An 88062-nucleotide genomic window follows, 5' to 3' on the forward strand; every position below is an offset into this window, starting at 1 on the left:
CGGAGAAAGCGGTCGGCCCGCGAGTGACAATCATTGGCAGCCTCTGGCATGCGAGCTTTCTCGCGAGTTCACTCGGATGTCTGCTTTTCAGATGCAGCTACGGCCTGCTTAACGACCGAGAAGGGCGCGAAGCTGCCGTTCCGACCATCGACCCAATAAAGCCGGCTTATGGCCTATCGTCGTTCGTCATACGGTCCGGCCAAGGCGCCGCTTGTGAGCTGATCCCTAAGCAGACTGCTGCGACATTCTCAGGCATTCCGCGGTGTCGCCGCATCACTGCCAACCTTCCGGGAATGGTGGCCATGTTTCCGGTAGCGGGTTGTCACCATAGATCTCAACGCGGGCCCGTTGCTCTGCCTCGACGCGCGTAAGGCCGGCGTCGTATTCCAGGATTGCGGCGCGCTCCTCATAGGCGACGCGCAAGTCCAGATCATGTTCATTGTGAGGTGCAACAGGTGCAACGGGTGCAACTAGCGATCTAACCATCTGTATTAGATCGGCTTTTTTCGCTGAATATCCGGAAACGGCTAGGTGCAACGGAGGTGCAACAGCCAGGTTATAGCGTGTTGCACCTGTTGCACCTGCCGAGCGTGCGGGGTGCAACAGATTCGATTTTCCTAACAGGCTGTTTTCGTTAGCTTTATCGTTGCGTGTTGCACCTGTTGCACCCGTTGCACCCGATTTCGCGACGATGGCCAGGAAATCCTCGAACCAGTTCTTAGTGGTCATGCTCACCCCCCAGGATTGCGGCCGTGAGTCTGTAAAGGCGGACGGTTCCGGATCCACCGACGCGATGGCGTGACTGGAACTTGCCATCCTTATCGGGGATCAGAAGTCCGCGCTCGACCAGCGTCTTCGCCAGAAGCGTGGCGTCGAAGCCGGCACAGACTTCCTTCCTCCAGGCTTCGGGAAAGACGTAGAATTCGGTCTCGCCGTCAGCCGTCGTCTTGCGGAAGCCGACGCGATTGATGGTGGGCCGTGAAGCATCGGAGGGCGTGACATCGCTGCCCCATGGCGCGAACCGGCTCTCGGCATGTGCCTCGATGAAGGCGCGTACTTGCGCGATCCCTTCCCTGACCTCCGATGGCTCGATACCGCCTCTGCAATCCAGCCAGTCGCGCAAGCACCTGGCAGAGCCGGAGGTCGCTTCTCCCTCGTACCATGGAAGAATTCCGAGCTTGGTGGCCAACTCGCCCGCCGCCGCGACAAGGGCAAATCGCAGGGCGACACGCGATACCTGACCATCGGCGCGAGGCGGACAAGTGTCGGCCACGAACTGGTCCATGAACCCTGCGACGGCAGCCTTGACCCTGTCGCGATCCCGGCTGAGATAATCGATGAAAATACGAGCGGCATGTCCATAATGCTGGATTGAACCCGCCTTGATTTCGCGGGCGAAGGCGTCGGCGCTTTCACAGTCATGAATGGTTTCGAACAGTCCCATGCCGGCTCCGGCATCGGCCGGGACATCGATGACCCTGACCTGCTGGCCAGCGGCGACACGCCGTCCGCGGCCATCCTCAGCGACCTTGTCGGCGAGTCCGATTTCTCCGCTCGACAGGAACAGAAGTCGCCAGCGCGCCGGCTTCCTGGCCAGCCCTTCCCTGGTGGCGCGTGATTTGCCGGCGCCGTTGGCGAGCAGATAGGCTGCCTCGCCTGCGTCGCGAGCCGGTACCTGGCCGAGTTCGTCCAGACACAGCAGCGCGTCGTTGTGGCCGGCGGCGACGCCTTCGAGGCCGTTGGCAGTTACCCGCCACGATCGCACATAGCCGTTGCCGCCCCAGACTGACGCCGCCGCCAGGAGCGCCGTCGACTTGCCGGTGGATGAGGCTCCGCGGAAGTGAAAGCCACCGCTTTCGGCTTCCATGAGTTCCACCAGTGGAGCGGCAAGTGCCGTCGACAGTGCGATGACAAGCCGGCTATTGCCGATGCAGCGGGCGGCAACCCGCTCCTGCCACTCCGCAAACATGCCGCCTGTTCGCAGCGCATGATCTACTGTGGCGGCGGTTTGCAGGATGATGCGCTCGCCATCAATCTGTCCGAGGCATTCCTCCGGGAGGACGAAGGCGTTTCCGTGCCAGCCGATCCTCGTCACAGGCCGGGCGCGGCGATTGATCTTTGCCGTGCCGACATAGGTGTTCAGGAGATCCCTTGCCCGTTTCGTCGGAGCGACGAACAAGCCTCCATCGAGGAGGACGCGACGAAGATCGGTTCCATCACCAGCCAGCAGAGCCCGCGGCATCGCCCATTCATGGCTGCGGCGATCGTGGTCCTTCCAGCGCAGGAGAACACCCCAGGAGCCGCCATCGGCGTCGCGGGTTTCGGCGACAATGTCAAACGGTCCGGAGATGCAGATGGCAGGTTTGTCGGGGTCAGCGGCGTCTTCCCACCACAGACCGCTCGACCGCATTTTGAACCCAGCCGGCACTTCGAGCTTCGGCTCGGCGACGGCGTTGGTGAATGCCGTCCTGATCGTGTCGGAGCCTTCTGCAATGCCAATGTCGTTCCAGTCGCCAGTCGTAGCCGGAATGACCGCCACACCGCCTGTGAGACGCGCCGCAGCAAGGGCCTTGCTTTGGCCGATCCCGCTCGCATCATTATCGCCGGCGATCATAACGTGGACCGCTGGCCACATCGATCGAATGGTTTCCGCTGCACGCCCAAGATTGTCAGCGTCGAAGGCAACGGCCACAGGATAGCCGGTCGCCTCGAACACCGATGCCGCCGTCGCGTATCCTTCGGCGATGACGATCAAGTCACCAGGCTCGCCAATGAGATGAAAGTGGCCTGACTTGGCCATGCCTTTCAGGAAGCGCTTGGACCCGTCTGCTGCGATGAACTGCAGACCGTGCAGCATGCCGCCGCCATCCCGGACAGGCACGATCAGACGGTCGCCATTCTGCCGTATGCCATGTGCGCCCACGCCTTTTCTCGTGAGGTAAGGATGATCCGGCATGGCGTCTCGCGCCGCTTCCCAAATGCGAGCCGCACGCTCGCGGGCATTCGCATGATCCTGCGCGACAGCAGCCTCGCGTTCCGCCCTGATGGCTGCGAGGCGTTCAGATACTGCCCTGCGCTCGGTGTCCGACAGGGTTTTCTGGTCGATCGCGCACCAGGTCTGCGATATCCCCGACCGCCAGCAACCGAATGCGCCGGCCGGAACGCCGTCGGAGAATAATGTGTACCAGCCGGCATCATCGTCGCTGCGCTTGTTGGTGGGGAAGCGATGCAGTGCGCCGTCGTCCACAACGTCGTCTGGTGGTTGAATCCCCGCCTTGAGGATTGCATCGCGGAACTGCCCGGCAATTTCTGTGTGGTTGAGACCATGGCCAAGTCGGCTCATTTCTGGTCTCCTTCCACGGAGAGCGAGCAGCCGGCCACGGCTCCGGATGGGCGCCTGGCATTAGCAGCGCGACGGTGGCCAAGCACGACGCTTTCCGCACGCCCCTGGCGTTCGACGGCCTCGATGCCGTCCAAGGGGTAGATCACCCTGGAAAAAATCTTCAGGAATGGCGGCCCGATGCGCTGGTGTCGCCACCTCTGCAAACTGCGCGGACTGAGGCGCCAGCGCTTGGCAAGCTCCTTCTCATTGAGATGCTGGACAGGCTGCGAGGGTTCGGTCGGCGTTGCTGCAAAGTCGCCGAAGATCGCCAGCAACGGTGTACCGCCGGCATCTTCACCGGCATCCTCGATCTGGTAGAGGCAATGGGCCTGCAGGACATCCGGAAGCTCCCACTTGCGATAGAGACCGGGGAGGCGCTTGAGGTCTTCAGGCGAGGGATTGAAGCGGGTCATGGCGAGCGCGTTCCGTGGATTGAGAGCCTGGCGCTCGCGGGCGCTCCACCGGACAAAAGCCAGGCCGGCTGTCCTTTCGGGACATCGGTTCAGCATAAATTCTGTATGACCTGTCGCAGCCGGGAGGTTGCGCGCTGGTAGCGCTTGCGAGCCGCGGCCTCCGTCAGGCCCAGCGCCGCGGCGGCTTCGACTTGGGAGTGGCCGTCGACGGCGACACGGATCACAATGTCCGCATCGACGCCGATCTCGCGGGCGAGTTCTTCTCGCAGGAACTGCCTGCTCGTGGAATGGGCAGGTGTGTGTCGACGATCCATAACCTGGTCGAGGTCCATGTCGATAAACAGTCTGCGGATGCTGACTTGTCGCTGGTGTGCGCGGACGAGATCGCGCTCGATGTTCATCAGGATCGTCGCTGCAATGCTGGTGACGCGACCGAGATCCAGGCAGCGCACGGCTTCGGTGGCGCGCGCGAAGATTTCTGAGGGGAGTTCGTCCAGCGTGCCGATGCGCCGCCACTTCGAGCGTCGCAGTACGCCATCGAGACCAGGCCATAGGGCGAGCAGCATCAGTGTGAGGGCACAGTCGGCGGTCGGGTCGCCTCCCTGGGCCGCTTTAACCAACGTGACGAGGATCTGGTTCTTTTGATCGGAGGTAGCGGAATTCCTGCGCAGGGTATCCAGCATTGCCGTCGGATCGACGAAGCGCCGAAGTGGCTTCCGGCTTCGGCGCAACGCCTCGAACTTGCGTTGGAACCCAAGAGTTGAAGACGAAAGCGTGAGGTGCTCGCGGATCTCGTGCCACGCGAAGGACATTGGACGCCTGCCTTGCGGCCAGGCGTCCGGCGCCTTCGGATGGCCAGGTCAGGGCGTCACGCGCCTCTGCGATTGGAGGGGGCTGAGATGGAAGGCGCGACTTAGCGCGTCGTCGCGGTTGCCTGGTTCAGCGTGCCGCAGCCGCGGCAGGTGGCCACGACAGGGAAGCCAACGAAGTATTCGTGCGCCCGCGCAAAACGCAGGTGCATGCAGCCGTCACGGCAGACGCCGAGCAGCTTGTCGCATTGCATGCAGCGCCAATTGGATTCCGAGGTGATGGGCTTTGCTGCGCCGGTCCAACTCGTCGTGGCTGCCTGGCGCGATGGTAAGGGAGTCGGCATCTAGGTGCCCCTCTACTTGGAGCTCTCCCAGTAAATGGTAGTTTGTTAGACCGTCTTCCTCCTCATGTTAGACCGTTGTTAGACAGCCCGCCCGACGGTGTTTTCGACTGCGTCGTCCGTCGGCTGCTCGAATCGCACCACACGCCAGAAGCCACGTTTGGCGCCCTTGCTGATGTAGACACCCAGAATACTGCCCCACGTGTTTTCTCTGAAGGCTTGCTGAGGGCTTCTAGATCCTAAGCCATTCATCAGTACCTTCACATGAACGTCGGGGCTGCCCTTTTCGCATGCGACGACAAGGCGTTCGAAGATGGTCAACTGCTCGTTGCCGGCCAGGTGCAGCGGTTCCTTGCCTGGTAAAAACAGAGTCCCGGATTGTGCGCCAGACCGAAGAACCCGTGGCGACATGCCTCCGTGGGCAAGCGAAAGACCGTTTCGATACGCGAGTTCGACACCGTCACGCACCAAGACGGGCTCGGCGTCTGCCGACGTAAGGTGCGACAGGAGGGTCACAACAACGTTTGGGCCGAGGTGCGATGGCAATTCTTCGCTTGCCGCGAGGATGATGCCCACGCCCGCCGTATTCCGCGCGCGAAGTGCCAAATCCAGCCGCTGCGCGGTCTTCATGTCATTGAGACGTCGCGCGAAATAGACTGGCACCTCCGTGCTATCGACCCGCATCTCACCGAGAAAGGTCAGGTCCGGGTCGAGTATCTGATCTGCCCGTCTGCTGAGGATCGGTTTCATCAGGCGCAAAAGCGTCTCGTGAAGCCATTGGGCGTTGATCGTGTACATCTCCAGATCGGACACCGGTCGCTTGCCGGCGTCCTCGCCGAATGGCCCGATAGTCCGGACCATTCCTTTTGTCGCCGACGGTGTGATGGCGCCCTCCCCTTCAATATTGTGGTCGTCGATGAGAACAATGTTCTGCCGGTCACGGCGTTCGAGCAAACCACCTTCGATCAAGCGCCCGACATCAAGTCCGAGTTCCAGCAGGTACCCTCCGGTGACCTCGTTCTCGACGCGATCGTAGAGTTGAGCGAGCTGAGGGAAGATTGCACGAAGGTCATCGGGGGAAATCTGTCGGAATGCAGTCAAAACGCCCCATTCCCTCAGGAGTGCGAAGCCTAAGCTGCGCTCTTCCGGATCTATCCTACTCTGGAGATTGCAGCTCTTTGTGCCGGCGATTGTGATGTTGAGCGTCCGCTTCTTTTCATCGCCAATTCGGTTGTAGGCAATGGCGATGCCAATACGGCTGAAGGCTTCTGCTCGCCGGAAAACATTGCTGACTCCAAGATATCGGTCGGCCACGGCCTCGATATCGTCGTCAACGGCGACTTTCAGCTGAAGCTTGCGCCGCCAGATGCCAAGCCGAACCTCGACCTCGAGCACGCGAGCAAATTCGAACTCGTAGCCATCAACCGCGGGGCGCTGCAGAACAAGTGAAGTGCGAAACCTGGAGAGATTGTAGCGCTTCCAGGTGAGCGGCTTCCGAGAGATATCGTGCCCGAGAGCAACTTCAGCGAATGAGTCGCTTACCGTCTGGCGTACCACCGGGCTGTCGGCACAGACCTCGATCTGCCGCAATGACGGCGTGTAGATTAGCGTCGCCTCGTTCGGCGGTCGATAATAGATGGTTCGCCTGCGTCCGTCCTTCCGGTGATCATGGACACTTGATAGTGGCCCGCCATGACGGACGATCAGCATAATGGATGCTGGGTGCGCATCGGTCGCGGGAAGATCAAGCGCTTTCACCGTGCAGGAAATCCCGGCCTTCAGCTCGAGAACGGCTTTGATCTTCAGGGCCCGCGCTGCCTGATCGATTGCCTCGGCATCGAGCGTGACATCGATTTCGAGATCGACTTCGAAGGCATCATATAGCTTGCCATGGTCGCGAAATTGCCGGGCGAAGTGAAAGCTCTCCGCATCTTCAAAGGTTTCGCGCGCGTTCAAATAGGTCCATATGCTCTTGCACAGCGGGTCGGGCTGTTCCTCGAATTCCTGTAATTGCAAATCACCAAACTGCGTCTCGGCGATCGTCGTGAGTGAAGTCACGGCCTTTCCCTCGGCGAGGGCCCTGATCCTACCTGCTCGCTGCTCGGCAGGTCGCAATTCATCCTGATCGAATTTCGATAGCATCTGGACGAGTTCGTGCCGGAATATTTCGACGGCTTCTCCGTCGGTGTGGTCGGGAACGTCATGTGGCAAATTGAAGTCAGGCTCGTTCTCACCCTCGCGGACAGCAAGGGCGGCTCGGGCGTGATCGATGCGCGCGTCCTCGATCAGCGTCAGAACATGCGGACCGATCGAAATTGCTCTACGCGCCATGAACTGACCTGCTCCTGACGGATCAACACAGGGATACTCACGGACAAAATGGTCCGCTGCAATATCCGAAGTACCGAGCACGTATCCAACACTACTCAATATTTGCTGAGGGATGTCCCATCGGAAGCACCGGAGTGGCTTTTGTTCGGTATCGCAACCGAAGCCGGCCAGATCCAAAATGAAACGTCCCAATCCGCTCCCGGTGGATCGTATGGCACCTTCGGAGCGCCTGTCCGAACTCACCTCGATCCTGGCGCTGGGGCTGGTTCGGCTTCATGCGCGACAGTCAAGCAGACTATTGCGCCGGTCGGAGAATAGTTTCGTGGACTTCCCGCCCGACCAGAGCGGTCATGCCGAACCTTCTACAGGTGGAAAGGCATGACCATGACCGAGACCGTACTTGCCCGGCTGGTGGCATTGAAGACCGCAACCGTGGCAGACCTGCGCCTGCAATGGCGTGACTTGTTTGATACCCAAGCGCCGCCCTACGGCAGGCGCTTTCTCGAAAGCAGAATCGCTTATCGCATTCAGGAGCTGGCCTATGGCGGCCTGAAGCCCTCGACCGTCGAGCGGCTGGAGGCGCTGGGTGAGCAGCTCGATGGCGGCAACATCGCGCTGCGGCGCATGCGCACCGACAACATGCCGATCGCCGGGACAAAGCTCATTCGGGAATGGCAAGGCATCGAGCACACCGTCACCGTGCTCGGCGATGGTTTTGAATGGCAGGGCCGTCCCTACAAGTCTCTGTCGGCCATTGCCCGCGCCATTGCCGGCAGCCGCTGGAACGGCTGGGTGTTTTTTGGTCTCAAGAACCAACGGAGCGTGTCGTGAACAAGCTCGTCATTAACAAGCCCATCGTTCGCAAGCTGCGCTGCGCGGTCTATACGCGAAAATCCTCCGAGGAGAATCTCGACGTCGCCTTCAACAGCCTCGACGCCCAACGTGAGGCCTGCGAGGCCTATATCGCCAGCCAGAAGGCCGAAGGCTGGCTGGCGCGCTCCGGCCGATATGACGACGGTGGATATTCCGGCGGCACGCTGGAGCGGCCGGCACTGAAGCGGCTTCTTGCCGATGTGGAGGCCGGTCGCATCGACACCATCGTGGTCTACAAGATCGACCGCTTGTCCCGCTCCCTCATGGACTTCGCCAAGCTAGTCGAGGTGTTCGACCGAAACGGCGTCACCTTTGTCTCGGTGACTCAGTCGTTCAGCACGACGACCTCTATGGGCAGGCTGACTTTGAACATTCTTTTGAGTTTTGCGCAGTTCGAGCGCGAACTTTCCGGCGAGCGCATCCGTGACAAGGTCGCCGCCTCGCGGAAGAAGGGCATCTGGATGGGTGGCTATGTTCCGCTGGGCTACGAGGCACGGGACCGCAAGCTGGTCATCGTCGAAAGTGACGCAGCCACCATCCGCATGATCTTCGAGCGGTTTGTCTCGGTCGGCTCGGCCACGGTACTGGCACGCACCCTCGCCGCCGAGGGTGTTTGCACACCTCGCAACCGGTCGATCGACAAGGGTTTCCTCTACAAGCTGCTCAACAACCGGGTGTACATCGGCGAGGCAGTCCACAAGGGCAGCAGCTATCCCGGTGAACATGAGCCAATCATCAGCCGGGCATTGTGGGACAAGGTCCATTCAATCCTGCAGGAGAGCCCGCGCAAGCGTGCCAGCAACACCCGCGCGCAGACCCCTGCCCTGCTCAAAGGTCTGCTGTTTGGCCCAGGCGGTTTGGCCTTCTCGCCGACGCACACACGAAAGGGCCATAGGCTCTATCGCTACTATGTCAGCCAGGCGGTGCTGAAGCGTGGCGCCAGTGCCTGCCCAATCGGACGCGTGGCGGCTTCGGAGATCGAGACGGCCGTCATCGACCAGTTGCGGGGACTGCTGCGTGCACCCGAGATCGTCGTCGGCACATGGCGGGCAGCACGCGCCGACATCGGCGGCCTGACCGAGGCCGACGTTCGCGATGCTCTCGATCGGCTCGACCCGCTCTGGCACGAACTCTTTCCGGCAGAACAGGCTCGCATTGTCCAGCTTCTCGTCGAGCGGATCGACCTCGCAGCCGACGGCATCGCCATCCGGCTGCGGACCCAGGGCCTGACCGGGATTGCAAGCGAGCTCTGCACCATCGGAGTTCGGGAGCGGAAGGCCGCGTAGCCATGGCAACCAGTATCACCCAAGGTTCCGAAACCATCACCGTCCATGTTCCGCTCACGCTGCGCAGGCGTGGCGGCCGCAAGCAGATCGTGACACCACCGGGCACTACCTGGGCAGCACCCCGTCCCCGCGTCGACACCGCGATGGTCAAGGCGCTCGCCCGGGGATTCCGATGGCGCAAGCTGCTGGAGACGGGCGTCTACGCAACAGCCCACGAGATCGCCGTCGCCGAGAAAATCAACCGCTCCTACATCAGCCGTCTGCTGCGGCTCACCCTGCTTGCACCCGACATCGTCGAAGCCGTGCTCGACGGCCGGGCGCCGACCATCATCGCACAGGATATCGCACTCAGAAGCCTGCCAGACGAGTGGGAGGCTCAGAGGCGGATGGTGTCGGTCGGATTTGCAATTCAAGAGTAAAAGTGGCGTTAACACGAGAGGCGGCCGCAACTCGAAGCTGACTAGCAGCTTCCGCAGCGAGGCCGCCAGATGACCGCCCTTCTCCACGCACCCGTCGCCTCGACATAGTCAAAACAAGGTTCGCATCCTTGGGCACCCCAGCCTCCGCCAACTCCGAGCGGGCCGATTCAGAAATGACTATTTTGCCGTTGGAGAAAGTCGTGGACGAGATCAGCTACTTCGTCCGGGCTGGTGTCCAGCGCGAAATGTCCCGCGTCTAGAATTTGAACCTCGGCGTAAGGTACATCGCGCCGGTAGGCTTCGGGCTCTGATATATCGAACGACGGGTCGTATCGGCCCCAGAGCACCAGCAGACGCGGTTTGTTCTCTTGCATCCATCGCTGCCACCTCGGATAGGCGGCCACGTTGTTGCGGTAGTCGTAGAATAGCTCAGTCTGGATATCCGTCTGCCCAGGACGGCGGAGAAAGGCGAACTCGTCCGTCCATAGATCGGGATCGTAACGCTCGATATTCGGATCGCTGCCGATATGGCGCCGGCGGGTTGTCTCCAGCGACAGCAGGTTCTCGCGCAGCGCCGCCTCATGCGCCGCCCTGTCCGCCCAGAAGGCCCGCCGCGTAGCCCAGATCTCGCCGAGGCCGGTATCATGCGCGACCGCGTTCTGGACGATCAGCGATTGCACGCGTTTGGGATGCGCCATCGCCATGCGGAACCCGACCGGACCGCCATAGTCCTGCATGAAGAGATTGTAGCGCGGGAGTGCGAGCACCTCGGTGAAGCGCGTTATCACTTCGGCGATATGGTCGAATGTATAGGCAAACGCGCTGGGGTCAGGCGCGGCGCTGTGGCCGAAACCGGGATAGTCGGGCGCGACTAGGCGATAGCGATCCGACAGGCGATCCAGCAGCGGCTGGTACATGCGTGACGACGATGGCAGGCCGTGAAGCAACAGGATCACCGGTGCGCCGGGGTCTCCGGCCTCTCGGTAAAAGATCGGGAGGCCGTCGACATCGGCGGTGCGGTAGGCGGTCGGAGGGTTCATCGGAATGACGCTCGGCTGACGTCGATGACGGCTTTGGCGAAGGCCTCCGGCGCTTCCTGGGGAAGGTTATGACCGATACCACCGGTTATCGTCCGGTGTTCGTATTTGCCCGAGAACATTTTTGCGTAAGCGGCAGGTTCGGGATGCGGCGCGCCGTTGGCATCGCCTTCCAGCGTGATCGTCGGCACGCCGATGACGGGCGCCCTGGCGAGCCGCTTTTCCAGTTCGTCGTATTGCGGCTCCCCTTCCGCCAGCCCTAACCGCCAGCGGTAGTTGTGCACCACGATCTCGACATGGTCCGGATTGTCGAAGGCCGCCGCGCTGCGCTCGAAGGTGGCGTCGTCGAATTTCCATTGCGGCGAGGCAAGCTGCCATATCAGGCGGGCAAAATCGTGTGTGTATTTTTCGTAACCGGCGCGGCCGCGTTCGGTCGCAAAGTAGAACTGATACCACCATTGCAACTCCGCCTTGGGCGGCAACGGGAGCTTGCCCGCCTGCTGGTTGCCGATGAGATAACCGCTCACCGAGACCATCGCCTTGCAGCGTTCCGGCCACAGCGCAGCGATGATGTTGGCCGTTCGTGCTCCCCAATCGCAGCCGCCGATCGTCGCCTGCTTGATCCCGAGCGCGTCCATCAACGCGACGATGTCGGCGGCGATCGCGGCTTGCTCACCGTTGCGCACCGTCTGGCTCGAGAGGAAGCGGGTGGTGCCATATCCGCGAAGATGGGGCACGATCACGCGAAAACCTTCCGCCGCGAGCAAGTGTGCGACGTCCGCATAGGTATGGATGTCGTAGGGCCAGCCATGCAACAGGATGACCGGCGCACCGTCCGATGGTCCAACCTCGGCATACCCTAAATTCAACGGCCCCGCGTCGATCTGCTTGATTGGTCCGAAGGAATCGGTTGCCGCCGATACTGTCGCAGCGGTCTGCCCGGCGGATGCGGCCAGGACCGGCGACACCAGACCGAGTTCGGCGAACGCCAGGCCCATGGCCGCCGCACCGATCAAATGTCGGCGGCGCTCGTCGATCTTGCCGGGATCGTTGACGTTGTTCATGGCGATGTCTCTCCGTGTTGTGCGGCGTGCTTCGGCGTCCCGCTCACCAAACGAGCCGTTGGCCGCCGTCGATGTCGTAGGTGGCGCCCGTCAGGGCGGTGCTGCTCATGATGTGGACGGCGGGCGCCGCCACGCCGGCCGGTTGCGCCACGCCGCGGATCGGCAGTGTGGCGCCCGGTGCAAAGCCTCAGAGCGACAGTTCCTTGCCGCCGTGTTCCGCGACCATGTATGCGGCGTACCAGTCCGGCCAGTTCTCGTCATGCTTGCCGCCCTCGCGCTTCTCATGCTCGCCATGCGCGGCCGCAGCACGGCGCAGCCCCGCCGCGAGGTCGGCGACCGAAGCGTAAGCCGTATCGCCGTCGACACGCCCGGGAAACCGCTCGGTGATTTTCTGGAGCAACCAGCCATTGCCGTCCGGATCCTTGAACGTCGCGAAGGACACATAGCTGCGGCCTTGCGGATCCCTCCCGCCGATCGCCGGCTGTCCGGGACCGGCGCGATGGAACACTTCGCTGACATCGGCGCCGTGGCTTGCCAGCTCGGCGCGCGCCGTCTCGATGTCCGAAACGACCAGGTAGTTCCCGCTCGCCGAGCCGGGAGCGGCCGAGGTGATTCCGGTGCCGAAATGGACGGAAGCCGGCGAACCGGGAGGCGTGAACTGGACCACCCGGAAATTTTCGCCGACCGGGAAGTCGGCGTCGAGCCGCCAGCCCAGGCCGCCATAGAAGCGCTTGGCGCGGTCGACGTCCGAAACCGGAATGACGGTCACTTCGAGCTTCATGTCCCGCCGCCGCGCTCCCTTGCCGACCGTGGCTTCAACGCGCGGATTGTCTGTAGTCATTGCTGCCTCCAAGGGCTTGGGGTTGATATGGTGCATTGTCAGGCGGCGGCCGCCGTCCTGTATCGCGCCGGCGATTTGCTCAGCGAGATGTTCGGGATGAGCTTTTGGCGCGCCGCTTCATAGGCATTCCAGTCTGCTGCGTCCGGCAACGACGGGATTGTGACGAACTCTCCTTGATCGAAGCCGGCAAGCGCGGCGTCGACCAGATCGTCGCCCTGCATGACCATCTTCCGGGGCAACTGGCCGACAGAGCCGCCGGCGGCATCCCAGAAATTGGTCGCGATCGCGCCCGGCAGCACAGTCTGGATGCGGATGTTCCTGTCGGCAAGCTCCATCAACAGCGACTGGCTGAAGGCCAGCACGAAGGCTTTCGTGCCGCCATAGACGCCGTTGAGGATTTCCGGCGCGATGGCGACAGCCGAGGAGACGTTGATGATGGTGCCCCCGCCACGCGCCACGAATGCCGGAACGACGGCATAGGTGAGCCGCATCAGCGCTGTCACGTTGAGGTCGATCATCGCCTCCATGTCGTCGGCGTTCGACTCGAGCAGCGACACCAGCGCCCCGACCCCGGCATTGTTGACCAGCATGGTGACGTTCGGATTGGTGGCCAGCAGCGTCTCGATGCGCTTCAGGTCGCCTTTGTCGTTGAGATCGGCAGCAACGGCCTGGACGTTGCGGCCCGTGGCGCGGGCCACACGCTTGGCGACCTCGTCAAGTTTGCCCTGGCTGCGAGCCACCAGGATGAGGTCGTAGCCGCGGCGCGCCAGCCGGTCGGCATAGATTGCCCCGATCCCCGAGGACGCTCCGGTCACCACCGCGATGCCTTTTTGCGAAATGGACATTGTCTTTCTCCTGTTCGACTGCGCCGCCAACGACGCGATGTTCGAGTTTTATTGTTGAATTGAACGAAGCCGGGGCGGTGCTAGCCCTGGCCCAGTGTCTCCGTGTAATGGCCGAGCCTGCCCTCGATCTCGCCGCTGGTCTGAAGCCCCAATTCCATGAGCTGCTTGATCCTGAACTGGGCCTCCGGCCGCTGGACAGACGTGATGAATGCATCCCAGCCGATGGCGATCTCCGGGTCCGAGGGCAAACTCGCGAAATCGACAAGCCGCTTGGTGTCGGCTATGGCCTGGCGGTCGAATGTTGCGATGCGCATCGCTAGAACATCGACGAAAGCGTCGAGCTCATCTTCCGGAAGCGCACGGTTGACGTAGCCGTATCTCTCGGCCAGTTCGCCGCCGATATCGTCGGCGCCCAGCAGAATCTCCAGCGCACGGCCACGGCCCATCAGCCTCGGCAAGCGCGCCATCGGCCCACCGCCCGGCACAAGTGCGGCCCCGACTTCCCACTGCGAAAGGATTGCCCTTTCCCGGCTGGCGAACCGCATGTCGCTTGCCAGCGCGAGTTCGCTGCCGACGCCCGTCGCCCTTCCCCGGATCATCGCGATCGACACGACAGGCGCGCGGGAAATGCGGACCAGCATGTCGGGAAGCGGATGCAGCCCGGTCGGGCCGGAAGGCAGGCTCGTGGATGCCGACAAAGGCGGCGTGAAATTGTAGTGGGTCAGGAAGAAGCCGGGGACGGCGCTGTCGAAGACGACGACCTTGAGCTCCGGATCGTTTTCGATCGCGGTGACCACCGCGTCGAGCTGCGGAATGGTTTCCGGCCCGAAGATGTTGAAGGGCGGGTTGTCGAAGATAACGCGCCAGTAGGCCGGGGTGTGGCGTTCAACGCGAATCTGCCTTGCCGACGATGCCTGCTGCGATTCGACGTGGAGCGCGTTTTGGGGCGGGCTTCCCGTAGTCTCGACCGCCAGCCCTGCTGCTTCGTAGTTCATGATGGTTCTCCTCATCGCTTTGCGCCATGGGCGCGTTCGCTCGCGCGGGCCGGCCAAACGATGCGGCCCGCTGTTTCAGATCGTCAGGACGGCAAGCCGCCGGTGATTGGCTAGATTTGCTGGCGCAGCGGCCGGAAGGCGGCCCGCAGTTCCTCGGTGAAGAGCGTCGGCTGCTCCCAGGCGGCGAAGTGGCCGCCCTTGGCGGGCCTGTTGTAGTGGATCAGCTTCGGATAGGCCTTTTCCGCCCAGCTCTGCGGGGCCTGATAGATCTCGTCCGGGAATGCGCTGACCGCGACCGGGATCTTGATGCCGCGCGGATCGAAGAAGCCGCCCGACGGGAAATGCGCGTTGTCCCAGTAGAGCCGCGCCGAGGAGATCGCGGTGTTGGTCAGCCAGTAGAGCGTGACGTTGTCGAGAACGTCGTCCATGCTCAGCCCCTCGGGCTGCCCGTCGAAGACGCGGGCGATCATCTGGTAGCTGCGGATGTCGTGGTCGAGCATCCAGGCAGCCAGGCCGACCGGCGAGTCGACGATTCCGTACAGCGTCTGCGGGCGGTTGTTCATCTCGATCGCGTAGCCGAGCCCATTCTTGTAGAAATCGTCGAGCTGGTCATAGGCGCGCTTCTCGTCCGGCGAGAGGCCGGCGGGGGCCGGGCCGCCGGCGGCGAGCGCCTTGGAGATATCGGCCGGAACGGTCGCCGCCATGTTGGTGTGGATGCCCAGCAAGCCCGGCGGTTCCTGCAAGGCCATCTGCTCAGAGACGGCATTGCCCCAGTCGCCGCCCTGCGCCACGTATTTCGTGTAGCCGAGGCGCTGCATCAGCGTCGCCCACGCCTTGGCGATGCGGACGGGAGTCCATCCCGGCGCCGTGGGTTTTCCCGAGAAGCCGTAGCCCGGCAGCGAGGGGATCACCACGTGGAAGGCATCCGCTTCGCTGCCGCCATGGGCGGTCGGGTCGGTCAGCGGCCCGATGATCTTCATCTGCTCGATGATCGAGCCGGGCCACCCATGCGTCACGATGATCGGCAGCGCATGCTCATGCTTCGAGCGGACGTGGATGAAATGGATGTCCAGCCCGTCGATCTCGGTGATGAATTGCGGCAGGGCGTTCAGCCGCGCTTCCATCTTGCGCCAGTCGTAGTCCGTCGCCCAATGCTTCGCCAGTTTCTGCGCGGTCTCGGTCTGCACGCCCTGCGTGCTGTCCGCGACGGTCTCCTTGTCCGGCCAGCGGGTCGCCGCCACGCGCCGGCGCAGGTCGTCGAGCTGCTCCTGCGGAAAGCTGACGCTGAAGGGGCGGATCGGTGCGGCGGATGCCGCGGGCCGCAGCGCACCCGGAAGAAGGCTGATGGCCGCGGCCGCGGCGCCCGTTAGAAGCAGTTCGCGCCGCGTCGTGGAAAGCGTGATGGCAGACATGTCGTCCTCCTGTGCCGAACCGTCCATCGGCGGACGGTTCCGGTTGGTTTTCGATGGCTGCGGGCGACTTCTGCCCGACAGGAAAAACCTAGGCGCAGTCCGCTCCGGGGTCGAATTAAGCTCCGTGAGGAAATCTGAAATATTCTGAAGCTATCCCGGCAAGGCGCGGCGATGACGGATGTCTCTCCACGCCCCACGGCAAAGCCGATCGCCCATTGTGCTCGCGGGCGGGGCGGGCTTAACTGCGAAATCTCGAGTCTCAACAACGAGATCATCATCGCCTTGGCGCAGATCGAAGCACGCGTCTTTGAATCCCGTGGATGGGAAGTCGATCTCGCGAAGCGGGAGTTGCGCGCGCGCGGCCAGGCGGTCCCGATCGGCAGCCGCGCCTTCGAGATCATCGAGGCGCTGGTTCAGGCGGCGGGCGAACTTGTCACCAAGGAAGAGCTGATGCGGCGGGTATGGCCCGGCCTCGTCGTGGAGGACAATACCGTCCAGGTCCATATCGCCGCGATCCGGAAGGCTCTGGGCGAGGATCGAGGCCTGTTGAAGACCATTTCCGGTCGGGGATACCGACTCCTTGGAGACTGGACCACCCGGCAGGAGATAGTAGCCGACCAGCCGTCCCCACCCGAGTCGCCCGAGCGCACGCGGCCGGCGGCGCATCCGTTCCGGACGAATGTCCCGGTGGCCGCTTCGGCTCTTGTCGGCCGGGAGACGTCCGTCCAGCAACTGCTTGATCTGGTATCCGCCTACCGGGTCGTGACCCTCACCGGGCCGGGCGGCATCGGCAAGACCGTCCTGGCGTCCGAAGTGGCGCGCAGGCATTTTCCGGCGCTGCAGGGCGACGTCCTGTTCGTTGAACTGGTCTCCCTCTCCGATCCCGATCTCGTGCCCTTGACGATTGCCCACGCACTCAATCTCAACCTGCATGGAGACGCGGTGTCCGCCCAGTCGGTGGCGCGCGCGATCGGCGACAAGCGGACCATGCTGGTTCTCGACAATTGCGAGCATGTCATCGATGCCGTCGCCGCGGCGGTAGAGGTCCTCGTCGGCCAGTGCCCGCATGTTTGCGTGCTTGCGACCAGCCGGGAGCTGCTGCGCATCGAGGGCGAATTCGCCTACCGTGTGCCCGCGCTGGAAGTGCCGGCTCACGATGCGGAAGATGTCGATGACGTCCTGGAGCACAGTGCGGTGCAGTTGTTCGTGGCGCGCACGCGGTCGCTGCGGGCCGATTTCCAGCCCGAGGGCGACAAGCTGCCGGCGATCGCCGCCATCTGCCGGCACCTCGACGGCATCCCGCTCGCTATCGAATTCGCGGCCGCGCGCGCGGCAACGCTCGGCATCCAGCAGGTCGCAGGCCGGCTCGACGATCGTTTCGCCTTGCTCACAAGCGGGCGGCGCACCGCACTGCCCCGGCACCAGACGTTGCGGGCGACGCTCGATTGGAGCTACGAGCTGCTGCCGGAGCCCGAACGGCGGCTGCTTCGCCATCTTGCGGTCTTTCCCGCCGGATTCACGCTGGAAGCCGCCACAGCTGTGATGGGCGGCGCCGAATCGAGCGTCGCGCTGGACATTTCGAGCCTGGTCCTGAAGTCGCTTGTCGCGCTGGACGGATCGGAAGTCGCGCCGCGCTGGCGTTTGCTCGAGACCGTTCGAGTATATTCCTATGAAAAACTGGTTGCCGGCGGCGAGGAAGGGCGAGCCCTGCGGCGGCTTTCGGCGTTTTGTCTGTCGCTGTTTGCGCCATTTGCCAGTGAAACCGCACTTCAGTCGGCCATCGACGACCTGGGGCGCTACATCAGGGAGGTCGACAATCTCCGCGCGGCGCTCGCCTGGGCTTTGTCGCCGGCAGGCGAACCCTCATTGGGCATCGACCTCGCCGCCACCGTGACTGACTTCTGGATCGCGGCGTCACTTGCCACAGAGTGCTGCGATTGGGCGGAAAAGGCGCTGCTGCGGTCGGGAGGCGCCGGCACGCGAAGCGAGATGATCTTGCAATGCGGATTGGGAATCGCCCTGATCTACACCCAGGGAATGAGCCGACACGCCCGGGAAGTGCTGATGCAAACCCTCGATTTGGCGCGCCGGCTTGACGATGCGGAGTACCAGCAACGCGCAACATGCGGTCTCTGGCTGTTTTCCGCCCGTTCCATGGCTCTCAAGGACGCATTGGCCTTTGCCCGCGACTTTGAAGAGGCCACACGCGGCGACAACCTCCAGCGCCAGGCGACCGCCGCCTGGCTGCGCGGTGTACCACAGACCTATCTCGGTCAACACGCGCAGGCCAATGAAAGCTTGTCATGGGCGATCGAGCATTACCCCGTGGCGAGCCGACGCCGTGACATGATCAGGCTCGGTGGGGATCCGCGATCGTCGTCCCTGGCTCACAGGACAGTGAGTTTGCTGTCGCAAGGATTTCTGGATGCCGCCTCTCGCGAATCGAAGGATGCGGTCGACGAAGCGCGAGATACCGGACAGCCGACCTTGCTCTGCGTCGCACTCGCTTGGGCGGCCGGCTTCGTCTCTCTGAGTCTCGGGGAGTTGGAGCAGGCGCGCGACTATGGCGAAGAGCTTGTTGCCACCGCCTACAAACACGCGCTCCGCCCCTTCTACGCTGCGGGCCTTTGTGTGCGAGGCAGCCTGGCGGCCAAAACCGGCAGGCCAGAAGCGGGCGTGGACCCGCTTCGTTCCGGACTTATGGAGATGAAGGAAGCGAAGTACCTGCTGTTCTATCCGTTTTTTCGGACCGAACTTGCCATTGCTCTGGGAGCAATGGGGCGGATCGACGAAAGCCTGCACGAGATCGACGAGGCGCTGCAGTTTGCAAGGGAAACCGACTATCGGTGGTATCAGCCGGAAATGCTGAAGACCAAAGCCGAGTTATTGGAGCGCGGTCGTGTCAGAGACTTGAATGAGATCGAGCTTCTATACAGGCAATCGATGCGCGAGGCCGGGGAACAACAGGCCCTTTTCTGGGAACTTTCAGCAGGTATCGGACTAGCGGAATTTGTCATCCGACAAGAGCGGGCGGGCGAAGCAGATCGGATAGTTTCGCCTATCTATCGCCGCTTGACGGAAGGATATTATGCGGCCCCCGTAAAACGAGCTGAAGCGCTCCTGCACGGCCTGAGCCAATCCATCGGCGATGGGTGAGCGTCATTGGTTTCCGCGTTGACTAAGAACGTGGTGCGCTTTGTGGGAATCGTATGGATTCACAAATCTCAAGTCGCAATTATTGGCACTTTTGCCCCGCGCGATTTCCTTCATCCGATGGTCGTCTTCGGCGAGGTGGGATTTTGTTCCAACGACGTCGTCGGCTCCGTGACGACCCACCGAAAGGGCTCTTGGCCTCGGATGTTGTGAGTATTGATCCCCGGCAAAGCGACCGTTATCGCAACGGAGCGCGGGTGAAGCCGAGAATTTCGATTTCGGGCTCTCTCGCTACTCTGGAGGTAAGGCAAACTCCAGTGCCTACCGACAGCCGCTAAAACCTTGATTTCCTTACATTGGCAACCTGGGTACTAAATTTTCCAAGTCCCCAGCTTTGGAGAACCTCCGCGAAGAGAGAGCGAAACCTGCGGTTACGCGCGCTCGTCTGGTTCACGGCTTTGTTCAAAAAAGCCGGAATTCTGCGCCGTTTCGGGTGCTCATCTCGGGAGCGGAGAATGTTGTAGCTGAGTGCAGTGGCGGAGGGAGTGGGATTCGAACCCACGGTGAACTTGCGCCCACGCCGGTTTTCAAGACCGGTGCCTTAAACCGCTCGGCCATCCCTCCAAACCGCCGAAACGCGGATCCTGGCTCCGTCGAGGAATGACCGCAGGCTCGCACGATTTGATCTGCCGCCTTTATCGTCTTGCGCGGCGCGCCGTCAATGTTCCGTCCGATTTCATCGCGGCGACCGTTTGATATCGCGAAACCCCAATCTCCGAATGGGTACTGCGGATCACCCCCCGACCGGTTCGACGATCACCGTGTTGGTCTGCAGATATTCGTGCAGCACCCCGGTGCCGTTCTCGCGGCCGATGCCCGCTCATCTTGTAGCCCCATGGGCAGCATCCAGCGGACGGGCCGGAAGGTGTTGACGAAAACGAGGCCGGATAGTGCTCGGACCCATTTCGGATACGGCCGCTGATCCGGGGCGACACCGGCGTGTCATCAAGGCTTGTCAAGCTCGATCACAGGCTCTTACGGCGTGGCTTATTCTTTGTTCGCCATGCGCCGGGCAGAGGTGGCTGAATGGTTTCCCCGCAACATCGTTTGCTTTAAGCTGTAAATGAAATCTCGATTGAACCGGCAGGGCAGGCTTGGACTATCCCGTCTCGTTGCATATTCTGAAGGCTGCTCCCCGCATCACGTTGTCATTTGCCGCCTATTTGGCGATGTCCGGGTGCGCGCGCATGTATGACGGCTCCATCGTGCCGGAATACACGGCGGAAAGGGTATCGGGCGGACTGATGCCGCGTGTCGAATACCGCAGGACGGATGTGTTGCCGCCAAGCAGGCTGATCGAATTCCCGCCTGCCCCGCCTCCCCCCGTGAGCGAAGATCCCGCTCCGGTGGTTCGCGCCGCTCCGCGCCGGACGCCGGGCCGGTTGATCCCAAAACTTCCGGAAAACCTGCCGCGCAACGTCCACTGCCGCAACGAGGCGGCGGTGGACGGCAGGATACGCGTGGTTTGTCTCTAGGGGGAAAATCCTGTCGGGTTACCCGCTGAATTTAAAGGGTTTTTAGCCGGCGGCATTCATCCGGATGTCATGCGGCCATCCTATACACGAATTGTTCGCGGCCTGACCATGGATGTACCGGCAGGCAAGTGGACGTCCAGGAAAGGTCGGGTTTCCCGGCCTTTTTTGTTGCGCCGACGCCACCGGCAATTCGCGGTCAGCGGCCAGCAATTTTCCTCTGCCGTTGCTTTTTGGCGCGAGCCCGAGGCGCCGAAGCGCGCCTCCTGTCCCGGCACCCGCGTGGCTGGGAGAAAAGCAACACCAGGACCGCGGCGCTGAGCGGTCTCGGAAAGCGACTGACCGGGGGTCCAAAACTGAACCAGTAGCGGAAATCGAAAAACGCCGAGCCTCGCGTCGCAGCCGGGTTCCGGCTGCCGCAGGTCATGCGGCAGCCTTCCTTCAGTTTCGCCAGCGAACGAACTTCATCCCAACCGCCTCAAACACGATATCGCACGTGCCGAACCCGCTGCCTTGGGCCGCCCGGCAGGCATTGCCGAGGCGGCATTTGGCCATTCCCCGGCCGCGTTTTTCAGGTGATCCAAACGCAACCGCCAGCGTTTGTCGGAAATGAAATAGTGTCAAGCGCAGTCAGACCAAAAAGCAACACAACCAAGACGTAGATGAATCCACACATCCCTTCCGTCATTTTGATCGATCCAAGGAATGCGAATGTATGAGAACGGTATTCTTCGATGATCAGGTCTTTTTGGGGAACCTCGACGGCCGATCATCGTTCATTGGCGGCGCTTGTCGATTCGAAAAGCGAACCGTGTTAACGCGCTATAAAGATTAGCCTTGATTCGCGTGCATTTTAAGACAAAGACATTCGGATATTTGGAGAGAGCGAACGTGGAAGACGAACACACCTCAAGGCTGGAACTGACGGCGTCGATCGTTTCGGCCTATGTATCGAAAAACAGCGTGCCGATGGCCAATCTTGCCGACCTGGTGACCAGCGTGCATGCCTCGCTGGGGAAGCTTACGGGCAAGGTGGAACCGGAACCCGTGCCGCTCGTGCCTGCGGTGCCGGTGAAGAAGTCGATAACGCCCGAATACATCATCTCGCTTGAGGACGGCCGCAAGTTCAAGTCGTTGAAACGCCACCTCAGCACGCAGTATGGCATGTCGCCAGAACAGTACCGCGCGAAATGGGGCCTGCCGACAGACTATCCGATGGTTGCTCCGAATTATGCCGCGACCCGTTCGGCGCTGGCCAAGACGATGGGTCTTGGGCGCAAGGGCGAACCGGAAGAGGAAGCGGCGCCAGTCGTCGAGAAGCCGGCGCCTCGCCGCAAGCGCACGGCGAAAGCCAAGGAGTAGTCGGGAAGCCGGCATTCCATGGCTGCGAACCCGGCGTCGAGGCAAATTCGGTTGATCCCGAAATAGGACGCGCCGGCAAAGCGACCCGCGCTTTCATGAGTTGAGACAAGCCGCGACGCCTGCGGTCGCCGATTTGGTCGGCCATCGCAGGCGACGATTTTCGGCGCTTCGTTTTCGATGGCGGCATGCTTCTCGTGTCTTGACGCAACAGCGCATGGCCGATAGGCGGACACGGCGACGAGGCATTCTGAAGGGTTCCCTTTCTGATGGAAATTTTCACGGCGGCGGGCTTCACCGCACTGTTGCAGGTCATCGCAATCGACCTGGTGCTCGCGGGAGACAATGCGATCGTGATCGGCCTTGCCGCTGCCGGCCTGCCCGCCGACCAGCGCAAGAAGGCGATCCTGGTCGGCATCGGCGCCGCCACCGTGCTGCGCATCGGCTTTGCCCTGATTACCCAGTGGCTTCTGGCGATCGGCCCGTTTCTCCTTATCGCGGGTGGGCTGCTTCTGCTCTGGGTCTGCTGGAAGATGTGGCGAGAACTGCGCGTCAGCCATGAAGAGGAACATCAGGCCACAGAAGCGTTGTCGGACACCGACTACAACAAGGACGGCTCGGTCGGCGGCAACGGCCCGCGCAAGACCTTCGCGCAGGCGGCGTGGCAGATCGTCATCGCCGACGTGTCGATGTCGCTCGACAATGTCCTGGCCGTTGCCGGCGCGGCGATGGAGCATCCGACGGTCTTGATTATTGGCCTCGCTCTGTCGATCGCGCTGATGGGTTTTGCCGCCAGCTTCGTGGCGCGGCTGCTGCACCGCTATCGCTGGATCGCCTATATCGGCCTGCTAATCATCCTCTACGTGGCCATCAAGATGCTCCTCGACGGCGCCGTGGACCAGTTCCCCGAGCGATTCAGCTTTCTGAGCACGTGGTTCGGCTCGCACGGCGGCGGCCACTGAAGCTGCCGATCTTGTCCGCGTCGAACCCGGCTTGCTCGTGAAACCAGGCTGATCCGCGATATCGGATCGGCGGGCCTGCACCGGGAGTGCAGGTTGCGGTGTTTCGTCCTCCCGCGAGGCAGTACCATTTGCGCTCGCGGTGTGGTAGGTGCCCGCCTTTCGAGAAACCGGAAGAAAATATGTCCGCCGCACCCCGCGTGAGTTTCGTCAGCCTCGGCTGCCCGAAGGCGCTCGTCGATTCCGAGCGCATTCTTACGCGCCTGCGGGCCGAGGGCTACGAGATATCCCGAAAGCACGACGGCGCCGACCTCGTCGTGGTGAACACCTGCGGGTTCCTGGATTCGGCCCGCGATGAATCGCTCAGCGCCATCGGCACGGCAATGAAGGAAAACGGCAAGGTGATCGTCACCGGCTGCATGGGCGCCACGCCCGAACTGATCCGCGAAAAACACCCGAACGTGCTCGCCATCACCGGTCCGCAAGCCTACGAAAGCGTCATGGCGGCCGTCCACGAGGCAGCGCCGCCGCAGCACGATCCGCTTTTCGATCTGCTACCGCCGCAAGGCATCAAGCTGACGCCGCGCCACTACGCCTATCTGAAGATTTCCGAAGGCTGCAACAACCGCTGCACCTTCTGCATCATCCCGGCGCTACGCGGCGACCTCGTCTCGCGGCCCGCGGCCGACGTGCTGCGCGAGGCCGAAAAACTGGCCAAAGCCGGCGTCAAGGAAGTCATGGTGATCTCGCAGGACACCAGCGCCTACGGCATCGACGTGAAATACGAGGCCAGCCGCTTCCAGGACCGCGAGGTGCGCGCGAAATTCTACGACCTCGCAAAAGAACTCGGCGATCTCGGCATGTGGATCCGCATGCACTACGTCTATCCCTATCCGCATGTTGCAGACGTTATCCCGCTGATGGCGGAAGGAAAGATTCTTCCCTATCTCGACATTCCCTTCCAGCACGCCTCGCCTGCCGTGCTGAAGAACATGCGGCGTCCCGCCCATGGCGAAAAGACGCTGGAGCGCATCCGCGGCTGGCGCGAGGTCTGCCCCGACCTTTCGATCCGCTCGACCTTCATCGTCGGTTTCCCCGGCGAGACTGAGGAGGATTTCGAGATGCTGCTCGACTGGCTGGACGAAGCAAAGATCGACCGCGCCGGCTGCTTCAAATACGAGCCGGTCAAGGGCGCGCGCTCAAACGATCTCGGGCTCGAGCAGGTGCCGCAGGAGATCAAGGAAAACCGCTGGCACCGCTTCATGCAGCGCCAACAGAGGATTTCCGCCATCCAGCTTCAGAAGAAGGTCGGCAAACGGCTACCCGTCATCATCGACGAGGCCAACGGCACCGCCGGCAAAGGCCGCACCAAATACGATGCGCCGGAGATCGATGGCACCGTGCATGTTTCGTCGCGGCGGCCGCTGCGTGCCGGCGACATCGTGACGGTCAAGATCGACCGCGCAGACGCCTATGATCTCTACGGCCAGGCGGTCTGATCAGACTTTTCCTTCCCAGGCCGGCACGGTTTTCGCAAGCGCATAGTCCTTGGCCTGCGCCCGCTTCCACGCGGGTCGCTCACCAAGGCGCTCCAGATAGGCCTTGAAGGCCGGGCGCTCCGGAAGCTTTTTCAACTGCACCATCGTGTAGCCGATGCCGGACGCCAACTGAATGTCAGCGGCCGTGAAGCGATCGCCGGCGGCAAAATCATTCTCGGTCAGCCGGCGTTCGACGTAATTCACCATGTCTTCGAACAGGCCGAACGAATAATCGTTGCTCCTATAGGAAAGGCCGTGAGCCCTGCCGGCGATGCAAGGGTCGAAGACGGCGTCGCAGTAGACCAGCGCGGTCAGATAAGGCCCGCGCATCGGGTCGCCGATCGGCGGTGCGAGACCGGCATCCGGAAATTCATCCGCGAGGTAGGTGGTGATCGCGGCGCGCTCGGTGACAATGGTGCCGTTGTGGTCGATCGCCGGAACCTTCTTGTTCGGCTGGATCTTCCGATAGTCTTCCGGCACACCGCCCTCGGCGCGGATATCGACATGGATGAGTTTGTAATCGACCCCAAGCTCCTCCAGCAGCCAGAGCACACCGGACCCGCGCGACCACGGCGCATGATAGAATTTGAGCATCGCTTCCTCCGATCCCTGATATAACGGCGCCACACTATCAGCCTGCTCCTGACACCCGATGGTCAGCATGTGTCGCGCAACGGCACGGCCGGACAATCGTTCCGCATGCGGGCTATCCGGGCGGAACAGCACATGCCAACCAGGTCTGGCAAACTTCGTCACCAGACGAGCAACGTTCCTTGTCCACAGCAAAGATCGCCCACACTGCGAAAATATCCGAGGGCCGTGATCCTTCCTTTTTTGCTTCCGGCAAGGACGGCGCCATCCACCACGTGTCGGGAGGACTCCAGTGCTCAGAAGGCAAGCCCGTGTACGACGTTCAGTCGGCGCCTTCTATTCGGCACCCGGATTCGTGCCGCTTGCGTCGCGCCAGGGCGACTCTCCATCCGCCGCTTGCCGTTGCCAAAAGCCTGATCGGCTGATCTACGGCCGAAGGAACAAACTCATGCAAACGCCCAGACATCCTCGGCGTAGAGCCCAACCTGATACCCGGCAGTCTTCAGCTTCAGCATGACCTTGCCGATGTCGGCAGCGGTCAGCGCGCCGATCTCGATCTTGATCATCCCCGGTCTATACCGCTCGATATCGAGCTGATCGAACACCTGCCAGTCGGCACCTTCGCAGTCGACGAGGAAGGCATCGATGTGCTCGACCCGGTTGCGGTCGAGCAGCGATTGCAGCGTGGCGCCCGGCACTTCGATCGATTTCAGAAAGGGCTCGAATTTCTGGAAATTCTGGTCCTGCTCGCCCCAGGCGTTGTTGCCCGACATCAGGTTGGTGTCGCTGATCGACGAGCAGCCGATGAATTCGAGCGGCAGCGTACCCGCCTCGAGGGCCGCGGCGTCGAAGGTTCGGATGGAGATCGCTCCGCTGGTCGGGGTCACCGCCACCGGCTCTATGATGAAACGCCCCGCGTCCGGATAATTGGCGCGCAGGCGCTTCTGATTGTACGGGATCGGCTCGACCAGCATGGCGCGCGAGCCTTTTATGCGGTGCAGCCACGGCGTTACGTCGTCGAACAGTTTGCCGTCGCAGGCACCGACATTGACCATCTGGAACGGCCGGCCGCTGCCCATCCGCGCCCGCATCGCCGCTTGCGCCAGGAACCGCGTGCCCCGGAACGGCGCGCCGCGATCCAGTATGCCGACCGGCAGAACCAGCGAGAGGAAGACGCGCAGCAGTTCGATGAATTGCGAGGCTTCCCCACCGTCCATGATCAGTTCCTTGCTTTGACGATGTCGAAGCGCGGCTTCCAGATGGTCACCAGCAGGATCGCGAGGCCCAGGATGAAGACGTGATAGAAGCGGTCGTCCGGCAGCGGGAAGCTGGCGAATTTTCCGAGCGTGCCGATCATCAGCGCGAAGATCAGGCCGTTCTGTCTATTGGTGATCGGTTTGCCGTAACGATAGAGCAAAGCCCACCCCGCCGCGAACAGCGCAAGGATCGCCGGCCAGTCGCTGTTGATCAGCGCAACCACCACGCCCCGCACATAACCCTTCAGCATCGTCATCAGCGAGAAGTCGGGGTGGAAGTCGATCATCGAGTTCTGGATCTGTACGCAGGAGAAGTAGAAATGTGCCCACCAGCCCGGATGGTGTCCGTATTTCGAGATCAGCATGCAGCCGACGAAGGAAGCGACAAAGGTCGCGAGCCACGGCATGATCCGCCAGCCGAACACCACCGCGGTCACCAGCATGGCGAAGATTAGGATGAGATTGTCCGGTCGTACAAAAACGCTGGCGAACAAGAGCACGCAGGCGAGCGCGTCGCGGCCGCGTACGAAGGCATAGAGAGCGGCCACGGAGACCAGCGACAGCAGCATGTCGGGCACGACGGACGACGTCATCTGTGCCTGGTCGGCCAGCATCAGCAGCGGCGCAAGGATGAAGCCGCCTTGTAGCGCATTCTCACGCGCCAGCCAGTAGAGCAGCAGCCCGCCGACCAGCAATGACGGGATCACCGACAGCAGGATCGACGCCATTGCCACGCCGAAGATCGGCTCCAGCGCGCGGATTGCCCAGACGTAGCCGACCTTCACGCGATACATCGACAGTTGCGACTGGAAGTCGACCGGGTTCTCCCACTGGTGCTTGTTGTAGGGGTTGCCGTATTGGATCTCGTAGAGCTGCGCCGGCCGCGCGCCTTTCTCGATCTCGCTCCAGGTGGCCGCATGCAGTTCGGCCGGATCTTGATAGCGATCCTCCAGCGCGGTGGCCACATAGGCCACCATGTCCCAATTGTAGTCGGGCTTGACGAGCGCGTAGAGCGCGATCACCACGCAGACCACGGCGAAGAACGCCGCGCCCAGCCAATCGAGCAACGTCCGGTTCGTGGTCGCCTGGGCGATGCCCTTGCCGACGCCCGTATCCAGCGCCCATTCGATCGGCGCACGTTCGATCTTCATCAACATCTGCCCTACCCCTGTTGCCTGGACGGCGCCCCCACGCCGCCGCGACCTTTGCGGTCAGCCCATCTGGCTCTTCACGAAGTCCTTGACGATCGAAACGATGCCGCGCGACAGCAGGCTGTCCAGCGCATCGACGAAGCGGTCGACATGCTCGCGCTGGCAGATCAGCGGCGGCTCCAGCCGGATGACGTTGCGGTTGTATTCGGTGAAGGCCACCAGCACGTCGTAGTCGCGCAGCAGCAGCGATCCGACGAAACCCGACAGCGAACCCTTCAGCTTGTCGTCGAGCACGCTGACCACCGGCCGCAGCACCATCGGCAACGTCTGCGAAAAATCGTGGAACTCCAGGCCGACCATAAAACCCTTGCCGCGGACGTCCTTGATGATCTTCGGATATTTCGCCTGTACGGCCTGCAGCCGCTCCAGCAGGTAGGCGCCGGTCTCGGCCGAATTGTCGATCAGGTGCTCGTCATAGAGCACGTTGAGCGCCTCGATCGCCGTCACGCATGCCTCGCCGATGCCGCCAAAGGTCGCCATCGCGTGGATCATCGCCGTCTTCGGCGTGCCGTAGGCCTTCATGTAGACGTCGCGCTTGGCGATCATCGCGCCGACCGCCGCCTTGCCGCCGCCAAGCGATTTCGCCAGCGCTGTCACATCCGGCACGACCCCATAGTGCTCAAAGGCGTAGAAGCGGCCGGACCGGCCGTAACCGCACTGCACTTCGTCCGCCACCCACAGCACGCCGTACTGGTCGCAGAGCGCCCGCAGCTTCGTCCAGAATTCCGCCGGCGCCTGCACGATGCCGCCGCCGCCCTGGATGGTTTCCAGCACGATTACGCCGATCTCCGGATCGGTGCGGAACGCCCGCTCGATGGCGTTGATGTCGCCGAACGGCACCTTCACCGTGTTGTCCGTCACCTTGAAATCGGCGCGATAAAGAGCACCATCGGTGATGGCCAGCACGCCCTTGGTCTTTCCGTGGAAGGAGTTTTCAGCATAGACGATCTTCGGCCGCTTCGGCCCCGCGGCGCGCTCGGCCACCTTGATTGCCGCTTCCATGGCTTCCGAACCGGACGAGCCGAGGAACACCATGTCGAGGTCGCCCGGCGAGCACTTCGCCAAATTGTGGGCGAGGGCTGCCGCATATTGCGACATGAAGGCGATGGCGATCTCCTGCCGCTTCTCCTCCTGGAACTTTTTCCGTGCCTCAAGAATCTTCGGATGGTTGTGGCCAAAGGCCAGCGACCCGAAGCCGCCGAAGAAATCGAGAATTTTTCGGCCGTTCTGGTCGATGTAGTACATGCCCTCGGCGCGCTCGATCTTGATCTTGTGGAAGCCGAGAAGCTTCATGAAATGCAACTGGCCGGGATTGAGATGCGACTTGAACAGGTCGGTCAGCCGGGCGACGTCCATCGCCTTGGCTTCCTCGACTGTGATCAGGTCCGGTTTCGGCAGAAGATTGTGCCCGGCCGCGATCGTCGAGCGCATCGTGTCCGGTTTGGTCATGGCGTTCATATCATCGATCTCCTATTCGGCCGGAACGTGAGAGGGAGAGGCCACGCGGCCTTCCTTCTTGGCGCGGTATTCGGTGTAGGCGGCGATCAGCATGTCCTCGTCGCGATACTGCGGCACCCAGCCGAGCTGGCGCTTGCCCTTGGACACGTCGAGTACGCATTCTTCGTCGGCAATCAGATACTGCTCGGGGTCCATGATCGGCATGTTCATCCAGTCGAGCAGGTCGAGCGTGCGCTTCACCGCCCATCCCGGCGTCGGGATCAGCAGCGACTTCGATCCGGCATGCTTGACGAGGTCGCCGAGCAGCTTCCTCACCGGCGGCGGATTGAGCGAGCCCAGATTGTAGGCCTCGTTCGGCACACCGGCCTTGAAGGCGCAACGCGCGGCTTCCGCGCAGTCGAACACCGAGATGAACTGGTAGGGGTTTTTGCCCGAGCCGATCATCGGCACCGGCAGGTTCATGTCGATCAGCTTGAACAGCTTTTCGAGGATGCCGAGCCGTCCGGGCCCGATGATGAGACGCGGCCGGAACAGCGAAATGTTCATCCCGCGCTTGCGCCAGTCAGCGGCAAGTTCCTCGGTCTTCCACTTCGATAGGCCGTATTCGCCGAGCGGCGCGACCGGATGCTCCTCGGTCATCGGGTATGTGACCGTGTGGCCGTAGATCATGTCGGTGGTGAAGTGCACCAGCTTCGGCGCGCCGGCCTTGGCCATCGCCTCGATGATGTGAACGGTGCCGTGATAATTCACCGGGAAGAAGAAGTCGTGGCGTTTGGCCCGCACCTGGATCGGCGACAGCATTTTCGCCGACAAATTGTAGACCATGTCGTCGGCCTTGATGCCGACGCCGGCCACCGAGGCCGGATCAGTCACATCGCAACGCACGTATTGCGCGTGGCGATAGTGCGGCAGGTCGCTCTTGACGATATCGGCGACGACGACCTCGTGGCCGTCGGCGAGGAGTTTGGGGGCAAGATGACGGCCGACGAAACCGTCGCCGCCGAAGATAATGTGTCTCATTTTGAGATCTCGCTGGTTTGCAGGGATGCAGAAGCAACCTTCGTGCCGTCTTCGTGGCTGTCGCGTCCGCTCTGCGCGATCAGCACGGTTCCGACGCAGATGAAGGCGATGCCGGCGATGCGCCAGGCGTTCAAATCCTCGTGAAAGATGAAATAGGCGAATACCGCGACGGCGACATAGGCAAGGCTGAGGAACGGATAGGCGAAGGACAGTTCGACCTTCGACAGCACGTAGAGATGCGAGGCCATCGAGATCACGAAGGTGCACAGCCCGAAGAAAACCCACGGGCTGAAAACGATCTGCAGGATCTTGATGACCGGGTTGGCGCCCTCCAAGGAGATCGAACCGAGGCTCATCATCCCCTGCTTCAGCATCAATTGCGCGGCCGCGTTGGTCAGCACCGTGAACAGGATGAACGGCAGATATTTCATGTTTCTCGCTCTCGTTGCACCGGTCCTAGCGGCAACCCGGAAATATCCCGTGAAACCGGGCGCGGCATTTGATTAAACTTTTACGCGTACCGACTTGTCGTGGCCGGCTATTCGGCAGCCTTCGCCACGCCCCAGTCGCGCGACTTCAACCGCATCGCCGTGCGTGCCCAGAAGCTCGACAGGAAGGCCGGATCGCGCATGAATTCGAGCCTCTGCCAGTCCGGAAACGATGCGCCGAAGGTGGCGGCCGACATGCGCGCATCCTTGTAGGGATTGACCGCGCCGCCGGCCGCGACGGTGATTGCGTCGAGTTCCTTGAGCAGCGCCAGCGTGCGCGCTCCGCGGTTCGGGAAATCCAGCGTCAGCGTGTAGCCGGGCCGCGGGAACGACAGCATCGCCGGCGAGCGGATTGTGCCAAAACGCTTCAACACGGTGAGGAACGAACCCTGCCCCGCTTCACGCGCCGCGTGCAGCAGCACGGGAACTGCCTCGCGCGCCGCATCGAAGGGGACGACGCTCTGGTGTTGGAACAGGCCGTTCGGCCCATAGAGCCGATTCCAGTCCGCCACCCCGTCGAGCGGGAAGAAGAAACCTTGGTAGCCGGTGGTGTGCGGACCCTGGTCTCGTCCGCGCTTCCAGCGGTACGCCGCATTGAACGCAGTCAGGAACGGCCGGTTGAGCACGTTGATGGGCGGCTGGAACGGCACCGAAAGCCGCCTCCCGCTCCGGCCGGCCTGCCGCGATCCGTTCTCCGCGTGGTTGCCGGTGAGCAGCAACCCGCGCCCTGCCCGCTTGCCGCCGGCAAGCTGGTCGATCCAGGCGACCGCATATTCATTGGCATCGTCGGCCGCCTCGGCGCGGTCGAAATACTCCGCCAGCCCGGAGAACGGCGTCACCGTCTCGGCCACGTCGAGCGAGGGTACGCGCATCAGTCGGAGCGACGCCGACAGGATGATGCCGGTCAGCCCCATGCCGCCGATCGTCGCCTGGAACAGCCGCGCATTCGACGCCGGCGAGCAAACATAGGTCTTGCCGTCGGACTTCAGCAGTTCGATCTGCTCGACATGGCAGCCGAACGTACCGCGCCGGTGATGGTTCTTGCCATGTACGTCATTGGCGATCGCCCCACCCAGCGTGACGACCTGGGTGCCGGGTACCACCGGCGGGAAGAAGCCATGCGGTGCCGCATGGGCGATGATGTCGGAGAGCAGCATCCCGGCTTCCGCCGTGAACAGGCCGGTCTCGGTATCGAAGCCGATGACCCGATTCAGCGAGCGCATGTCGGCCAGGATGCCGTTTTGCGCCTGGCAACTGTCGCCATAGGATCGGCCATTGCCATAGGGCAGGATCATGTTCGCCCCGGCCTGCCCGCTCTTCATCAACGCTATCGCCTCGTCCGCCTGCATCGCGCGTTGCGCGGGCGGCGTGACGCGGCCGAAGCTGCCGTGCAGCGTGTCCATCAGATCAGACCCGCCATCACCAGCATGATCGCGCCGGCCGCCACCACCACCTGGCTGCGCCAGTCGCGGACGATGAACACAACCGGGTCGTCATGCAACTCGTCGCGGCGCGCCAGGATCCAGATGCGCATGGTGAGATAAAGCACCGTCGGCGCCAGCGGCCACACCATCCACGGATGCGAATAGAGCTCGCGCACGGCCGAACTGTCGATGTAGAGCGCCAGCACCAGCGCCGACGAAAAGGCCGAGGCCATGCCGGCCTGGGCGATGATCTCCTGATCTTCAGCCCGGTAGCCGCGTCCGGCAATGCGTTCACCGGGCACCAGGACCGACGAGCGCAATTCGACATAGCGTTTCACCAGCGCCAGCGACAGGAAGAAGAAAGTCGAGAAGGCGAGGAGCCAGAACGACACGTCGATGCCGGTTGCGGCCGCGCCCGCGAGGATGCGCGTAGTGTAGAGGCCGGCCAACATCAGAACATCCAGCAGCAGCATGCGCTTGACTGCAAGTGAGTAGGCCGTCGTTGCGACAAGATAACCGCAAAGCACGCCCAGGAAAAGCAACGGCAGGAAAGCCGCGACCGCGAAGCTGAGCACCAGCAGCACCGCAACCGAGGCGATGCCGAAGCGCATCGACAGAAGCCCGCTGGCGAACGGCCGGTTGCGCTTGGTCGGATGGCGGCGGTCGAGCGCAAGATCGAAGAAATCGTTGACGATGTAGATCGCCGATGCCGCCGCGCTGAAGGAGATGAAGGCGAGGATGCAGTCGACCAGCATGCCGAGGTTGAAATATTCGTGGGAGAGCACGACCGGCACGGCGATCAGCCCGTTCTTCAGCCACTGATGCACGCGCAGCATCCTGAGGACGGTCTTGACCGTCGGCTTCGGCGTGTCGATCAGCTCGCAGCCATGCGCCGCCTGCCAGCGCGCCGCGCTGCGGTCGGGCGCGACCACGCTGGCCTCGCGCGCCGCATCGAATATCGCCAGGTCGTGCCGGCTGTTGCCGAAATAGTCGAAGCCGGCCTGGCCATAAGCGGCTACCAGCGCCGCGGTCTTGCGCTTGGAGGTCAGGTTCTCCTTACCGTCGGTGGCCAGCACCGCGTCGAAGATGCCGAGATGTTTTGCAATGGCTTCCGCGAATTTGCGCGGCGTCCCGGTCGCCAGCACAAGCCGGCGTCCGCTAGCCTTCTCGGCATGCAGACGCTCCATCACTTCCTTGCGGTAGGGCAGCGCCGCCGGGTCGATGTCGACGCGCTTTGCGATCTCTTGCTTCAGCGTCGCGGGCCCTTTCGCTACCCAGAACGGCACGAGGAAAATCAGCAGCGGGTTTTGCCGCAGCAGCAGGAACAGGCCTTCCCACAAGAGATCGGTCGCGATCAGCGTCCCGTCGAGGTCGACGGCCAACGGAACTGCATTCTTGTCGGACCGCGCATCCATCGAGCCAGTTTCCGCAATTGCCATGAAACGCCATCAGCAGCGTCGCTGGGGAGGCTATAACGGAGGGACCGGTTAGGGTGCGTTAATGCGGCGCCCGGCCGGCAGGGCAGCTTAACAGCTTTGCAAATCAAGGTTAAGCGACTGCAACCGGAAATATTAAAAGGCCGGGCGACGGCCCGGCCTCGACATCCCGCAAAGCGCACCGAAGCGCTTATTTAATGCGGCCGACGCCGCCCGAGATTTCAACCGTTTCGGTCCCGGTCAGCGCCTGGCGATCGCCGTTCGGCATAGTGACGAAGCAGCCGCCCGAGCAGAACTCAACGGTCTCGCCGGCGGCCAGCGAAAGCTCCGATTTGCTGCCGCCTTCTGTGACGATCAGTGTGCGCGGCTCCTGGTCGAGATTGACCGCGCTGGCCGCATGCGCCGCATTGCCCATCAGCATGAGCAAAGAGGCCGCGACGACGAAATTCTTCATGGCTTTCCGGTGTTTCCACCGCCTCTGGGTTAGGGACCCATTTGTCCCCTTCGAGAAGAATTTATAGACGGCCGAAGCTGAACGCCAACTGAATGGCCCATTCATGCCACATTTGCGCCGGCCGTCAAACGGGATCGGCCTTGCGGCGCCGCGGTTTCCGCGCCTTGACCTCTTCCTCGGCCTGCGCGCGGCGCTCGACGGTGGCGGCGAGCTCGGCTTCCGCCCTGTCGTCGTCGGTGGACCATTTTGGCTTCGACAAGTCGACGGGCGACTGAGCGGGGATGGCGATGCTGATGTTCTCGCGGTCGAACGCGTCCAGTATGGCGAAGCGCAGGTCGTTCTGCACGATGCCGCCATTGTTGATGTCGCCGAGGAACACGCGAATCTCGAAATTCATCGATGTCTGTGCAAAGGCCGTGAACGCCACGAAAGGTTCGGGGTTCTTCAGCACCAGCGGATGGCCGGACGCCAGTTCCAGCAACAACGCATGCACTTTTCGCGCATCCGTACCGTAGGCCACGGCGACCGGTATCTCGATGCGCCCGAGCTTGTTGCGGTGCGTCCAGTTGCCGACCGCGCCGTTGATGAGCTCCGAATTCGGCAGGATTACCGACTGGCGCTGGAACGTCTCGATCTCGGTGGCGCGCACGCTGATCTTCTTCACGGTGCCGGAGACCGACCCCGCCACCACCCAGTCGCCGGCCTTGAACGGCCGCTCGGCGAGCAGGATCAGCCCGGAGACGAAATTCGACACGACGTTCTGGAGACCGAAGCCGATGCCGAGCGACAGGCCGCCGGCAATCAGCGCCAGGTTGGAAAAATCGATGCCGGCCGCCGACAGGCCGACCAGCCCGGCAATCGCCAGGCCGGCATAACCGACGACGGTGCGGATGGAGTTACGCACGCCGGTGTCGACGCGGCCGCGCGCCATCACCGAACCGTCGAGCCAGCCCTGGAACCACCGAGTCAACACGAAGCCCGCGCCGAACACCAGCAAGCCCCACAGGATTCCAGTCAGCGACAGCGTGAACGAGCCGATCTGGATGCCCGTGGCGATCTTGTACATCCACGATGCAATGTCTGCAGGCTGGAACCCCCACTGGAACAGCACCAGCGGCAAGCCGACGACCACGACGGCGACGTTGATCAGGATGCTGACTAGCAGGCTGAGTTGATCGAGGCCCGCATCGTCCAGTTTGAACCAGCGCTGGAACCGGGCGCCGATCGTCGTGCCCGCGAACGCCCCTTCCTCCGACACGGCCCGCGACGACAGGAAGCCGATATACATCGTCGCCAGCACGGCGCCGGTCCATACGATCTGCTGCGAGATGAAGCGCGCGAGTCCGATGTAGCCCAGCAGCGCCGCCACGATTGTCATGAGGCCCAGCGCATAGATGAACAGCCGCACCGCCGCTGGCCAGGACCGTGGCCGGCCTTCCTCATCGGCGAAGGGCCGCACCAGGCCGCTGGCCATCACCAGGATGCCGATGATGACGGTCGCCACCAGCGCCTCGCCGACGGTCAGCGCCACCGGGGCGTCCAGCGTCTCGTAGATATTGCTCAGCAGGAAATCCAGGCCGCTGAACAGAGCCGTCGCCGACATGATCCAGAGAAGCTTCGCGGCCGCGCCGGACTGCACCGGAATCAGCCGCCAGTGCGGCAGATCGGGCGACAGCACCGCCTTGCCCAGCCGGTGCACGAAGAACACCAGCCCGATGACGCCGAACAGCGACGCCAGCATGGAGCCGATGTCGCCACGCAGCACCTGGAAATAGTCGAACAGCGAAAACGTGACGCCAAGGAACACGCCCAGCGCCAGCGACGGCAGCAGCGTCGACCAGAACGCCACCGACAGCCGGCTGAGATAGGTGGGATCGGTCCTGTCGGGATCAGCCTCGAACAGATGGCCAAACATCCGTCGTCCGCCGATCAAAAGGACGGCGGCGGCGATCAGCGCGAAGAATGTCGCCGCAAGCACGGAGCTCAGCTTGAAGTTGACGACGAAGCGCCCCCAGGCCGAGATCGACCGGTAGAGGCTGGTGGTTGTTTCGTGAAAGGCGCCGACAACCTCGCTCAGCAGCGGAAAATCGATCTCATAGCGCCTGGTCAGCAGCCGCGAAAACAGGTCGCGGCGCATGTCGGTGACGCGGATGATCAGCGTGTTGACGCGGATCGACAGGTCTTCAGCCGCACCAAGTGCGGCGTTGATCTCCGCCTTTTCGGCGGTGAGGCTCTGGCGTTCAGCCGCTACGGTGTCCGATTCGGGCGCAGCGCCTTGCGCCGGTGGCGGGCCAAGCTGCTCGATGCGCGCATTGATCTCGCCGAGGCGCGGCCGGAACGACACGCTGCTGCTGATCAAATCGCGCGCGATCTCCTCCAGTTGCAGCCGGATCTCAACCAGTTTGGCGTCCTCCTCCAGACTGGCGTTGATGTCCTTTTCGAGCCCGTCGGTGCGAGACGTCAGGCCGCCGATCACCGTGCGCTGCTCGTCGACGATCGACGAACCGGACCGGCCCACCCCCTGCGCGCCGGCCTGCAACGGCACGAAGAGCGCCGCCAGTAGCAGCAGGAACGCCAGGACAAGGTTGGATGCGGCTTTGGTCATTGTTCGGCGCTTGAAAGCTCGCAAAATGGCGTTCGCATGGCCGGCAGTGATACTGGTCGCGCCCTCAGCGGGCAAGCCGGAGTCGGACTTGTGAAAAGTCGTGGCGCAAAACTGGCTTGCGCGCTACGGCTCCGCCTATAGTGTGCCGCTTGCCTAACCTGAAAGTTTCTTTCCCGATGGCGGAATATTCTGCTCTTTCGATCCTCAAGAACGCGCTCACCGGCAACCGTGACTGGAAGCCGGCTTGGCGCAAGCCCGACCCCAAGCCGACCTATGACGTGATCGTCGTCGGCGGTGGGGGCCACGGGCTGTCGACGGCCTATTACCTCGCCAAGGAACACGGCATCACCAATGTCGCTGTGGTCGAAAAGGGCTATCTCGGCTCCGGCAACATCGGCCGCAACACCACAATCGTGCGCTCCAACTACCTGCTGCCGCAGAATATCCGCTTCTACGAACATTCGATGAAGCTGTGGGAAAACCTCTCCCACGATCTGAACTACAACGTCATGTTCTCGCAGCGCGGAATCCTGAATCTCGCGCATACGCCCGGCCAGCTCGACGACTATGCGCGGCGCGGCAACGCCATGCGCCACGAGGGCGGCGACGCCGAATTGCTGAGCCCCGGCCAGATCGCCCGGCTCTATCCCGGCCTCGACGTATCGCCCAAGGCGCGTTTCCCGGTCGTCGGAGGCCTGCTGCAGCCGCGCGCCGGCTCGGCCCGCCACGATGCCGTCGCCTGGGGGTATGCGCGCGGGGCGGACCGGCGCGGCGTCGACATTCTTGAAAACTGTGAGGTCGTCGGCTTTCTCAAGGAAGGCGACCGCATCGTCGGCGTGAAGACGACACGCGGCGACATCCGCGCCAAGAAGGTGGCGGTCGCCGCCGCCGGCAGCACCGGCCGCGTGCTGAAACTCGCCGGCATCGACAATCTGCCGATCGAGAGCCACGTCCTCCAGGCCTTCGTCTCCGAATCGCTGAAGCCGATCCTGCCCGGCGTCATCACCTGGGGCGGCGGCCATCTCTATGTCTCGCAATCGGACAAGGGCGGCCTGGTCTTCGGTGGCGATCTCGACGGCTACAACACCTACGCCCAGCGCGGGAACCTGCCGCTGGTCGAGGAGGTCATGAGCGAACTGCTCGCCATGTTCCCCGGCTTCGCGAAAGTCCGGCTGCTGCGCTCCTGGGGCGGCGTCATGGATATGTCCATGGACGGCTCGCCGATCATTACGACAGGCCCCCTGCCCGGCATGTATATCAATTGCGGCTGGTGCTACGGCGGCTTCAAGGCGACACCCGCCTCAGGCTGGTGTTTCGCCTGGACCATCGCCAAGAACGCCCCCCACGAGATCAACGCGCCCTTCACGCTCGATCGTTTCCACCGCGGCCTCTTGATCGACGACAAGGGCCAGGGCGCCACGCCCAAGCTGCATTGAAATGAACGTGCCCCTTCGCACCCCCCTCTGTCCTGTCGGACATCTCCCCCTCAAGGGGGGAGATTGGCAGTTTCGCGCGCCCCGCCTCTCCTGCAACGCTGGCGATTGGCGAAATCCAAGCGGCCGGCGAATCTCCCCCCTTGAGGGGGAGATGTCCGACAGGACAGAGGGGGGTGCCTCGCGCCAGCCTTTCAAACACTACGCCCGGACCGCTTGCCAATGCTGATCACCTGTCCCTATTGCGGCCCGCGCGACGTGTCGGAATTCTCCTACCAGGGCGACGGCAACCGCACGCGCCCCGATCCCGCCTCCACCGACCAGGCCGCTTGGAACGCCTATGTCTACGACCGGACCAACATCGCCGGCGACCACCGCGAGATCTGGCAGCATTCCGGCGGCTGCCGCTCGCATCTGGCCGTCACCCGTAGCACACTGACCCACCGCATTTCCGAGGTGGCCCTCGCCGGCGGTTCTACCGGACGCCGGCATGGAGGCCGCTCATGAGCCCCCGCCGCGGCAATACGGCCGGGCGCGTCGACCGCACCCGCACCATCCGCTTCAGCTTCGACGGCAAGCCGCTGACCGGCCATGCCGGCGACACGCTGGCCTCGGCGCTGCTCGCCAATGGCATCTCGCTGATCGCCCGCTCGTTCAAATACCATCGCCCGCGCGGCGTGCTCACCGCCGGCATCGACGAGCCCAGCGCGCTGGTCACCGTGCTGAACGGCGAAGAGCGCGAGCCCAACATCCCGGCCACCATGCTGGAAATCTACGACGGCCTCGTCGCCGTCAGCCAGAACCGTTTTCCGTCGCTCGCCTTCGACGTCGGCGCGGCGAACGGGCTGGCCGGCAAGGCGATCTCGGCCGGCTTCTACTACAAGACCTTCATGGGCCCGGTCGTCGGCCCGCTGAAGGGCACGCGATTCTGGATGTTCTGCGAGCACTTCATCCGCCGCGCCGCGGGTCTCGGCAGGGCAGGAACTGTCAGAGACTCGTCGCGCTACGAACGCATGAACGCATTTTGCGACGTGCTGGTTGTCGGCTCCGGGCCGGCCGGCCTGATGGCCGCGAAGGCCGCTTCGGAAAATGGCACGCGTGTCATCCTCGCCGAACTGGACTCGCGCTTCGGCGGTTCGGCCAACTGGTCCGCCGAGCAGATCGACAACTTGCCCGCTACCGAATGGGCCGCCGAAACGGTGCGCGAGCTTCAAGCGCGCGAAAACGTCCGCCTGCTGCCGCGCACCACCGTCTGGGGTTATTACGACAGCAACAGCCTCGCGGCCCTTGAGCGCGTCGCCGACCACAAGGCAACCCCCGGCAAGGGCGAGCCGCGCCACCGCCACTGGTCGATCCGCGCCGGCAGCGTGGTTCTTGCCACCGGCGCCTTCGAGCGCCCGCTGGTGTTTCCCGGAAACGACCGTCCCGGCGTCATGCTCGCCTCCGCCGCCCAGCGTTACGCGACCGAATTCGGCGTCTTGCCCGGCGAGAAGGTGGCTCTGTTCGCCAACAATGACGGCGCCTATGCAGCGGCCCAGGCCCTGCGCGATGCCGGCGCTTCGATAACCGCCATCGTCGATGTCCGCTCTGAGATTTCGGCCGAGGCTCGCGCCATCGCCTCGTCGGTCGGCGGGCAGTTGCTGCTGCGCCACGCCGTTGTCGCCACCGAAGGCGGCAAGCATGTCTCCGGCATCAAGGTGCAGGCTTTCGACCTTGCCGCCCGCGCCCTCACCGGCGAGGCGCGCCATCTCGACGCCGATTGCCTGGTCGTCTCCGGCGGCTGGTCGCCGGTCATCCACCTCGCCAGCCAGGCCGGCGCCGCGCCGAAATGGGACGAAAGGCTGCAAGCCTTCCTGCCGCCCGAACCCACCCAGAACTGGATCGGCGCCGGCGCCTTCAACGGCCGCTTCACCACCGCGGAGGCGCTGGCCGAAGGGCTTTCGGCCGGGCAGCGCGCCACAGGCGGCAGCGGTCATCCCGAGGCGGCGCCCGAAGTCGAACACGCCTCGCCATTCTCCGAACCGGCGCCGGTCTTCGAGATTCCGGCCAAGGGAAAGGCCTTTGTCGATCTCCAGCACGACGTCACCGCCGAGGACGTGCGCCTCGCCCATCGCGAAGGTTTCGTCTCGGTCGAGCACCTGAAGCGCTACACCACGCTCGGCATGGCGACTGACCAGGGCAAGACCTCCAACGTGCCTGGCCTCGCCATCATGGCCGATGCGCTGGGAAAACCGATCGCCGAAGTCGGCACCACGCGCTTCCGGCCGCCCTTCACCTCCGTATCGATCGGTTCGCTCGCCGCCGAACGTTACGGCGACGTGAAGCCAGAGCGGCTAACGCCGATGCACGACTGGCATGTGGCGCAGGGCGCAAAAATGTACGCCGCCGGCCTGTGGTTCCGCCCGCAGATCTACGGCAAGCCCGGCGAAACGGTAGAACAGGCCTATGTGCGCGAAACCAGGACCACACGCGAGATCGCCGGCATCGTCGACGTCTCGACGCTCGGCAAGATCGCCGTGCAGGGGCCGGATGCGGCCGAGCTGCTCGACCGCGTCTACACCAACATGTTCTCGACGCTCTCCGTCAACAAGGCGCGCTACGGCCTGATGCTGCGCGAGGAAGGCATCGCCTTCGACGACGGCACCACCTGGCGTCTCGGCGAGCACGATTTCCTGATGACCACGACCACGGCCAATGCCGGCAAGGTCATGCAGCATCTGGAATATTATCTCGACGTGGTCTGGCCGGGCCTGAAAGTCCATGTCACCTCCGTCACCGACCAGTGGGCTGGCGCAGCAATCGCCGGGCCGAAAGCCCGCGAAATCCTCGCCGCCTGCGTCACCGGCACCGCTGTCGACAATGCCGCCCTGCCCTTCATGGGCATCGTCAGCGGCGAGGTCGCCGGCGCGCCCGTAAAAATCTGCCGCCTCTCCTTCTCCGGCGAGATGGCGTTCGAGGTCTATTGCGGCGCCGGCCATGGAACCCATGTGTGGGAAGCCCTGATCGAGACCGGCAAACCCTTCGGCATGGTGCCCTACGGCCTGGAAGCGCTGGGCACGATGCGCATCGAGAAAGGGCACGTCACCGGCGCCGAGATCGACGGCCGCACCACGGCAAGCGACCTGCATCTCGACTGGATGCTGTCCAAGAAAAAGCCGTTCATCGGCTCGAACATGCTCGGCCGAGAGGGACTGGTCGCCGAGGACCGCCTTAGACTCGTCGGCCTCATCTCGCTCGACAGCCGCCCGCTCAACGGCGGCTCGCATGTCGTGGAGCAGCTCGACGAGGCCAATCCACGCAACTCCATCGGCCACATCACCGCCGTCTGCTATTCGCCCTCGCTCGGCAAATATATCGGCCTTGCCCTCGTCAAAGGCGGCAAGTCGCGCCACGGCACGCGCGCCTTCGTCTCCGATCCGCTGCGAAAACGCTTCGGACCGGTCGAGATCGTCAGCCACCACTTCTTCGATCCCGAAGGGAGCCGCGTGCATGGTTGAGATGCTTTCGCCCCTTCAGCCGGTGTGGCGGCCGGGTTCGCATGGCAATTTTACCGATGGCGTGGGCGTCGTGCTTTCTGAGACGCAGCCCGGCTCGATCGTGCAAGTTGCCGCCTGGCATGGCGAGGAGAAGGCTGTCATCGCCGCCATCCGCACGGCCGCTGGCCTCTCCCTGCCGGACGGCGCCGGCGGCGGCATCGCGACCGATGGCAAGGCGGCCTTCGGCATCGCCCCTGGAAAATTCCTGGTGGTGTCGGACGACGAAGGTCTGGCTGATTCTCTCCTTCAGGCGATTCCGATAAACCTCGGAACCGTCACGGATCTTTCGCACGGACGCACGGCCCTGCGCATCGCCGGCCCGAAGGCGGAATGGGTGCTGGCGAAATTCTTCGCGATCGATTTTTCGCTGCCCGCCTTCCCGCTCTGCTCGGGCATCTCGACCAATCATCATGATATCTTCGCCCATATCCAGCGCACCGGACCGGACAGCTTCGACCTCACCATCTTCCGCTCCTTCGCCCGCTCCTTCTGGACGGCGCTCTGCCATGCTAGCGAAGAGGTTGGCTACGAGGTGCGGTAGGCGCCGTTTCCTTCTGTCCTTCACGAAGAGAAGGGTGCAAAGCACGAGCGAAGGGGGCCGAATGCGGGGGCTGCACAAAAGACCAATGGTCTTGCCGCTCGATGGTGTTATTGTGCCGCTCGCAATTCCCAGGTCTGAACCGCAAGCGAACGGATGAACCATGGGCCAGCAGCATCGATTCTCAACAATTTCACTCGCCGGCATCTTCGTACTGGCGGCTATCGGCGGCGCGGCGGCCGAGCCGTCGAAAGACATCGTCGTCTTCGATTTCGAGATGATGGATTCAAGCGCCGCCGCCGGCATCATCCCGCAAGACGCGCGCGATACCCAATACTTGCAAGAGTCCACCCAGGCGGCGAAGGATTTCCTACTGTCGACCGGCCGATACAGGATCGTCGACGCAAAACCGGCGGCGGGAGACCTCGCCAAGGCCGGCGCCTTGCGCGATTGCAAGGGCTGTGAAGCGCCGATCGCCGAAAAGCTTGGCGGGCAACTGGCTGTGACCGGCGTGGTCAACCGAGTGAGCCGCACCGAATACGAAATGCTGATCAGGGTCGTCGACGCCGGCACGGGCGCACCGGTGGCGCTGGGCTATTCGGGCCTGCGCATGGGCGCCAACTATTCCTGGCCGCGCGGCGCCAAATGGGTCATGGAAAGACGCATCGCCGGCAGCCTGCCAAGCAAATGAAGTCCGTTTTTGACTCGGCAAGTTGAGGGCCTTGGCAACTCTCGACGTTTCCCATCCGGGCGGATGGAAAACCTAACCAACCCGCCCAAAACTCCCGACGATCGTCAGCACCTGCACGCTTTCCGGCAGTGCGATCAGGAACTCCTTGTCCCGCGGCAGGTGGTGGATTTGCGTCGGGTCACCGCCGGTAAAGCGTGCCATGGCCTCGACGCCTTCCCAATAAGAGACCGTCACGAATTCGCTCTCCGTGTCGCGATCCTCGCGGAAACTTTGTACGCCCAGCGCCTTCTCGATCAGCGGTTTTATCCCGGCTTCATGCAGGTAGACGGCATAGTCATCGGCGATCTCCCGCCGTGTACGCCCGCGCCAGATGCGTGCGATCGTTGGTAAAGGCGGGTTGGCCATGTCGATACCCTCCGTGGATTACCGCCCGACGCGCCTGTCTGCCATGCAAATTCCCGAACTGCCGGGAAGAACCAGCAGGCGAAGCGCGTTCGCATACATGTGTCGCAATACGCCACGGAGCCGGCCGGGTTCCATGCATAGGGCCATGCTCCTGACATCCGCCGGCCAACGCAACGAATGGGAGGAATTTCATGAATCGCCTGATCGGCACTGCCGCCGCTGTTCTCGTCTGCTCGGCGCTCGGCGCCTTCGCGCAGGACACCACCATGAGCTTTTTCGTCACCAGCGCCAATCCGGGCAAGGGCGGCGACCTTGGCGGCCTTGCCGGCGCCGACGCCTATTGCGGGGCCCTCGCCGCGTCGGCTGGCATCAACGGCAAGACCTGGAAGGCTTATCTCTCGTCCGACGCCGAGAATGCCAAGGACCGCATCGGCACAGGTCCGTGGTTCAATGCCAAGGGCGAGAAGATCGCCGACGACGTCGCTTCGCTGCACAGCGACAAGAACAACATCACCAAACAGACGGCGCTCGATGAAAAGGGCAACCCCGTCAACGGACGCGGCGACAAGCCGAACCAGCACGACATCCTGACCGGCTCCAAGCCGGACGGCACCGCCGCGCCGGAAACCTGCGGCAACTGGACTATGGGCGGCACCGAGGGCGCGGCAATCGTCGGCCATCACGACCGCATGGGTCTCAACGATTCGGCCGAGGCCAAATCCTGGAACGCGTCGCATGCAACGCGCGGCGGTTGCAGTGTCGACGCATTCAAGGGCACGGGCGGCGCCGGCCTGCTCTACTGCTTCGCCGCGAACTGACCTCAACACTGGCCGGGGTCCTTTTGTGGCGCGCGAACAGGCAATTTGATAGGTTTCCCTCCGGCCGCCAGCCGAATGGCTGACACGTCTCGCTGTCGGAGGGAACCGGGCGATGGCAAGCAATGCATTCCGCTTCGACGAAGTCTGGGAGATTCCGGAGGCTCGGCCGGGCGAGGTCTGGGACGTGCTCGCCGATGCGCAACTGCTGCCGCTGTGGTGGGGCGACGTCTACAAGGAAGTCGTCAAGCTGACGCCGGGCGACAGCCCCGTGGTTGGCGCGCAGGCTCGGGCGCGGGCTCGCGGTTTCCTGCCCTATGAGTTGAACTTCATTCTCGAAGCGGTCGAACTGGAACCGGGCAAGGTGGTGGCGGTGAAGACCAGCGGCGATTTCGACGGCCACTGGCGCGCGGTGCTAAAACCTTCCGGCAGCGGCACGCATGTCGATCTCACTTGGCAGGTGTTGGTCGAGCGGCCGATCCTGAAGTTTTTCGCGCCGCTGTTGCGCCCGGCCTTCGCCTGGAACCACCGTTGGACGACGCCGCGCGGCGAAGCGGGGCTCAGGCGGTATCTCAGCGAGCGCAAGGCGAAGGCGGCGTGACTGCAGCCTTACGACTGCGTTACTTCAGGAACGTCACCCACTCTTCCAGCGGCGCGCGCTCGGTGCGGAACTGGTTTTCCGGCTTGGTTGTGTCCTCGTAGCCCAAGGCCATGCCGCAGACGAGGATCTCTTCCTCCGGAATGTTCAGCACCGGGCGGATCTGCCAGTGGTACGGCGCGAAGGCGGCCTGCGGGCAGGTGTGCAGCCCCCTGCCCCGCGCGGCGATCATGATGTTCTCCAAAAACATGCCGAGATCGACCCACGAGCCCTTGTTCAGCCGCCGGTCGATGGTGAAGATCATGCCGACCGGCGCGTCGAAGAAGACAAAATTGCGGTCGTGCTGCTCGCGCATGCGCTCCACTTCGCGTCGCCCGATGCCGAGTGCCGAATAGAGGCCGAAACCGACAGTGCGCCGACGCGTCAGATAGGGTTCGAAGAACTGGTCAGGATAATATTTGTACTCGTCCCAAGCGATCTTTTCCGCGCGTATGCCGGAGTTGAGCACCGCATCGGAAATGCGCTGCTTGGTCTCGCCCTTGGTGACGTAGACGCGCCACGGCTGCATGTTGGTGCCGGAGGGCGCTCGCGCCGACACCTCGAGAATATCGCGGATCACCGCGTCGTCGATCGGGTCGGGCAGGAAGGCGCGCACGGAACGCCGTGAGACGATCGCTTCGTCGACAACAGCAGCCTCGTCGAAATCATCGGTTCTCAAGTCCGGTGCCAGCATGCGTGGTCCTTTCCCTACCGCGCGAACAGGCGTCCCCCAACGCTGCCAAAACCAGCGTTTGCACGACGCCCCGCTATCGCGCAAGCGATTCGTCGCTTGTATGAAATTCTCCTTGCTTTTTTCATGACGGTCATGTGTATGAAATTTTCGAGGATTTTTTCATGACAGCGACGGCCGTGGCGGAGAGGGAGAACGGTACGAACCCGTTGCTGGCACGCGACATCCGCGCGCTGCGCAAGTCACGCGGCTTGACGCTTGTCGAAACGGCGCTGCGGCTCGGCCGCTCAGTCGGCTGGCTCTCCCAGGTCGAACGCGGCTTGTCGGTGCCATCGCTCGGCGACCTGCGCGCCATCGCCTCGGCCTTCTCCGTGCCGATCAGCCTGTTCTTCACCCACGAGGTGCCGCGCGAACAGGAACGCGGCGTCGTCGTGCGCGCCGGTTCGCGCCGGCCGCTTGGCACAAGCGAATCAGGCCTGGTGGAGGAGCTTCTGTCGCCCGATCTCGGCGGTAGTTTCGAGCTGATCCGCTCGGAATTCGCGCCGGGCGCCGCGCTGGAGGAAGCGTCGCTGCGCGACACCGAGGAGGCGGGCTACGTGGTCTCGGGTCGTTTCGACATCGAGATCGGCGGCGTCTGGCACAGTCTTGGCGCCGGCGACAGTTTTAGGTTCAAGGACAAGACGCACCGCTGGCGAAATCCGGGGAAAGTCCCAACCGTCGTCATCTGGGTCGTGTCCCCGCCGGTGTATTGAGAGATTTGCAATGTCGATGCCAACGCAGACCAGAAGCTTTATCACCCAGCGGGTCCAGAAAAATGGCTGATCTCCCCTCCCACGCCGGTGTGGTCATCATAGGCGGCGGCGCGGTCGGTGTCTCCTCGCTCTATCATCTCGCCAAAGCCGGCTGGACCGACTGCGTACTGGTCGAAAAGAATGAGCTCACCTCCGGCTCGACCTGGCATGCCGCCGGCAATGTGCCGACCTTCTCGTCTTCCTGGTCGCTGATGAACATGCAGCGCTACTCCGCCACGCTCTATCGCGGCCTGGCGGAAGAAGTCGGCTACCCCATGAACTACCACGTCACGGGCTCGCTGCGCCTCGCCCACGGCAAGGAGCGCATGCGCGAGTTTCAGCGCGCAAAAGGCATGGGACGTTACCAGGGCATGGCGATCGACGTTGTCGGCCCCGACGAGATCAAGGCACGCTACCCCTTCATCGAGACGCATGACCTTGCCGGCGCGCTCTTCGACCCCAATGACGGCGACATCGACCCCGCCCAGCTCACCCAGGCGCTGGCCAAGGGCGCGCGTGACATGGGCCAGAAGATCGTCCGCTTCTGTCCGGTCACCGGCGTCAGGCGCGACAACGGCGAGTGGGTGATCTCGACCGCGCAGGGCGACATACGTTGCGAATACGTGGTCAACGCCGCCGGCTACCGCGCCCAGGAGGTCGGAAAACTGTTCGGCCGCGACGTGCCGATGATGGTGATGAGCCACCAGTACATATTGTTCGAGGAGATCCCTGAGCTCGCCGCCTGGACGAAGGAGCAAGGCAAAAAACTGCCGTTGCTGCGCGACGTCGACACGTCCTACTACCTGCGGCAGGAAAAGAGCGGCATGAATCTCGGCCCCTACGAGCGCAACTGCCGGGTGCATTGGGCCGGCCACAACGATCCAATGCCGGATGATTTTTCCTTCCAACTCTTCCCGGACGATCTCGACCGGCTGGAGCATTATCTTGACGACGCGGTTCGCCGCGTGCCGATCCTCGGCACGGCGGGGCTGAGCAAGGTCATCAACGGCCCGATCCCCTATGCGCCGGACGGCAACCCGCTGATCGGTCCGATGCCCGGCGTGCCCAACGCCTTCGAAGCCTGCGTCTTCACCTTCGGCATCGCCCAGGCCGGCGGCGCCGGAAAGGTGCTGGCCGAATGGGTCACGCAAGGCCATACCGAATGGGACATGTGGTCCTGCGACCCCCGCCGCTTCACCGCCTTCACGGCGGATAAGGACTATTGCGTCGCCAAGGGCCTCGAAATCTACGGCAACGAATATGCCATTTCCTTCCCCCGCCATGCCTGGCCGGCGGGCCGCAACCAAAAACTGTCGCCGATCCACGACCGCATTGCCGCGCTTGGCGCCCAGTTCAACGCCTACAATGGCTGGGAGCGTGCCACCTGGTATGCAAGACCCGGCGATGACACCTCGGAAGAATCCACCCAGACCTTCGACCGCGCCGGCCCGTGGGAGCCGCGCATCCGCGAGGAATGTCTTGCCGTACGCGACGCCGCCGGCATTCTGGACCTGCCCGGATTCTCGCGCTTCCGCCTGCAAGGCCCGGGCGCACGCGACTGGCTGTCATCGCTCATCACCGGCATCGTGCCAAAACCCGGCCGCATCGGCCTCGGATATTTTGCCGACGAACAAGGCCGCATCGTAACCGAAATGTCGATCATGGCGCTCGACGAGGACTTTTTCTTCCTGATCACCGCCGCCGTCGCGCAGAGCCACGACTTCGAGTGGCTTGCGAAGAACCTGCCGCAAGACCGTGAAATAACTCTGGTTGATGTCACCGAGAACTTCTCCTGCCAGATTCTCTCCGGTCCCAAATCGCGCGAAATCCTCGCCGAAGTTACCGACGCCGACCTGTCGAAACCCTGGCTGTCGCACCAGTCCTGCCAGATCGCCGGTCGCTGGCTGCAACTGGTGCGCGTTTCCTTTGCCGGCGAACTAGGTTGGGAGCTGCACACCAAGGTCGAGGACACGCCGGCCATTTTCGACGCGGTCTGGGCCGCCGGCCAGAAGCACGGACTGAAACCGTTCGGCATGTTCGCGCTGGATTCGCTGCGGATCGAAAAAGGCTACCGCGCCTGGAAGGGCGACCTCTCGACCGACTATTCGGTGCTGCAGGGCGGGCTGGAGCGTTTTGTCAAATGGGACAAGCCAGCCTTCGCGGGCAAGCGAGCCCTCCAGAACGAAAAGCAGCAGGGCGTGACGAAAAAATTCGTGACGCTGACGCTGGACGATCCCGGCCCCTGCGACGCGCCCTACATGTCGACGCTGTGGCATGACGGGAGCATCGTCGGCGAGACGACGTCAGGAGGTTGGGGCTACAGGGTGGACAAGTCGATCGCGCTGGGCATGCTGCGCGCCGACCTGACCGTTCCCGGCACGAAGGTCGAGGTGGAGATTTTCGGCGACCGTTTTGTCGCCACTGTCCAGCCCGACAAGCCGCTCTGGGACCCCGAAAACCTGAGGCTTCGCGCATAACATGACCCTGCCCTTCCCCGACCACGCCTTTGGCGCCTTCCTGTTCGACATGGACGGCACGCTGCTGAGTTCGATTGCCGCCGCCGAGCGCGTCTGGGCGGCCTGGGCGACGCGCCATGGGCTCGACGTCGCCGCCTTCCTGCCGACCATTCACGGCGTGCGCGCCAGCGAGACGATTCGCGCACTCAACCTGCCCGGCGTCGACGTTCAGGCCGAGGTCGCAGCCCTCACCCAGGCCGAGATGGACGATGTGGACGGCATCGAATCGATTGCCGGCGCGGCCGCTTTCCTGGCCGCCCTGCCCGCCGACCGCTGGGCGATCGTCACCTCGGCGCCGCGCCCGCTCGCCATCCGCCGCCTCGAGGCCGCCGGCATCCCGCTGCCGCCGCTGATGGTGGCCGGCGAGGACGTGACCAGCGGCAAGCCAGCGCCCGACTGTTTCCTGCTTGCGGCCAAGCGGCTCGGCCAGCAGCCGCATGACTGCCTTGTCTTCGAGGACGCGCCCGCCGGCATCCGCGCCGCCGAGGCGGCCGGCGCGCGGGTGGTGGTTGTCACGGCGACGCACACGCATCGCTTCGAAACACTCCATCCCACGATCCCTGGCTATGAAGCGCTCGCGCCGTTGACCGACGCGGCCGGCCGGCTGGTGATCTCCGGTTTTGCCGGCCGGGCAGCGTGAGGAACCCGGAATGCCAAAACCATCTTCCCGCATCCAAAACATCATCCCCTCCGGCCGGGACGGCTGGGAGGTGCATTTCGCCGCCATGACCCGCAAACAGGCGGGCGAGCCGATTATCATGCTGTCGGTCGGCGACCATGATTTCGACACGCCATACGAGACGGTCGAGGCCTGCGTGGCGGCAGTGCGCGGCGGTTTTCACCACTATACGCAGCTTCCCGGCATTCCCGGCTTGCGCGCCGCCATGGCGAAGGTTTCCACCGAGGCCACAGGCGTGTCGACCAGCGTCGACGAGGTCATCGCCACGCCGGGCGGGCAGGCCGCGCTTTATTCCGCCGTGCAAACCGTGCTCGATGCGGGTACCCATGCGATCGTCGTAGCACCCTACTACGCCACCTACCCCGGCACGTTCCGTGCCGCCGGAGCCGATTTCACGGTGGTCGAGACGCATGCCGAGACCGGCTTCCAGCCCGAGGCGGCGGCGATCGAGGCGGCGGTCAGGAAAAATACCCGCGCCATCCTCGTCAATACGCCGAACAACCCGACCGGCGCCGTCTATACGAAAAAATCGCTGGAAGGCATCGCCGACATCTGCCGCCGCCACGACCTCTGGCTGCTGTCCGACGAGGTCTATTGGACGCTGGGCGGCGGCGAACATGTCTCGCCCCGCTCGCTCCCCGGCATGGCCGAGCGCACGCTGGTCATCAACTCCATGTCGAAGAGCCACGGCATGACCGGCTGGCGCATCGGCTGGCTCACCGGCCCCGCCGAGATCATCCGGCTTGCCATCGACCTCAACCTCGTCACCACCTACGGCCTGACCGATTTCGTCTCGCGCGCCGCCACGCAGGCGCTGGAGAACCGCTTTGGCGTGGCCGAGATCGCCGCCCGCTACGCCGCCCGCCAGCAGGCTTTTATCGCCGAAGTCGCCGGCCTCAACCGCATCACCGTGCGCGGCTCCGAGGGCGGCATGTACGTCATGCTCGACGTGCGCGAGGTCGAGCCCGACTGCGAGGCCTTCGCCTGGGCTTTTCTCGACGCCGAAAAGGTCGCCGTGATGCCCGGCTCCTCCTTCGGCGAGGCCTCCGCCGGCCACATCCGCATCAGCCTCTGCCAGCCCGAACCCGTGCTTGCCGACGCCGCCACGCGGCTCAAGCGTTTCGTCGCCAGTTACCGGAAGAAAGCCGCATGACCACCCTTCCCCAAAAGGCCCGCGTGGTCATCATCGGCGGCGGCGTCGCCGGCTGCTCGATGGCCTATCATCTGGCGAAACTCGGCTGGACCGACATCCTCCTGCTCGAGCGCAAGCAGCTCACCTCCGGCACCACATGGCACGCGGCCGGGCTGATCGGCCAGTTGCGCGCCACCGCCAACATGACGCGGCTCGCCAAATACACGGCCGACCTCTACGTCAAGTTGGAAGAGGAGACGGGCGTCGCCACCGGCATGCGCCAGTGCGGCTCGATCTCCGTGGCGCTGACCTCCGAGCGCAAGGAAGAACTCTATCGCAACGCCTCGATGGCGCGCGCCCGCGGCGTCGACGTGGAGGAGATCTCGCCGGCCGAGGCAAAAACCCGCTATCCGCATCTGGAGATCGGCGACGTGGTCGGCGCCGTCTACATCCCCAAGGACGGCCAGGGCGACCCGGCCAACATCACCCAGGCGCTCGCCAAGGGCGCCCGCATGCTCGGCGCGAAGATCGTCGAGCAGGCGAAGGTCACCGCCATCCACCAGGACAAGGGCCGCGTCACCGGCGTCACCGCGGTTGTTGACGGCGAAGCCACGACCATCGCCTGCGAGCATGTCGTCAACTGCGCCGGCATGTGGGCGCATGGCGTCGGCGCAATGGCCGGCGTGCCGGTGCCGCTACATGCCTGCGAGCATTTCTACATCGTCACCGAGCCGATCCCTGGGCTGCAGCGGCTGCCGGTGCTGCGCGTGCCGGACGAATGCGCCTACTACAAGGAGGACGCCGGAAAAATCCTGCTCGGCGCCTTCGAGCCGGTCGCAAAACCCTGGGGCATGGACGGCATTCCTGAGGATTTCTGCTTCGACCAGTTGCCGGAGGATTTCGACCACTTCGAGCCGATCCTCGAAAAGGCGGTGAAGCGTTTTCCGCTGCTCGCCGAGACCGGCATCCACACTTTCTTCAACGGCCCGGAAAGTTTTACCCCCGACGACCGCTATTACCTCGGCGAGGCGCCGCAACTGCGCAATTTCTGGGTCGCCTGCGGCTTCAACTCGATCGGCATCCAGTCGTCCGGCGGCGCCGGCATGGCGCTGGCCCAGTGGATGCAGGACGGCGAACCACCCTTCGACCTGTGGGACGTCGATATCCGCCGCGTCCAGCCGTTCCAGGCCAACAAGACCTATCTCTACCGGCGCTCGGTCGAGACGCTCGGCCTGCTCTATGCCGACCATTTTCCCTACCGCCAAATGGTGTCAGCACGCGGCGTGCGCCGGTCGCCGCTGCACGAGCACCTGAAGGCGCGCGGCGCCGTCTTCGGCGAGGTCGCCGGTTGGGAGCGTGCTAACTGGTTCGCGCGCGACGGCCAGGAGCGCGAATACCGCTATTCGTGGAAGCGCCAGAACTGGTTCGACAACCAGCGCGACGAACACCTCGCGGTGCGCAACGACGTCGGCCTGTTCGACATGACCTCGTTCGGAAAGATCCGCGTCGAGGGCCGCGACGCGCTGCCTTTCCTGCAAAAACTCTGCGCCAACGACATGGACGTACCTGCGGGCAAGATCGTCTACACGCAGATGCTCAACGAGCGCGGCGGCATCGAGAGCGATCTGACCGTCAGCCGCCTGTCGGAAACGGCGTTCCTGCTGGTCGTGCCCGGCGCCACGCTGCAGCGCGACCTCGCCTGGCTGCGCCGCCACCTCACGGACGAGTTCGTGGTGATCACCGACGCAACGGCGGCCGAAAGCGTGCTCTGCCTGATGGGGCCGCGCGCCCGCGATGTCATCAAGAAGGTCAGCCCGAACGATTTCTCGAACGAACACAACCCGTTCGGCACCTGGCAAAAAATCGAGATCGGCATGGGCGAGGCGCGCGCCCACCGCGTCACCTATGTCGGCGAGCTCGGCTGGGAGCTATACGTCTCGACCGACCAGGCCGCCCATGTCTTCGAGGCAATCGAGGAGGCCGGCGCGGAGTTCGGGCTGAAACTCTGCGGCCTGCACACGCTGGATTCCTGCCGCATCGAAAAGGCTTTCCGGCATTTCGGCCACGACATCACCGACGAGGACCATGTGCTGGAAGCCGGCCTCGGTTTCGCGGTCAAGACATCGAAACCCGGCTTCATCGGCCGCGACGCCATCCTGCGCAAGCGCGAGGCCGGGCTGGAGCGCCGCATGGTGCAGTTCCGCCTGACCGACCCGCAGCCGCTGCTCTTCCACAACGAGGCGATCGTCCGCGACGGAAAGATCGTCGGCACCGTCACCTCGGGCAATTACGGCCACCATCTCGGCGGCGCCATCGGCATGGGCTACGTGCCCTGCACCGGCCAGTCCGAAGCCGACATCCTCGCTTCATCCTACCAGATCGAGATCGCCGGGGAACGCTTTGCAGCGCAAGCTTCGCTCAAGCCGATGTATGATCCTGGTTCGGAGCGCGTTAGAGTGTAGCGCCTCTGCCTGTTCCCCGAAGGGGCGGATGAGGATGAGGCAGTGTAAACCCCCGATGCTTTGATTACCCTCAAAATGTACCTTCCGGATGGGAGACAATCCGATATGCGACTGCGACAAGCCGCCCTGCCCGTCCTTGCCCTCGTCCTTGCCGCTTGCCAAGCGCAGCCGGCTAAGATCACGACCAGTTCCGGCGGCAAGAGCGCGTCGCTGAGGTCGATGGAGGTGGTGGCGACCGCCGCGCACAAATGCTGGTTCGCCTCGAAGGACCCGGCCTTCAAGACCTATCGTTTCGCCAACGAGCTGAATTCCATGACCGGCCAGCCGCGCTTCTTGCTGGTGCCGGCGAAAAACTTCGGCGGCAAGCCGCTGCTGGTCGTGCAGGCGCAGGGCAACTCGCCGCGCGTCGATGCCTTCGGCCCGCTGATGAGCGAGCCGCTGGGCGCACGCATTTCCGGCGATCTGCGCCGCTGGACGGCCGGCGACACTTCGTGTGGTGCCGCCGCCTAGTCCCTTGTGATTGGCGTCCAAATTGAACCATTCCGTCGATGTGACAATGTTGCCTGCTGCAAATGTCAGTGCGGCCTTGTGGCCGGCACAATCACTGGCGGAAAGGTTCAATCTGGACGCTTGGCATTGTGATCGCGATCCAATTGAACCGCCTCACTGCCAGGGACGCCGCAATCCTTCATGCTCGGCATCCGCCCTGGACAGGCCGATGTCCTTCAACTGATCGTCGGTCATTTCCAGAAGGGCCATGCGGCCGCGGCGCCGTTCCATCATGGCCGACAGCCCGTCGACCGCCTTGGACAGCAGCCGGACCATACGCGTTGCAATCCCGGTTGACGGAGCGGTCTCACGGAACGATCCGCTTGGGGAGAATGTCTCGATTGTGCTCATTGCAATACCCTCTCGTTTGATTGTCATGATTGACAGGTACAATCTTTTGAATTGACTCTATTACAATAGCAATATATGAAATTGTCCCCATGACAAATTGGCTCCCCGATCTCACCAAAGGCACCGGTCCGCTCTATCTGCGCCTGGCGGACCAGATTGAAACCGACATCGGCGAAGGCACGCTGCCGCCCGGCGAAAAGCTGCCGCCGCAGCGCAACCTCGCCTTCGACATCGGCGTGACGATAGGCACTGTGACACGCGCCTATGCCGTGGCGCGCGAGCGCGGGCTGGTGAGCGGGGAGGTCGGGCGCGGCACCTATGTGCTCGACCGCCATCTCGAGGGCGCCCGCACGCCGAGCATGGCTCAACAGATGCCGGAGCGGCTGTCGGTCATTCCCGAGGCGACGCCTGCGGCGATAAAGCTCAGAATGGATACGACCTCGGCGCCCGAAATCGGCCAGAGCGCGATCATCCGCAACTTGCTCAACCAGATCACCCAGAAACATCCCGACAAGATCGGCGACTATACCCGCAACTGGCCGCAGGACTGGCGCGAGGCGGGCCGCAAATGGCTGACATCAGGCGACTGGAAGCCCGATGCGCAGTCGATCGTGCCGACCACCGGCGTGCATGCGGCGATCATGGCGGTTATCGCGGCGGTCACCGCGCCCGGCGACAAGATCGCCTTCGAGCAACTTACCTATGCCTCGATCTCGCGCAGCGCCAATCTGATGGGCCGGCGCAGCGTCGTTTTCGCCAATGACGGCGAAGGCGCCGACGCGGAGGATTTCGAGCGGCTATGTGCGCAGCAGCATCCGAAACTCGTCTTCCTCATGCCCGCCCTGCAAAACCCGACCCTGTCGGTGATCCCGATCGAGCGTCTGAAGGCGATCGTCGAGGTGGCGCGAAAGTACAATGTCTGGCTGATCGAGGACGCGATCTACGCAACGCTGCTGGAAGGCCGATACACGACGCTGGCGTCGCTGGCGCCGGAGCGGACTTTTCATGTCGGCGGCCTGTCCAAGGCGGTGGCGGCGGGCGTGCGCGGCGGCTGGGCCGCCTGCCCCGCCCACATGGCGCCGCGCGTGCAGACGGCGCACAAGATGGTCACCGGCGGCCTGCCCTTCATCCTTGCGGAACTCGCGGCCGAGATGGTCAATACCGGCCAGGCCGAGTCGATCCGCGGGGATGTTCGCCGCGAGATCGCCGAGCGCGAGGCTGTAGCCCGGCGCGTCTTCCACGGCCTCGACTTCAATTCCCACCGCAACATCCCGTATCTGTGGATGAAGCTGCCGGAGCCTTGGCTGTCGGGCACGTTCAAGCAGGTCGCCGCCAATGAGGGCGTGCTGATCGACGACGAGGACGAATACAAGCCGGCGCGCGCCGAAAAGGTGTTCCACCGCATCCGCATCGGCTTTTCGATGCCGTCGAAGCGCGACCAGGTGGCCGGCGGTTTTGCCACGCTGCGGCGCCTGCTCGACCACGGCAATGCCGGTTATGACAGTTATGGGTGATTCGAGGCTGTTGGGCGTCGATAGCCCCTCACTTGCGATTTCTAACACTTAACCTCGCTTCTTCCTCGCCTTTCAGGCTCGGCGCTCGGTTAAGATGTTGAAATCGCTTTCTCTCCCGCAAGGGGAGAGATAGGGCCTGCGTCAGCCTCGCCACCAATTGTCAGTGTCTGCGACTGGCAGGAACGGCGAAGCGCGATATCTCTCCCCTTGCGGGAGAGAAAGCGATTTCAAAATCTTAGCTGGAGTAGGGCGAAGCCCGTCAGCGAAAGCTAAGTGTTAGAAATCGCAAGTGAGGGGCATTGGACAGATTGAACCTCCTGATCCTACTTCCGGTGATTGCCGGCGAACGCCGCAGTCACGCCCAGCCCTATGAACACCACGCCGCTGACATAGCGTTCGACATTGAGATAGGCTTTGCTGCGCTTCAGCCAGCCGCCGGCGGCACTTGCAGCCAGTGCATAGCAGCCGTCGCTGATGAAGCCGAGAAGCGTGAACAGCAAGCCCAAAAAAGCGATCTGCATGGCCACATGGCCCCGCCCAACATCGACGAACTGCGGCAGGAAGGCCAGGAAGAACAGTGCCGTCTTCGGATTGAGCAGGTTGACGACAAATCCTTCGCGGAACAGCCGCCCATAGTCGGCGCGTGGCGTCTCGGCGTCGAGGTCGAGGGGTTCGACGCGGCCGAAGATCTTCTTCAGCCCGATCCAGATCAGATAGGCCGCGCCCGCATATTTGACGATGCTGAAGGCCAGCGCCGACGAGGCGAGCAGCGCCGACAGGCCGAGCGAGGCGGCGAGCACATGCACCAGCGTGGCGGAATGGATGCCGAGGTCGGATACGAAACCGGCAAGCCTGCCCTGCTCGATCGAGCGGGCGACGATATAGAGCACTGCCGGTCCCGGCGTGACCAAGAGCACCAGAGCGGCGACGATGAACAGACCGAGACTAGCCGCGCCGGGTATGACTATTTCCATGAAGCACCTCGTGCCGCGACTATTTTTCGAAGGTTCAAAGGCCGGACTAGCCTGTCGCGCAACGGCGAACGCTAGCGGCCTTTCCCGAACCCTGCAACTGCCACTGCCAATGCGCGACTGGGGCCACCCCAATGTGGGTTTCGCGCTGTTTTGACCGTGGCGGGGCTGTCAACCCCGCGCAGTTGCTATATGACGACCCAAATCCTCCCCGGAACCGAGCACGACCAGCCCTCGATGACCATTTCCAATTCCGTCCCGATCACGCCCGAGCTTGTCGCCTCGCATGGGCTGAAACCCGACGAATACCAGCGCATCCTCGCTCTGATCGGCCGCGAGCCGACATTCACCGAGCTCGGCATCTTTTCAGCAATGTGGAATGAGCATTGCTCGTACAAGAGCTCGAAGAAATGGCTGCGCACGCTGCCGACCAAGGGTCCGCAGGTGATCCAGGGGCCGGGCGAGAATGCCGGCGTGGTCGACATCGGCGACGGCCAATGCGTGGTCTTCAAGATGGAGAGCCACAACCATCCATCCTACATCGAGCCCTACCAGGGCGCGGCGACCGGCGTCGGCGGCATTTTGCGCGACGTCTTCACTATGGGCGCTAGGCCGATCGCGGCGATGAACGCGCTGCGCTTCGGCGAACCCGATCATCCGAAGACAAAACATCTGGTTTCCGGCGTGGTTTCCGGTGTCGGCGGCTACGGCAACGCCTTCGGCGTGCCCACGGTTGGCGGCGAGGTCAATTTCGACGCACGGTACAACGGCAACTGCCTGGTCAACGCCTTCGCCGCAGGGCTGGCGCGCACGGACGGCATCTTCCTGTCCGAGGCGAAAGGCGTCGGGCTGCCTGTCGTTTATCTCGGCGCCAAGACCGGGCGCGACGGCGTCGGCGGCGCGACCATGGCGTCCGCCGAATTCGACGATACGATCGAGGAAAAGCGTCCGACCGTGCAGGTCGGCGATCCCTTCACCGAAAAATGCCTGCTGGAAGCCTGCCTGGAACTGATGGCATCGGGCGCCGTCATCGCCATCCAGGATATGGGCGCCGCAGGCCTCACCTGCTCGGCCGTGGAGATGGGCGCCAAGGGCGACCTCGGCATCGAGCTCGACCTCGACAAGGTGCCGGTGCGCGAGGAGCGCATGAGCGCCTACGAGATGATGCTGTCGGAAAGCCAGGAGCGCATGCTCATGGTGCTGAAGCCGGAGCTGGAGAAACAGGCCGAGGCGATTTTCCACAAATGGGGGCTGGATTTCGCCATCGTCGGCCACACGACCGGCGATTTGCGCTTCCGTGTGATCCACCAGGGCGAGGAAGTCGCCAATTTGCCGATCAAGGAGCTTGGCGACCAGGCGCCCGAGTATGACCGGCCGTGGACCGAACCGAAAGCGCGCGCGCCGCTGCCGGCCGGCGAGGTGCCGGAGATGGACGTGGCGGACGCACTGCTGAAAATGCTCGGCGGGCCCGACCTTTCCAGCCGCCGCTGGGTTTGGGAGCAGTATGACACGCTGATTCTGGCCAACACGCTTCAGATCCCCGGCGGCGACGCTGGCGTGGTGCGCATCGACGGCCATCCGACCAAGGCGCTTGCCTTCTCCAGCGACGTCACGCCGCGCTATTGCGAGGCCGATCCCTTCGAGGGCGGCAAGCAGGCGGTCGCCGAATGCTGGCGCAACCTGACCGCGACGGGCGCGCTGCCGCTGGCCGCCACCGACAACCTGAACTTCGGCAATCCCGAGCGGCCCGAGATCATGGGCCAGTTCGTCAAAGCGGTCCAAGGCATCGGCGAGGCCTGCCGGGCACTGGATTTCCCGATCGTGTCGGGCAACGTCTCGCTCTACAACGAGACAAACGGCCAGGGCATCCTTCCCACGCCCACCATCGGCGGCGTCGGGCTCATCCCCGACTGGCCGAAGATGGCGCGCATCGGCTTCGCGGCCGAGGGCGAGGCGATCATCCTGGTCGGCGCGCCGGCCTCCTGGGGCACGCATCTCGGCCAGTCGATATACCTGCGCGACCTGTTCGGCCGTGCCGACGGCCCTCCCCCGCCGGTCGATCTCGTCCATGAGAAGCGCGCCGGCGAACTCGTCCGCTCACTGATCGAAAGCGGCGTCGCCACCGCCGTCCACGATCTTTCCGACGGCGGTTTGGCCGTAGCGCTTGCAGAAATGGCGATGGCGTCCGGCATCGGCGCCACGGTCAATCAGCTCAAGGATCTTTCGCCGATCCCCGTCTTCTTCGGCGAGGACCAGGGCCGCTATCTCGTCACCATCCCGCGCGAAAAGGTCGACTGGTTCCTCGGCGAATTCCTGGAAGGAGCCGGCGTGTTCGCTCCCTGGATCGGCGTCACCGGCGGGCGCGAACTGAAACTCGGCGACGCCCGCGCGATTCCCGTCGACGAGCTGCGGGCCGCGCATGAAGGCTGGTTTCCGAAGTTTATGAATGGAAACTAGGACCAAGACCTTTCTGCTGGCGGCCTGCCTGGCCGGGTTCTGGATAAGTGTCGTCATCTGCTGGTTCGCCGGGCCTCCTTTCGTATGGGCGCTGACCTCCCTGTCTCCGGATGCCTGCGGCGGCCTGTCGGACGCCGCGATCAGGGCCCAAGCCTGGCAGAATATGGGTGCTGTCGGCCTGGCCTGCGGCTTCTACGGGCTGCCGATCGCCTTCCTGATGCTCATGAGCTATTTCCAGACGGCGAAAGAACCCAGGCCTTTCCCGCGGGCGGCGGTAGTCCTTTACCTGGCATCGATCGTGACGACGGCAGCCATCTCGTATGGCGATGCCGTGGGCTGCGGCGGCAATCTTCGCGCGTTCCCGGCTGTCGTCTCGTTCGTTCTGAGTGCCGCGTCCGTGGTGCTCAATGTCTGCCTTGTCGCGGTGTCGATCTTCACGGCGCGCGCATATGTCATGGCGCCGGATTGATTTGCCGTTGATGCCGATACGATAGTCGCCTACGTCTCATGTCGAGCAGAGGAGATTGCCGCTTTGGCCATGGACGCGCACGAAATCGAGAAACTGATCAAGGAAGGCATTCCGGACGCAAAAGTGACGATCCGCGATCTCGCCGGCGACGGCGATCACTATGCCGCCGAGGTCGTTGCGGAGAGTTTTCGCGGCAAAAGCCGCGTCCAGCAGCATCAGATGGTCTATGAGGCGCTGAAGGGCAATATGGGCGGCGTGCTGCACGCGCTGGCGTTGCAGACCAGCGCGCCGGAGTGAGCAGACGAATTTCGTTTCTCGAATGCGATGAGGGCGATAGCAGCCTAGTTTCTCGCAGATGCCGCAATGATCGGCCCGACCGGGTATTCTCCGCCCAGTAGCGTCCTTTGCCCGTTCGACAGTGTCGAGATCGCTCCATCGAGGAACAGCGCATTCGGACATTTCAACTCGTCGCGGAACAGCCGCGCAAAGCTCCCGAGGCTGACTTCCGACAGCGAGATCGCCAGCACCACCGTGTGCGGATCGCGCACGCCGACACCGTTGCGGGTATATTTCGACGTGCCGTCCGGCAGAAATTTCGGATGGATCGCGCCGTCGATCACCAACATCGGGCCGGACTGGGTGGCGAATTTGACCGCTGGCCGTTCTGCCAGGAATTTCCCGGTCTCCATGACAGCCGGCTTGCCGTCCTGGCCGACTAGGAAAATTCCGTTCGGCTCGAGGTAAAAATTGCCCTCCCCCTCCTTTGTCTCAACCGGCGACAATTCCCGGCCGTTTTCGACCAGCAGGCCGACCGGGCCGAGGCCCTCGTGATACATGCCGGCATTCATCGCGAGTTGCACCGGCGTGCCCCGCACAGCCATCGCCTTATCGAAGACGTCTAGAGAGCCGTAGGCCTTTCCATCGGGGCCGGAATGATAAATGCCGATATCGTATTTGCGCAGGTCGATCTCGCAGACGATGTAAGCGGCCTGCTCGAAACGCGTCTCGCGGCACGGCGCCGGCAATTCGGCAAGGTCGAAGGACGCGCGCGAACGGCTCGCTTCGAAACGCCAGAGAGCGAGCCCTGCAGCGATAGAGGCGACAATTAGGACAATCGCGACAATTGCTTTTCGATTCACGCGAACTCCGGTCCAATCCAGTCGATCCCACGCAAAAATCCACGCTTTGCGCCGTTTCGATGACACGGAACCGGCTGGACCAGAGGGAAAGAATCGCGGCGTCTTGTTTCGGGTCGTCTATCGGTTTATTTGAATGTCATGTTTCGAGCCCGACTCCCAGCGGGCGTGAAAGGACGATCCATGAGCGGAATCAACGACTACATCGACAGCGAAGTGAAGGGCAACGACGTCGTGGTCTTCATGAAGGGCACGCCGGGCTTCCCGCAGTGCGGCTTTTCGGGCCAGGTCGTGCAGATCCTCGACTATCTCGGCGTCGATTACAAAGGCGTCAACGTGCTGACCTCGAACGAACTGCGCCAGGGCATCAAGGAATATTCCAACTGGCCGACCATTCCCCAGCTCTATGTGAAGGGCGAGTTTGTCGGCGGCTGCGACATCATCCGCGAGATGTTCCAGGCGGGCGAACTGCAAGGCTATTTCGAGGAAAAAGGCATCAGCGTCAGCAGCGCCGCCTGATCCCGGACCCGGCCGGGCCGGGTTCCCCAGCACTGGAATAATGGATGCGCCGGCCCTCCGGCGCATTTCGTTTTGCCGCATACCGGAGTCTTCCGATGGACCAGCAAAGCTCGACATCAACTCAACTCGCCTTTTCGCTTCCGCGCTGGGAGTTCATCACGATCTGCGCCGGCCTGATGGCGCTGAATGCGCTCGCCATCGACATCATGCTGCCGGGCCTCCAGCAAATCGGCGAAAGCCTTGGCGTGGCCGACGAAAACCATCGCCAGCTCATCATCCCCACCTATTTCCTCGGCATGGCCGCCGCGCTGCTGTTCTATGGCCCGCTCTCCGACCGTTTCGGCCGGCGCAAGCCGCTGTTCGTCGGCCTGGCCATCTACATCGTGGCGGCGACCGTCGCCGCCTTCGCCCCCAGCTTCGAAGTGCTTCTGGCCCTGCGTTTCATCCAGGGCATCGGCGCAGCCTCCACGCGCGTGATCGCCGTGTCGATCGTGCGCGACCGTTTTGGCGGGCGCGCTATGGCCGAAGTCATGTCGCTGATCTTCATGGTGTTCATGATCATCCCGGTGATCGCGCCGAGCCTGGGGCAGATCGTGCTGCTCGTCGGCGAATGGCACGAGATTTTCCTCGTCATGGCCGGCATCGCCCTGGCGATCACACTCTGGGCCTATATCCGCATGCCCGAAACGCAGCACCCGGAGGACCGCCGGGCGATCAACCTCGGCTCGATCTTCCAGGGTTTCGGCATCGTGCTGTCGAACCGCATGTCGGTCTGCTACACGCTGGCCTCGACGATCGTGTTCGGAGCACTGTTCGGCTTCATCAATTCAGCCCAGCAGGTCTATGTCGGCATCTACGGGCTCGGCGTCTGGTTTCCGGTTGTGTTTGCCTGCGTCGCCGGCCTGATGGCGGTGTCGTCCTTCCTGAACTCGCGCCTGGTTGGCAAGCTCGGCATGCGGCGCCTGTCGCATGCGGCATTGCTCGGATTTCTGACCTTGAGCGCCATCTGGTTCCTGTGGTCGCTGACGGGTCCGGTGCCTTTCCCTGTATTTGTCACGCTTTTCGCGGCTGCAATGTTTCTGTTCGGCTGGATCGGCTCGAACTTCAACGCGATCTCGATGGAACCGCTCGGTCACATCGCGGGCACCGCGGCTTCTATCCAGGGGTTCATCCAGACGCTCGGCGGCGTAATCATCGGCACCGCGATCGGCCAGTCCTTCGACGGCACGGTGACGCCGCTGGCCGCCGGTTTCTGCGGCGTGGCAGGGCTTGGGCTGGTCATGGTGCTGATCGCCGAGCGCGGAAAGCTGTTCCGGCCGCATCACGACCCGAAGCATGGCGTCGACACGATTGGGCATTGAGGCCCTGTCTAGCGGTCGGCCGCCATATGGTGGTCGACTATTGGAACTGCCTAGGGGCTTGTTAGAAAACGCCGCGCTCAATCCGCCCAGAGCGTGCGGCGTATCTCCTGCCAGCTTTCCTTGTCAGGCGCGGCAAGCAGCCCGCCGCCGACATGCGAGGGCAGATAGGCCGAACCATCGAGCCGGGCAGAATAGCCGCCAGCCTCGGCATGGATCAGCGTGCCCGGCAGATGATCCCACGGCATCAGCTTCATGTAGACGACGAAATGGGCATTGCCAGTCGCCAGCAGCCGGTATTCGTGCGCGGCGCAGCGGAAGTTGAAATGCGCGTTGAATTTCGCCTGGTTGCGCGCCAGCATCGAGCGCTCCGGCTCCTTGGTATAGTGCCACGAGACCGCGCCATTCATCGACGGCACCGGTAGCGCCGGCGCGACGCGGCACGGCTCCAGCCGACCGTCGCCATGGCGGACATGCGCGCCGCCGCCCTTGACGGCCAGGATGAAATCCTGGCCGACCGGATCGTGGATGATGCCGGCAACCGTCTCGCCCTTGACCACGACGGCCAGCATCACGCCGAACAGCGGCATGCCGGAGGCAAAATTCAGCGTGCCGTCGACCGGATCGAGCACGAAGGCCAAATCTGCATCGCCGAGCCCATCGAGCACCGAGGCATCGGCTGCGTGGGCCTCCTCGCCGACTACCAGCGCAGCGGGAAACCGCTCCTTCAGCCGCGCGGTGATGTAGCGCTCGGCATTGACGTCGGCTTCCGTCACCAGATCGGTGGCCGATGTCTTCTGGCGGATGTCCTCGGCGCTGAGGCGGCGCCAACGCGGCATGATCTCCACAGTCGCCGCCTCGGCAAGGAGCACGGTCAGCCAATCGACATTCTGGTCGTCAAAATGCATGGGAAAAAATCTCGCTGTTATCGGGTGAGCGCGGCGAAGTCGAAGAGGGAGCGGTCGAGCAGGTGCGACGGCCGGACATTGGCGAGCGCCCGGATCATCGTGTCCTTGCGGCCCGGCATCTTTCGCTCGATGTCGTCGATCATCGCCTTCATGGCGTTGCGCTGCAGGCCGTCCTGGCTGCCGCACAGGTCGCAGGGGATGATCGGGAAACGCATTGCCTCGGCGAAGCGGGCGAGGTCGGCCTCGGCGCAGAAGGCGAGCGGCCTCAGCAACATCACGTCGCCATCGTCGTTGAGCAGTTTCGGCGGCATGGCCGCCAAGCGGCCGCCGTGGAACAGATTCATGAAGAAGGTCTCCAGAATGTCCTCGCGGTGGTGGCCGAGCACCAATGACGAGCACCCTTCCTCGCGCGCGACGCGATAGAGGTGACCGCGGCGCAGACGCGAGCAGAGTGAGCAATAGGTGTTGCCCTCGGCGATCTTGTCGGTGACGATCGAATAGGTGTCGCGGTATTCGATGCGGTGCGGGATGCCGTAGCGGTCGAGGAATTCCGGCAAAATATGCTTGGGAAAGTTCGGCTGGCCCTGGTCGAGATTGCAGGCGATCAGCTCGACCGGCAGCACGCCACGCCATTTCAGGTCGAGCAGGACGGCGAGCAGTCCATAGGAATCCTTGCCGCCCGAAAGCGCCACCAGCCAGCGGTCGCCCGGCCGCACCATGCCGAAATTTTCGATCGCCTCGCGCGCCTGGCGCAGCAGCCGCTTGCGCAGCTTGTTGAAGGCGACGGAAGACGGCACGTCGCGGAACAGTGGATGGTAGCTGTCGGCCTGGCCGTCGTCGGCCGCTTGAATATCCGGCGCGAGCGGCCTGTCGATTGTATCGAGATCCATGCGTCAGCGTCTTCCAGTTTTGATCGAAACCCGAGGGGGAGGCGCGGCGGAAGAAGCCTTCGATATTCCCGAACGACTGTTAGACGCAAGGGCAAACCGTATTCGAGATCGGATATGTCGTGGCCCAAAATAAAACGAGCGGCGGGAAGCCCGCCGCTCGTGAAATGCCAGGCGATCCTCGTTGGATCAGCGCGAGTAGAACTCGACCACCAGGTTCGGTTCCATCTGCACCGCGAACGGCACGTCGGCCAGGCCGGGAACGCGGGTGAAGGTGGCGGTCATCTTGTTGTGGTCGGCCTCGATGTAATCCGGCACGTCGCGCTCGGCGAGCGCCACCGATTCCAGCACGATCACAAGCTGCTTCGACTTCTCGCGCACCTCGATCACGTCGCCGGCCTTGCAGCGGTACGAGCCGATGTTGACGCGCTTGCCGTTGACGTTGATGTGGCCGTGGTTGACGAACTGGCGGGCGGCGAAGATCGTCGGCACGAATTTGGCGCGGTAGACGACGGCGTCGAGGCGCGATTCCAAGAGGCCGATCAGGTTCTCGGAAGTGTCGCCGCGGCGGCGGTCGGCTTCCTCATAGGTCTTGCGGAACTGCTTTTCCGAGACGTCGCCATAATGGCCCTTCAGCTTCTGCTTGGCGCGGAGCTGCAGGCCGAAATCGGAAAGCTTGCCCTTGCGGCGCTGGCCGTGCTGGCCGGGACCGTATTCACGCTTGTTGACCGGGGACTTCGGGCGGCCCCAGATGTTTTCGCCGAGACGGCGGTCGATCTTGTACTTCGCGGATTCGCGCTTGCTCATCGCATTCCCTTTCAAAACAGACCACCCGAAGCCCATGCCCCGGGTGAAGGAAACGCGCCCTCCTCTGGCCTCCGTTTTCGAGACCTGACAGGATCTTCCACGCACGCTTTGCGGAAAAGACCCACGGGACACGTCAAATAAGACGCCGGACCTTTCGGCCCGGCGATGGCGGCGAGATAAGGGAAACCGGTGCGGTTGTCAACGAACAGTCGCGATCCTTATTCGCACAGGCGGGCAAAACCTTGCCCGTCCCGGCGGCGAGGACGAGCCGCTCCGCCGAAACCATTGGCGAACAGTCTACTTCTTCTGCAGCCGTTCGCCGATCTTAGAGGCGTAGTTCATGACGTGGAAGGTGTAGTTCTCCTCCACCGTCCCCTGGAACAGGTGCGCCCACGGCCCGATCGCATAGATTCCGAGATCCTCGCCGCCATGCGTCTCGCTGCCGAGCGGCACCAGCGAATGCTGCACGAAATCCGGCTTCGTCGTCTCTTCCGAGGTCAGCATCGGCCGCTCCGCCGGCTTTTCCGAGGCGCCCGGTCCGTTGGCGAAGCCGATGGTGGTGTAGGTCTTGCCATCCTTGCCGTAGATCGGCTCATCGTCGACGCCGACGGAGATGCCGAGGATCGGATTGCCGCGCTTTGCATAGCCGGAGATGGTCAGCGTATGGCTGTGATCGCCGGTTACCACGATCAGCGTCTCATCCAGATTGACCTTGCGCAGGATCGCCTTGACGGCCTCGTTCATCGCCGCGCCGTCCGACAGCGTGCGGTAAGCGTTGGATTCGTGGCTGGCATGGTCGATGCGGCCGCCCTCGACAAGCAGTACGTAGCCCTCCGGATTCTTCGAGAGAATGTCGATCGACTTCTCGGCCATCTCGGCGAGCGAGGGTTCGCCCGCCTTGTCGCCCGGCCGATCATGTTCGTATTGCATGTGCGAGGGCTCGAACAAGCCAAGCAGGTGATCGGTCTTGCCCGGGTCGATCGCCGAAAACTGCTCCTTGTTCCAGACATAGGCGCCCTTGTCGCCGTAGCGATCGGTCCAGGCCTTGGTCAAGTCCTTGCCGTCCTTGCGCCGGCCCTTCTTCTTGTCGGCGTCCCCATACTCGGCATCGCTGGCGCCGGCCGGCATGAAATAGGCGCGGCCGCCACCCATCGCGACCTCCAGGCCGTCGCCATATTTCATCTCGACGAGTTGCCTCGCAATGTCGACGCAGCCGCCGGCCACCGCCTCGGGGGTCATCTCGGCGTCGGACTCCCAGTCCCGGTCGGCGATATGGGCATAGGTGGCGCCCGGCGTTGCATGGGTCAGGCGGGCCGTGGTGATCGCGCCGGTGGACATGCCGAGTGTTTCCGCCATTTCCCAAAGCGTCGTCACCTGCTTGGTCTTCTGGTCCTCGCAGGAGCCGAGTTTTGCCGTATGGTTCAAACCCATCAAATCGTTGATGGTCTTGACGCCCGTGGTCATGGCCACCGCGCTCGGCGCCGAGTCGGTGATCTGCGCATCGGCCGAATAGGTTTTTGATGCGGCCAGATAAGGAAAGCCCTCCCAGGCCAACACATTGGATTCGCCATCCACCCCGCGCTGCTGGCCCTCGAAGATCCGGGTCGCGGTCACCGTGGAAAAGCCCATGCCGTCGCCGACGATAAGGATCACGTTCCTGGCCCGGTTGGTGTTCTTCTGGCGCTTCAGGATTTCGGTGAGCGCGCTATCCGCCTGCTTGTAGTAGGGGTCGTCTCCCTGCACCAGCCTGGCATCGTCCGCGCGCGCAATTCCCGTCGCAGCCACGCCGGCTAGCGCAAGCAAGGCGGGCCGGGCCAGCCGTTTCCATTTTGTCTTCACTATTTCCTCCACAAGGCGTTGCTCCCCCGCCTCCGGACAATCATTAGCCCGCTAACGATGTCTATCAATCACTAAATCTGTGGGAGGTACAAGATTGCTTCGTGGAGGTTTCGCGGCGGAATGCATCGAGCCCAGCTTGGTTTCCCGACAGGGCGCCATGCGGCAAGGATGAAAGAGACCCAACATCGATAACCGGCCCTCGCATGACGCCGGCCATCGTCGCCTTGCGGAACTAGCCCTTCTTCTCCGGCAAGCCTTTGCGCTTGGTTTCGGCGAACTCCTCGAGCTGTTTCTCGCTCATGGATTCGTACATCCCTTTCGAGGCTCCCTTCAACTCGCTCTTATTCGTGTCGCCGCGCTTGGCGGAGAGCGCTGCGCCGGCGGCTTTCTGCTGGGCTTTCGATTTGGCAGGCATGACTTGTCACTCCTTCGAAGAATTATGCTGACAACGCCCTCACGGCGCAGCAGTTCCGCTGGCGCAGACAGATCGATACATCCTGCTAACACATTGTATTTATTGTATTTAGAGGATTTCCAAAGTCCGATTTTACTTGACATTGAGCATCATCTTTATATTTTTGCCAACGTCTGCCCACTCAGGCTGCGGCAAGCACGTTTCGAAAAGGTTCCGCCAATGACAGCCCGCCTCTCCTCGCTGCTCGCCATTTCGGCTGCGGCTTTCCTGGCTGTGTCCAGCCTGCCGCCCAAGGCGCTGGCCGACGAAAAATCCTTCACGCTGACCATCCAGGATCATCGCTTCAAGCCGCAGACGCTCAGCGTCCCGGCCGGGGAGCAGTTTTCGCTGATGGTCGTCAACGCCGATCCCACGGCGGAAGAATTCGAGAGCAACGATTTTCATGTCGAGAAGGTGATCGGCGGCGGCAAGCAGATGACGTTCCACATTGGGCCGCTGGCCGCCGGCAGCTATGGTTTCTTCGGTGAGCGCCACATGGACACCGCCCTCGGCAATCTGTTCGCGGAGTGACTGCCATGCTGTCGACCTTCGTCATCGTCTTCCGCGAGACGCTCGAGGCGGCGCTGATCGTCGCCATCGTGCTTGCGGCGAGCAAGGGTATCGCCGGCCGCGCCCGATGGGTGGCGGCGGGCGTCGCGGCCGGCCTTTGCGGCGCGGGCCTCGTCGCCCTGTTCGCCGACGGGCTCGCCAACCTGTTCGAGGGCAACGGCACCGAAGTCTTCAACGCCGGGGTGCTGCTGGTCACCGTCGGCATGCTCGGCTGGCACCAGATCTGGATGAGCGCGCATGCGGCCGAACTGGCCGGCCAAAGCCGCGCCATCGGCCGCGCCGTCAAGGACGGCGGCAGGCCGCTGTCGGCGCTGGCCATCATCTGCGCCGTGGCCGTGCTGCGCGAGGGCTCGGAGACCGTGCTTTTCCTCTACGGCATCGCCATCGACGGCGAAGTCACCGTCGCCGCCATGCTGCAGGGCGGCCTGCTGGGCGTCGCCGCCGCCGTGCTCGTCGGCTGGCTGTTCTACGCCGGGCTGCTGCGTGTGCCGCTAAAACACATTTTCCGGGTGACGGGCGTCATCATCATCCTGCTCGCCGCAGGTCTCGCCGCCCAAGCCGCCGCCTTCCTGGTCCAGGCGGGCTATCTGCCGGCACTCGGCTACGACATCTGGAACACGTCGGAGATCCTGCCGCAGACCAATGCGCTCGGCTTCCTTCTGCACATCCTCGTCGGCTACGTCGCCCGGCCGGAAGGCATCCAGATCGCCGCCTATGTGGTCACGGTGGCGGCAATCGTGTTCGGTTCGGCTGTTGTCAAGCGGTCGCAGGTCCAGCCGGCTGCGGCGTAACGGCGAGTCCAAATCCCTGCATCAGGCGGCGCTCGGCAAAACCCGCATTGCCCGACGTGAAGACCGCGATGTCGAACCGCTCGCCCGGCGAAGATGTGCCTTGCCCGACTTCAGGCAGCAGCGACAGAGCTCGCCTGGCAATCGCCTCGGCAGGATCGATCCAGTCGACCGGCCATGGCGCGGTCTTGCGCATGCGGTTGACCAGGAACGGATAGTGCGTGCAGGCGAGCACCACGATGTCGGTGCGCTGGCCCTCCCGCTCGATGAAGCACGGCGCGATCTCCGCCCCCACCGCCTCCTCGTCGACAAAACCGTCGCGCATATAGTTCTCGGCAAGTGCGGCCAGCCTGTCGCTGCCGACCAGCCGCACATGGCATTTCGACGCCCAGTTGGTGATCAGGTCGCGCGTATATTGCCGCTTCACGGTGCCGGGCGTCGCCAGCACCGAGACGAGGCCGGAGCGGGTGCGCTCGGCGGCGGGTTTTATGGCCGGCACGGTGCCGACGAACGGGTGCCCGGGAAACGCCACGCGCAGGGCGTCGATCACCAGCGTCGAGGCGGTGTTGCAGGCAATCACCGAAATTTCCGGCTCGAAGCGATCGAGCAATTTGCCGAACAGGCCGATGACATGCGCCTTCAGCGCCGGCTCTTCCCACGCGCCATAGGGAAAGGCAGCATCGTCGGCGACATAGACGAAGCGGCGGTCGGGCATCAGTACACGCGCCTCGCGCAGCACGGTCAGCCCGCCAATGCCGGAATCGAACATCAATACCGGGCGCTCAGCCATCGTTTCCCTCCCCGGCCTCTTCCGTCCGGCGCGCCGGATGGGCCAGCCTGTCCACCTCCGCCTTGCGCTCGGGATAACCGGCGCCGCGCGGCTCTTTCGGCGAAAAATAATCGAGCGACGAGATGATGCCGCGCAGCACCTTGATCTCGCCCATCGTGAAGCCGGGTCGCGTCAGAACCGCGCGGACCTTGTCGACCATTTTTGCCTTCTTGGCCGGCGGACGGAAATAACCGCGGGTATCCAGGGCCGCTTCGAGGTGCCCGAACAGGCCGTGCAACTCCTCTTTCGGCGCCGGAACGATCTGCGGCCCGGTGAACGGGATGTCCGTCTCGCGCTCCAGCCCGGCCTTGCGCCATTCATAGGCCATCAGCAGCACCGCCTGCGCCACGTTTAGCGACGCATAGGCCGGGTCGACCGGGAAGGTGACGATCTCGTCGGCAAGGCTGATCTCGTCATTGTCGAGCCCGAATTTTTCGCGGCCGAACAAGATTCCCGTCCGCACACCCGCCGCGTCCCGACCCCGCAAAAGCCGGGCGGCCTCGACGGGGCCTCGCACATGCTTGAAGCCGTCACGTTCGCGCGCCGTCGTAGCGAAGACGAAACCGAGGTCGGCGACGGCGGCACGCAAATCGTCGAAGACGACCGCGCGGTCGACGACATGCGTGGCGCGGCTGGCCGCGGCGGTCGCCTTGTCGTTCGGCCAGCCGTCGCGCGGCGCCACCAGCCGCAGTTCCGAAAGGCCGAAATTCGCCATGGCGCGCGCCACCATGCCGATATTCTCGCCCATCTGCGGGGCGACCAGCACGATGACGGGCGTAAACTGGCTTGGAGGAATCTTGGTCGGAGCGTCGGACATGAAGGATCGATGCGATGGCTTTGCGGCGGAGTTCGGTCCCTGCCATAGTTGGCGGGGAAAATGAAGGCCGGGAGAGCGAACGATGACAGGCGAACTGGCGGATCGCATTCGCGCAACGCTCGGCGACGATCCGAACATAGGCGAGATCCGCATGTTCGGCGGCATCTGCTTCACGCTGAACGGCAACATGCTGGTCGGCACGATGAAGGACGGCACACTGCTTGCACGCGTCGGCGAGGTCCAGGAAAAGACGGCGCTGTCGCGGCCGGGTGCGACGCGCATGAATTTCACCGGGCGCGAGATGAAAGGCTACATCATCGTCGCCGCCGAGAGCCTGGACGACATAGCGTTGATGCAATGGATTGCGATGGCGTCGTCGCATGTCGGGCCGATGCCGCAGAAGCGGAAAAAACCCGCGCCGGCAAAAACCGGCGGCAAGAAATAGACGCCCCGCCCGTCCGTCGCCCCGATGAGCCAGCAAAGCACGTGGCGCCGCGTCTGGAAACATTGCCGCGACGTGCTGACCGCGCATGGTATGAAGTTCGGCCAATCGAGGCCGGCGGCAGTCGTCGCCCTCAAGCCGGTCGTTTCCGTGGCGTTTGCCGTGTTTACCGCTCACGCGTTGGGACTGCAGGACACCTGGTGGGCGGCGATCAGCGCCGTCATGGTCACGCAGGACAGTTTTGGCGCATCGCTGTACCGCGGCCTGCTGCGCATGCTGGGCACGATTTTCGGGGCTGCTGCCGCATTCCTGCTCGGCCCGCTGATCTCCCCTTACCCCATCGTCTTCGCTCTCGTCATGGGCCTGGTCACATGGGGGTGCCTGTACTCGGCTCTTGTGTATCGGCACAGTTATGCCTGGGTGCTGACGATGATCACCTTCGTGATGGTGATGTGCGAAGCCGTCAATCCGCAGGGCCACCTGGGCCAGTTCGCGCTCGAGCGGATCGCCAACGTCGCCGTCGGAACAGCCGGCTGCATCCTCGTCGCCGGTCTGGTCGAGGCACGGCTGATCGGTGCGACGCTGAGCGGCGGGCGGAACTGGCATGACCTTGTCGGACCGATGACGGGGCGGTTGACCGAAGCGCCGATCGAGCGCCGTGGCGCGTCGCTGCACGCGCTTCAAGGGGCCGTCGCGATGATCGCGCTGTCGGTCTCAGTCAGTTTTTGGGGGCTTGGACCTTTCGCGCAAGGGATGGTGACGGCAACCGCTGTGCTGGTGGTTCCGCTCGACACCGCCGCCGGCGACCCGCATCTGCTGGTGGTCCAGCGCATGGCGCAGCGTTTCGTCGGCTGTCTTCTGGCCGGCGTCGTCGCTTTTGCCATGCTCCCGTTCATCGAATCGAAGCCGCTCTGGTGCCAGATCGCTCTTGGCCTCGGAGTCTGGGCTGCGACCTTCCTGCAGACCGTCTATCCGCACGGTCGCTATATCGCGGTGCAGTTCCTCGTGGCCTTCATCATGGTGTTCGTGCAGGATCAGGGCTGGACCGTCGAGGAGGAGCCGGCGCTGGCGAGACTGGCCGGCGTGATGGCGGGAATCGTCACGCTCTACGCCGTGTTCCTGCTGTTCCGGAACACGGCACGGCAAACGGCGAATTGAAGTTGCCGCAATCGATCATGCTTTGATATACGAACCGAATTCCCTGGCCAAAACCATACGGGCGACGGCCGCTTCCGCTCCCAACAGCAAGGCTTTTTCAATGGCGAAGATCAAGGTGGCCAACCCGGTCGTCGAACTCGACGGCGACGAGATGACCCGCATCATCTGGCAGTTCATCAAGGACAAGCTGATCCACCCTTATCTCGACATCGACCTCGAATATTATGACCTTGGCGTCGAGCATCGCGACGCCACCAACGACCAGGTGACCATCGACGCCGCCAACGCCATCAAGAAGCATGGCGTCGGCGTCAAATGCGCGACGATCACGCCCGACGAGCAGCGCGTCGAGGAATTCAAGCTGAAGAAGATGTGGAAGTCGCCCAACGGCACGATCCGCAACATTTTGGGCGGCACCATCTTCCGCGAGCCGATCATCATGAAGAACGTGCCGCGCCTGGTGCCCGGTTGGACCAAGCCGATCATCGTCGGCCGCCATGCCTTCGGCGACCAGTATCGCGCCACCGACTTCCGCTTTCCCGGCAAGGGCAAGCTGACGATAAAATTCGTCGGAGAGGATGGCGCCACGATCGAGCACGACGTGTTCGATGCGCCTGGCTCCGGCGTGGCAATGGCCATGTACAATCTCGACGAATCGATCCGCGAATTCGCCCGCGCCTCGCTGAATTACGGCCTGCTGCGCAACTACCCGGTCTACTTGTCGACGAAGAACACCATCCTGAAAGCCTATGACGGCCGCTTCAAGGACATTTTCCAGGAGGTCTACGAGCAGGAGTTCGAAGCCGAGTTCAAGGCGAAGAAGCTGTGGTACGAGCATCGCCTGATTGACGACATGGTCGCTTCGTCGCTGAAATGGTCGGGCGGCTATGTCTGGGCGTGCAAGAACTATGACGGCGACGTGCAGTCCGACACAGTGGCGCAGGGCTTTGGCTCGCTCGGCCTGATGACCTCGGTGCTGATGACGCCGGATGGCAAGACGGTCGAGGCCGAGGCCGCGCACGGCACCGTCACTCGGCATTACCGCCAGCACCAGAAGGGCGAGGAGACTTCTACCAACTCCATCGCCTCGATCTTCGCCTGGACGCGCGGTCTCGCGCATCGCGCCAAGCTGGATGACAACGCCGAGTTGAAGAAGTTCGCCGACACGCTGGAAAAGGTGTGCATTCAGACGGTCGAGAGCGGCTATATGACCAAGGACCTGTCGCTGCTGATCGGCCCCGACCAGCCCTGGCTCTCGACCACCGGCTTTTTGGACAAGGTCGACGAGAATTTGCAGAAGGCGATGGCCTGAGACCCATTGCCGGAGATTTGCGCCGACCAGCCAAAACGAGCGCCGCAGGTCTCCATTCGAAAGCGTCGCGGCGCGTTGGCTTCGGTCCCGCCGCGTCCTCCTCGTCAGATCATCTAGGATGACCGCACCATGCGCTTTCCCATCTTGGCCGCCACGCTGATCATCGGCGCATCCACCTTGGCACATGCTAAGACAAAATTGGTCGACATTGACGACGAGGTCGTGGTGCACCCCTTCAACCTGACCGCCGATGCCATCGAAGAGATGAACGTTCTCGACACAAGGGGAAACAAGATCGGAGAGATCGAGGAGGCCCTGGGGCCGACCAAGCAGAGGGCTACGGCAGTTGCGGTCGACCTCGTGGACGGTTCCGGCCTGAGGGACGATGACGAGGACATAATCGTACCGCTCGACGCCCTGATTCTTCAGGACAGCGGGTCGCTGGTCCTGAACGCGGACGCCAAGACGATCAAGAAATACGAGGTGTTCAGCGACTGACCCGGCCGCCGGCTGTTTTCAGCCGGAGCATCCTTGGGTAAGTCATCGCGCGCCTATGGGCTCGTTGATACACGCTGCGCGAATCAGGCGGCCAGCATCGCCGCCTTGACTGCCGCAATCGCCTCCGCCGACCGGGTTGCGTCCGGACCGCCCGCCTGCGCCATGTCGGGCCGGCCGCCGCCGCCCTGCCCGCCAAGCGCGGAGGACGCGACGCGCACCAGGTCGACCGCGCTGAAGCGTTTGGTGAGATCATCGGTCACAGCGACCACCACGCTTGCCTTGCCGTCGTCACCAGCGCCGACGAAGACGACGACGCCGGAGCCAAGGCTCTTCTTGCCCTCGTCGGCCAGTGGCTTCAGATCCTTGGGTGACACGCCGGAAACCGACTTGCCGAGAAAGCTAACGCCCGCAACGGATTCCTTTTCCGCGCCGCCGCCATCGCTTCCGCCGCCGCCAAGCGCCAGCTTCTTGCGGGCGTCGGCCAATTCGCGCTCCAGCTTCCTGCGCTCCTCGACAAGCGCCTCGACACGCGACAGCGCGTCGCCCGGCGAAACCTTCAGCGCGGAGGCGATGGCCTTCAGCCGCCGGTCCTGCTCATCAAGGTGCTTTCGCGCCGCCTCGCCGGTCAGCGCCTCGATGCGCCGCACGCCGGCCGCCACCGCGCTGTCGGAGAGGATGCGCACAAGCCCGATGTCGCCGGTGGAGCGGACATGGGTGCCGCCGCACAGCTCGACAGAATAGGGCCGGTTGGATTTCGCGCCGTGCAGGCCCGTGCCCATCGACACGACGCGCACCTCGTCGCCGTATTTTTCGCCGAACAGCGCCATCGCACCTTCGGCGATCGCATCGTCGACCGACATCAGGCGCGTCGTGACCGGGCTGTTCTGCACGACGATCTCGTTGGCCATAAACTCGACCTGCTCAAGCTCATCGGACGAGACCGGCTTGTTGTGCGAGATGTCGAAGCGCAGCCGGTCGGGCGCCACCAGCGAGCCTTTCTGGGCGACATGGGTTCCGAGGACTTCGCGCAGCGCTTCGTGGATCAGGTGCGTCGCCGAATGGTTGGCGCGCAACGCTGTGCGGCGCGCGTGGTCGACCTTGAGTTCGGCGGTCGCGCCGACCCGTACCGCGCCTTCCGCAACCTTGCCGAAATGCACGAACAGGCCGTCACCCTTCTTCTGCGTGTCGGTCACTTCGAAGCGGAAACCGTCGCCGGAAATGGTGCCGGTGTCGCCCATCTGGCCGCCGGATTCGCCATAGAAGGGAGTCTGGTTGACGACCAGGCCGACAGTCTCGCCCTGCGAGGCGGTTTCGACCGACGCGCCATCCTTCACCAGCGCCAGGACGACGCCCTCGGCCTGCTCGGTGTCGTAGCCCAAAAACTCGGTGGCGCCGGTCTTTTCGCGCACGCCGAACCAGACGGTTTCCGTCGCCGCCTCGCCCGACCCCGCCCAGCTCTTGCGGGCTTCGGCCTTCTGCCGTTCCATCGCATCCTGGAAACCGTCGAGATTGACGGAGATGTTGCGTTGGCGCAGTGCATCCTGCGTCAGATCCAGCGGGAAACCGTAGGTATCGTAGAGCTTGAAGGCCGTCTCGCCATCGAGCATATCGCCGGGGCCGAGCGTCGCCGTTGCCTCTTCGAGCAGACCGATCCCGCGCGCCAGCGTCTTGCGGAAGCGGGTCTCCTCCAGCTTCAGCGTCTCGGTGATGAGCGCCTCGCCGCGCGCCAGTTCCGGATAGGCGGCCCCCATTTCGCGCAGCAGCGCCGGAACCAGCTTCCAGATCAGCGGCTCGTTGGCGCCGAGCAACTGGCCATGGCGCATGGCGCGGCGCATGATGCGGCGAAGCACATAGCCCCTGCCCTCGTTGGACGGCAAAACCCCGTCGGCGATCAGGAAGCAAGACGACCGCAGATGGTCGGCAATGACGCGGTACGAGGCGACATTGTCCTTGTCCGGCCCGCGCCCCAGCGCCGACGCGGCGGCGTCGATCAGGGTGCGGAACAGGTCGGTTTCAAAGACGCTTTCGACGCCCTGCAGGATCGACGCCATGCGCTCGAGGCCCATGCCGGTATCGATGGAAGGCCGCGGCAGATCGATGCGCTGTTCCTTCGTGACCTGCTCATACTGCATGAAGACCAGGTTCCAGAATTCAAGGAAACGGTCGCCATCCTCTTCCGGGCTGCCGGGCGGGCCGCCCCAGATGTGCTCGCCACGGTCGATGAAGATTTCCGAGCATGGACCGCAGGGCCCGGTGTCGCCCATCGCCCAAAAATTGTCCGAGGTCGGGATGCGGATGATGCGGTCGTCGGAGAAGCCGGCAATCTTCTTCCACAGATCGGCCGCCTGGTCGTCGGTATGATAGACCGTGACCAGCAGCTTGTCCCTGGGCAGGCCGAAATCCCTGGTGATCAGGTTCCAGGCAAGCTCGATGGCGCGCTCCTTGAAATAGTCGCCGAAGGAAAAATTGCCGAGCATCTCGAAGAAGGTGAGGTGTCGGGCGGTGTAGCCGACATTGTCGAGATCGTTGTGCTTGCCGCCGGCACGCACGGATTTCTGCGAAGTGGTGGCGCGCGAATAGCTGCGTGTCTCCAGGCCGGTGAAGACGTTCTTGAACTGCACCATGCCGGCATTGGTGAACATCAATGTCGGGTCGTTGCGCGGCACCAGCGGGCTGGAGGCGACGACCTCGTGACCGTTCTTCCTGAAATAGTCGAGGAAGGTCGACCGGATTTCGTTGACGCCACTCATGCCAAAACCTTTTGAAATCCCGCGCGGCGGGGAAATGGAAAAGGCCTTTTAGCGGCAGCGCCAAAGCCTGTCCACAACACCGCAAGGCCCTGCAAAGCCCTGGCCGAAGCTTTGCCGGGAAGCGCCCGTCCGGGCGCGCCGATCCAAAACAGAACCGCCGGCGCGAGGCCGGCGGCAGGTCGACACAGTCAGGAGGATAACCGGTCACATCTCAGCGGCGTCGTCGAAGCCGGTATCCGGGCTGTTCTCCATGAGCTTCTCGGCAATCAGCCCGGCATTCTGGCGAAGCACCGTCTCGATCTCGCGGGCGGTATCCGGATTGTCACGCAGGAACAGTTTTGCATTCTCGCGGCCCTGCCCGAGGCGCTGCGAATTGTAGGAGAACCAGGCGCCCGACTTCTCCACGACGCCGGCCTTGACGCCGAGATCCACCAGTTCGCCGGTCTTCGACACGCCCTCGCCATACATGATGTCGAACTCGACTTGCTTGAACGGCGGCGCCAGCTTGTTCTTCACCACCTTGACGCGGGTCTGATTACCGACGACCTCGTCCCGGTCCTTGACCGCGCCGATGCGACGAATGTCGAGGCGCACCGATGCGTAGAATTTCAGGGCATTGCCACCGGTGGTGGTCTCGGGCGACCCGAACATCACGCCGATCTTCATGCGGATCTGGTTGATGAAGATGACCATCGTGTTGGAACGCGAGATGGTGGCGGTCAGCTTGCGTAGCGCCTGGCTCATCAGGCGGGCCTGGGCGCCGGGAAGCGCATCGCCCATCTCGCCTTCGATTTCCGCGCGAGGGGTGAGTGCCGCGACCGAATCGACCACCAGCACGTCGATCGCGCCGGAACGCACCAGCGTGTCGCAGATCTCCAGCGCCTGCTCGCCGGTGTCCGGCTGCGAGATCAGCAGGTTTTCCAGGTCAACGCCAAGCTTGCGGGCATAGACCGGGTCGAGCGCATGTTCCGCATCGACGAAAGCGCAGATGCCACCCTTCTTCTGCGCCTCGGCGACGGTATGCAGCGCCATCGTCGTCTTGCCCGAGCTTTCCGGACCATAGATCTCGATGACACGGCCGCGCGGCAGCCCGCCGACGCCGAGCGCGATGTCGAGGCCGAGCGAGCCGGTCGAGATCGTCGCGATCTCGACGACCTTGTCGTTGGCCCCGAGCCGCATGATCGAGCCCTTGCCGAAAGCCCGCTCGATCTGCGACAGCGCCGCATCCAGAGCCTTTGATTTATCCACAGATCTGTCCTCAACAAGCCGCAACGTGTTCTGCGCCATGATACATACCCCTTGATCGACTATGAAGGCCGGCTGATCCGATATCCCGGATAATTTGTACCGCTTTTGTTCTCATTTGGCAAGAGCACTCATCGCATTGTTTTTGCCTTCTTTTCCAAAAATGTTCGGATTCCGTTCCGTCCGACGGCATGCGGAATATGACCGCGAATCCACCGGCCCTATGGGACATCCGTGCCGCAGGCTTGCGCCAGTTGCGCCAACGTGTCGGTGATTCCGGCGAGATCGAAAACCGCCTCGCCGCGGCCGGAAAACACACCGAAGCGCCATGACAGATGCAGACGGCGCGCACGCGACAGCCTCGCCACCTGCTCGTCGCCATCGGTCTGCAACGCCCGGCCCTTCTGGGCCAGCACCCATTGCTCGTTGAAGGCGCCGCCATTGTCGAGCCGGATCGAGACGCCGATGCGGTCCTCGCCGGAAATCGTCTGCCGCACCACAACGGCCTGTCGCCACACCGGATAACGGCGCGCCTCGCAGGACAGCACGAGGGCCGGATGATAGTCGATCGTGCGGGTTCCGGCGGTCAGCGTGTTCAGGCTGTAGAGTGTCGCGGTTGCCGCGTCACGCCCCGCGGAAATCTTCCAGCGTCCCGCCTGCTGGGCCGCCGCACCATCGGCAGAAATCAGTACCGCGACCAAAACGGCGACAAGAGCCAGTCCGACAGATTTCGATCTCATGGAATTGCGCCGTCCGCCGCTGTCCGTTCGCGGACCAGTTTTCGGCGGGATGCCCCGTCAAAGCAAGACCCGCCAGGCCGGACAGACTGGCAGCATGCATTTCATGTTTAACCGGAGCCCGCGCTAAGGCTTATGTCACACAGTTCGGGGCTCACGCCCCGGGACATCCTGTAAAGCCGATCAGGGATCGTTTAGCAGGCGCCTCCACCAATCCCCTCTGCCGTGGCCGCCTTCTTCGCCAGTTCCTCCAGCTTCAGAACCGAGTTCCAGTTTCGCGCGGTGTTCTCGACGCCGATCAGTTTGTCGAAACGCTCCGCCATCTTCGACGTGCCGAAGCCGACCGGCGTGTGGAGATAGGCGACCTTGCCGACGAACTCGATCTTCTCCCCCTCTTTCGCATAGGCGCGGATCGCCGCGACATTCTTGTCCTGTGGCGCCTCTTCGAGAACCGCAGCGTGCAGAAATTTCGGAACCGAGACGGCATCCGGAAACGGATTGTTGGCGATCAGTTTTGACCATTCTTCCAGCGTTGGCGCATGGATCGCCTTGGCGAAACCGAATTTTTCCCGGCAGATCTCGGCGACTTTTGCGACCGTCTTGTCGCGCGAGAGACCGGTGCGCACCACGGCGTTGCCGCTGTTGATGTAGGTCGCGACATTCTCGAAGCCGGCCGCCGTCAGAGCTTCCCGCAGCGGGCCGGTCGGCAGTTGCGTCGCGCCGCCGACGCCGCGGAACAAAAGGATGAAGACCGTCACAACGCCAAGTCTCCGTTTGAGATGAGAACGCCCGTTACAGCCGATTGCTGACCTCGACGAGATTGCCATCCGGATCGTTGAAATAAACCGACAGGATCGGCCCGACGGCGCCATGCCGCTCGGCAGGTCCATCCATGATCGGCACATTCTCCCGCTTCAGATGGGCAACAAATTCAGCGATAGACACGTCCGTGAGAAGGCAGAAATTGCCGCTTCCTGGAACCGTTGCCGCAGCAATCGACGGCGATGCCTTCGCATCCTGCAGGCTGATCTTGTTCGATCCGAAATGCAGCGACCATTTTCCCGGCCGTTCCTCGCCCGCCCGCATTCCGAGAACACGTCGATAGAACGCGATCGTCGTCGGCACATCGTTCACGCACAGCACGATGTGATCAAGCGACAGCATACTGATCCGGCCGCTCATATGATGAAGCCCGCCAGCGTCTCGTTGTCGGTGATGTCCTGATAGGCCCATCCCGCTTCGTGAAACCGTTTCGCCAGCACGGAGAAGTTTCTGGAATCCCTGGTTTCCAGGCCGATCAGCACCGAGCCGAAGTTGCGCGCGGATTTCTTCAGATATTCGAACCGCACGATGTCGTCGTCCGGCCCGAGCAGCGCCAGGAAATCGCGCAAGGCGCCCGGACGCTGCGGGAAGCGGAAGACGAAATATTTCTTGAGACCCTCGAAGCGCAGCGCCCGTTCCTTCACGTCTGGCAATCGCTCGAAGTCGAAATTGCCGCCGGAGACGACGGCGACGACGGTCTTGCCCTTCAACTCGCGCCTCGAAAAATCCTTGAGCGCGTCGATCGCCAGCGCGCCCGCGGGCTCAAGCACCACACCCTCGATGTTCAGCATCTCGATCATGGTGGCGCACAGCCGGTTCTCCGGGATCAGCCGGACAGAATCCTCCGGAAAATCCTTGAGATGGCGCAGCGGCTCGCGGCCGATCTCGGCCACCGCCGCGCCGTCGACGAAATTGTCGACTTTTGCCAGCTTCACCCGCTTCCCGGCCTGCAAGGCTTCTTTCAGGCTCGGCGCGCCGGCCGGCTCGCAGAAGACGAAGCGCAGCTTTTTGCCTTGCCCGCCGAGATAACGCGTGACGCCGGCCGCCAGCCCGCCACCGCCGACCGGCAGGATGACGATGTCCGGCGTCGCCCTGTCCAACATCTGCGCCGCGATCTCATAGGCGACCGTCGCCTGGCCCTCGACGATGTCCTTGTGGTCGAAGGGCGGCACCATGTGCCCGCCGCTTTCCTCCGCGAAGGCCAACGCGGCTTTCAGGCAATCGTCGAAAAAATCGCCGACCAGCCTGATCTCGACGAACTCGCCGCCGAAATGTCTTGTCTTGTCGATCTTCTGCTGCGGCGTCGTTACCGGCATGAACACCACGCCGCGCTTGCCGAAATGGCGGCAGACAAAGGCAAAACCCTGGGCGTGGTTGCCGGCCGAGGCACAGACGAAGAGTTCTGCAGGGTTGCCGGCCTTCAGCGCCTTGCGGAAGAAGTTGAAGGCGCCGCGGATCTTGTAGGATCGCACCGGTGAAAGATCCTCGCGCTTCAAAAGGATGCGCGCGCCGGTCTTGTTGGAGAGATAGAGGTTTTCCTGCAGCGGCGTCTCCGCGAAGAGTTCGCGCAGTGCCGCAGCCGCTGTCGCGACGCCCTCGGCAAAATCGGTCATGCCCTGTTTCCCGGCAAGCTTGGTTCTCATCCGGGCTATTGCACGAATGGCACGGCGACGCCAACGCCAGGTGAGGACGGCGCCGCCCAGGATCATGAGCCTAGCAGTCCTCGCAGCGTCGGCCCGCCGCGCTGGACCGGGCACACGTGGAAGGCTATCAAGGCGGACAAGCATCGTTTTCACCGCCATCGAGGGGGATCATGGCCGGGGGCCGTCTGCCAAGACTTGTGCTGCTGGTTGCTTGCGCGCTTGCCCTTGCCGGCTGCGCCGGCCAGGCGACACGCGACCTGATCGCCGCGGCTGTCGTTGCCGCGCCGGCCAGCGAGATTGCCGGACGCCACGACATCTTCGTGGCGACGACGCGCCACAAGGCCGAGCGGCCGGAGGAAGTTTTTGACGGCAGGCGCTCGCCGCAAGTGAGCTACGCCAAGGTCGACATGACCGTCCCGGCGATCCACAAGACCGGCGAGATCGAGCGCCGCACCAAGAACCAGCCCACCGACCCCGCAAAATTCATGGTGGCCGAATCGGTCACCGCCTATGACGAGCCAGCCTTTCTCAAGGCCCTGCGCGCCGATATTGCCAAACATCACGGCCGCGCTCTGGTCTTCATCCACGGCTACAACACAGCCTTTGACGGCGCCGTCTACCGCATGACGCAGATCGTGCACGATTCCGGCTATCAGGGAACTCCGGTGCTGTTCACCTGGGCGTCGGGCGGGCGCACGGTCGACTATGTCTATGACAACAACAGCGCAAGTGCGGCCCGCGACGCGCTTGAACAAACGCTGCGGCTGGTCGCCAAGGCGGGCGCCAAGCGCATCGACATCATCGCGCATTCGATGGGCAACTGGGTGACGATGGAGGCGCTCAGGCAACTGGCGATCTCCGGCGATCGCGACCTCGGCAACCGGCTGGGCGACGTGGTGTTGGCGTCGCCGGACATCGACGTCGACGTGTTCAAGTCGCAGATGGCGCGCTACGGCGTTCCGGACAAGCCGTTCATCCTGTTCCTGTCGAGCGACGACCGGGCGCTTCGCATCTCCGGCCTCATCGCCGGCAGCCAGCCGAGGGTCGGCGACTATGGCGACGCGGCCGATCTCGCCAAGCTCGGCGTAATCGCCGTGGACCTCTCGAAGGTTGATTCCGGCGACCGCCTCAACCACACGAAATTCGCAGACAATCCGGTGCTGATCAAAATCCTCGGAGAGCGGCTGAAGCAGAATAGCAGCCTGGTCAGCAGCCAGGAAGAAGCGGACCAGCGCGCCGCGTCGCTGACGCGCGGCATCACCGGCACGCTGACCTCGGCGGTGGAAGTCATCATCACCACGCCGCTCAACGTGATAAGGATCGCGGTCGGGCAGTAGGGCTGGCGCTAATCAGAGGAACAGGTCCACCTTCTGGAAGGTGGTCACGTCGACCAGCCCGACATCGGAAATGCGCAGTTCGGGGATGACCACCAGCGCCAGCAGCGAATGCTGCATATAGGCGTTGTTGAGCGAGCACCCCATGTCGCGCATGGCTTTTGTCAGCCGGTCGGCCTTTTCCGCGACGATTTCGGCGCGCTCGTCCGACATGAGGCCGGCGATCGGCATCTCGACCAGCGCAAGCTCCTTGCCCTCCGAGATCAGCACCACGCCACCGCCGATCTCGCCAAGCCGGTTGGCGGCCATCGCCATGTCGGCCTTGTTGGTGCCGACGACGATCATGTGGTGGCTGTCATGCGCGACGGTCGACGCCATGGCGCAATCCTTTACATAGCCGAAGCCGGAGACGAAGGCATTGGTGACGGCGCCGGTGCCGCGATGCCGCTCGACCAGCGCGATCTGGCAGACGTCGTTTGCCCGGTCCATCGCCACCAGCCCGTTCTCGACGCCGAGATCGGCCTCGAGCGCGCGGGTCGGCGCCTGGTTCTCGATGACGCCGATGACGCGCGCGCGGACCTCGTTGGCGCCCTTGGGCGCGGCGATGTCGAAATCCGCGGCCTTCAGCCTCTTGCCGAGTTTGACCGTGTTTTTTGCTTTCTTGGGATAGTCGTAAGCGGGGATGTCGAGGACCAGTTTCCCGTCCTTGGCCAGCTTGACACCGCGCGCGAAAACCTCGTCGATTTTCAAGGTGGGCAGGTCGGAGACGATCAAAAAGTCCGCCAGCCGGCCCGGCGCGATCGAGCCGATCTCGCGGGCAAGCCGGAAATGCTCGGCGGTGTTGATCGTCGCCATCTGGATGGCGGTCACCGGCTTCAGCCCCTGCGCGATGGCGTGCCGGACGACGCGGTCCATGTGGCCCTCATGCACCAGCGTGCCGGAATGGCTGTCGTCGGTGCACAGGATGAAGTTGCGCGGGTCTATCCCCTGCTCCGTCACCGCCTTGATCTGCGCGGCGACGTCGTACCAGGCCGAGCCCAGCCGCAGCATCGCCTTCATGCCCAGCCTCACGCGGGCAATGGCGTCCTCGGCGCGCGTGCCCTCGTGGTCGTCCTCCGGCCCGCCTGCCACATAGCCGTGGAAGGCCGGGCCAAGATCGGGCGAGGCGTAGTGCCCGCCCACCACCTTGCCGGCTTTCACGGTCTCGGCGATCTCGCCGGCCATCACCTCGTTGTTGGCGATCACGCCCGGAAAATTCATCACCTCGCCGAGCCCGATGATATTCGGCCAGGTCATCGCCTCGGCCACGTCGGTCACCGAAAGCGCCGCGCCCGCATGCTCCAGGCCAGGCGCGGAGGGAACGCAGCTCGGCATCTGCACATGCACGTTGACTGGCATGGCCATCGCCTCGTCGTGCATCAGCCGCACGCCGTCCAGCCCCAGCACATTGGCGATCTCGTGCGGGTCGACGAACATCGAAGTCGTGCCGTGCGGGATGACGGCGCGGCAGAATTCGGTGACGGTCACCATGCCGCTCTCGACATGCATGTGTCCGTCGCACAGGCCCGGCACGAGATAGCGCCCGCCGGCGTCGACCACTTTCGTGCCCTTGCCGATGGCGTGGCCGGCATTCGAGCCGCAATAGGCGAAGCGGCCGGCGACAATCGCCAGGTCCGTACCGGGGATGATCTCGCCGGAAAACACGTTGACCCAGCGGCCGTTACGCACGACGAGGTCGGCCGGCTGGCGGCCGGTGGCGACGTCGACCAGCAGCGTCGCGTTCTCGCGCCAGGATTTGGGTTTCTCGAATGCCGGGTTGCTGGCCATCGCGCGGAAGACTCCATTTTCCCGCACATTGCCAAGCCGCGATGAAGATTACCAGTTCCGTTCAGGGCTCACCGAACAGCCGATTGTGCCGGGCCGGGCCGGTCCTGTAATATCCGGCTGCCGTGGCGAGCGTGCCACGGTCTATGGTGGCCGATGGTTTCAAAAATCCTCAGCGCACGAAGCATCTGGATCACGCTGCTGCTGGCGGTGGCCGCCGCGGTCATCGGGGTCTCGGTCCATCGCTTCGCGACCCGCGCGGCGCTGGACGAAGCCGCCTCGCGCGGCCAGACGACGCTGCGGCTGGCGGTCGCCGCACTGTCGGGCCAGATGCGCCGCTACGAGCCGCTGCCGAGGCTGATCGCCGACCAGGAACTCATCCGCCAACTGCTCGCCGATCCCGACGATCCGGCGCTGCGCGCCGAGGCCAACGCCTATCTGAAGGAGATCAACGCGCTTCTCGATTCGTCCGACGTCTATGTGATGAAGACCGACGGCGAGACGATCGCCGCCAGCAACCATGACAGCGACATCAGCTTCGTCGGCGAAAATTTCACCTACCGCCCGTATTTCCAGGACGCGATGGCGGGGCGACTGGGCCGTTTCTTCGCGCTCGGCACGACCTCGCTGAAGCGCGGTTACTATTTTTCGGCGCCGGTCATGCTCGACAATGCCGTGCGCGGCGTCGTGGTGTTCAAGGTCGACATCGACGCCGTCGAAGCCTCCTGGAAGGGCGGCAACAACGAGATCATCGTCACCGACCCCGAAGGCATCGTCTTCATGAGCGGGCGTCCGGACTGGCTCTATGCAAGCCTCAAGCCGCTGACCGAAGACCGTCTCGCCCGCACCGCCGAATCGCGCCGCTACGCCGACGCCAGACTGCGCGAGCTGCCGGTGTCGCGCGGAAAACCCGAGGCCGGTCATTATTTCCTGACGATCGCCGGCGACCGTGGCTCCCGCGAATTTTTGCAGCTTTCGGAAGACATGCCGGACGCGGGGTGGACGGTGAGCGTGCTGACGGACACGGCATCGGCGCGTGCGCAGGCGCTGACCACCATGACCGCCGCCCTGCTGCTGTTCGGGCTCGCGGCGCTGCTCGGCGCCATCGTGCTGCAGCGGCGGTCGCGGCTGGCCGAGCGCATGGAGATGCAGAGAAGCGCCCGCGAGGAACTGGAACGGCGCGTCGAGGAGCGAACCGCGGACCTGGAGGCCGCCAACAGCCAGCTCGAACTGGAGATCGCCGAGCGGCGCGCGACCGAGCAGCGCCTGCGGCAGACGCAGGCCGATCTCGTGCAGGCGGGCAAGTTGGCGGCGCTCGGCCAGATGTCGGCGGCGCTCAGCCACGAGTTCAACCAGCCGCTGGCGGCGGTGAAGACCTATGCCGACAATGCCGCGGTGCTGATCGACCGCGACCGGGCGGCGGAAGCCCGCGACAACGTCTCGCGTATCTCCAGCCTCGCCGACCGCATGGCCACCATCAGCCGCCACCTGCGCAATTTCGCGCGGAAGCCGAACCAGAAGCTTGGGCCGGTGCCGCTGGCGGAAGTCGTCGCCGACACGCTGGAGATCGTCGGCAGCCGCCTGAAGGGCGCCGGCGCGGCCGTTTCGGTCGATCTCGGCGCGGACCCGCCGGTGGTCATCGCCGGCACTGTCCGGCTGCAGCAGGTGCTGGTGAACATTATTTCCAATGCGGCGGACGCCGTGGAGGACCGCGAGAACCGCGACATCACGCTGACGGCCAAGCGCGGCGACGGCGGCAAGGTCTCGATCGTCGTCCGCGATCACGGGCCCGGCGTGCCGCCGGCGATCCTCGACCGCATCTTCGATCCTTTCTTCAGCACCAAGGGCGTCGGCAACGGGCTCGGCCTCGGCCTTTCGATCTCCTACAACATCGTCAAGGATTTCGGCGGCAGCCTCTCGGTTGCGAACCATCCCGACGGCGGGGCGGTGTTCACCATCGTGCTCGACGCCGCCGCTTCCTCGATTGCAGAGGCTGCTGAATGAAGGCGTCGACGATCCTGCTCGTCGACGACGAGGACGAGTTGCGGCGCTCCGTCGCCCAGTCGCTCGACCTGTCGGGTTTTACGGTGCGCGATTTCGCCTCTGGCGGCCGGGCGCTGGACTTCGTCAGCCAGGGTTTTAATGGCGTGGTGATCACGGACATCCGCATGCCCGGCATGGATGGCATGACGCTGATGAGCCGCATCCGCGACGTCGACCCGGACATTCCGGTGATCTTGACCACCGGCCATGGCGACGTCCAGCTTGCGGTGCGGGCGATGCGCGAGGGCGCCTACGACTTCATCGAAAAGCCGTTCACGCCGCAGCATCTCGCCGACATGGCTGGGCGCGCCATGGACCGCCGGCGGCTGGTGCTGGAAAACCGCGAGTTGCGTGCGGTCGCGGGGAAACGCGACGACATCGAGGCGCGCCTTCCCGGCCGCACCGCTGTGATGGTCGACCTGCGCTACCGCATCCGCGCCGTTGCGGCCACGGACGCTGACGTGCTCATCATCGGCGAAACCGGCGCCGGCAAGGAGGTCGTCGCCCGCGCCCTGCACGACATCAGCCAGCGGGCCATGAAACCCTTCATCGTCATCAACTGCGCCGCCCTGCCCGAGGCGCTGATCGAGAGCGAGCTGTTCGGCCACGAGGCCGGAGCCTTTCCCGGCGCCTTGCGCGCGCGTTTCGGCAAATTCGAGCATGCGCGCGGCGGCACGGTGCTGCTCGACGAGATCGGCTCCATGCCATTCGAATTGCAGGCCAAGCTGCTGCGCGTCATCCAGGACCGCAGCATCACCCGGTTGGGCTCCAACGAAGCGGTGCCGCTGGATGTGCGTTTCATCGCCACCAGCAAGGCCGACCTGGAGGGCGAAGCCGCCGCCGGCCGGTTTCGCGCCGACCTGCTCTATCGTCTCAATGTGGTGACCTTGCGCGTGCCCGCGCTCAAGGCGCGGCTGGAGGATGTGCCGTTGCTGTTTCTGCATCTGGTCGACGAGGCCTGCGCCCGCTATCGCCGCGACAAGATCGAGGTGCCGCCCTCGGTGATTGCCGACATCGCCCGCCGCGACTGGCCGGGCAATGTGCGCGAGTTGCGCAACGCGGCAGACCGTTTTGTCCTCGGCCTCGCGCACGAGACCGGCGAGGAAGCTGCCGACGATACCGAAAAGACGCTGGCCGAGCGCGTCTCGGGTTACGAGCGCAAGCTGATCGAGCGCGCGCTGACCGCGCATAATGGAAGCCTGAAACCCGTCTATGAAAGCCTCGGGATCGGCCGCAAGACGCTTTACGAGAAGATGCAGAAATACGGTCTCGACCGCCACGATCACGCAGCCGACGAGAAGCCGTATTAAGAAGGCCTGGCCGGCTTCGCCAACGGACATGCACGGCATTTCAGACAGCAGATATCGCCGCCGGGCCTCGAAAAATCCGCGCCGGCCGACAATCTCCAGCTTTTCGTGTCCGGCTGGCGCCCTCATGACGTGTCGCGCCTCGGCGGCTCCAGCGCGTAGTACGCCATCGCATTGGCATGTGCCAGGATCTCGTCGACCTCGCGGATGTTCTTCCGTTTCGGGGCATCCGGATCGAAGCGCGGCAATCTTCCGCCGGGCGGCCGTCCGCGCCGAAGCGGCGAAAAACGCCGGAAGCGGGCCGGGCCCGGTTTGCCCTGCGCCACCGCCGCGTCGCGGGCCGCCCTGTCGCGTTGAAGGGCGTCGTCGTTGCGCGCCTTCCAGCGGGCGAAACGTTTTGCCTGGCCGGGAAGATCGTCGAGCGCCCGGCCGAGCGCGTCCAGCCGCAAGGTCAGTTTTGCCGCGTTGATCGGATCGTCGCGCGTCGGCGGCTGCGGCACGGGGATGCGTGGCGCATCGTCGTCGAGCGATCGGATGCGCGGCACGGCATGCGCCGGCACATACTTGCGGCGGATGCGGAACGGATTCTTGAGCGCATCGAGCAGCGAAAGGTTTTGTCCGCGCGGGCGAGATGCGCGCCGTTCGGCAGCTTTCCGCTCGGCTTCATAGCGGGCAAAATCCTCCTGCGACAGGGCGACGGCAAGGCCGAGGCGGCGCATGGCGGCCACCGTATCGGAAGTTTTTGGTTTTGGCTTGCGCGGACGAAACGGCGGCAGCGTCACCACGATGCCTTGCGCCGCCGCGATGATCAGCCGCCGGGCGGCGGATTCGGCCGGGCGCAGCAGCAGCAGAATGGCGCGGTAGAG

At 63.5% G+C, this 88062-nt stretch carries 78 protein-coding genes and 1 tRNA gene; 36 read left to right on the plus strand and 43 right to left on the minus strand.

Going from position 1 to position 88062, the window contains the following annotated elements:
* Positions 1 to 273 precede the first annotated feature (273 nt).
* From ACH196_RS21485 to ACH196_RS21510, 6 genes are all read right to left on the minus strand, one after another.
* On the minus strand, positions 274 to 729 hold the full coding sequence (locus tag ACH196_RS21485; protein WP_396648974.1) for a hypothetical protein: 456 nt from the start codon (positions 727 to 729) through the stop codon (positions 274 to 276).
* Positions 719 to 3343, minus strand: coding sequence for a DUF927 domain-containing protein (locus tag ACH196_RS21490; protein WP_396648975.1), 2625 nt, complete (start codon positions 3341 to 3343; stop codon positions 719 to 721). Before ACH196_RS21490 ends, ACH196_RS21485 begins: the two co-directional genes overlap by 11 nt.
* On the minus strand, positions 3340 to 3795 hold the full coding sequence (locus tag ACH196_RS21495) for a hypothetical protein (RefSeq protein WP_396648976.1): 456 nt from the start codon (positions 3793 to 3795) through the stop codon (positions 3340 to 3342). Before ACH196_RS21495 ends, ACH196_RS21490 begins: the two co-directional genes overlap by 4 nt.
* An 89-nt stretch (positions 3796 to 3884) precedes the next feature.
* The gene (locus ACH196_RS21500; protein ID WP_396648977.1) at positions 3885 to 4607 is read right to left on the minus strand and encodes an RNA polymerase sigma factor; all 723 of its coding nucleotides are present in this window, start codon (positions 4605 to 4607) and stop codon (positions 3885 to 3887) included.
* Positions 4608 to 4708: 101 nt separating this feature from the next.
* The gene (locus ACH196_RS21505) at positions 4709 to 4948 is read right to left on the minus strand and encodes a hypothetical protein (RefSeq protein WP_396648978.1); all 240 of its coding nucleotides are present in this window, start codon (positions 4946 to 4948) and stop codon (positions 4709 to 4711) included.
* Between the two features lie 78 nt (positions 4949 to 5026).
* A complete protein-coding gene (locus ACH196_RS21510; protein WP_396648979.1) occupies positions 5027 to 7276 on the minus strand; it encodes a hypothetical protein in 2250 nt (749 codons plus the stop codon).
* 378 nt (positions 7277 to 7654) lie between these two features.
* Here ACH196_RS21510 and ACH196_RS21515 point away from each other — a divergent pair, with 378 nt between their 5' ends.
* Genes ACH196_RS21515 through ACH196_RS21525 form a run of 3 tightly spaced genes read left to right on the plus strand, consistent with a single transcriptional unit; the run spans position 7655 to position 9854 of the window.
* Positions 7655 to 8107 (plus strand): DUF2924 domain-containing protein, encoded by a 453-nt coding sequence (locus ACH196_RS21515; RefSeq protein ID WP_396648980.1) that lies wholly within the window; start codon positions 7655 to 7657, stop codon positions 8105 to 8107.
* A complete protein-coding gene (locus ACH196_RS21520; protein WP_396648981.1) occupies positions 8104 to 9435 on the plus strand; it encodes a recombinase family protein in 1332 nt (443 codons plus the stop codon). Before ACH196_RS21515 ends, ACH196_RS21520 begins: the two co-directional genes overlap by 4 nt.
* A 2-nt stretch (positions 9436 to 9437) precedes the next feature.
* The gene (locus ACH196_RS21525) at positions 9438 to 9854 is read left to right on the plus strand and encodes a hypothetical protein (RefSeq protein WP_396648982.1); all 417 of its coding nucleotides are present in this window, start codon (positions 9438 to 9440) and stop codon (positions 9852 to 9854) included.
* Between the two features lie 167 nt (positions 9855 to 10021).
* On the opposite strand, the gene ACH196_RS21530 is transcribed toward ACH196_RS21525, so the two are convergent.
* From ACH196_RS21530 to ACH196_RS21555, 6 genes are all read right to left on the minus strand, one after another.
* Positions 10022 to 10894: an alpha/beta fold hydrolase gene (locus ACH196_RS21530; RefSeq protein ID WP_396648983.1), complete on the minus strand. Its 873-nt coding sequence runs from the start codon at positions 10892 to 10894 to the stop codon at positions 10022 to 10024.
* On the minus strand, positions 10891 to 11955 hold the full coding sequence (locus ACH196_RS21535) for an alpha/beta fold hydrolase (protein WP_396648984.1): 1065 nt from the start codon (positions 11953 to 11955) through the stop codon (positions 10891 to 10893). Before ACH196_RS21535 ends, ACH196_RS21530 begins: the two co-directional genes overlap by 4 nt.
* A 187-nt stretch (positions 11956 to 12142) precedes the next feature.
* Entirely contained in the window at positions 12143 to 12796 is a 654-nt protein-coding gene (locus ACH196_RS21540) for a VOC family protein (protein ID WP_396648985.1), read from the minus strand.
* A gap of 38 nt (positions 12797 to 12834) precedes the next feature.
* The gene (locus ACH196_RS21545) at positions 12835 to 13641 is read right to left on the minus strand and encodes an SDR family NAD(P)-dependent oxidoreductase (RefSeq protein WP_396648986.1); all 807 of its coding nucleotides are present in this window, start codon (positions 13639 to 13641) and stop codon (positions 12835 to 12837) included.
* 80 nt (positions 13642 to 13721) lie between these two features.
* Positions 13722 to 14636, minus strand: coding sequence for an enoyl-CoA hydratase/isomerase family protein (locus tag ACH196_RS21550; protein ID WP_396648987.1), 915 nt, complete (start codon positions 14634 to 14636; stop codon positions 13722 to 13724).
* Between the two features lie 110 nt (positions 14637 to 14746).
* The gene (locus ACH196_RS21555; RefSeq protein WP_396648988.1) at positions 14747 to 16048 is read right to left on the minus strand and encodes an epoxide hydrolase family protein; all 1302 of its coding nucleotides are present in this window, start codon (positions 16046 to 16048) and stop codon (positions 14747 to 14749) included.
* 282 nt (positions 16049 to 16330) lie between these two features.
* On the opposite strand from ACH196_RS21555, the gene ACH196_RS21560 reads away from it, so the two are divergent.
* Entirely contained in the window at positions 16331 to 19204 is a 2874-nt protein-coding gene (locus tag ACH196_RS21560) for an ATP-binding protein (protein ID WP_396649049.1), read from the plus strand.
* A gap of 531 nt (positions 19205 to 19735) precedes the next feature.
* On the opposite strand, the gene ACH196_RS21565 is transcribed toward ACH196_RS21560, so the two are convergent.
* Positions 19736 to 19825 (minus strand) — tRNA-Ser (locus tag ACH196_RS21565).
* 530 nt (positions 19826 to 20355) lie between these two features.
* On the opposite strand from ACH196_RS21565, the gene ACH196_RS21570 reads away from it, so the two are divergent.
* The 4 genes from ACH196_RS21570 (at position 20356) to rimO (ending at position 24550) form a co-directional block, all read left to right on the plus strand.
* Positions 20356 to 20736, plus strand: a complete 381-nt coding sequence (locus tag ACH196_RS21570) for a hypothetical protein (RefSeq protein ID WP_396648989.1) — start codon at positions 20356 to 20358, stop codon at positions 20734 to 20736.
* An 888-nt stretch (positions 20737 to 21624) separates the two neighbouring features.
* Positions 21625 to 22095 carry a MucR family transcriptional regulator gene (locus tag ACH196_RS21575; RefSeq protein ID WP_396648990.1) on the plus strand — a complete coding sequence of 157 codons (471 nt, stop codon included), beginning with the start codon at positions 21625 to 21627 and terminating at the stop codon, positions 22093 to 22095.
* 266 nt (positions 22096 to 22361) lie between these two features.
* Positions 22362 to 23054, plus strand: coding sequence for a TerC family protein (locus ACH196_RS21580; protein WP_396648991.1), 693 nt, complete (start codon positions 22362 to 22364; stop codon positions 23052 to 23054).
* A 179-nt stretch (positions 23055 to 23233) separates the two neighbouring features.
* The gene (rimO, locus tag ACH196_RS21585; RefSeq protein WP_396648992.1) at positions 23234 to 24550 is read left to right on the plus strand and encodes a 30S ribosomal protein S12 methylthiotransferase RimO; all 1317 of its coding nucleotides are present in this window, start codon (positions 23234 to 23236) and stop codon (positions 24548 to 24550) included.
* On the opposite strand, the gene ACH196_RS21590 is transcribed toward rimO, so the two are convergent.
* The 10 genes from ACH196_RS21590 to ACH196_RS21635 all read right to left on the minus strand — a co-directional run bounded on the left by ACH196_RS21590 (position 24551) and on the right by ACH196_RS21635 (position 36532).
* Positions 24551 to 25183, minus strand: a complete 633-nt coding sequence (locus ACH196_RS21590) for a glutathione S-transferase family protein (RefSeq protein WP_396648993.1) — start codon at positions 25181 to 25183, stop codon at positions 24551 to 24553.
* A gap of 443 nt (positions 25184 to 25626) precedes the next feature.
* Complete coding sequence (locus ACH196_RS21595) at positions 25627 to 26397, minus strand: FkbM family methyltransferase (RefSeq protein ID WP_396648994.1); 771 nt, start codon at positions 26395 to 26397, stop codon at positions 25627 to 25629.
* A gap of 2 nt (positions 26398 to 26399) precedes the next feature.
* On the minus strand, positions 26400 to 27587 hold the full coding sequence (locus ACH196_RS21600) for a hypothetical protein (RefSeq protein WP_396648995.1): 1188 nt from the start codon (positions 27585 to 27587) through the stop codon (positions 26400 to 26402).
* A 60-nt stretch (positions 27588 to 27647) separates the two neighbouring features.
* Positions 27648 to 29078, minus strand: coding sequence for an aspartate aminotransferase family protein (locus ACH196_RS21605; RefSeq protein ID WP_396649050.1), 1431 nt, complete (start codon positions 29076 to 29078; stop codon positions 27648 to 27650).
* Between the two features lie 39 nt (positions 29079 to 29117).
* Positions 29118 to 30125, minus strand: coding sequence for an NAD-dependent epimerase/dehydratase family protein (locus ACH196_RS21610; RefSeq protein WP_396648996.1), 1008 nt, complete (start codon positions 30123 to 30125; stop codon positions 29118 to 29120).
* The gene (locus ACH196_RS21615; protein ID WP_396648997.1) at positions 30122 to 30556 is read right to left on the minus strand and encodes an EamA family transporter; all 435 of its coding nucleotides are present in this window, start codon (positions 30554 to 30556) and stop codon (positions 30122 to 30124) included. Before ACH196_RS21615 ends, ACH196_RS21610 begins: the two co-directional genes overlap by 4 nt.
* Before the next feature lie 107 nt (positions 30557 to 30663).
* Positions 30664 to 32016 carry an FAD-dependent oxidoreductase gene (locus ACH196_RS21620; RefSeq protein WP_396648998.1) on the minus strand — a complete coding sequence of 451 codons (1353 nt, stop codon included), beginning with the start codon at positions 32014 to 32016 and terminating at the stop codon, positions 30664 to 30666.
* A complete protein-coding gene (locus ACH196_RS21625; protein ID WP_396648999.1) occupies positions 32016 to 33452 on the minus strand; it encodes a UbiA family prenyltransferase in 1437 nt (478 codons plus the stop codon). Before ACH196_RS21625 ends, ACH196_RS21620 begins: the two co-directional genes overlap by 1 nt.
* Positions 33453 to 33663: 211 nt before the next feature.
* A complete protein-coding gene (locus ACH196_RS21630; protein WP_396649000.1) occupies positions 33664 to 33927 on the minus strand; it encodes a hypothetical protein in 264 nt (87 codons plus the stop codon).
* 124 nt (positions 33928 to 34051) lie between these two features.
* The gene (locus ACH196_RS21635; RefSeq protein WP_396649001.1) at positions 34052 to 36532 is read right to left on the minus strand and encodes a mechanosensitive ion channel family protein; all 2481 of its coding nucleotides are present in this window, start codon (positions 36530 to 36532) and stop codon (positions 34052 to 34054) included.
* A 176-nt stretch (positions 36533 to 36708) separates the two neighbouring features.
* Between ACH196_RS21635 and ACH196_RS21640 the strand changes: the two genes are divergently transcribed.
* From ACH196_RS21640 to ACH196_RS21660, 5 genes are all read left to right on the plus strand, one after another.
* The gene (locus tag ACH196_RS21640; RefSeq protein ID WP_396649002.1) at positions 36709 to 37968 is read left to right on the plus strand and encodes a sarcosine oxidase subunit beta family protein; all 1260 of its coding nucleotides are present in this window, start codon (positions 36709 to 36711) and stop codon (positions 37966 to 37968) included.
* A 219-nt stretch (positions 37969 to 38187) separates the two neighbouring features.
* Entirely contained in the window at positions 38188 to 38472 is a 285-nt protein-coding gene (locus ACH196_RS21645) for a sarcosine oxidase subunit delta family protein (protein WP_396649003.1), read from the plus strand.
* On the plus strand, positions 38469 to 41462 hold the full coding sequence (locus tag ACH196_RS21650; RefSeq protein ID WP_396649004.1) for a sarcosine oxidase subunit alpha family protein: 2994 nt from the start codon (positions 38469 to 38471) through the stop codon (positions 41460 to 41462). Before ACH196_RS21645 ends, ACH196_RS21650 begins: the two co-directional genes overlap by 4 nt.
* A complete protein-coding gene (gene soxG, locus ACH196_RS21655) occupies positions 41455 to 42042 on the plus strand; it encodes a sarcosine oxidase subunit gamma family protein (protein WP_396649005.1) in 588 nt (195 codons plus the stop codon). The genes ACH196_RS21650 and soxG overlap by 8 nt, the downstream gene beginning before the upstream one ends.
* A 160-nt stretch (positions 42043 to 42202) precedes the next feature.
* Positions 42203 to 42730: a DUF3280 domain-containing protein gene (locus ACH196_RS21660; RefSeq protein WP_396649006.1), complete on the plus strand. Its 528-nt coding sequence runs from the start codon at positions 42203 to 42205 to the stop codon at positions 42728 to 42730.
* 72 nt (positions 42731 to 42802) lie between these two features.
* Here ACH196_RS21660 and ACH196_RS21665 read toward each other — a convergent pair whose 3' ends face one another.
* Positions 42803 to 43135, minus strand: coding sequence for an antibiotic biosynthesis monooxygenase family protein (locus tag ACH196_RS21665; RefSeq protein WP_396649007.1), 333 nt, complete (start codon positions 43133 to 43135; stop codon positions 42803 to 42805).
* Between the two features lie 191 nt (positions 43136 to 43326).
* On the opposite strand from ACH196_RS21665, the gene ACH196_RS21670 reads away from it, so the two are divergent.
* The gene (locus tag ACH196_RS21670) at positions 43327 to 43953 is read left to right on the plus strand and encodes a hypothetical protein (RefSeq protein WP_396649008.1); all 627 of its coding nucleotides are present in this window, start codon (positions 43327 to 43329) and stop codon (positions 43951 to 43953) included.
* Between the two features lie 112 nt (positions 43954 to 44065).
* Entirely contained in the window at positions 44066 to 44551 is a 486-nt protein-coding gene (locus tag ACH196_RS21675) for an SRPBCC family protein (RefSeq protein WP_396649009.1), read from the plus strand.
* 19 nt (positions 44552 to 44570) lie between these two features.
* Here ACH196_RS21675 and ACH196_RS21680 read toward each other — a convergent pair whose 3' ends face one another.
* Positions 44571 to 45281 carry a nitroreductase gene (locus ACH196_RS21680; RefSeq protein WP_396649010.1) on the minus strand — a complete coding sequence of 237 codons (711 nt, stop codon included), beginning with the start codon at positions 45279 to 45281 and terminating at the stop codon, positions 44571 to 44573.
* A gap of 161 nt (positions 45282 to 45442) precedes the next feature.
* Here ACH196_RS21680 and ACH196_RS21685 point away from each other — a divergent pair, with 161 nt between their 5' ends.
* The 6 genes from ACH196_RS21685 (at position 45443) to ACH196_RS21710 (ending at position 53368) form a co-directional block, all read left to right on the plus strand.
* Positions 45443 to 46030 (plus strand): helix-turn-helix domain-containing protein, encoded by a 588-nt coding sequence (locus ACH196_RS21685; protein ID WP_396649011.1) that lies wholly within the window; start codon positions 45443 to 45445, stop codon positions 46028 to 46030.
* 62 nt (positions 46031 to 46092) lie between these two features.
* Positions 46093 to 48546 carry an FAD-dependent oxidoreductase gene (locus tag ACH196_RS21690; RefSeq protein ID WP_396649012.1) on the plus strand — a complete coding sequence of 818 codons (2454 nt, stop codon included), beginning with the start codon at positions 46093 to 46095 and terminating at the stop codon, positions 48544 to 48546.
* 1 nt (position 48547) lies between these two features.
* Positions 48548 to 49225 carry an HAD-IA family hydrolase gene (locus tag ACH196_RS21695; protein ID WP_396649013.1) on the plus strand — a complete coding sequence of 226 codons (678 nt, stop codon included), beginning with the start codon at positions 48548 to 48550 and terminating at the stop codon, positions 49223 to 49225.
* A 10-nt stretch (positions 49226 to 49235) separates the two neighbouring features.
* Positions 49236 to 50417 (plus strand): pyridoxal phosphate-dependent aminotransferase, encoded by a 1182-nt coding sequence (locus ACH196_RS21700; RefSeq protein ID WP_396649014.1) that lies wholly within the window; start codon positions 49236 to 49238, stop codon positions 50415 to 50417.
* A complete protein-coding gene (locus ACH196_RS21705; RefSeq protein ID WP_396649015.1) occupies positions 50414 to 52858 on the plus strand; it encodes an FAD-dependent oxidoreductase in 2445 nt (814 codons plus the stop codon). The genes ACH196_RS21700 and ACH196_RS21705 overlap by 4 nt, the downstream gene beginning before the upstream one ends.
* A 105-nt stretch (positions 52859 to 52963) precedes the next feature.
* Positions 52964 to 53368 carry a hypothetical protein gene (locus ACH196_RS21710; RefSeq protein ID WP_396649016.1) on the plus strand — a complete coding sequence of 135 codons (405 nt, stop codon included), beginning with the start codon at positions 52964 to 52966 and terminating at the stop codon, positions 53366 to 53368.
* Positions 53369 to 53521: 153 nt separating this feature from the next.
* Here ACH196_RS21710 and ACH196_RS21715 read toward each other — a convergent pair whose 3' ends face one another.
* A complete protein-coding gene (locus ACH196_RS21715) occupies positions 53522 to 53683 on the minus strand; it encodes a DUF1127 domain-containing protein (RefSeq protein WP_396649017.1) in 162 nt (53 codons plus the stop codon).
* Between the two features lie 164 nt (positions 53684 to 53847).
* Between ACH196_RS21715 and ACH196_RS21720 the strand changes: the two genes are divergently transcribed.
* The gene (locus tag ACH196_RS21720) at positions 53848 to 55272 is read left to right on the plus strand and encodes a PLP-dependent aminotransferase family protein (protein WP_396649018.1); all 1425 of its coding nucleotides are present in this window, start codon (positions 53848 to 53850) and stop codon (positions 55270 to 55272) included.
* A gap of 323 nt (positions 55273 to 55595) precedes the next feature.
* Here the strand turns inward: ACH196_RS21720 and ACH196_RS21725 are convergent, their stop codons facing one another.
* Positions 55596 to 56246, minus strand: a complete 651-nt coding sequence (locus ACH196_RS21725) for a LysE family translocator (RefSeq protein WP_396649019.1) — start codon at positions 56244 to 56246, stop codon at positions 55596 to 55598.
* Positions 56247 to 56480: 234 nt separating this feature from the next.
* Between ACH196_RS21725 and purL the strand changes: the two genes are divergently transcribed.
* The 3 genes from purL (at position 56481) to ACH196_RS21740 (ending at position 59466) form a co-directional block, all read left to right on the plus strand.
* Positions 56481 to 58700, plus strand: coding sequence for a phosphoribosylformylglycinamidine synthase subunit PurL (gene purL, locus ACH196_RS21730; RefSeq protein ID WP_396649051.1), 2220 nt, complete (start codon positions 56481 to 56483; stop codon positions 58698 to 58700).
* Positions 58690 to 59169: a hypothetical protein gene (locus ACH196_RS21735; protein ID WP_396649020.1), complete on the plus strand. Its 480-nt coding sequence runs from the start codon at positions 58690 to 58692 to the stop codon at positions 59167 to 59169. The genes purL and ACH196_RS21735 overlap by 11 nt, the downstream gene beginning before the upstream one ends.
* A gap of 63 nt (positions 59170 to 59232) precedes the next feature.
* Positions 59233 to 59466 (plus strand): BolA/IbaG family iron-sulfur metabolism protein, encoded by a 234-nt coding sequence (locus ACH196_RS21740; protein ID WP_396649021.1) that lies wholly within the window; start codon positions 59233 to 59235, stop codon positions 59464 to 59466.
* A 44-nt stretch (positions 59467 to 59510) separates the two neighbouring features.
* Here the strand turns inward: ACH196_RS21740 and ACH196_RS21745 are convergent, their stop codons facing one another.
* Positions 59511 to 60308 carry a phosphodiester glycosidase family protein gene (locus tag ACH196_RS21745; RefSeq protein WP_396649022.1) on the minus strand — a complete coding sequence of 266 codons (798 nt, stop codon included), beginning with the start codon at positions 60306 to 60308 and terminating at the stop codon, positions 59511 to 59513.
* Between the two features lie 180 nt (positions 60309 to 60488).
* Here ACH196_RS21745 and grxD point away from each other — a divergent pair, with 180 nt between their 5' ends.
* Both grxD and ACH196_RS21755 read left to right on the plus strand, forming a co-directional pair.
* A complete protein-coding gene (gene grxD / locus ACH196_RS21750) occupies positions 60489 to 60824 on the plus strand; it encodes a Grx4 family monothiol glutaredoxin (RefSeq protein ID WP_396649023.1) in 336 nt (111 codons plus the stop codon).
* A gap of 95 nt (positions 60825 to 60919) precedes the next feature.
* A complete protein-coding gene (locus ACH196_RS21755) occupies positions 60920 to 62185 on the plus strand; it encodes a multidrug effflux MFS transporter (RefSeq protein WP_396649024.1) in 1266 nt (421 codons plus the stop codon).
* 77 nt (positions 62186 to 62262) lie between these two features.
* Here the strand turns inward: ACH196_RS21755 and ACH196_RS21760 are convergent, their stop codons facing one another.
* The 5 genes from ACH196_RS21760 to ACH196_RS21780 all read right to left on the minus strand — a co-directional run bounded on the left by ACH196_RS21760 (position 62263) and on the right by ACH196_RS21780 (position 67038).
* Positions 62263 to 63090, minus strand: coding sequence for an inositol monophosphatase family protein (locus tag ACH196_RS21760; RefSeq protein WP_396649025.1), 828 nt, complete (start codon positions 63088 to 63090; stop codon positions 62263 to 62265).
* A gap of 17 nt (positions 63091 to 63107) precedes the next feature.
* Positions 63108 to 63980, minus strand: coding sequence for a tRNA 2-thiocytidine(32) synthetase TtcA (gene ttcA, locus ACH196_RS21765; protein WP_396649026.1), 873 nt, complete (start codon positions 63978 to 63980; stop codon positions 63108 to 63110).
* A gap of 186 nt (positions 63981 to 64166) precedes the next feature.
* Positions 64167 to 64784 carry a 30S ribosomal protein S4 gene (gene rpsD, locus ACH196_RS21770; protein ID WP_396649027.1) on the minus strand — a complete coding sequence of 206 codons (618 nt, stop codon included), beginning with the start codon at positions 64782 to 64784 and terminating at the stop codon, positions 64167 to 64169.
* Positions 64785 to 65081: 297 nt separating this feature from the next.
* Positions 65082 to 66623 carry an alkaline phosphatase gene (locus ACH196_RS21775; RefSeq protein ID WP_396649028.1) on the minus strand — a complete coding sequence of 514 codons (1542 nt, stop codon included), beginning with the start codon at positions 66621 to 66623 and terminating at the stop codon, positions 65082 to 65084.
* 232 nt (positions 66624 to 66855) lie between these two features.
* Entirely contained in the window at positions 66856 to 67038 is a 183-nt protein-coding gene (locus ACH196_RS21780) for a DUF3008 family protein (protein ID WP_396649029.1), read from the minus strand.
* Positions 67039 to 67257: 219 nt separating this feature from the next.
* Here ACH196_RS21780 and ACH196_RS21785 point away from each other — a divergent pair, with 219 nt between their 5' ends.
* On the plus strand, positions 67258 to 67608 hold the full coding sequence (locus ACH196_RS21785) for a cupredoxin domain-containing protein (RefSeq protein WP_396649030.1): 351 nt from the start codon (positions 67258 to 67260) through the stop codon (positions 67606 to 67608).
* 5 nt (positions 67609 to 67613) lie between these two features.
* Complete coding sequence (locus ACH196_RS21790) at positions 67614 to 68438, plus strand: FTR1 family protein (protein WP_396649031.1); 825 nt, start codon at positions 67614 to 67616, stop codon at positions 68436 to 68438.
* Here the strand turns inward: ACH196_RS21790 and murI are convergent.
* Complete coding sequence (gene murI, locus ACH196_RS21795) at positions 68404 to 69225, minus strand: glutamate racemase (RefSeq protein WP_396649032.1); 822 nt, start codon at positions 69223 to 69225, stop codon at positions 68404 to 68406. The two genes, ACH196_RS21790 and murI, sit on opposite strands and share 35 nt — an antisense overlap.
* Complete coding sequence (locus tag ACH196_RS21800; RefSeq protein WP_396649033.1) at positions 69218 to 70081, minus strand: RNA methyltransferase; 864 nt, start codon at positions 70079 to 70081, stop codon at positions 69218 to 69220. The genes murI and ACH196_RS21800 overlap by 8 nt, the downstream gene beginning before the upstream one ends.
* Before the next feature lie 82 nt (positions 70082 to 70163).
* On the opposite strand from ACH196_RS21800, the gene ACH196_RS21805 reads away from it, so the two are divergent.
* The 4 genes from ACH196_RS21805 (at position 70164) to ACH196_RS21820 (ending at position 73491) form a co-directional block, all read left to right on the plus strand.
* Positions 70164 to 70526: a TfoX/Sxy family protein gene (locus tag ACH196_RS21805; protein WP_396649034.1), complete on the plus strand. Its 363-nt coding sequence runs from the start codon at positions 70164 to 70166 to the stop codon at positions 70524 to 70526.
* A gap of 24 nt (positions 70527 to 70550) precedes the next feature.
* Complete coding sequence (locus ACH196_RS21810; protein WP_396649035.1) at positions 70551 to 71681, plus strand: FUSC family protein; 1131 nt, start codon at positions 70551 to 70553, stop codon at positions 71679 to 71681.
* Between the two features lie 100 nt (positions 71682 to 71781).
* A complete protein-coding gene (locus tag ACH196_RS21815) occupies positions 71782 to 72993 on the plus strand; it encodes an NADP-dependent isocitrate dehydrogenase (protein WP_396649036.1) in 1212 nt (403 codons plus the stop codon).
* 129 nt (positions 72994 to 73122) lie between these two features.
* Positions 73123 to 73491: a PRC-barrel domain-containing protein gene (locus ACH196_RS21820; RefSeq protein WP_396649037.1), complete on the plus strand. Its 369-nt coding sequence runs from the start codon at positions 73123 to 73125 to the stop codon at positions 73489 to 73491.
* Between the two features lie 83 nt (positions 73492 to 73574).
* On the opposite strand, the gene alaS is transcribed toward ACH196_RS21820, so the two are convergent.
* The 6 genes from alaS to ilvA form a co-directional block, all read right to left on the minus strand.
* Positions 73575 to 76241: an alanine--tRNA ligase gene (gene alaS / locus ACH196_RS21825; RefSeq protein WP_396649038.1), complete on the minus strand. Its 2667-nt coding sequence runs from the start codon at positions 76239 to 76241 to the stop codon at positions 73575 to 73577.
* 204 nt (positions 76242 to 76445) lie between these two features.
* Positions 76446 to 77528, minus strand: coding sequence for a recombinase RecA (gene recA / locus ACH196_RS21830; protein WP_396649039.1), 1083 nt, complete (start codon positions 77526 to 77528; stop codon positions 76446 to 76448).
* 179 nt (positions 77529 to 77707) lie between these two features.
* Positions 77708 to 78226: a hypothetical protein gene (locus ACH196_RS21835; RefSeq protein ID WP_396649040.1), complete on the minus strand. Its 519-nt coding sequence runs from the start codon at positions 78224 to 78226 to the stop codon at positions 77708 to 77710.
* Between the two features lie 191 nt (positions 78227 to 78417).
* Positions 78418 to 78981, minus strand: coding sequence for a DUF1697 domain-containing protein (locus tag ACH196_RS21840; protein WP_396649041.1), 564 nt, complete (start codon positions 78979 to 78981; stop codon positions 78418 to 78420).
* A 34-nt stretch (positions 78982 to 79015) separates the two neighbouring features.
* Positions 79016 to 79405: a VOC family protein gene (locus ACH196_RS21845; RefSeq protein ID WP_396649042.1), complete on the minus strand. Its 390-nt coding sequence runs from the start codon at positions 79403 to 79405 to the stop codon at positions 79016 to 79018.
* Complete coding sequence (gene ilvA / locus ACH196_RS21850) at positions 79402 to 80658, minus strand: threonine ammonia-lyase IlvA (protein WP_396649043.1); 1257 nt, start codon at positions 80656 to 80658, stop codon at positions 79402 to 79404. The genes ACH196_RS21845 and ilvA overlap by 4 nt, the downstream gene beginning before the upstream one ends.
* 200 nt (positions 80659 to 80858) lie before the next feature.
* Here ilvA and ACH196_RS21855 point away from each other — a divergent pair, with 200 nt between their 5' ends.
* Positions 80859 to 82025 carry an alpha/beta hydrolase gene (locus tag ACH196_RS21855; RefSeq protein ID WP_396649044.1) on the plus strand — a complete coding sequence of 389 codons (1167 nt, stop codon included), beginning with the start codon at positions 80859 to 80861 and terminating at the stop codon, positions 82023 to 82025.
* 12 nt (positions 82026 to 82037) lie between these two features.
* On the opposite strand, the gene ade is transcribed toward ACH196_RS21855, so the two are convergent.
* A complete protein-coding gene (gene ade, locus ACH196_RS21860; protein ID WP_396649045.1) occupies positions 82038 to 83849 on the minus strand; it encodes an adenine deaminase in 1812 nt (603 codons plus the stop codon).
* 153 nt (positions 83850 to 84002) lie between these two features.
* Between ade and ACH196_RS21865 the strand changes: the two genes are divergently transcribed.
* Entirely contained in the window at positions 84003 to 85850 is a 1848-nt protein-coding gene (locus ACH196_RS21865) for an ATP-binding protein (RefSeq protein WP_396649046.1), read from the plus strand.
* Positions 85847 to 87199, plus strand: a complete 1353-nt coding sequence (locus ACH196_RS21870) for a sigma-54-dependent transcriptional regulator (RefSeq protein ID WP_396649047.1) — start codon at positions 85847 to 85849, stop codon at positions 87197 to 87199. The genes ACH196_RS21865 and ACH196_RS21870 overlap by 4 nt, the downstream gene beginning before the upstream one ends.
* A gap of 122 nt (positions 87200 to 87321) precedes the next feature.
* On the opposite strand, the gene ACH196_RS21875 is transcribed toward ACH196_RS21870, so the two are convergent.
* Positions 87322 to 88062, minus strand: a 741-nt coding sequence (locus ACH196_RS21875) for a hypothetical protein (RefSeq protein WP_396649048.1), incomplete at its 5' end; no start/stop codon positions are given.

Origin of the sequence: Mesorhizobium sp. IMUNJ 23232 (assembly GCF_044326205.1) — a bacterium.
Taxonomy (GTDB): Bacteria; Pseudomonadota; Alphaproteobacteria; order Rhizobiales; family Rhizobiaceae; genus Kumtagia.

Bases quoted from the DNA above. Each gene is read 5' to 3' on its own strand.
- ACH196_RS21485 (WP_396648974.1), bottom strand. From the start codon at position 729: ATGACCACTAAGAACTGGTTCGAGGATTTCCTGGCCATCGTCGCGAAA.
- ACH196_RS21490 (WP_396648975.1), bottom strand. From the start codon at position 3,343: ATGAGCCGACTTGGCCATGGTCTCAACCACACAGAAATTGCCGGGCAG.
- ACH196_RS21495 (WP_396648976.1), bottom strand. From the start codon at position 3,795: ATGACCCGCTTCAATCCCTCGCCTGAAGACCTCAAGCGCCTCCCCGGT.
- ACH196_RS21500 (WP_396648977.1), bottom strand. From the start codon at position 4,607: ATGTCCTTCGCGTGGCACGAGATCCGCGAGCACCTCACGCTTTCGTCT.
- ACH196_RS21505 (WP_396648978.1), bottom strand. From the start codon at position 4,948: ATGCCGACTCCCTTACCATCGCGCCAGGCAGCCACGACGAGTTGGACC.
- ACH196_RS21510 (WP_396648979.1), bottom strand. From the start codon at position 7,276: ATGGCGCGTAGAGCAATTTCGATCGGTCCGCATGTTCTGACGCTGATC.
- ACH196_RS21515 (WP_396648980.1), top strand. From the start codon at position 7,655: ATGACCATGACCGAGACCGTACTTGCCCGGCTGGTGGCATTGAAGACC.
- ACH196_RS21525 (WP_396648982.1), top strand. From the start codon at position 9,438: ATGGCAACCAGTATCACCCAAGGTTCCGAAACCATCACCGTCCATGTT.
- ACH196_RS21530 (WP_396648983.1), bottom strand. From the start codon at position 10,894: ATGAACCCTCCGACCGCCTACCGCACCGCCGATGTCGACGGCCTCCCG.
- ACH196_RS21535 (WP_396648984.1), bottom strand. From the start codon at position 11,955: ATGAACAACGTCAACGATCCCGGCAAGATCGACGAGCGCCGCCGACAT.
- ACH196_RS21540 (WP_396648985.1), bottom strand. From the start codon at position 12,796: ATGACTACAGACAATCCGCGCGTTGAAGCCACGGTCGGCAAGGGAGCG.
- ACH196_RS21545 (WP_396648986.1), bottom strand. From the start codon at position 13,641: ATGTCCATTTCGCAAAAAGGCATCGCGGTGGTGACCGGAGCGTCCTCG.
- ACH196_RS21550 (WP_396648987.1), bottom strand. From the start codon at position 14,636: ATGAACTACGAAGCAGCAGGGCTGGCGGTCGAGACTACGGGAAGCCCG.
- ACH196_RS21555 (WP_396648988.1), bottom strand. From the start codon at position 16,048: ATGTCTGCCATCACGCTTTCCACGACGCGGCGCGAACTGCTTCTAACG.
- ACH196_RS21580 (WP_396648991.1), top strand. From the start codon at position 22,362: ATGGAAATTTTCACGGCGGCGGGCTTCACCGCACTGTTGCAGGTCATC.
- rimO (WP_396648992.1), top strand. From the start codon at position 23,234: ATGTCCGCCGCACCCCGCGTGAGTTTCGTCAGCCTCGGCTGCCCGAAG.
- ACH196_RS21590 (WP_396648993.1), bottom strand. From the start codon at position 25,183: ATGCTCAAATTCTATCATGCGCCGTGGTCGCGCGGGTCCGGTGTGCTC.
- ACH196_RS21595 (WP_396648994.1), bottom strand. From the start codon at position 26,397: ATGGACGGTGGGGAAGCCTCGCAATTCATCGAACTGCTGCGCGTCTTC.
- ACH196_RS21600 (WP_396648995.1), bottom strand. From the start codon at position 27,587: ATGAAGATCGAACGTGCGCCGATCGAATGGGCGCTGGATACGGGCGTC.
- ACH196_RS21605 (WP_396649050.1), bottom strand. From the start codon at position 29,078: ATGCGCTCGACGATCGCGGCCGGGCACAATCTTCTGCCGAAACCGGAC.
- ACH196_RS21610 (WP_396648996.1), bottom strand. From the start codon at position 30,125: ATGAGACACATTATCTTCGGCGGCGACGGTTTCGTCGGCCGTCATCTT.
- ACH196_RS21615 (WP_396648997.1), bottom strand. From the start codon at position 30,556: ATGAAATATCTGCCGTTCATCCTGTTCACGGTGCTGACCAACGCGGCC.
- ACH196_RS21620 (WP_396648998.1), bottom strand. From the start codon at position 32,016: ATGGACACGCTGCACGGCAGCTTCGGCCGCGTCACGCCGCCCGCGCAA.
- ACH196_RS21625 (WP_396648999.1), bottom strand. From the start codon at position 33,452: ATGGATGCGCGGTCCGACAAGAATGCAGTTCCGTTGGCCGTCGACCTC.
- ACH196_RS21630 (WP_396649000.1), bottom strand. From the start codon at position 33,927: ATGAAGAATTTCGTCGTCGCGGCCTCTTTGCTCATGCTGATGGGCAAT.
- ACH196_RS21635 (WP_396649001.1), bottom strand. From the start codon at position 36,532: ATGACCAAAGCCGCATCCAACCTTGTCCTGGCGTTCCTGCTGCTACTG.
- ACH196_RS21640 (WP_396649002.1), top strand. From the start codon at position 36,709: ATGGCGGAATATTCTGCTCTTTCGATCCTCAAGAACGCGCTCACCGGC.
- ACH196_RS21645 (WP_396649003.1), top strand. From the start codon at position 38,188: ATGCTGATCACCTGTCCCTATTGCGGCCCGCGCGACGTGTCGGAATTC.
- ACH196_RS21650 (WP_396649004.1), top strand. From the start codon at position 38,469: ATGAGCCCCCGCCGCGGCAATACGGCCGGGCGCGTCGACCGCACCCGC.
- soxG (WP_396649005.1), top strand. From the start codon at position 41,455: ATGGTTGAGATGCTTTCGCCCCTTCAGCCGGTGTGGCGGCCGGGTTCG.
- ACH196_RS21660 (WP_396649006.1), top strand. From the start codon at position 42,203: ATGGGCCAGCAGCATCGATTCTCAACAATTTCACTCGCCGGCATCTTC.
- ACH196_RS21665 (WP_396649007.1), bottom strand. From the start codon at position 43,135: ATGGCCAACCCGCCTTTACCAACGATCGCACGCATCTGGCGCGGGCGT.
- ACH196_RS21670 (WP_396649008.1), top strand. From the start codon at position 43,327: ATGAATCGCCTGATCGGCACTGCCGCCGCTGTTCTCGTCTGCTCGGCG.
- ACH196_RS21675 (WP_396649009.1), top strand. From the start codon at position 44,066: ATGGCAAGCAATGCATTCCGCTTCGACGAAGTCTGGGAGATTCCGGAG.
- ACH196_RS21680 (WP_396649010.1), bottom strand. From the start codon at position 45,281: ATGCTGGCACCGGACTTGAGAACCGATGATTTCGACGAGGCTGCTGTT.
- ACH196_RS21685 (WP_396649011.1), top strand. From the start codon at position 45,443: ATGACAGCGACGGCCGTGGCGGAGAGGGAGAACGGTACGAACCCGTTG.
- ACH196_RS21690 (WP_396649012.1), top strand. From the start codon at position 46,093: ATGGCTGATCTCCCCTCCCACGCCGGTGTGGTCATCATAGGCGGCGGC.
- ACH196_RS21695 (WP_396649013.1), top strand. From the start codon at position 48,548: ATGACCCTGCCCTTCCCCGACCACGCCTTTGGCGCCTTCCTGTTCGAC.
- ACH196_RS21700 (WP_396649014.1), top strand. From the start codon at position 49,236: ATGCCAAAACCATCTTCCCGCATCCAAAACATCATCCCCTCCGGCCGG.
- ACH196_RS21705 (WP_396649015.1), top strand. From the start codon at position 50,414: ATGACCACCCTTCCCCAAAAGGCCCGCGTGGTCATCATCGGCGGCGGC.
- ACH196_RS21710 (WP_396649016.1), top strand. From the start codon at position 52,964: ATGCGACTGCGACAAGCCGCCCTGCCCGTCCTTGCCCTCGTCCTTGCC.
- ACH196_RS21715 (WP_396649017.1), bottom strand. From the start codon at position 53,683: ATGGTCCGGCTGCTGTCCAAGGCGGTCGACGGGCTGTCGGCCATGATG.
- ACH196_RS21720 (WP_396649018.1), top strand. From the start codon at position 53,848: ATGACAAATTGGCTCCCCGATCTCACCAAAGGCACCGGTCCGCTCTAT.
- ACH196_RS21725 (WP_396649019.1), bottom strand. From the start codon at position 56,246: ATGGAAATAGTCATACCCGGCGCGGCTAGTCTCGGTCTGTTCATCGTC.
- purL (WP_396649051.1), top strand. From the start codon at position 56,481: ATGACCATTTCCAATTCCGTCCCGATCACGCCCGAGCTTGTCGCCTCG.
- ACH196_RS21735 (WP_396649020.1), top strand. From the start codon at position 58,690: ATGGAAACTAGGACCAAGACCTTTCTGCTGGCGGCCTGCCTGGCCGGG.
- grxD (WP_396649023.1), top strand. From the start codon at position 60,489: ATGAGCGGAATCAACGACTACATCGACAGCGAAGTGAAGGGCAACGAC.
- ACH196_RS21755 (WP_396649024.1), top strand. From the start codon at position 60,920: ATGGACCAGCAAAGCTCGACATCAACTCAACTCGCCTTTTCGCTTCCG.
- ACH196_RS21760 (WP_396649025.1), bottom strand. From the start codon at position 63,090: ATGCATTTTGACGACCAGAATGTCGATTGGCTGACCGTGCTCCTTGCC.
- ttcA (WP_396649026.1), bottom strand. From the start codon at position 63,980: ATGGATCTCGATACAATCGACAGGCCGCTCGCGCCGGATATTCAAGCG.
- rpsD (WP_396649027.1), bottom strand. From the start codon at position 64,784: ATGAGCAAGCGCGAATCCGCGAAGTACAAGATCGACCGCCGTCTCGGC.
- ACH196_RS21780 (WP_396649029.1), bottom strand. From the start codon at position 67,038: ATGCCTGCCAAATCGAAAGCCCAGCAGAAAGCCGCCGGCGCAGCGCTC.
- ACH196_RS21785 (WP_396649030.1), top strand. From the start codon at position 67,258: ATGACAGCCCGCCTCTCCTCGCTGCTCGCCATTTCGGCTGCGGCTTTC.
- ACH196_RS21790 (WP_396649031.1), top strand. From the start codon at position 67,614: ATGCTGTCGACCTTCGTCATCGTCTTCCGCGAGACGCTCGAGGCGGCG.
- murI (WP_396649032.1), bottom strand. From the start codon at position 69,225: ATGGCTGAGCGCCCGGTATTGATGTTCGATTCCGGCATTGGCGGGCTG.
- ACH196_RS21800 (WP_396649033.1), bottom strand. From the start codon at position 70,081: ATGTCCGACGCTCCGACCAAGATTCCTCCAAGCCAGTTTACGCCCGTC.
- ACH196_RS21805 (WP_396649034.1), top strand. From the start codon at position 70,164: ATGACAGGCGAACTGGCGGATCGCATTCGCGCAACGCTCGGCGACGAT.
- ACH196_RS21810 (WP_396649035.1), top strand. From the start codon at position 70,551: ATGAGCCAGCAAAGCACGTGGCGCCGCGTCTGGAAACATTGCCGCGAC.
- ACH196_RS21815 (WP_396649036.1), top strand. From the start codon at position 71,782: ATGGCGAAGATCAAGGTGGCCAACCCGGTCGTCGAACTCGACGGCGAC.
- ACH196_RS21820 (WP_396649037.1), top strand. From the start codon at position 73,123: ATGCGCTTTCCCATCTTGGCCGCCACGCTGATCATCGGCGCATCCACC.
- alaS (WP_396649038.1), bottom strand. From the start codon at position 76,241: ATGAGTGGCGTCAACGAAATCCGGTCGACCTTCCTCGACTATTTCAGG.
- recA (WP_396649039.1), bottom strand. From the start codon at position 77,528: ATGGCGCAGAACACGTTGCGGCTTGTTGAGGACAGATCTGTGGATAAA.
- ACH196_RS21835 (WP_396649040.1), bottom strand. From the start codon at position 78,226: ATGAGATCGAAATCTGTCGGACTGGCTCTTGTCGCCGTTTTGGTCGCG.
- ACH196_RS21845 (WP_396649042.1), bottom strand. From the start codon at position 79,405: ATGAGCGGCCGGATCAGTATGCTGTCGCTTGATCACATCGTGCTGTGC.
- ilvA (WP_396649043.1), bottom strand. From the start codon at position 80,658: ATGACCGATTTTGCCGAGGGCGTCGCGACAGCGGCTGCGGCACTGCGC.
- ACH196_RS21855 (WP_396649044.1), top strand. From the start codon at position 80,859: ATGGCCGGGGGCCGTCTGCCAAGACTTGTGCTGCTGGTTGCTTGCGCG.
- ade (WP_396649045.1), bottom strand. From the start codon at position 83,849: ATGGCCAGCAACCCGGCATTCGAGAAACCCAAATCCTGGCGCGAGAAC.
- ACH196_RS21865 (WP_396649046.1), top strand. From the start codon at position 84,003: ATGGTTTCAAAAATCCTCAGCGCACGAAGCATCTGGATCACGCTGCTG.
- ACH196_RS21870 (WP_396649047.1), top strand. From the start codon at position 85,847: ATGAAGGCGTCGACGATCCTGCTCGTCGACGACGAGGACGAGTTGCGG.